The organism is Phyllobacterium sp. A18/5-2 (genome assembly GCF_025452215.1).
Lineage (GTDB): Bacteria > Pseudomonadota > Alphaproteobacteria > Rhizobiales > Rhizobiaceae > Phyllobacterium > Phyllobacterium sophorae.
Map to the genome: position 1 here is coordinate 574,241 of NZ_CP104967.1, position 115,343 is coordinate 689,583.

General features: G+C 58.6%; 93 protein-coding genes and 19 pseudogenes (1 of these 112 cut by a window edge). 46 read left to right on the forward strand and 66 right to left on the reverse strand.

Translation table 11 applies throughout. The features are described 5' to 3' along the window. Positions 1-272: 272 nt before the first annotated feature. Genes N8E89_RS21305 through N8E89_RS21325 form a run of 5 tightly spaced genes read right to left on the reverse strand, consistent with a single transcriptional unit; the run spans position 273 to position 4,085 of the window. Positions 273-1,331: a D-TA family PLP-dependent enzyme gene (locus tag N8E89_RS21305; RefSeq protein WP_262263116.1), complete on the reverse strand. Its 1,059-nt coding sequence runs from the start codon at positions 1,329-1,331 to the stop codon at positions 273-275. A 3-nt stretch (positions 1,332-1,334) separates the two neighbouring features. Then, positions 1,335-1,706 (reverse strand): MurR/RpiR family transcriptional regulator, encoded by a 372-nt coding sequence (locus tag N8E89_RS21310; protein ID WP_315975735.1) that lies wholly within the window; start codon positions 1,704-1,706, stop codon positions 1,335-1,337. Next, positions 1,633-2,217 (reverse strand): MurR/RpiR family transcriptional regulator, encoded by a 585-nt coding sequence (locus N8E89_RS21315; protein ID WP_262263118.1) that lies wholly within the window; start codon positions 2,215-2,217, stop codon positions 1,633-1,635. Before N8E89_RS21315 ends, N8E89_RS21310 begins: the two co-directional genes overlap by 74 nt. Before the next feature lie 7 nt (positions 2,218-2,224). After that, positions 2,225-3,292, reverse strand: coding sequence for an ABC transporter ATP-binding protein (locus N8E89_RS21320; protein WP_262263119.1), 1,068 nt, complete (start codon positions 3,290-3,292; stop codon positions 2,225-2,227). Position 3,293: 1 nt separating this feature from the next. Next, positions 3,294-4,085, reverse strand: coding sequence for an SDR family oxidoreductase (locus N8E89_RS21325; RefSeq protein WP_262263120.1), 792 nt, complete (start codon positions 4,083-4,085; stop codon positions 3,294-3,296). Between the two features lie 240 nt (positions 4,086-4,325). On the opposite strand from N8E89_RS21325, the gene N8E89_RS21330 reads away from it, so the two are divergent. From N8E89_RS21330 to N8E89_RS21355, 6 genes are all read left to right on the forward strand, one after another. Next, positions 4,326-5,555: an ABC transporter substrate-binding protein gene (locus tag N8E89_RS21330; RefSeq protein WP_262263121.1), complete on the forward strand. Its 1,230-nt coding sequence runs from the start codon at positions 4,326-4,328 to the stop codon at positions 5,553-5,555. Positions 5,556-5,635: 80 nt separating this feature from the next. Further along, on the forward strand, positions 5,636-6,505 hold the full coding sequence (locus N8E89_RS21335; RefSeq protein WP_262263122.1) for a carbohydrate ABC transporter permease: 870 nt from the start codon (positions 5,636-5,638) through the stop codon (positions 6,503-6,505). Next, positions 6,502-7,326: a carbohydrate ABC transporter permease gene (locus N8E89_RS21340; protein WP_262263123.1), complete on the forward strand. Its 825-nt coding sequence runs from the start codon at positions 6,502-6,504 to the stop codon at positions 7,324-7,326. The genes N8E89_RS21335 and N8E89_RS21340 overlap by 4 nt, the downstream gene beginning before the upstream one ends. Positions 7,327-7,348: 22 nt before the next feature. Next, entirely contained in the window at positions 7,349-7,714 is a 366-nt protein-coding gene (locus N8E89_RS21345; RefSeq protein ID WP_262263124.1) for a RidA family protein, read from the forward strand. Between the two features lie 20 nt (positions 7,715-7,734). Then, the gene (locus tag N8E89_RS21350) at positions 7,735-9,204 is read left to right on the forward strand and encodes a M81 family metallopeptidase (RefSeq protein WP_262263125.1); all 1,470 of its coding nucleotides are present in this window, start codon (positions 7,735-7,737) and stop codon (positions 9,202-9,204) included. Positions 9,205-9,774: 570 nt separating this feature from the next. After that, entirely contained in the window at positions 9,775-10,377 is a 603-nt protein-coding gene (locus N8E89_RS21355) for a general stress protein (protein ID WP_262263126.1), read from the forward strand. A 298-nt stretch (positions 10,378-10,675) separates the two neighbouring features. Here the strand turns inward: N8E89_RS21355 and N8E89_RS21360 are convergent. After that, positions 10,676-11,510: pseudogene (locus N8E89_RS21360) on the reverse strand (phytanoyl-CoA dioxygenase family protein). 420 nt (positions 11,511-11,930) lie between these two features. Between N8E89_RS21360 and N8E89_RS21365 the strand changes: the two are divergent. The 9 genes and pseudogenes from N8E89_RS21365 (at position 11,931) to N8E89_RS21405 (ending at position 20,670) form a co-directional block, all read left to right on the forward strand. Continuing rightward, a complete protein-coding gene (locus N8E89_RS21365) occupies positions 11,931-12,704 on the forward strand; it encodes a FadR/GntR family transcriptional regulator (protein ID WP_262263127.1) in 774 nt (257 codons plus the stop codon). Continuing rightward, positions 12,701-13,889 (forward strand): annotated as a pseudogene (locus N8E89_RS21370) (PLP-dependent transferase). Before N8E89_RS21365 ends, N8E89_RS21370 begins: the two are co-directional and overlap by 4 nt. A gap of 36 nt (positions 13,890-13,925) precedes the next feature. Continuing rightward, positions 13,926-15,197, forward strand: coding sequence for an ABC transporter substrate-binding protein (locus N8E89_RS21375; protein WP_262263280.1), 1,272 nt, complete (start codon positions 13,926-13,928; stop codon positions 15,195-15,197). Positions 15,198-15,317: 120 nt separating this feature from the next. After that, positions 15,318-16,250, forward strand: coding sequence for a carbohydrate ABC transporter permease (locus tag N8E89_RS21380; protein ID WP_106665349.1), 933 nt, complete (start codon positions 15,318-15,320; stop codon positions 16,248-16,250). After that, complete coding sequence (locus N8E89_RS21385) at positions 16,250-17,098, forward strand: carbohydrate ABC transporter permease (protein WP_106665348.1); 849 nt, start codon at positions 16,250-16,252, stop codon at positions 17,096-17,098. The genes N8E89_RS21380 and N8E89_RS21385 overlap by 1 nt, the downstream gene beginning before the upstream one ends. Positions 17,099-17,112: 14 nt before the next feature. Continuing rightward, positions 17,113-18,183 (forward strand): ABC transporter ATP-binding protein, encoded by a 1,071-nt coding sequence (locus N8E89_RS21390; protein WP_262263128.1) that lies wholly within the window; start codon positions 17,113-17,115, stop codon positions 18,181-18,183. A 180-nt stretch (positions 18,184-18,363) separates the two neighbouring features. Then, a complete protein-coding gene (locus tag N8E89_RS21395; RefSeq protein WP_262263129.1) occupies positions 18,364-19,134 on the forward strand; it encodes an amino acid ABC transporter substrate-binding protein in 771 nt (256 codons plus the stop codon). An 82-nt stretch (positions 19,135-19,216) separates the two neighbouring features. Beyond that, a complete protein-coding gene (locus tag N8E89_RS21400) occupies positions 19,217-19,897 on the forward strand; it encodes an amino acid ABC transporter permease (RefSeq protein WP_262263130.1) in 681 nt (226 codons plus the stop codon). Further along, positions 19,897-20,670 carry an amino acid ABC transporter ATP-binding protein gene (locus N8E89_RS21405; RefSeq protein WP_262263281.1) on the forward strand — a complete coding sequence of 258 codons (774 nt, stop codon included), beginning with the start codon at positions 19,897-19,899 and terminating at the stop codon, positions 20,668-20,670. The genes N8E89_RS21400 and N8E89_RS21405 overlap by 1 nt, the downstream gene beginning before the upstream one ends. Positions 20,671-20,733: 63 nt before the next feature. Here the strand turns inward: N8E89_RS21405 and N8E89_RS21410 are convergent, their stop codons facing one another. From N8E89_RS21410 to N8E89_RS21435, 6 genes and pseudogenes are all read right to left on the reverse strand, one after another. Beyond that, complete coding sequence (locus tag N8E89_RS21410) at positions 20,734-20,958, reverse strand: hypothetical protein (protein WP_262263131.1); 225 nt, start codon at positions 20,956-20,958, stop codon at positions 20,734-20,736. Then, positions 20,955-21,640 (reverse strand): annotated as a pseudogene (locus N8E89_RS21415) (ABC transporter ATP-binding protein). The gene N8E89_RS21410 and the pseudogene N8E89_RS21415 overlap by 4 nt, the downstream one beginning before the upstream one ends. Beyond that, complete coding sequence (locus N8E89_RS21420; protein ID WP_262263132.1) at positions 21,637-22,386, reverse strand: ABC transporter ATP-binding protein; 750 nt, start codon at positions 22,384-22,386, stop codon at positions 21,637-21,639. Before N8E89_RS21420 ends, N8E89_RS21415 begins: the two are co-directional and overlap by 4 nt. Further along, complete coding sequence (locus tag N8E89_RS21425) at positions 22,379-23,353, reverse strand: branched-chain amino acid ABC transporter permease (protein ID WP_262263133.1); 975 nt, start codon at positions 23,351-23,353, stop codon at positions 22,379-22,381. The genes N8E89_RS21420 and N8E89_RS21425 overlap by 8 nt, the downstream gene beginning before the upstream one ends. Positions 23,354-23,367: 14 nt before the next feature. Beyond that, a complete protein-coding gene (locus tag N8E89_RS21430; protein ID WP_113173729.1) occupies positions 23,368-24,282 on the reverse strand; it encodes a branched-chain amino acid ABC transporter permease in 915 nt (304 codons plus the stop codon). A 91-nt stretch (positions 24,283-24,373) separates the two neighbouring features. Further along, complete coding sequence (locus N8E89_RS21435) at positions 24,374-25,510, reverse strand: ABC transporter substrate-binding protein (protein WP_262263134.1); 1,137 nt, start codon at positions 25,508-25,510, stop codon at positions 24,374-24,376. A 286-nt stretch (positions 25,511-25,796) separates the two neighbouring features. On the opposite strand from N8E89_RS21435, the gene N8E89_RS21440 reads away from it, so the two are divergent. After that, positions 25,797-26,627 (forward strand): hormone-sensitive lipase, encoded by an 831-nt coding sequence (locus tag N8E89_RS21440; RefSeq protein ID WP_262263135.1) that lies wholly within the window; start codon positions 25,797-25,799, stop codon positions 26,625-26,627. A 186-nt stretch (positions 26,628-26,813) separates the two neighbouring features. On the opposite strand, the pseudogene N8E89_RS21445 reads toward N8E89_RS21440, so the two are convergent. From N8E89_RS21445 to N8E89_RS21475, 7 genes and pseudogenes are all read right to left on the reverse strand, one after another. Next, positions 26,814-28,516, reverse strand: a pseudogene (locus tag N8E89_RS21445) (GMC family oxidoreductase). Positions 28,517-28,534: 18 nt separating this feature from the next. Then, positions 28,535-29,340, reverse strand: a pseudogene (locus N8E89_RS21450) (ABC transporter permease). A 5-nt stretch (positions 29,341-29,345) separates the two neighbouring features. Beyond that, entirely contained in the window at positions 29,346-30,158 is an 813-nt protein-coding gene (locus N8E89_RS21455; protein ID WP_262263136.1) for an ABC transporter permease, read from the reverse strand. Between the two features lie 83 nt (positions 30,159-30,241). Continuing rightward, positions 30,242-31,235, reverse strand: a pseudogene (locus N8E89_RS21460) (ABC transporter substrate-binding protein). Between the two features lie 122 nt (positions 31,236-31,357). Continuing rightward, complete coding sequence (locus N8E89_RS21465) at positions 31,358-32,662, reverse strand: NAD(P)/FAD-dependent oxidoreductase (protein WP_262263137.1); 1,305 nt, start codon at positions 32,660-32,662, stop codon at positions 31,358-31,360. A 17-nt stretch (positions 32,663-32,679) separates the two neighbouring features. Continuing rightward, positions 32,680-33,411: an HAD-IA family hydrolase gene (locus tag N8E89_RS21470; RefSeq protein WP_262263138.1), complete on the reverse strand. Its 732-nt coding sequence runs from the start codon at positions 33,409-33,411 to the stop codon at positions 32,680-32,682. Between the two features lie 40 nt (positions 33,412-33,451). Continuing rightward, the gene (locus N8E89_RS21475; RefSeq protein WP_262263139.1) at positions 33,452-34,546 is read right to left on the reverse strand and encodes an ABC transporter ATP-binding protein; all 1,095 of its coding nucleotides are present in this window, start codon (positions 34,544-34,546) and stop codon (positions 33,452-33,454) included. 232 nt (positions 34,547-34,778) lie between these two features. Between N8E89_RS21475 and N8E89_RS21480 the strand changes: the two genes are divergently transcribed. From N8E89_RS21480 to N8E89_RS21495, 5 genes and pseudogenes are all read left to right on the forward strand, one after another. Continuing rightward, complete coding sequence (locus N8E89_RS21480; RefSeq protein WP_262263282.1) at positions 34,779-35,759, forward strand: LysR family transcriptional regulator; 981 nt, start codon at positions 34,779-34,781, stop codon at positions 35,757-35,759. A 107-nt stretch (positions 35,760-35,866) separates the two neighbouring features. Beyond that, complete coding sequence (locus tag N8E89_RS21485; protein WP_410010445.1) at positions 35,867-38,407, forward strand: heavy metal translocating P-type ATPase; 2,541 nt, start codon at positions 35,867-35,869, stop codon at positions 38,405-38,407. A gap of 188 nt (positions 38,408-38,595) precedes the next feature. Beyond that, the gene (locus tag N8E89_RS29440) at positions 38,596-38,784 is read left to right on the forward strand and encodes a hypothetical protein (RefSeq protein ID WP_410010446.1); all 189 of its coding nucleotides are present in this window, start codon (positions 38,596-38,598) and stop codon (positions 38,782-38,784) included. 128 nt (positions 38,785-38,912) lie between these two features. Continuing rightward, on the forward strand, positions 38,913-39,377 hold the full coding sequence (gene cueR, locus N8E89_RS21490) for a Cu(I)-responsive transcriptional regulator (RefSeq protein ID WP_262263140.1): 465 nt from the start codon (positions 38,913-38,915) through the stop codon (positions 39,375-39,377). 128 nt (positions 39,378-39,505) lie between these two features. Further along, a pseudogene (locus N8E89_RS21495) lies at positions 39,506-39,628 on the forward strand (metal resistance protein); the annotation flags it as partial. A 63-nt stretch (positions 39,629-39,691) separates the two neighbouring features. On the opposite strand, the gene N8E89_RS21500 reads toward N8E89_RS21495, so the two are convergent. From N8E89_RS21500 to N8E89_RS21520, 6 genes are all read right to left on the reverse strand, one after another. After that, positions 39,692-40,720 carry an ABC transporter permease gene (locus N8E89_RS21500; protein ID WP_262263141.1) on the reverse strand — a complete coding sequence of 343 codons (1,029 nt, stop codon included), beginning with the start codon at positions 40,718-40,720 and terminating at the stop codon, positions 39,692-39,694. Continuing rightward, the gene (locus tag N8E89_RS29445; RefSeq protein ID WP_410010455.1) at positions 40,713-41,357 is read right to left on the reverse strand and encodes an ATP-binding cassette domain-containing protein; all 645 of its coding nucleotides are present in this window, start codon (positions 41,355-41,357) and stop codon (positions 40,713-40,715) included. Before N8E89_RS29445 ends, N8E89_RS21500 begins: the two co-directional genes overlap by 8 nt. Beyond that, positions 41,245-42,243, reverse strand: a complete 999-nt coding sequence (locus N8E89_RS21505) for an ATP-binding cassette domain-containing protein (protein WP_410010447.1) — start codon at positions 42,241-42,243, stop codon at positions 41,245-41,247. The genes N8E89_RS29445 and N8E89_RS21505 overlap by 113 nt, the downstream gene beginning before the upstream one ends. 130 nt (positions 42,244-42,373) lie before the next feature. Then, positions 42,374-43,321: a sugar-binding protein gene (locus tag N8E89_RS21510; protein WP_262263142.1), complete on the reverse strand. Its 948-nt coding sequence runs from the start codon at positions 43,319-43,321 to the stop codon at positions 42,374-42,376. A gap of 798 nt (positions 43,322-44,119) precedes the next feature. Beyond that, the gene (locus N8E89_RS21515; protein ID WP_262263143.1) at positions 44,120-45,235 is read right to left on the reverse strand and encodes a LacI family DNA-binding transcriptional regulator; all 1,116 of its coding nucleotides are present in this window, start codon (positions 45,233-45,235) and stop codon (positions 44,120-44,122) included. Positions 45,236-45,487: 252 nt separating this feature from the next. Further along, the gene (locus tag N8E89_RS21520) at positions 45,488-46,381 is read right to left on the reverse strand and encodes a GntR family transcriptional regulator (protein ID WP_262263144.1); all 894 of its coding nucleotides are present in this window, start codon (positions 46,379-46,381) and stop codon (positions 45,488-45,490) included. 224 nt (positions 46,382-46,605) lie between these two features. Here N8E89_RS21520 and N8E89_RS21525 point away from each other — a divergent pair, with 224 nt between their 5' ends. From N8E89_RS21525 to N8E89_RS21535, 3 genes are all read left to right on the forward strand, one after another. Further along, positions 46,606-47,559 carry an ABC transporter permease gene (locus tag N8E89_RS21525; RefSeq protein WP_315975742.1) on the forward strand — a complete coding sequence of 318 codons (954 nt, stop codon included), beginning with the start codon at positions 46,606-46,608 and terminating at the stop codon, positions 47,557-47,559. Then, positions 47,556-48,329 carry an ATP-binding cassette domain-containing protein gene (locus tag N8E89_RS21530; protein ID WP_262263145.1) on the forward strand — a complete coding sequence of 258 codons (774 nt, stop codon included), beginning with the start codon at positions 47,556-47,558 and terminating at the stop codon, positions 48,327-48,329. The genes N8E89_RS21525 and N8E89_RS21530 overlap by 4 nt, the downstream gene beginning before the upstream one ends. A gap of 302 nt (positions 48,330-48,631) precedes the next feature. Next, positions 48,632-49,315 carry a sugar ABC transporter substrate-binding protein gene (locus N8E89_RS21535; RefSeq protein ID WP_262263146.1) on the forward strand — a complete coding sequence of 228 codons (684 nt, stop codon included), beginning with the start codon at positions 48,632-48,634 and terminating at the stop codon, positions 49,313-49,315. Between the two features lie 230 nt (positions 49,316-49,545). Here N8E89_RS21535 and N8E89_RS21540 read toward each other — a convergent pair whose 3' ends face one another. Continuing rightward, positions 49,546-50,385: a GntR family transcriptional regulator gene (locus N8E89_RS21540; RefSeq protein ID WP_262263147.1), complete on the reverse strand. Its 840-nt coding sequence runs from the start codon at positions 50,383-50,385 to the stop codon at positions 49,546-49,548. A 194-nt stretch (positions 50,386-50,579) separates the two neighbouring features. Between N8E89_RS21540 and N8E89_RS21545 the strand changes: the two genes are divergently transcribed. The 4 genes from N8E89_RS21545 (at position 50,580) to N8E89_RS21560 (ending at position 54,461) form a co-directional block, all read left to right on the forward strand. After that, on the forward strand, positions 50,580-51,602 hold the full coding sequence (locus N8E89_RS21545) for an ABC transporter permease (RefSeq protein WP_262263148.1): 1,023 nt from the start codon (positions 50,580-50,582) through the stop codon (positions 51,600-51,602). 33 nt (positions 51,603-51,635) lie between these two features. Further along, complete coding sequence (locus N8E89_RS21550) at positions 51,636-52,577, forward strand: ABC transporter substrate-binding protein (protein ID WP_262263149.1); 942 nt, start codon at positions 51,636-51,638, stop codon at positions 52,575-52,577. A 61-nt stretch (positions 52,578-52,638) separates the two neighbouring features. After that, complete coding sequence (locus N8E89_RS21555) at positions 52,639-53,451, forward strand: ATP-binding cassette domain-containing protein (RefSeq protein WP_262263150.1); 813 nt, start codon at positions 52,639-52,641, stop codon at positions 53,449-53,451. A 14-nt stretch (positions 53,452-53,465) separates the two neighbouring features. Next, the gene (locus tag N8E89_RS21560) at positions 53,466-54,461 is read left to right on the forward strand and encodes a zinc-binding alcohol dehydrogenase family protein (RefSeq protein WP_262263151.1); all 996 of its coding nucleotides are present in this window, start codon (positions 53,466-53,468) and stop codon (positions 54,459-54,461) included. Between the two features lie 362 nt (positions 54,462-54,823). Here N8E89_RS21560 and N8E89_RS21565 read toward each other — a convergent pair. Both N8E89_RS21565 and N8E89_RS21570 read right to left on the reverse strand, forming a co-directional pair. Next, positions 54,824-55,256, reverse strand: a pseudogene (locus N8E89_RS21565) (bile acid:sodium symporter); the annotation flags it as partial. A gap of 41 nt (positions 55,257-55,297) precedes the next feature. Then, positions 55,298-56,620 carry an NAD(P)/FAD-dependent oxidoreductase gene (locus N8E89_RS21570; protein WP_262263152.1) on the reverse strand — a complete coding sequence of 441 codons (1,323 nt, stop codon included), beginning with the start codon at positions 56,618-56,620 and terminating at the stop codon, positions 55,298-55,300. Between the two features lie 230 nt (positions 56,621-56,850). Between N8E89_RS21570 and N8E89_RS21575 the strand changes: the two genes are divergently transcribed. Next, positions 56,851-57,327 (forward strand): Lrp/AsnC family transcriptional regulator, encoded by a 477-nt coding sequence (locus tag N8E89_RS21575; protein WP_106665308.1) that lies wholly within the window; start codon positions 56,851-56,853, stop codon positions 57,325-57,327. Positions 57,328-57,338: 11 nt separating this feature from the next. Here N8E89_RS21575 and N8E89_RS21580 read toward each other — a convergent pair whose 3' ends face one another. From N8E89_RS21580 to N8E89_RS21605, 6 genes and pseudogenes are all read right to left on the reverse strand, one after another. Beyond that, positions 57,339-58,997: an ABC transporter ATP-binding protein gene (locus N8E89_RS21580; protein WP_262263153.1), complete on the reverse strand. Its 1,659-nt coding sequence runs from the start codon at positions 58,995-58,997 to the stop codon at positions 57,339-57,341. Beyond that, on the reverse strand, positions 58,994-59,848 hold the full coding sequence (locus N8E89_RS21585; RefSeq protein ID WP_262263154.1) for an ABC transporter permease: 855 nt from the start codon (positions 59,846-59,848) through the stop codon (positions 58,994-58,996). The genes N8E89_RS21580 and N8E89_RS21585 overlap by 4 nt, the downstream gene beginning before the upstream one ends. Continuing rightward, positions 59,845-60,795, reverse strand: coding sequence for an ABC transporter permease (locus N8E89_RS21590; protein WP_262263155.1), 951 nt, complete (start codon positions 60,793-60,795; stop codon positions 59,845-59,847). The genes N8E89_RS21585 and N8E89_RS21590 overlap by 4 nt, the downstream gene beginning before the upstream one ends. Before the next feature lie 87 nt (positions 60,796-60,882). Continuing rightward, positions 60,883-62,493: an ABC transporter substrate-binding protein gene (locus tag N8E89_RS21595; RefSeq protein WP_262263156.1), complete on the reverse strand. Its 1,611-nt coding sequence runs from the start codon at positions 62,491-62,493 to the stop codon at positions 60,883-60,885. Positions 62,494-62,757: 264 nt separating this feature from the next. Continuing rightward, entirely contained in the window at positions 62,758-64,131 is a 1,374-nt protein-coding gene (locus N8E89_RS21600) for an aspartate aminotransferase family protein (RefSeq protein ID WP_262263157.1), read from the reverse strand. Positions 64,132-64,145: 14 nt separating this feature from the next. After that, positions 64,146-64,984 (reverse strand): annotated as a pseudogene (locus tag N8E89_RS21605) (GNAT family N-acetyltransferase). Between the two features lie 319 nt (positions 64,985-65,303). On the opposite strand from N8E89_RS21605, the gene N8E89_RS21610 reads away from it, so the two are divergent. Beyond that, positions 65,304-65,972 (forward strand): haloacid dehalogenase type II, encoded by a 669-nt coding sequence (locus tag N8E89_RS21610; RefSeq protein WP_262263159.1) that lies wholly within the window; start codon positions 65,304-65,306, stop codon positions 65,970-65,972. A gap of 12 nt (positions 65,973-65,984) precedes the next feature. Next, positions 65,985-67,263, forward strand: a pseudogene (locus tag N8E89_RS21615) (NAD(P)/FAD-dependent oxidoreductase). A gap of 72 nt (positions 67,264-67,335) precedes the next feature. Here N8E89_RS21615 and N8E89_RS21620 read toward each other — a convergent pair. The 6 genes and pseudogenes from N8E89_RS21620 to argE all read right to left on the reverse strand — a co-directional run bounded on the left by N8E89_RS21620 (position 67,336) and on the right by argE (position 74,050). Further along, positions 67,336-68,794, reverse strand: a pseudogene (locus N8E89_RS21620) (NAD-dependent succinate-semialdehyde dehydrogenase). A 17-nt stretch (positions 68,795-68,811) separates the two neighbouring features. Further along, positions 68,812-69,855 (reverse strand): tartrate dehydrogenase, encoded by a 1,044-nt coding sequence (locus tag N8E89_RS21625; RefSeq protein ID WP_262263160.1) that lies wholly within the window; start codon positions 69,853-69,855, stop codon positions 68,812-68,814. Between the two features lie 9 nt (positions 69,856-69,864). Continuing rightward, positions 69,865-71,328, reverse strand: coding sequence for an aldehyde dehydrogenase family protein (locus tag N8E89_RS21630; RefSeq protein WP_262263161.1), 1,464 nt, complete (start codon positions 71,326-71,328; stop codon positions 69,865-69,867). Positions 71,329-71,563: 235 nt separating this feature from the next. Beyond that, positions 71,564-71,917 (reverse strand): cupin domain-containing protein, encoded by a 354-nt coding sequence (locus tag N8E89_RS21635; RefSeq protein WP_262263162.1) that lies wholly within the window; start codon positions 71,915-71,917, stop codon positions 71,564-71,566. A 24-nt stretch (positions 71,918-71,941) separates the two neighbouring features. Then, positions 71,942-72,865: a 2-hydroxyacid dehydrogenase gene (locus N8E89_RS21640; RefSeq protein ID WP_262263163.1), complete on the reverse strand. Its 924-nt coding sequence runs from the start codon at positions 72,863-72,865 to the stop codon at positions 71,942-71,944. Between the two features lie 58 nt (positions 72,866-72,923). Beyond that, positions 72,924-74,050 (reverse strand): annotated as a pseudogene (argE, locus tag N8E89_RS21645) (acetylornithine deacetylase). 258 nt (positions 74,051-74,308) lie between these two features. On the opposite strand from argE, the gene N8E89_RS21650 reads away from it, so the two are divergent. Further along, positions 74,309-75,208, forward strand: coding sequence for a GNAT family N-acetyltransferase (locus N8E89_RS21650; RefSeq protein ID WP_410010448.1), 900 nt, complete (start codon positions 74,309-74,311; stop codon positions 75,206-75,208). A 123-nt stretch (positions 75,209-75,331) separates the two neighbouring features. On the opposite strand, the pseudogene N8E89_RS21655 reads toward N8E89_RS21650, so the two are convergent. Next, positions 75,332-76,196: pseudogene (locus tag N8E89_RS21655) on the reverse strand (alpha/beta fold hydrolase). Between the two features lie 530 nt (positions 76,197-76,726). Here N8E89_RS21655 and N8E89_RS21670 point away from each other — a divergent pair. Together N8E89_RS21670 and N8E89_RS21675 are read left to right on the forward strand one after the other, a co-directional pair. Next, on the forward strand, positions 76,727-76,981 hold the full coding sequence (locus N8E89_RS21670; RefSeq protein WP_262263165.1) for a FitA-like ribbon-helix-helix domain-containing protein: 255 nt from the start codon (positions 76,727-76,729) through the stop codon (positions 76,979-76,981). Continuing rightward, positions 76,978-77,403 (forward strand): type II toxin-antitoxin system VapC family toxin, encoded by a 426-nt coding sequence (locus N8E89_RS21675; RefSeq protein ID WP_262263166.1) that lies wholly within the window; start codon positions 76,978-76,980, stop codon positions 77,401-77,403. Before N8E89_RS21670 ends, N8E89_RS21675 begins: the two co-directional genes overlap by 4 nt. A 188-nt stretch (positions 77,404-77,591) precedes the next feature. Here the strand turns inward: N8E89_RS21675 and N8E89_RS21680 are convergent, their stop codons facing one another. The 6 genes and pseudogenes from N8E89_RS21680 to N8E89_RS21705 all read right to left on the reverse strand — a co-directional run bounded on the left by N8E89_RS21680 (position 77,592) and on the right by N8E89_RS21705 (position 83,674). Continuing rightward, positions 77,592-78,668 carry an ABC transporter ATP-binding protein gene (locus N8E89_RS21680; RefSeq protein ID WP_262263167.1) on the reverse strand — a complete coding sequence of 359 codons (1,077 nt, stop codon included), beginning with the start codon at positions 78,666-78,668 and terminating at the stop codon, positions 77,592-77,594. Then, positions 78,665-79,597, reverse strand: a complete 933-nt coding sequence (locus N8E89_RS21685) for a PfkB family carbohydrate kinase (RefSeq protein ID WP_262263168.1) — start codon at positions 79,595-79,597, stop codon at positions 78,665-78,667. The genes N8E89_RS21680 and N8E89_RS21685 overlap by 4 nt, the downstream gene beginning before the upstream one ends. Then, the gene (locus tag N8E89_RS21690) at positions 79,597-80,613 is read right to left on the reverse strand and encodes an SIS domain-containing protein (protein ID WP_262263169.1); all 1,017 of its coding nucleotides are present in this window, start codon (positions 80,611-80,613) and stop codon (positions 79,597-79,599) included. The genes N8E89_RS21685 and N8E89_RS21690 overlap by 1 nt, the downstream gene beginning before the upstream one ends. A 7-nt stretch (positions 80,614-80,620) precedes the next feature. Continuing rightward, a pseudogene (locus N8E89_RS21695) lies at positions 80,621-81,465 on the reverse strand (carbohydrate ABC transporter permease). Beyond that, positions 81,465-82,346: a carbohydrate ABC transporter permease gene (locus N8E89_RS21700; RefSeq protein WP_262263170.1), complete on the reverse strand. Its 882-nt coding sequence runs from the start codon at positions 82,344-82,346 to the stop codon at positions 81,465-81,467. Before N8E89_RS21700 ends, N8E89_RS21695 begins: the two are co-directional and overlap by 1 nt. An 89-nt stretch (positions 82,347-82,435) precedes the next feature. Beyond that, positions 82,436-83,674 (reverse strand): extracellular solute-binding protein, encoded by a 1,239-nt coding sequence (locus N8E89_RS21705; protein WP_262263285.1) that lies wholly within the window; start codon positions 83,672-83,674, stop codon positions 82,436-82,438. Positions 83,675-83,881: 207 nt separating this feature from the next. Here N8E89_RS21705 and N8E89_RS21710 point away from each other — a divergent pair, with 207 nt between their 5' ends. Continuing rightward, positions 83,882-85,096 carry an ROK family transcriptional regulator gene (locus N8E89_RS21710; protein WP_262263171.1) on the forward strand — a complete coding sequence of 405 codons (1,215 nt, stop codon included), beginning with the start codon at positions 83,882-83,884 and terminating at the stop codon, positions 85,094-85,096. Here N8E89_RS21710 and N8E89_RS21715 read toward each other — a convergent pair. Next, positions 85,093-86,422: pseudogene (locus tag N8E89_RS21715) on the reverse strand (aspartate aminotransferase family protein). The gene N8E89_RS21710 and the pseudogene N8E89_RS21715 sit on opposite strands and share 4 nt — an antisense overlap. Positions 86,423-86,568: 146 nt before the next feature. Between N8E89_RS21715 and N8E89_RS21720 the strand changes: the two are divergent. After that, on the forward strand, positions 86,569-87,117 hold the full coding sequence (locus tag N8E89_RS21720) for a type II toxin-antitoxin system RelB family anti-toxin (RefSeq protein WP_262263172.1): 549 nt from the start codon (positions 86,569-86,571) through the stop codon (positions 87,115-87,117). A 3-nt stretch (positions 87,118-87,120) separates the two neighbouring features. Here the strand turns inward: N8E89_RS21720 and N8E89_RS21725 are convergent, their stop codons facing one another. Continuing rightward, entirely contained in the window at positions 87,121-87,708 is a 588-nt protein-coding gene (locus N8E89_RS21725; RefSeq protein WP_315975736.1) for a helix-turn-helix transcriptional regulator, read from the reverse strand. 137 nt (positions 87,709-87,845) lie between these two features. On the opposite strand from N8E89_RS21725, the gene N8E89_RS21730 reads away from it, so the two are divergent. From N8E89_RS21730 to N8E89_RS21740, 3 genes and pseudogenes are all read left to right on the forward strand, one after another. Further along, entirely contained in the window at positions 87,846-88,511 is a 666-nt protein-coding gene (locus N8E89_RS21730) for a CoA transferase subunit A (RefSeq protein ID WP_262263287.1), read from the forward strand. Position 88,512: 1 nt separating this feature from the next. Beyond that, positions 88,513-89,155, forward strand: a pseudogene (locus N8E89_RS21735) (3-oxoacid CoA-transferase subunit B). A gap of 485 nt (positions 89,156-89,640) precedes the next feature. After that, a complete protein-coding gene (locus N8E89_RS21740; RefSeq protein WP_262263173.1) occupies positions 89,641-89,901 on the forward strand; it encodes a helix-turn-helix domain-containing protein in 261 nt (86 codons plus the stop codon). A gap of 89 nt (positions 89,902-89,990) precedes the next feature. Here the strand turns inward: N8E89_RS21740 and N8E89_RS21745 are convergent, their stop codons facing one another. From N8E89_RS21745 to N8E89_RS21760, 4 genes are all read right to left on the reverse strand, one after another. Beyond that, complete coding sequence (locus tag N8E89_RS21745) at positions 89,991-90,824, reverse strand: hormone-sensitive lipase (protein WP_262263174.1); 834 nt, start codon at positions 90,822-90,824, stop codon at positions 89,991-89,993. Between the two features lie 27 nt (positions 90,825-90,851). After that, on the reverse strand, positions 90,852-91,763 hold the full coding sequence (locus N8E89_RS21750) for an ABC transporter permease (RefSeq protein WP_112760044.1): 912 nt from the start codon (positions 91,761-91,763) through the stop codon (positions 90,852-90,854). A 4-nt stretch (positions 91,764-91,767) separates the two neighbouring features. Further along, complete coding sequence (locus N8E89_RS21755; protein ID WP_262263288.1) at positions 91,768-92,550, reverse strand: ABC transporter ATP-binding protein; 783 nt, start codon at positions 92,548-92,550, stop codon at positions 91,768-91,770. A gap of 113 nt (positions 92,551-92,663) precedes the next feature. Next, positions 92,664-93,638, reverse strand: coding sequence for an ABC transporter substrate-binding protein (locus N8E89_RS21760; protein WP_262263175.1), 975 nt, complete (start codon positions 93,636-93,638; stop codon positions 92,664-92,666). Between the two features lie 114 nt (positions 93,639-93,752). On the opposite strand from N8E89_RS21760, the gene N8E89_RS21765 reads away from it, so the two are divergent. Genes N8E89_RS21765 through kynA form a run of 3 tightly spaced genes read left to right on the forward strand, consistent with a single transcriptional unit; the run spans position 93,753 to position 96,599 of the window. After that, entirely contained in the window at positions 93,753-94,496 is a 744-nt protein-coding gene (locus N8E89_RS21765) for a GntR family transcriptional regulator (RefSeq protein WP_262263176.1), read from the forward strand. Positions 94,497-94,515: 19 nt separating this feature from the next. After that, entirely contained in the window at positions 94,516-95,763 is a 1,248-nt protein-coding gene (gene kynU / locus N8E89_RS21770) for a kynureninase (RefSeq protein ID WP_262263177.1), read from the forward strand. Next, positions 95,760-96,599 (forward strand): tryptophan 2,3-dioxygenase, encoded by an 840-nt coding sequence (gene kynA, locus N8E89_RS21775; RefSeq protein WP_262263178.1) that lies wholly within the window; start codon positions 95,760-95,762, stop codon positions 96,597-96,599. The genes kynU and kynA overlap by 4 nt, the downstream gene beginning before the upstream one ends. Here the strand turns inward: kynA and N8E89_RS21780 are convergent. From N8E89_RS21780 to N8E89_RS21785, 3 genes and pseudogenes are all read right to left on the reverse strand, one after another. Then, a complete protein-coding gene (locus tag N8E89_RS21780; protein WP_262263179.1) occupies positions 96,596-97,273 on the reverse strand; it encodes a hypothetical protein in 678 nt (225 codons plus the stop codon). The genes kynA and N8E89_RS21780 overlap by 4 nt on opposite strands. A 108-nt stretch (positions 97,274-97,381) precedes the next feature. After that, a pseudogene (locus N8E89_RS29450) lies at positions 97,382-97,489 on the reverse strand (DUF4442 domain-containing protein); the annotation flags it as partial. After that, a complete protein-coding gene (locus N8E89_RS21785; RefSeq protein ID WP_262263180.1) occupies positions 97,486-97,689 on the reverse strand; it encodes a hotdog fold domain-containing protein in 204 nt (67 codons plus the stop codon). The gene N8E89_RS21785 and the pseudogene N8E89_RS29450, both read right to left, overlap by 4 nt. 466 nt (positions 97,690-98,155) lie before the next feature. On the opposite strand from N8E89_RS21785, the gene N8E89_RS21790 reads away from it, so the two are divergent. Together N8E89_RS21790 and N8E89_RS21795 are read left to right on the forward strand one after the other, a co-directional pair. After that, complete coding sequence (locus N8E89_RS21790) at positions 98,156-98,383, forward strand: helix-turn-helix domain-containing protein (protein ID WP_262263181.1); 228 nt, start codon at positions 98,156-98,158, stop codon at positions 98,381-98,383. Then, complete coding sequence (locus N8E89_RS21795; protein WP_262263182.1) at positions 98,380-99,636, forward strand: type II toxin-antitoxin system HipA family toxin; 1,257 nt, start codon at positions 98,380-98,382, stop codon at positions 99,634-99,636. The genes N8E89_RS21790 and N8E89_RS21795 overlap by 4 nt, the downstream gene beginning before the upstream one ends. 533 nt (positions 99,637-100,169) lie before the next feature. On the opposite strand, the pseudogene N8E89_RS21800 reads toward N8E89_RS21795, so the two are convergent. From N8E89_RS21800 to N8E89_RS21830, 7 genes and pseudogenes are all read right to left on the reverse strand, one after another. Then, positions 100,170-100,417, reverse strand: a pseudogene (locus tag N8E89_RS21800) (hypothetical protein). A 229-nt stretch (positions 100,418-100,646) separates the two neighbouring features. Then, positions 100,647-101,966, reverse strand: a complete 1,320-nt coding sequence (locus N8E89_RS21805; RefSeq protein WP_262263183.1) for an NAD(P)H-dependent oxidoreductase — start codon at positions 101,964-101,966, stop codon at positions 100,647-100,649. A 55-nt stretch (positions 101,967-102,021) separates the two neighbouring features. Further along, positions 102,022-103,029, reverse strand: a complete 1,008-nt coding sequence (locus N8E89_RS21810; RefSeq protein WP_262263184.1) for an aldose epimerase family protein — start codon at positions 103,027-103,029, stop codon at positions 102,022-102,024. Further along, the gene (locus tag N8E89_RS21815; protein ID WP_262263185.1) at positions 102,936-104,009 is read right to left on the reverse strand and encodes an ABC transporter permease; all 1,074 of its coding nucleotides are present in this window, start codon (positions 104,007-104,009) and stop codon (positions 102,936-102,938) included. The genes N8E89_RS21810 and N8E89_RS21815 overlap by 94 nt, the downstream gene beginning before the upstream one ends. Next, positions 104,006-104,944 (reverse strand): ABC transporter permease, encoded by a 939-nt coding sequence (locus N8E89_RS21820; RefSeq protein WP_262263289.1) that lies wholly within the window; start codon positions 104,942-104,944, stop codon positions 104,006-104,008. The genes N8E89_RS21815 and N8E89_RS21820 overlap by 4 nt, the downstream gene beginning before the upstream one ends. Positions 104,945-104,997: 53 nt before the next feature. Then, complete coding sequence (locus N8E89_RS21825; RefSeq protein WP_262263186.1) at positions 104,998-106,536, reverse strand: sugar ABC transporter ATP-binding protein; 1,539 nt, start codon at positions 106,534-106,536, stop codon at positions 104,998-105,000. A 101-nt stretch (positions 106,537-106,637) separates the two neighbouring features. Then, a complete protein-coding gene (locus N8E89_RS21830; protein WP_262263187.1) occupies positions 106,638-107,618 on the reverse strand; it encodes an ABC transporter substrate-binding protein in 981 nt (326 codons plus the stop codon). Between the two features lie 174 nt (positions 107,619-107,792). On the opposite strand from N8E89_RS21830, the gene N8E89_RS21835 reads away from it, so the two are divergent. Beyond that, positions 107,793-108,923 carry a LacI family DNA-binding transcriptional regulator gene (locus tag N8E89_RS21835; RefSeq protein WP_262263188.1) on the forward strand — a complete coding sequence of 377 codons (1,131 nt, stop codon included), beginning with the start codon at positions 107,793-107,795 and terminating at the stop codon, positions 108,921-108,923. Between the two features lie 278 nt (positions 108,924-109,201). Here the strand turns inward: N8E89_RS21835 and N8E89_RS21840 are convergent, their stop codons facing one another. Both N8E89_RS21840 and N8E89_RS29455 read right to left on the reverse strand, forming a co-directional pair. Then, positions 109,202-110,560 carry a sigma-54-dependent transcriptional regulator gene (locus N8E89_RS21840; RefSeq protein ID WP_262263189.1) on the reverse strand — a complete coding sequence of 453 codons (1,359 nt, stop codon included), beginning with the start codon at positions 110,558-110,560 and terminating at the stop codon, positions 109,202-109,204. Positions 110,561-110,562: 2 nt separating this feature from the next. Continuing rightward, a pseudogene (locus tag N8E89_RS29455) lies at positions 110,563-112,435 on the reverse strand (ATP-binding protein). 228 nt (positions 112,436-112,663) lie between these two features. Between N8E89_RS29455 and N8E89_RS21850 the strand changes: the two are divergent. Next, positions 112,664-113,989, forward strand: a complete 1,326-nt coding sequence (locus tag N8E89_RS21850; protein ID WP_262263190.1) for a dicarboxylate/amino acid:cation symporter — start codon at positions 112,664-112,666, stop codon at positions 113,987-113,989. A 46-nt stretch (positions 113,990-114,035) separates the two neighbouring features. Here N8E89_RS21850 and N8E89_RS21855 read toward each other — a convergent pair whose 3' ends face one another. Continuing rightward, positions 114,036-115,343 carry the 3' portion of an FGGY-family carbohydrate kinase gene (locus N8E89_RS21855; protein WP_262263191.1) on the reverse strand. Its footprint extends 60 nt past the window's final position, so only the last 1,308 of its 1,368 coding nucleotides appear in the window; its start codon lies beyond the right edge, outside the window; its stop codon occupies positions 114,036-114,038.

The following is a 115,343-nucleotide window of genomic DNA, read 5'->3' on the forward strand; positions in this document are numbered from 1 at the left end:
CTCCAGAACATCAGCGCTCTTCATGCCATTTTCAATGAAGCAGTTCAAAAGGCCCAAGCACGTCAATCCCTTTTTTCCGAATCGCCAGTTTGGTCAACGCGCTGGCAGATCGTCGCGCAGATGGCGATTGCGCAACTTGCAAAGGGGGTCCCGCAACGTTTGGTTGGCAAAGCTGGCCGTCTCCCGCCCTTGGCCGGGACTGCTTTGGCCCTTTCGATGCAAGCGGCGCACTTCGTGCCAAGGTCGAGGCAACATACCTGACTGTTAACTGTCTAATCGACACGGCCGCGCGCGGCAACGCGTGCACGCTCAATGATTTCGTCACCGGAAATGAGGATGACTTCATCAAAGAGGTTTGAGACCACACAGCAATGGTTGGGAATGACGCGAAGGCGATCGCCGACCTTTGGCTTGGAGGCGCACGCACCAAGGTCAATCACCCCATGTTCTTCGCTGAGCGAGGTAATCACCGCATCCGGATAGTCTGTGATGCGCCCGAATCCTTCCAGACCCAAAGTATCGCTGGTGAGGGCTTTTGAGCCGGCATCAATAACTGCGCGGTTTTCCGTCGGCCGGCTGACAACGGTTGCAAGCACCGTCAATGCACAATCATCCCAAGTACCGACCCCTTTAGACACCTGAAATCGATCCAGATAAATATAGGTGCCCGGGCGATGCTCCGTGGCACTTGTCACTTCGTGTGCCCGCCACATATCCGGCGAGCCGCCATTAGAAATGATGCGGGGATCAAGCCCCGCATCACGCGCCATTTTTTTCGCTACACACAGGAACGCTTCAGTTTGCGTAATCGAACCGGTCTTTGGAAAGGTCATGAAGCCGGCAAAGCTCAAACCGTCGGACCCATCCACCAGCTTGGCCAATGCCAGCGCTTCATCGGGCGTCTGGACACCACAGCGGCCCATACCGGTATCGCACTCGATGAGAACAACAAGAGGTTTCGTGCTGTTCTTGAAGGCCTCGGCGAGGCCCTGGATGGCCACGTCGCTATCGGCCGTAACGGCAATTTTTATGCGTGCGTTTAGCGCGACGAGGCGATCGAGCTTGGCATGTCCGACGATGTTATAGGGAAGGAAAATGTCGGTGATGCCCGCATCGGCCATGACCTCGGCCTCTCCCAGCTTCTGGCAGGTGATGCCGACTGCACCAAGTTCTACTTGCCGTTTGGCAAAGCGTGGCAGTTTGTGCGTCTTGATATGCGGGCGCACGGCAAGCTGGTGACCGTTGGCATAGCGCTGGAAGCGCTGCAGATTGGCTTCAACGCGATCGACATCGATCAGAACAGCAGGCGTATCAACGTCAGAAAGTTTCACGGTCTAGTCTCCAAGTGGAAGGTTAGGCGCATCGCTCTTATGCATGCCCTGAAGGTTCTTGATGCGGCGCATCCGCTCGACGGCAGGCGCCCCGACCTTTTCGGCAATCGTCATTGCCAGCATATCGGTCAGGGCGAGCAAAGCATAGCGCGCCGGCGAGGGCCGGTACACATTGGTGCCCTCATCCACATGGAACGGCAGGACGAGTTCGGCGGTGCGTGCCAATGAGGAGTTGGGCGCGGTGAAGACGATTGTCCTTGCCCCGTAACGCCCGGCAATCGTGACCGCTTCGATCAAGGGTTTAACCTCTCCGGAAAGTGAGTAGGCGACGATGACCGTTTCCTTGTTGCTGATTGCAGCGGTCATCTGCTGCATCTCGCCGTCGGTATGTGACGACGCCAGGATTCCTGAGTCGAAACAACCGGTTTTCCAGTTCGGTCGCCGCCATGGAGGAGGAGCCGCCGGAACCATAAGCCCGGACCATTGCGGCCTGCACCACGATCGTTGCGGCGCGGTCAAGATCGTCGTGATTGATCAGTTTGCCGACCCTTTCAATCGCATCCCGAGCGCCTTGAGTGATTATCCCCGGAACCCCGCTCCCCCCGTTCTCCGGAGAGGGAGTGGCAACTATGAACCGTCCGGCAATGGCGAGTGATTGCGCAAGCCTTACCTTGAACTGGCGTGTGCCTTCAAAGCCGAGCATCCGGTAGAAACGGGTGATGGTCGGCTCGCTCACCCCAGCTTTCTCCGCCAGTCTTTCGATCGATGCATGCGTGGCAAATTCAGCGTCCGACAGGATCGCCGCTGCAACCCGTTGGTCTGATCGCAGCCCGCTATCGGCTATTTCTCTCAGTCGGGCGACGATGTCGAAATGGGGGGATTCCATGGTAAAATCAGATCCGGATTCCTGTTGCGCGGTCAAAGACATGCACCTTTGCTGGATCGGTCGTCAGCAGCAGCTGACTTCCGGGCTCCGGTGCAACGCGGTCGCGAAAGACACAGCGCACACCCACGCCCGCGATGGTGCCAAAAATATGTGTTTCCGAGCCCGTCGGTTCGACCACAGCGACCCGATACGGGAAACTTTCAGCGTTGTCAGCCAGCCGGTAGTGTTCGGGACGAATGCCAATCTCAATTTCCTGGCCCGACGCTGCGCTCGTCTCACTGACGGGTATGGTAAATCCATCATGGGTCCGCATCCGGGGCGCGCCATCGCCGCGCTCCAGCGTGCCGGGAATGAAATTCATGGCCGGTGATCCAAGGAACCCGGCGACGAACTTGTTGACCGGTTTGTCGTAAAGCTCCAGTGGCGAGCCGGACTGTTCGATGCAGCCGCCATTCATGACGACGATGCGGTCCGCCATTGTCATGGCCTCGATCTGGTCATGCGTGACATAAACCATCGTGGTCTTCAATTGCTGATGCAGTGCCTTCAATTCCGTCCGCATCTGCACGCGCAACTTGGCGTCAAGGTTGGAAAGCGGTTCATCGAACAGGAACAGGTCGGGCTCGCGTACGATCGTGCGGCCCATGGCGACGCGCTGGCGCTGGCCGCCGGAGAGCTGGCGGGGCAGGCGATCGAGATAATCATGGAGATTGAGCGTTTGCGCCGCCTTGTTGACCTTGGCGTCAATCATGCCCCTCGCTTCGCCCCGTATTTTCGGACCAAAGCCGATATTCTTGCGGGTGGTCATATGCGGAAACAGCGCATAGCTCTGGAACACCATGGAAATATTGCGCTGCTGTGGCGCCAGTCCGTTCGACAGACGATCACCGATCCACAATTCGCCCGAGGAAATCTCGTCAAGACCGGCGATCATGCGCAAGAGTGTGGACTTGCCGCAACCCGAGGGGCCAATGAGAACCAGAAACTCGCCGTCGCGAACGTCAAGGTCGATGCCGTGGAGTACATTCATGGCGCCATAGGATTTCACCAGCTGTTTGATCTGCAGTCCGGCCATGTCAGTTTCCCCCTGCAAGAATTTCATTGATGAAACGCAGATTGCCGGCCGTCAGTCCCGCATCCACCGCGAGTGCTGTCCCGGTGATCCCCGAAGCGGCAGATGACGCCAGGAAAAGCGTGGCCTGCGCCACTTCCTGCGGCGTTACCATGCGCCCCAGCGGATAGTGCGGCAATAGTTTTTCCACAAGCTCCGGCTTCCCTTGCAATCGGTGATCCCAGGCCGGCGTCCGGACAGAGCCCGGACAAATCGCATTGGCCCTGATTCCGTAGCGTCCGCGTTCCACTGCGAGCGCTTTCACATAGGAAATCAACCCGGCCTTGGCGGCAGAGTAGGCGGGATTGCCGAAATAGCTGAGACCATTGACCGAGGATATGAAAACCACATTGCCGCTGCCGCGCTCGCTCATGGCGTTGACAACCGGTGCAGTCACGTGGAACGCGCCGTTCAGATTGATTGCGATCTCCCGCTCCCAGACCTCATCATCGACCTCATCAAGCGTTTCGCCGCGCGTAAAGCCTGCGTTGTTGATCAGCACATCGGGTGTGCCATGGGTTTTGATGAAATCGCTGACAACGTCATGGACTTCAGTTCGGTCAGCCAGATCGAAAACAAGCCGATTTGCGAGTGGCAATGGCTCCATGGGAACGAGATGCTGATCGGCCCCGGAGATAATCGCTCCCGCAGCATGAAAAGCTGTGATGAGCGCCTGTCCGATCCCGCCACCGGCACCGGTAATGAGCACATGTTTGTCTTTGAGACCAAAGAAATCGTTGAAACCTGAAGTGGTCATGGAACTGGCCTGCATGATGTTGATGTACGAGCTGCGCCCGCTTGCCGTCAGCTAAAGGCGTGTCATGAAAAAAAGCAACACAAAAAACTTGGCCGCGGGCGAAATACTGACTTGCATGAAACTAAATTACATTTGATGATAATGCGTCGGTTGAAGGCGCTTGCCGGGAAAAGTTGGAGAATTCCCTGATGGCGTCAGAAAAAGTGCTGCCTGCGTGCAGCTGGAACAAGGGGATTGAACATGACAATCAAACAGAAATTATGTTTTCTCGCTGGAGCAAGTCTAATCGCGTTCAGCACGAGCGCCTTTGCTGAAAGTACAGTGCGGGTCACCATCGCCGAATACAGCAAGGGCACAGGCCCTTATTTCGAAGAAGCCGCCAAGGCTTTCGAAGCGGCGAACCCCGACACCAAGATCCAGATCGAGGTCGTGCCATGGGACAGTTTGCAGCAAAAGCTCACCACAGATATTTCCGCTGGCGCCAACGCGGATCTTTCCATCATCGGCACACGCTGGCTGCTCGACTATGTCAAGGAAGGCATCGTCGCCCCGCTGGATGAGAACATCACGCCCGAGTTCAAGGCCCGCTTTATCGATACATTCCTCACGCCCTCGGTCATGGATGGCAAGGTCTACGGTCTGCCGATTGCAGCCTCGGCCCGCGCCATGTATTACAACAAGGATATTTTCGCCAAGGCAGGCATTGATACGCCGCCGGCGACCTGGGCCGATTTCAAGGTTGACGCGGAAAAGATCAAGAAGCTTGGCGCAGAGACCTATGCTTTCGGCCTTCAGGGCAAGGAAATCGAGACAGACGTCTATTTCTACTATGGCATGTGGTCGAATGGCGGCGAGATCGTCAAGGACGGCAAATCAGGCCTCGATTCACAGGCGGCCATCGATACCGCGAAGCTTTACAAGAGCTTCATCGACGCGGGCATGACCCAGCCCGGCGTTACCTCCTACTCCCGAGAGGATGTGCAAAACCTGTTCAAGCAGGGAAAGGTCGCGACCGTGATCACCGCGCCGTTCCTGTCCAACCAGATCAAGAGCGAAGCACCTGACCTGAAATATGGTGTTGCGCCCATCCCGGCAGGCCCGAACGGTGACAAGGGTACCTATGGCGTCACAGACTCCATCGTGCTCTTCGAGAATTCGAAGAACAAGGAAGCGGCGTGGAAGTTCCTGGATTTCCTTTTCACCACCGAACAGCGCACGAAATTCGACAAGATCGAAGGGTTCCTGCCGGTCAATGCGGAAGAATCCAAGGACCCCTATTTTGCCGACAACGCTGACTTGAAGGTCTTCACCTCCTTGCTGCCAAACGCCCGCTTCGCGCCGGTTATTCCCGGCTGGGAGGACATCGCGCAGACGACCTCGAACGCTATCCAGAAGATCTATCTGGGCCAGGGCGAGGCTGAGGCGACTTTGAAAGAAGCCGCTGCAAAGATCAACGAAACGCTGAAATAGGGCCGACAAAGGAGGGCGGCTTTGCCGCTCTCCGCCAGGTCTTTCAGTGTCCATCATCTCCAGGCAAGGAACGCACGCCGATGCAACGGGCTGCAGCTCCCTATATTCTCATCCTGCCAAGCTTTCTGCTGGCGGCGGCCATCATTCTCTGGCCGCTCAAGGAGATCGTCTCGCTGTCACTGCACGATGTGAACAGGTTCGGGATGTTGCGCGATTTTATTGGGATGGAGCATTTTCGCGTGCTGTTTGCCGATCCTGATTTCATTGCCGCCACATGGCGCACGCTCGTCTGGACTGCGGCAGTTGTGCTGGGAACATTGATCGTTTCAGTGCCGATCGCGCTCATTCTCAACGAGGATTTCTACGGTCGCGGCGTCGCCCGCATCCTGATCATGCTGCCCTGGGCGATCTCGCTGACCATGACTGCTGTGGTGTGGCGCTGGGCACTTAACGGTGAAAGCGGCATGCTCAATTCAGCCTTGCGCGGTCTTGGCGCGATCAACACCAATATCCAATGGTTGGCGCAGGCCTCCACAGCATTTCCAATTCAGGTTCTCATTGGCATCCTCGTTTCGGTGCCGTTTACCGTCACCATCTTCCTTGGCGGCCTCTCCTCTGTGCCAGACGACCTTTACGAGGCGGCGGCGACGGAAGGGGCTGGGACATGGGACCAGTTCCGTCTGATCACGCTGCCGCTGCTCAGGCCCTTCATCAATATCGCCTTCGTCCTGAACACCATCTATGTGTTCAATTCTTTCCCGATTATCTGGGCGACAACAGGCGGTGGACCTGCCAATTCCACCGACATTCTGGTTACCTATCTCTACAAGGTCGGTTTTCGGCTCGGCAAACTCGGCGAGGCCGCCGCAGTATCGCTGATCATGTTCGCAATTCTTCTGATCTTCACGATTATCTATGTGCGGCTTGCCATGCGCGAGGCGAAGGCATGAGCAGGAAATTGAAACTCTCGATCCTGTTCTGGCTTTTTCTGTCGCCGATCGTCGTCGTGATCCTGTTTCCCTATGCGGTGATGACCATTACGTCACTGAAATCCGCAACCGAGGTGCTCAACCCCAATTGGTGGCTCTCCGAATTGCATTGGCAGAACTTTCCCGAGATGTGGCGGACCTCGGGCATTGCCGAGGCTTTGGCCAATTCACTCTACGTTTCGACCCTGACGACCACTTTGACGACCCTTGTCTCGATCCCCGCCGCCTACGCGCTCAGCCGCTATCAGTTTACCGGGCGCGACGCGTTCCGCCAATTCCTGTTGGTCTCGCAGATGCTTTCGCCGATTGTCCTTGTCATCGGCCTGTTTCGGCTGGTAGCCGGCGTCGGCATGATCGACAGTCTCAACGTGCTGGTCGTGATCTACACGGCGTTCAACATCGCCTTCTGCGTGTGGATGCTGCAAAGTTATTTTTCCACTATACCGCGGGATCTTGAGGAAGCTGCATGGATGGAGGGGGCAAATCGATGGCGCACCCTCATTACCGTGTTCCTGCCCCTTGCGGTCCCCGCCATGGTCGTCACCGCCATCTTCACATTCATCAATGCCTGGAACGAATTCGTCATCGCATTGACCATGCTGCGCACCGAAGGCACCTATACATTGCCAATCCGTGTCTTTTCGCTGGTGGCAGGGCGTTATACCGTGGACTGGCATTATGTGATGGCTGCGGCTTTCGTGGCTTCGGTGCCCGTTGCCATACTCTTTGCCTGGTTGCAGCGCTATCTGGTGCGCGGACTTGCCATCGGCGCCGTCAAATAATCAGAAAACAAGGACCTTTGTCATGACCAAGCAACATTTTGGATTGTCGCATGTACCGTTGTCGCCGGCCGTGCGGGCTGGAGATTTCATCTACATCTCAGGCCAGGTACCCGTTGGCAGCGAGGGAACGGTGATCATCGGAGGGATAGAAGCCCAGACGAAACAGGTGATGGAGAATATAAAGTCCGCGCTGGCACTGGCGGGTGCGGAACTTTCCGATGTGGTGAAGACCTTCGTCATTCTTGAGGACGCGCGTGAATTTGCCGCCTTCAACAAGACCTATGCCACCTATTTTCCAGAAAATCCGCCCGCTCGCACCACCATTGAATCCCGGCTGATGATCGACATCAAGATCGAGATCGAAGCCATCGCCCATAAGCCCCTGTGAACCCAGTGTGAAAGCCTACCATGCGCATTTTTACCGCCTCTCTCGCGACCGAAACCAATACCTTCTCCCCAGTGCCCACGGATCGCGCCAGCTTCGAAATGGCGTTCTATGCGGCGCCGGGCGAGCATCCGGAAACGCCGACCTTGTGCTCGGCGCCCATGGTGGTGCTTCGGAGCCGGGCGAAAGCGGAAGGCTTCGAACTGGTCGAGGGTACGGCAACCTGGGCGGAGCCGGGCGGACTTTTGCAACGGCGGGCCTATGAAGGTTTGCGTGACGAGATCCTTGGCCAGTTGCAGGCGGCATTGCCGGTTGATGCCGTGATCCTTGGTCTGCATGGTGCCATGGTGGCGCAGGGGTATGATGATTGCGAGGGTGATTTGCTTGAGCGGGCCCGCGGCATTGTCGGCCCCCATGTCCTCATTGCCTCGGAGCTTGATCCGCACAGTCATCTCACCCGCAAGCGCGTCGACAACGCCAATATTCTGGCCGCCTTTCTTGAGTTTCCGCATACGGATTTCTACGAGCGCGGCGAGCACGTCGTCGACCTTGCCCTTAGAACCCTTAAAGGTGAAATAAAGCCGGTAATTTCTACTTTCGATTGTCGCATGATCGGCGTGTATCCGACGAGCCGCGAGCCGATGCGCTCCTATATTGATCGGCTGAAAGCGCTGCAGGGTCATGATGGAATCCTCTCTGTCTCGCTCATCCATGGCTTCATGGCGGGCGATGTTCCGGAGCTGGGCACACAACTCATGGTCATCACCGACAATGACGCCAAAAAGGGGGTCCGACTCGCCGAAAAACTCGGCATGGAGCTGTTTGCATTGCGCGGCACGACCGCGATGCCGATGCTCGACACGGAAGCCGGACTGGACAAGACGGTTGCGCTCGTTGCGACGAACCCGGGCAAGCCGGTCGTGGTTGCAGATGTCTGGGACAATCCGGGCGGCGGCGTCGCAGGCGACGGTACGCTAATCCTGCGGCGGATCATAGAGCGGGGTATCGGCAACGTTGCCGTAGCGACGATCTGGGACCCGATCGCAGTGACGTTCTGCCTCGCAGCGGGCGAGGGTGCACTTATCCAGCTGCGTTTTGGCGGTAAAGCGGGGCCCGATGGCGGCGCGCCTATTGATGCTCGCGTCGAGGTCCTTCGGACCGTGGAGGAAGGTTGGCAGAGCTTTGGCAAGAGCCGCGTCACACTCGGACCTGCGGCGGTCGTTCGTCTGGAAGGCACGGATATCGAGGTGATCCTCAACACCAATAGGACGCAGACATTCGAACCCGATATTTTCTCCAATGTCGGTATTGATCTGCGGTCGAAGGAGATCCTGCTGGTCAAGTCCACCAATCATTTCCACGCGGGTTTCGAGCCGGTTGCAGCCGAGATCATCTATATCGATGCGGGTGCGCCCTATCCATCTGATCCCAAGAAAACCGACTACCGCAAACTGTCGCGCGAAATCTGGCCAAGGGTGGAAATGCCTTTCTGAATGTCAAAGTACGGCGGTCAAAGCGTCGTCGTCGGCAGGTATGCAATCGCGTCGACAGGGCCTTGCGGCCTTTGCTTTGCGGCGGCAGCAAGAGCTCACAGGATAGCCCTGCTTTGCTGCCGCTTAGCGTGCAGACGTACTGCCCGGCTGGTGCGGCCGGCAGCGAGATAATGATCCGCCTCGATATCGAGAGTGAACATTGTGCGGGCCTTGCATCGCTTCGGCGATGTTCTCCCTCGGAGGGAGGAAGCACCGTCCACGCGCCGCAATGACCTCATCAACCGGATGGCGTCTGGTTGCTCCGCCAGAGCCAAAGATCAGCCGCGCGGGGTTGCAGCAGCGCCTGGGTGACCGTCGATGCACAAGGCATTGCCAAATTGAATTGATCATCCACTGCACGAGGGCGGCGACAAACGCGCTCTCGGCGTGCGGAACGTAGCGCCAGGCAGTTGGTTACTATGATAGCGGAATGTTGCCAAAGGCAAAGGCATCCGTCCCGATAGGAGGGTGAAAAGCTCTCTTAGGGGACACTCGATTGGCGCGTTCACAGGAAACACCAGGAGGTTCAAAATGCAAACGCTAAGTGGTCTATACGACAACTACGGCGATGCCCGAGCTGTGGTCAGAGAGCTTGAGGATGTCGGAATATTGTCTTCCAACATCAGCATTGTCGGTCGCGGTGCTGTGGCCAATGAGACCAATGCTGCGCAGGGCGCAGCCGCGGGTGCTGGCGTTGGAGCTGTCGCCGGAGGCACGGGCGGGCTCCTTGCCGGGCTGGGTATGATCGCCATTCCAGGCGTGGGCCCCGTGGTGGCAGCAGGATGGCTCCTCGCCACCATTGCGGGAGCGGCCGCTGGTGCTGTAGCGGGAGGTGCTGCCGGCGGCGTCATCGGCTCTCTAACTGATGCAGGCGTCGATGAGGACGAAGCGCATGTTTATGTGGAAGGAATCCGTCGGGGCAGCACCTTGGTATCCGTTCGCGTTGACGAGGATCAGGCGGCAATCGCAAGGTCGATCCTCAAGGACGATACGTTTGCTGATTTTGAAGCGCGCCGGGCCATGTATCATGAAGAGGGTTGGCAGGGATTTGATGAGACGAACCCGGTGTTCACGGAGGAAGAGGTCGCAAGGGAGCGGCAACGCTTGCGCGAATATCGCCAGCAAATGCCGTGAGCGGGGCGGACCGCAGGTCGGCAGGTGGGTCGGCTCGATAATGACCTGATTTTCTGGGTCTATAACGGCTGGCTCGACGAGACCGGAAGGTCCCGATCTCGCCGGCAAAGGGCAGACGATGCGGGTTCCCGATCGCAGGCTCGAGTGTTGGCGAAAGAGGCTCGCCCATACCACAGTTCGCTTAATGTCAGCGCCGCTGCCACAGGCAATTTCATACTGACCGAAACGCGGTGCATTTTACCAGACTTATAGGGATTGTCGTTTGTCTGCGTTTGGGTGCAGGATACGTCCAAGCCTGTTAGACAGGATCGGCTCCCATCACCAATCCTTCAATATCATGCTTTTGGGTCACCGGTACTAACTCATCCACCACCCGGCAGACCAAATGCTTTTTCACCGAATCCGGCAAACTGTCAAAATAGCCCTGGGTGACCATGAGGTCGTGCAGTTGCGCGTGTCCTGCCCCGGGAGCATCGACGCCAAGCACCATGACCGGTCGCGCTATTGGAGATGCATGTTCAGTACCCCTGTGCACAGTCAGCGCCGAACGACAGGAGATATCGCCAAGTTTTGGGAACTTGCGAACAGCTTTGCTCTGAAACACCGGCCAGATATCCTTGCCAGGAAACATCTCGTGCTTCCATTCGCGACCATCGACGTACTGCGTTCCTAGCGCCACTTCGAATGGCCCCATATCCTCGGTCACATCGACGCCGGTCAAGTTAAAGGCCAAAGAGGTAATGCGGCGATCGACATAGGTTTCCGGAGGCGAAGGAAAATCGCGGTGCCATGGTTGAAACTTCGCGCCTTGGAAGGGAACATCAAAACCGATCTCGACGATCTGGTAATCCTTGCCAAGCGCATTTTCGCAAATCGCTGCAACCCAAGGATGCGTTACCAGATCAACGAGATCCTCCAAATTGCTCTGGATGGATTTCGACATACCAGCGCCGCGGGCCCCGTCCTACAGCGCCGCCGGGCCGCTGAATTGCAGACCAAAAGGCCGTCATCATATCTTCACGCATGTTTTCGGCCCACTCGCGGGAAAAAGCCGATTTTTTGCCGACAATTCCATCGGTCTTTAGTATGGCTAAGTCGTGTTGGAGCTCGTCAACGATGAACGGAGTGCCCATAAAACCTCCCAGAATTATTAGTATGGTCGCTTATAATTATGAGTCAATGTGGAGAATGAAACATGCATGCCGCTCTGTGTTGCGATTGGACCAGGCGACCGCCGTGCGCATTTGGGTGCAGCAGTTTCGAATGAGAAAAAAGCCATGGCCAGCGGCAGGGCGGATCCCCGCAAAAGCATGCCCAGCTTGATATGACAGCGATGACAGAAGGTGAGGTCTTTACCCTTCCCCTCGTGGGGGGCCGAAGGCGGGCGAGGCCCGATGTCTCGTGCGCTCGAGGCCGCGCAGCAGCAGGCGGGAGAGCGTACAAAGCGCGAGGACATCCGGTTAAAAGATCGCCTACGCACCACATGCCTGCAATTCTTTTACGAACCAAGCCGAGCATTTGACTCTTTGCCTCTTTCATGCTGAATTGGCACAATGGTCCAACCAATTCTGGTGAAGCGTTTCGTGATAAGCCCGATCCTTTCCCCCGTGCATACACCCTCACGCGACGACGCCGTGTTGCATGCGCTGGTGGATTTCGTGACGAGTGAAGGGTTGAGGCCAGGCGACCGGCTGCCGACCGAACGCGTGCTGGCCGAGCACCTGAAAGTCAGCCGGACGACAGTGCGCGAGGCGTTGACGCGTTGGCAGGAGCTTGGCCTTGTCGAACGGCGCCAGGGCAGCGGTACCTATCTGAAAGCGGCGGTCACGCGCAACATGCTGCATCTGCCACTGACGCTGCCATCGGGCAACGACTTCAACAGCCTGATGCACACGCTGGAAATCCGCCGCGGCCTTGAGGCCGAGGCGGCCGTGCTCAGCGCCGAACGCGCCAGCGATGCGGATATTGCCTTCATTGAGCAGAAACTGATCAAAATGGAGGATGCCTTCCACGCTCGCCATGGCATGTCCGCCGATGAAGACTGGGACTTTCACCTTGCTGTGTTCCGCACCTCCGGCAACCCGCTGTTCGAACAGATTATCGCGGCCATGTATGAGATGTTCCACCGCTTTTGGGAGCATCCGCTTGGCGTACGGGATTTTGGCCATGCCAGCTTTCCCTATCACCGCACCCTTTTCAACGCCATTGCCGCACGTGATCCCATCGGTGCCCGCGCCGAGGCATTGAAATTGATTGCCACCGTCGAGGACGACCTCAAGCGCGGTGCTGCAAACCTGAAAAAGCAGAACAAGAAGAGCCAAGAATGAGCGACAACCCGTATTTCCACGATCAGGACATGATGGCGCAAGCCGCAACGCTGCTTGCCCATGACGAGCCGTTTCCTGGCGGTTCGGTGGTCCCGCCGATCTACCAGACATCGCTCTTCACTTTCGACAATTATGCAGCAATGGCCGATGCTTTTGCGGGACGCAAACGCCAGCCGATGTATTCGCGCGGCGACAATCCGACCGTTATGGAGTTTGAAGCCAAGATCGCAGCGTTGGAAGGTGCCGAAGCCGCCCGCGCCTTCTCCAGTGGCATGGGCGCCATTAGCGCAATGGTTCTCGCCTTTGTCGGGGCCGGGGATCGGATTGTGGCAGTGCGCAATTGCTACGGCGATGCCTACCGGCTGTTCGAGCGGCTGCTGCCGCATCTTGGCATCAAGGTCGATTACGTTGACGGCTCCGATCCGGACGCGGTGGCGGCGGCCTTGCCGGGTGCGAAGATGCTCTATCTCGAAAGCCCAAGCTCGATGATGTTCGAGTTGCAGGACATTGCCCATTATGCACGCCTCGCCAAGCAGCACGGCGTGGTGACCACCATCGACAATTCCTGGGCGACGCCGCTGTTCCAGAAGCCGATCATGCACGGCATCGACCTCGTCATGCATTCGGCCTCCAAATATCTCGGCGGTCACAGCGACACGGTGGCCGGCGTCGTTGCCGGTTCGAAGGAAATGATCGATCAGATCAATGGACGCACCTATTCCTATCTCGGAGCGAAGCTATCGCCCTTTGAAGCCTGGCTGCTCTTGCGCGGGTTGCGCACGCTGACTTTGCGGCTGCCGCATCATATGAAGAGCGGTCTTATCATTGCCGAGCGGCTGAAAGCACACGGCAGCGTCGAGCGGATCATGCATCCGGCCTATTCCAATCATCCGGGAAAGGCGACGGCTCAGCGGCTATTCGGGCCTGTTTTCCTTCGAGGTGAGTAAGGACATCGATGTGCCAACATTCGTCGATGCGCTCCAGATTTTTCGCATCGGCGTCAGCTGGGGCGGTCATGAAAGCCTCGTCGTGCCGGCGCTTGCCTCGTTGCAGCAGACGCCGGATGCAAATTCGATCGGGCGCTTTGGTGTCAGCCCGCGAACCATCCGCCTGCATGTGGGACTCGAAAGTGTAGAGGAGCTTTGGGCGGACCTCACAAATGCACTGACAAAAGCAAAACGCTGAACTTCATAAAATGGGAGCTTTATAATGCAAAAACGAATGGGAACATTTTTGGCAGGCGCAGTTGCCGCGCTGTCCATGACCGTATCGGCGGCTTGCGCCGACGCGACGATCAAGATGGTGGAGGTAATCTCCAGCCCGCCGCGCACCGAGCTTTTGAAGAAGCAGATCGCCAGTTTCGAACAGGCCAATCCGGGCACGAAGGTCGAGCTTGTCTCGCTGCCCTGGGGTCAGGCATTCGAGAAATTCCTGACCATGGTGCAGGCCGGCGACACCCCCGACATCGTCGAGATGCCTGAGCGCTGGATGGGGCTTTACGCCAACAACGGTCAGCTTGAGGATCTCGGGCCCTACATGGCCAAGTGGAAGGATGCAGGAACGCTCGGGGACCGCGCCAAGCAGTTCGGCTCTGTCGTCGACAACAAGCAATACATGATCCCTTACGGCTATTATGTCCGGGCCATGTTCTGGAACAAGAAGCTCTTCGCGCAAGCCGGCCTGAAGGAGGCGCCGAAGACGCTCGATGAATTCATGCAAGCCAACAAGAAGATTTCGGCAATCCAGGGCAAGTATGGCTACTGCCTGCGCGGCGGTCCCGGCGGTTTTAACGGCGTGCAGATGTTCATGAACATTGCCAACGGCAAGGGTGGCTATTTCAACCAGGATGGCACCGCGACGCTCAATGAACCAGGCGCCGTCAAGGGTTTGGAAATGCTCGCCGATATCTACAAGAACGGCTATGCGCCAAAGGACAGCGTCAGCTGGGGTTTCAATGAAGTCGTCACCGGTTTCTACTCCGGGACCTGCGCCATGCTCGACCAGGATCCCGATGCTTTGATCGGCATCGCCGAGAAGATGAAGCCGGAAGATTTCGGTGTCGCACCGCTGCCAACAGGACCGAACGGCAAGTCGTATCCGACACTCGGCTATGCCGGCTGGGCAATGTTCGCCAATTCCAAGGTCAAGGACGAGGCCTGGAAGTTGATGGGCACACTGCTTTCTCCAGCTGACAATTTGGAGTTTGCCAAGAATGTCGGCGTGCTGCCGATCCACAACGGCGCGGACAAGGATCCGTATTTCGGTTCCGAAAGCTTCAAGGGCTGGTTCCAGGAGTTGAGTGATCCGAAGACATTCGAGTTCGTCACGCCGCCGACCCATCTGGAAAATCTCGGTAATTTCTATGACTCGGTTTCGGTCAAGAATTTCCAGGAGGTGCTGCTTGGCCAGAAGGCGCCCAAGGCGGTTGCCGACGAATGGGCCGCGTTCCTCACCGAACAGCAGCAGGCATGGATGGCCAAGAACAAGAAGTAACGTGACTTGCGAGGATGCTCCGGTGCCTTTGCGCCGGAGCATTTTCCTTTGCTTTCACCAGCCAATCAACCGGGTGGCGAAAGACAAGGAAGGCTTTGCCAAAATGAGGGGCCGAAACATATGGTGATGCAATCGACGGCGGCAGGTTTGCCGCAGAACAGCGGAGGCAAGGGTGCCAAGCGGTCCTTTTCGGTCGCATTCGAGCCCTGGCTTTATCTCAGTCCCGGGCTTGTCCTCCTGCTGCTGGTGCTCGTCGTGCCGCTGATCTTCGGCGTGAGCTATTCCTTCCGCAAATTCTCGGCATTCAAATCCGAATATGTCGGTCTGGCGCAATATCAGGCGCTGTTGCACGATCAGGTGCTTGGCCAGGCCTTGATGAACACGCTGTGGTGGACTGTGGCCAGTCTGGTTCTGCAGTTTTTTCTCGGCCTCGGGCTGGCATTGCTCCTTGACCGGGATTTTGCCGGCAAAAAATTCGTCCAGGCAATTGTCTTTCTGCCATGGGCGGTGCCGTCGTTCCTGTCGGGCCTGACCTGGGCCTGGCTGTTCAACCCGATCGTCGGTCCGCTGCCGCATTGGCTCTTTGCGCTTGGCCTGAAAGCTGAGCCAACGAACATTCTGTCAGATCCTGCCACCGCCATGTGGGGCCCGATCATCGCCAATGTCTGGTTCGGCGTTCCCTTCTTTGCCATTACGCTGCTGGCGGCACTGAAATCCATTCCAGGTGAACTGCACGAGGCAGCGGCAATCGACGGCGCCAATCCGTGGCAGCGCTTCACCAAGGTGACACTGCCCTTCCTTGCACCGACCATTGCCATCACGGTGATGTTGCGCACGATCTGGATCGCCACCTTTGCCGACCTCATCTATGTGATGACTGAAGGTGGGCCTGCCGGTTCCACCAATACGGTCGCCACCTATATCTATGTCAGTGCCTTCAAGACGCTCGATAAGGGTTATGCTTCGGCTGTCGCTGTGCTGCTGCTGGCACTACTCATCCTGTACGCGATCGTGCTGATCCGAATTCGCCGCTCGCTTGTGAGGTATTCCTGATGATTGCCGGACGCTCCCGCAACGCGCGCATCCTTGGCGGCATTGGCCTTTACGCCGCCATTGGAGCCTATGTCGTCTTCGCGCTGTTCCCCTTGTTCTGGACGCTGAAGATTTCGGTAACGCCGCAGTCGCTGCTCTATTCGGAGGGCATTACATTTTGGCCTTCGACCGCAACATGGGAAAATTACAAGACCGTGCTGCGCGCAACCGACTTTCCGCGTTACTTCCTCAACAGCGTGATCGTGTCGGTAATCACGGCTCTTTTGGTCACCGTCATCGCCTCGGCCGCTGGCTATGCAATGTCGCGTTTTTCGTTCCACGGCAAGACCACTGTCGCGGTGACGCTACTGCTGACACAGACCTTTCCGCTGGTCATGGTGATACCACCCATATACCGCATCATGGGTCAGCTTGGGCTTACCAACAGCTTGACCGGCCTGATCATCATTTACACAGCCTTCAACATCGCCTTTGCGACCTTCCTCATGCAGTCGTTCTTCGACGGCATTCCCAAGGATCTGGAGGAAGCCGCGATGATCGATGGCTGTAGCCGTAGCCAGGCGCTGCGCAAGGTCATTATTCCGCTGACGCTGCCCGGCATGGGCGCAACGCTAGGCTTCGTCTTTACCGCCGCATGGAGTGAACTGTTGTTCGCGCTGATGCTGATTAGCAGCGACAGTCAGAAAACCTTCGCGGTCGGACTTCTGACGTTCATCGGCAAGTTTGCCGTCGACTGGGGTCAGATGATGGCAGCCTCCGTGCTCGCTCTCATTCCGGCCTGTCTGTTCTTCGCCTTCCTGCAACGCTACCTCGTCACGGGGCTGACCGCCGGTGCAGTGAAGGGCTAACAAAGGATCAACCAATGGCTTCTGTCACCATTTCGAATGTTCAGAAAAACTACGGCGCCATGAATGTGCTTTCGGCGGTGGATCTTTCTATTGCCGATGGCGAATTCGTCGTCCTTGTCGGCCCTTCCGGCTGCGGCAAGTCCACGCTGCTCAGGATGATTGCCGGGCTGGAGGAAATCTCCGCAGGCGAGATCAAAATAGGTGATCGGGTGGTCAATGATGTGGCGCCGAAAGACCGCGACATTGCCATGGTGTTCCAATCCTATGCGCTCTATCCGCATATGGATGTCGCGTCGAACATGGGCTTTAGCCTGATGCTGCGTAAGACGGCCAAGGAACTTGTCCTCAACCGCGTTGGCAGCGCGGCAAAGCGGCTTGGCCTTGATGTCTACCTGCAACGCTTGCCGCGTCAGCTTTCCGGTGGTCAGCGCCAGCGCGTTGCCATGGGCCGCGCCATCGTGCGTGATCCGAAGGTGTTCCTCTTCGACGAGCCATTGTCCAATCTCGATGCCAAGCTGCGCGTGCACATGCGCACGGAGATCAAGGCGCTGCACCAGCAGCTGAAAACCACCTCCGTCTATGTCACGCATGACCAGGTGGAGGCCATGACGATGGCTGATCGCATCGTCGTCATGCACGACGGCGTGATCCAGCAGGTCGGAACCCCGCTCGAACTCTACGATCATCCCGCCAATCTGTTCGTCGCCGGATTCATTGGCTCGCCGGGCATGAACTTTCTGCCGGCGGTGGTCGCGCGGCAAGGCAACAAGGTTTCAGCCGAACTGACCGACGGCCAGATGATACCTTTGCGGCCGGAATTGAAGGTCGAGGATGGCGACAGGGTCACCGTTGGAATTCGCCCCGAGAACATCGAGGTCGGTACTTCAGCGGCGCTGAAGGCAAAGATAGAAGTCATCGAACCGCTTGGTTTGTCGACCCAGTTCTATACGCGGCTTGCGGGGCAACAGGTCTGCATCTTCGCCATGGGGCGGACCGATCGCGGGCCTGGCGATACGATTACTCTCGGCATCAAACCGGCAGATGTCCATGTCTTCCACGGCAAGACGGGCTTAAGATTGCCCTAGAAAAATCGGGGATTGGTGGGCGAGCGAGCTTGGAATAATATTCCCACCTTCTGGGGATTTCTGGTATTAATTTCACCATTATAGCCATTGCATCAGTGGTGAATGCCTATGCAGGGCCGTAGCAAAGTGACATTTTTCAGTCATTCGCCGAAAGGCATATAACAAACGGATGGAAACACAATGAACTGGTTGAAATCACTCCTCGTCGTTGGCGCCCTCGCAATTGTGCCCGCACAGGCACAGGCTGCCTCCAATCTCGAGCAGATCAAGGCCGCGGGCGTTTTCAAGATTGGTACGGAAGGCACCTATGCCCCGTTCACCTATCATGATGCTGCAGGCAAGCTCGTCGGCTTCGACGTGGAAATTGGTGAGGCCATCGCCAAGAATCTCGGCGTCAGGGCCGAGTTTCTTGAAGGCAAGTGGGATGGACTGATCGCCGGTCTCGACGCCAATCGTTACGACACGGTCATCAACCAGGTCGGCATCACCGAAGCGCGCAAGCAGAAGTACGATTTCTCCGAACCCTATATCGCTTCCAAGGCCGTGCTCATCATCAAGGGCGACAATACCGAGATCAAGAGCTTTGCCGATCTGAAGGGCAAGAAGTCGGCCCAGTCACTCTCCAGCAATTTCGGCAAGATCGCTCAGGAAGCCGGAGCCGAGCTCGTCGGCACCGATGGTTTTGACCAGTCGATCCAGCTCGTTCTCAACGGCCGCGCCGACGCCACGATCAATGACAGCCTGTCCTTCCTCGATTTCAAGAAGCACAAGCCCGATGCCAATGTGAAGATTGCCGCCCAGCAGGAGAATGCAGATTTCTCCGGGATCATTATCCGCAAGGGTGAACCTGATCTACTCGCGGCCATCAACAAGGCACTTGAGACGATCAAGGCCGACGGCACTTACCAGAAGATCGCCGACAAGTATTTCGGTCAGGATGTTTCGAAGTAACAACCGTTTACCATTGATGGTTTTTACGCTCTAAGGGGGCAGGGAGCAAAACTCCCTGCCCTTGTCTTTGAGGAGAACCGGCTTGTCCCATTGGCTGACATTGATGCTCGAATCGCTGCCCTCACTGTTGTGGGCGGGGCTGATTTTCACCATTCCGCTGACGCTTTTATCTTTCGTGCTCGGCCTCACGGTGGGCCTCATCGCTGCGCTCATCCGACTGTTCGCGCCTGGCCCGTTTGCAGCAATCATCAAGTTCTACGTCTGGATCATTCGCGGGACGCCCCTCCTGGTGCAGCTCTTCCTCATTTTCTATGGCCTGCCAAGCGTCGGCATCGTGCTCGACGCCTTCACCGCGGCCCTCATCGGCTTCACGCTGAACATTGGTGCCTACACGTCGGAAATTCTACGCGCCGTCATTTCCTCGGTTCCAAAGGGCCAATGGGAAGCTGCCTATTCGATCGGTATGAGCTGGTCGCAGGCCATGCGCCGCACCATCTTGCCGCAGGCCTCCAGGGTCGCTGTGCCGCCACTGTCAAACACCTTTATTTCGCTGGTCAAAGATACGTCGCTTGCCGCAGCAATCACCGTGCCGGAATTGTTTCAGGCGGCACAGCGTATCGTGGCAACCACCTATGAGCCCCTTATTCTCTATGTCGAGGCGGCGCTGATTTATCTGGTCCTGAGTTCGGTTCTTTCATCGTTGCAGGCGAGGCTGGAGCATCGCCTGAACCGCTATGGCGGATTCCTGGAGGCGCGCTCATGATGATAGAACTGAAAAACATCGAAAAGCGCTTCGGCGATCTGACGGTCCTCAACGATGTTTCGCTCAGTGTTGCCGAGGGCGCCGTCATGGCTTTGGTCGGACCGTCCGGCGGCGGCAAGAGCACGCTGCTGCGCTGCATCAATCTGCTTGAGGTTCCCACGGCAGGGTCAGTGGAAATCGCGGGGGACAGGCTGGAATTCCACCCCGGCAGCAGAATGAGCTCGAAGCAAATCCAGCTGCTGCGCCGACATACCGGCATGGTCTTTCAGAACTTCCAGCTCTTCCCGCACCGGACCGTGATCGAAAATGTCACCGAGGGCCTGACCACGGTCCTGAAATGGCCAAAGGATCGGGCGCGGCAGCGGGCAATGGCCTTGCTCGAGAAGGTAGGGCTGGCGCATAAGGCCGAAGTCTGGCCATCGACGCTTTCCGGAGGGCAGCAGCAGCGCGTTGCGATCGCCCGTGCCTTGGCACCGTCACCTAAAGTCCTTTTGTGTGACGAGCCGACCTCGGCGCTCGACCCAGAGCTTTCCGGAGAAGTGGTTGACGTGCTGGCACAGTTGGCGCGGGAAGGCACGACGATGGTCATGGCGACGCACGACCTTCGGTTGGCGTCCAAGATTGCTAACGAAGTGATTGTGCTCGATGCGGGCGTTATCGTTGAGACAGGGACATCGCGCGATATCTTCACGCAGCCCAAGCGGGAGCGCACCAAGCGCTTTATTGCGACCTTGACCCATGAGGAAGGTCACACCTACGGCGAGGGTATCTAGGGCGGGTGGAGAACAAAGGTGTTCAGACAAGTCCACCCCCGCGAAAAAGCGCGTTTTGCCCGATCAAACACCGGCCTGATGCAACAGAAGGCCACCCAGCGGTCGGCAGTCTTGATGAAGTTCGACCGGCATGGCCAAGACAGGCTTGATGGCCAAGCCGTGCAATTGCGTCGGGCTTGCTGGCGATGCGTGGCGGGTCGTGGGCACGAAATTTGCCGCAGCGTTGCCGATCAGGCGCAGTGTTTCCTGCGCCTTAATGAGTTCGTTTGCAGCGCTCGTTTGGCTCAAACGCCGAGATATCGATCCTGCAGCGCCGGCGTAAGTTCATCCGGCCTGCCGGTGAAAACCGTTGTGCCCTTTTCGAGAACAAAACAGCGGTCCACCACGGGCAGAAGTTCGGCCAGTGTCTTGTCGACGACAAGAATTGACTGGCCACCAGCCTTGAGCTTGCGAATAGCCGCCCAGATGTCCTGCCGGATCACGGGCGCGAGACCTTCTGTCGCTTCGTCCAGGACAAGCAGGCTCGGATTGGTCATCAGCGCGCGGCCGATCGCCAGCATCTGTTGCTCACCCCCGAAAGCGTGTTGGCATATTGATCGCGCCTCTCATCAAGACGCGGAAAGAGCTCGCTCACTTTTTGCAGTGTCCACTCGCTCCCACGCGCTGCGGCAAGCAGGTTTTCACGCACGGTAAGATTGGGGAAGCAGCGCCGGCCTTCAGGTACAAGACCAAGGCCCAGCCTTGCGATACGGTGTGGTCGCATGCCCCCAAGGTATCTGCCGGCAAAGCTGATGGTGCCGGCGCGCGGACGGGCAAGCCCGAAAATGGAATTGATCGTGGTCGTCTTGCCCATGCCATTACGCCCCATCAGCGCGACGACCTCTCCCGCTTCCACGTCAAGATCAACGCCGAACAACGCCTGGGATGCGCCATAGAACGTTTCCAGGGCGTTTATTGCCAGAAGCGTCATGCTGCTTCCCCCAGATAGGCTCGACGCACTTCGGGATCGTTTCGGATGTCGTCGACTTTGCCGGACGCGATAATGCGGCCATAAACGAGCACGGATATCCGGTCAGCAAGCGCGAATACGGCATCCATGTCATGTTCGACGAGCAGGATCGGTGCCTCCTGGCGCAGGCCGCCGAGAAATTTGGTCAAGCTCCTGGAGCCTTCCGGTCCCATGCCGGCCATCGGTTCGTCAAAGAGAAAGGCCTTGGACCCAAGCGCAAGCGCAATGGCGATTTCGAGCTGCCTGCGCTCGCCATGCGAAAGCTCGGCTGCAGGGAGATTTGAGCGTGCTGCCAATCCCACGCGTTCCAGCATGGCCATTGCCGGATCTGTCAGGCTCTTGTCCGTCATGACTGGGCGAAAGAAGCGAAAGCTCGATCCTTGCCGGGCCTGGACGGCCAGCATGACATTGCGCAGCGCTGAAAACTCCGGGGCCAAGGATGATATCTGGAAGCTGCGTCCAAGGCCAAGGCTTGCCCGCGCCGCCATACCCAGCCCCGCCATGTCCTGGCCGAGGAAGCGGATCGTGCCGCTGTCCTGCCTGATTGACCCTGAGATCTGATGGATCAGCGTGCTTTTGCCCGCTCCATTCGGCCCGATCAGAGCATGAATTTCACCCGGTCTGAGATCAAGGTTCACGCCATCGGTTGCCTTTAACGCGCCAAAGTTCTTGCGCAAATCACGGATTTCGAGGACAGGCTCAACCATGTTGCACCTTTCCGGCCAGCAGGCCCAACAAACCGCCGCGTGCAAAAAGCACAACGCCGAGCAAAATAAGACCAAGGAAGAACTGCCACCGCTCGGTAATGCCGCCAAGCGCATACTCAAAAAACACATACAGCATCGCCCCGGCGACCGGACCAAACAAACGGCCTTTGCCGCCAAGAATGATCAGCACGATCAATTCCCCCGACATATGCCAGGACAGCATGGAGGGGCTGGCAAACCTGTTCAGATCGGCAAAGAGCGCACCTGCCAGACCCGTTATCATGGCTGACATGACAAATGCGGCGAGATTGATATTGAAGGGCGCGACACCGACAGCCGAAAGGCGCGCCGCGTTCTGTCTTGCTGCTTGCAGCGCCGCGCCGAAACGGGAACCTCGTATGAGCCAGAACAGGGCCAGTGCCAGCGTCAATAGGCCGTAGCAGACCAGGAAGAACGGCAATGGCTTGGCCGTGTTGACGAGAGGGAAGGAATTGCGCACGTACAGTGACAACCCGTCCTCGCCGCCATAAGCCGGCCAGGAGATGGCGAAATAATAGATCATTTGCGCGAAGGCGAGCGTGATCATGATGAAATAGACGCCGGCCGTTCGCAGGCTGATTGCACCGATGGGCAACGCAATCAGGGCGCAGATCGCGATCGCCACAAACCAGATCACCGGCATCGATGTGGTGCCCGGGATGCCAAAGAAAAGCGGCTCGCCATTGAATGCATGGGTGGCAAGAATAGCTGCGACATAGCCGCCAAGGCCAAAGAAAGCCGCATGACCGAACGACACCAGCCCGCCGAGCCCGAGTGCAATGTTGAGTCCGACGGCGGCAAGCGCGAGAATGGCGATACGCGTGGCGAGGGTGACATAAAACGGCTCGCCTATCGCCAGCGCTACAAGCGGTAGCGCCATAAGCAACAGAGCCAGCAGGGTGTTTACGATGGGTTCACGGGTCGCCATTGCGGTTCTCACGACTATGCGGCAAACAGGCCGCGCGGCCTGAAGGCGAGGATCAGGGCCATGACGATATAGATCAGCATGGAGGCGAGGGCGGCTCCGATCATCCCGGCCTGTGATGCTGGCAAGATCAGCGCCAGCGTCTTCGGTAAAAGGAAGCGGCCCATCGTGTCGATGGTGCCAACCAGGATCGCGCCGACAAGGGCTCCCTTGATTGAGCCGATGCCGCCGATGACAATGACGACGAAGGCGAGAATGAGCACCGGCTCGCCCATCCCGACCTGCACCGATTGCAGGGCTCCGACCAGGGCCCCGGCAAGACCGGCCAGAGCCGCACCGAGCGCGAATACGACGGTGTAAAGCGTCTGGATATCGATGCCAAGGGCGGCAATCATTTCGCGGTCCGACTCACCCGCCCGGATGCGCATGCCAAGCCTGGTGCGGGAAATCAGGAGATGGAGCCCAACCGCGACGCTGATGCCCACACCGATGACCGCCAACCGGTAGAGCTGGTATTGGCCGCCGCCGGGGAGCGGTACCGCGCCCTGGAGCAGCGGTGGGATATCGAGGTAGAGCGCAAACGAGCCGAACAGCCAGCGCGAACCTTCAGAAAAGATCAGGATGAGTGCGAAGGTGGCCAGCACCTGATCCAGATGGTCACGTTCGTAAAGTCTTCGGATGACCAGAACTTCCATGATCGCGCCAGCAGCCGCTGCCGCCACCAGGCTGGCGATCAGCCCGATCCAGAATGAGCCGGTCGCGGACGCCACGATGGCGCATGCGAAGGCACCGATCATGTAAAGCGAACCGTGGGCAAGGTTGATAAGTCCCATGACCCCGAAGATCAGTGTCAGCCCGGCCGCCATAAGGAACAACATCACCCCAAGCTGAAGCCCGTTCAGAAGTTGCTCGATCAATAATGCAGTGGACAAGGTGGTGATCCAGGCTTCGTTCAAGGTTGAATAGAGAGGGGCTGCCCGTCGTGGCACGCCGGGCAGGCCGGGCAGAACGCAAATGCGCGAATTACATCTTGCACTGGTCCGCGTATGCATCCTTGTGATGTTCGAAAGCGGTCGCAACAATCTTGTTGGTCAACACGTCGCCCTCCTTCACCACTTCACGGACGTACACGTTCTGAATCGGATGGTTGTTGTTGTTGAACACGAACTCGCCGCGTACGGACTTGAAATCCGCCGCCTTTAGCGCCGCGCGGAACGCGTCCTTATCCTTTACACTTGTTTTGGAAAGGGCCGCGATGATGAGGTTGGCCGTGTCCCAGCTCTGCGCTGCGTAGATCGAGGGCAGACGCTTGTATTCGGCCTGGAACGCGTCGACGAACTTCTTGTTGGCTGCATTGTCGAGGTCCTTGGACCATGTCGCCGAGTTCTTTACGCCGAGCGCCGCATCACCAATTGCGCCGAGGACATCCTGGTCGAACGAGAAGCCCGGTCCCATGACCGGAATGTTCACGCCCGACTGCGCATACTGCTTCATGAAGGCGATTCCCATGCCGCCCGGCAGGAAGAAAAACACCGAATCCGCGCCGGAATCGCGTATCTGGGCGATTTCGGCTGCGTAGTCGGTCTGCCCGACCTGGGTGTAGATTTCACCCGCCAGTTCACCCTTGTAGAAACGCTTGAAGCCCGTCAGCGAATCCTTGCCGGCCGGATAGTTTGGGGCGAGGACAAAGGTCTTTTTGTAGTCCTTGTTGGCGTATTGTCCCATCGCTTCGTGAAAATTGTCGTTCTGGTAGGCGACATTGAAATAGTTCGCATTGCAGTTCGCGCCGGCAAGAGCCGAGGGACCAGCATTGGGCGACAGATAGATGATGTCCTGCGCCACCGTATTCGGCACGACCGCCATGGCAAGATTTGACCAGATGATGCCGGTCAGGAGATCGACTTTGTCGCTCTGGATCATTTTTTCTGCCAGCTGCACCGCGATTTCAGGTTTCTGGGCGTCATCCTCGACAATAAGCTCGATCTCCTTGTTGCCAGACTGTTTGATCGCCAGGGTGAACGCGTCACGCATATCAATGCCAAGACCCGCGCCACCGCCAGACAATGTTGTAATCACACCAATTTTCACGGGTTCGGCATTTGCGGCGCTTGCGGTGGCCAGCGAAAGGCCAAGAATGCTGGCTGCTGTGATACTCTTCATGTTGTTCCCCTTTTGGGTGTTCCCGTTTTTGGTTGTATTTAATGTCAGAGCCGAGCCCGAACTTTGCAGAATTACCGACACAGCAGCTCAAACGCTCATAGTAACTGGAAGCGCCTTGCCCGATACCGTCACGTCCAGCAAACAGAGCAGGCCTGCAACTTCGTGCAGCATGACATCTGTTGAAATTTACTTCAAGCACGAAGTTTCAAGATTAAAATGATTGCTTTGCGATCCGTCCGGCCTCTGCTAGCCTTCAGACCATTCACGTCGAGGGAGGGCAAAGCTGATGATCCATCGCCAGATTTCAGACTGGGATGACGCCTATGCCAATGGCCCGAATATTGCCGGGGGTGACCGCTGGCCGCATGCCTGGGTCGAGCCAGCCAAAATCTACCGCGAGACCCTTTTAGCCGCTGGCCGGGCGAAACTTGATCAGGCCTACGGTAACGGTGCACGCAATCGTTACGACCTCTTCCTGCCTGGAGCGACACCGAAGGGATTGGTGGTTTTCGTCCACGGTGGATTCTGGCTCAGGCTCGACAAGAGTTTTTGGTCGCACCTTTCGGCCGGTCCGCTGGCTCATGGCTATGCCGTTGCCATGTTGTCGTATTCGCTCTGCCCACAGATACGCATCGCCGGCATCGTGAAAGAGATCGCTGCTGCGATCAGCATAGTGGCAGACATGATCGACGGTCCGCTCCTGTTGGTTGGGCATTCAGCCGGTGGCCACCTCATAAGCAGAATGGTGTCTGCCACATCGCCGCTTCCAGTACGCCTTGCCGTTCGCATCCGTCATGCAGTGTCTATTTCAGGCATCCACGATCTGCGGCCAATCCTCTGCACCGCAATGAATGACCATCTTCACATCGATGAAGCCGAGGCACTGGCGGAAAGTCCGGCTCTGCTGCGTCCGATGGAAAATGCGCGCATCACGTGCTGGGTTGGTGGCGGTGAGCGGGCTGAGTTTGTGCGCCAGAGCGAACTGCTGGCCAATATATGGACCGGTCTGGGCGCCGCCACGGCGACAGTGGTGGAACCGGATCGTCACCACTTCAACATCATCGATGGTCTCGCCGATCCTGCGCACGAACTGACGACAACCTTGCTGTCTGGTTGAGTGACAAGAATGGTCGCATTGAACCTGTGATCCCCACAATGATTCCAGCGACAACCAATGTGCCGCGCTTTGCGTTTTCAAGTTCCCTGCCCGGTGCGGATTGGTGTCCGAGCTTTAGACCAGTCAGAATCCCGGCATGCAACGGCGATATTTGCACGGGTCGTTAGAGATCCAAAAGAGTGATGGTCATTGCCTGGTTTTGATAAGGTCGGCCATCCGCTCAGCAATCATGATGGTGGGAATGTTGGTATTTGCGCAAGGTATGCTCGGCATCAGTGAGGCGTCGCAAACACGCAGGTTCTGTGTCCCGTAAACTCTGCCGGATGGCGATGTGACGGCCATGGGGTCGTCTTGCGCCCCCATCCTGCATGTGCCGGAGGGGTGCCATGTGCCGCCAACATTTTTCTGAACAAAGGACGTGAGTGCCTCATCGTCATCAAGAAGGCCATCGATCGTGACGCCGAGCGTAACGACGCCATGGATGAGGCCTTTGCGCAGGGGCCCGGCATAGTCGAGCATTGCCGCAAGCGCGCCGCGCTGGACGGCGTTCAATCTGCCAGGCGCTGCGACTTTCGCGACGCGCGGCGAATAGCTTGAAGGAAAAACAATATCTCTGAAGCCATTCATCATCGGATGGGTCAGCGTATCCGCGCCGAGCCGCAAAGCGAGTTTCAGCCGTTGCAGATCGCGCTCGTCTGACAGCATCCTGAAATCGACGGAGGGTTCTGTCCGCGCGTCAGCAGAGGCAAGTGTAAGCAAGCCGCGCGAATAGGATTTGTTGACCCAGAAAAACAGGCTGCCCATGCGCATGCCGACCGAATGCCATCCGGAGCGGGCAAGGATCGCGCCATGCATGTCGCCCTGCGGTGTGCCTTGCAAGCCTGACGAGAAGCGCAGGATGCACTGTTCGTGATGCTCGGCCTGATCGGTTACCCGCGCAGCAGGAGGCAGGAAGGCGGCGATGGCAATGGATGGATGTTCCATCAGGTTGCGCCCGACCCCAGGCCGATGAGCGATCACCGGAATACCCAGGCTTGAGAGGTCAGCGCCCGGTCCGACACCGCTGCGCAGCAACAGCGCCGGCGTGTGGATAGCGCCGGATGAAACGATAATTTCGGAAGCCCGGATCGTGGTGGCCGGTCCACTGCCATGTGCAAGGAGAGTTGCTCCGGTGGCCCGTGTCCCCTCAAACAGCAGCCGTTCGACTGTCCGTCCGGTAATGACACGCAGATTTGGCCGCTGTCGCACCTCTGGTGTCAGATACACCACCGACGTTGGCACTCTTTCGCCGTTTTCACTGACGGCCACTGCACCGACGAAGACACCGTCTTGCCAGTCACCGTTCTGATCGGGCCGCATCGGATATCCGGTCGCGGTCAATGTGCGCGCAACGGCGCCGACGAAGGGGGACATCCGATCCACCGCGAGCCGTCTGATCGGCAGGGGACCATTGTTTCCATGCAGCGGACCGCCGAAATCGCAATCATTCTCGAGCTTGCGGAAATAGGGCAGACAGTTGTCCCAGTTCCAACCGGCGGCACCAAGGGATTGCCATTCATCGTAATCGCCCGGCGCACCGCGATTGGCCATCAGCGCATTGATCGCCGAGCCGCCGCCGAGGATCTGCGCCTGTTCATAGCGGCGGGGGTGGGGGGCGTCCGGTTGCTTGTCGCAAAGCCCATGCGTGCAGTCAGCGCGTTCCATATGTTGCCGGTATCGAGATAGGCGCGGCCGGGGTAACGGCTACGAATTTCGCCTGGCATTGTCTCCAGCGTCAGATCGCGGCCGGCCTCGACGAGGGTGACGGTGTTGCGCGGATCTTCCGACAGCCGGGCGGCCAGGACGCATCCGGCTGATCCGCCGCCGACAATAAGGAAGTCGCTTGTCACGCCGGCATGCTCCAGATCTCAATGCCCATTGACGCGCTCTTCCGGCACTGGCTTGGCCTCTTTGGCATTGAGTGCAATCAAAATGACGAGCAGGAATGATACGGCAGTGAGGAGCGAACTGATCGCTGCGATGGTCGGATCAATCTCGTCTCGCAGCGCGGTAAACATTCGCTTGGTCAATGTCTGGTTCTCGCCGCCTGCGATGAACAGGGCAACGACGGTCTCATCCAGGGCCGAGATGAAGGCGAACAACATTCCCGAAATCACACTCGGCCTGATCTGTGGCAGCGTAACCACGAAGAAGCTGCGCAGCCGGTTCATGCCAAGACTGCGCGCGACCATTTCTTGCGTGGGGTCGAACTTGCGCAGCCCGACGAGCACCGCCGTGATGACATAAGGAATGCCCAGCATGACATTGGCGAGCACGAGCCCCGGTATCGTCGCAAGCAGGCCGACCTTTGCATAAACGAAGAACACGCCGATTGCGATGATGACGATCGGCGTCACGAGTGGCAGGAGCAGGATGATCTGGAGGCTCTGCACAAGCCGCGATTTCGAATTGTTGAGCGCATAGGCGGCGGCCGTGCCGAGAACGGTGGAGATAACCGAGCTCGACACTGCAAGGATCAGGCTCACTTTCGTCGCCTGCATCCAGGCTACGCTGCCAAGATAGGCTTCATACCAGCGCAGTGAGAAGGCGGGGGAGGAAAGCTTAGGAACCGAGCGCTGGAAAACGACATGGGCACGATGATGACGACCGGGACCATCAGGTAAAGCAGAACGAGGCCGACGAAACTGTAAAGTGCAATGCGAACGGGTGTCATCTCACTCACCTCATTCCCATCAGCCGCTCGACCGGGATCAAGCGACTGGCGGCCCAGAAGATGGCGAAGACGCAGGCAAGCAGGACGACACTGATCGAACTTGCTGCGCCCCATTCGTTATAGAGCTCGACGTTGCGGCTGACGAGCATGGAGACCATGAAGGTCCGCCCGCCGCCCAAAAGCTCAGGGGTGATGTAGAAACCGAGTGTCAGGACAAAGACAAGCACAGCGCCGGCGATGATGCCTGGCAGCGACAAGGGCAGGAATACGCGCAAGAAGACGTGCGCCGGCGTTCCGCCAAGACTGGCGCCAGCCATGGTCAGCTCCGCGGGTATTTTCTGCATGGTGGCATAAAGCGGCAGCACCATGAAGGGCAGCAGGATATGCACCGTAGCAATGACGGTACCAAATTCATTGTTCACCAGGATCAAAGGCGTATCAATCAGACCCAGCGATTTCAGGGTGCTGTTGATGATGCCTGTGCGCTGCAGGAGGATCAGCCAGGCGTAGGCGCGTACCAGAACACTTGTCCAGAATGGAAGCACGACCATCGCCAGAACCACGATGCTCCAGCGGCGCGGCAGCGATGCCGCCACATAGGCGACGGGATAACCGAGTAGGGCTGTCGCCGCGGTCACGACAAAGGCGATGCGGAATGTCTGGAGAAAGCTGTGCCAATAGACATCTTCGCTCAAGATGCGCCGATAATTTTCCAACGTGAACCCGTCATGATAGACCGATTGCCAGGCGAGCCACAGCAGGGGAACAAGCAGCAGGGTAACGATGACGGCCAAAGCCGGCACCAGGAGCAGAAACATCAGTATCTGCTCCTGGCGGTCGTGTCGCCGGAAGGCTTCGGGTCGCGATCGAGGCAAGGAAAATCCTCCCGTCAGACTATATGTCATGGCTTTTGGATAAACTCCGCCCAGCGCTTTTGAACGGCTTCCCCTTCCGCTGAACTCCACCATTCGGTCGAGATCAGAACCTGCTTTGCCGCATTGTCCGGTGAACTGGGCAGTTCGGCTGCGCGTTCAGCCGGGATCTTGCCAGTCTTGAAGGCTTCGGGGTTGCCGGGTCCATAGTCGATCTCAAGTGGCAGATTGGCCTGAATTTCCGGTGCCAGCGCCTCGTTCACGAATTTGATGGCCGTTTCCAGATCTCGGCGCGTTCTTGAGAATGCACAGCGAGGTGTTTTGCAAAAAACCCTGGTTGAAGGTAAAGCCGACATCGCCGCCTTCTTTCTGAACCGCACTGACGCGCCCGTTCCAAGCCATTTCCATGTCGACTTCGCCGTCACTCAAAAGCTGGGCCGATTGACCACCGGAGGTCCACCAGACCGTGATATGCGGTTTGATCTCTTCCAGCTTCTTGAACGCCCGGTCGACATTGATCGGGTAGATCTTGTCAGGTGCAACGCCGTCGGCAAGAAGTGCGGCTTCGAGCGTGGCCAGGGGATGATTGCGAAGCGCGCGGGTTCCAGGGAACTTCTTCACGTCCCAGAAATCCGCCCATGACTGCGGTGGATTATCGCCGAACTTGCTCTTGTTGTAGGCCAGCACGCTCGAATAGAATTCATATGCGGCCGAATAAGGCGTCTTGTATTTTTCCGGCATCTTTTCGGCGTTGGGAATCTTGCTGAAATCGAGCTTTTCGATCAGCCCCTGTTCACCGCCGCGGATGCAGTCTTTGGTTGGCGTATCAACGACATCCCAGACCGGCTTTCCGGTCGCGCCCTGCGTCTTGATCACTGGCCAGGCATCGGGCGAGCTGTCCTGATTGATGGTGATGCCGAGTTTTTCGGCAACCGGATCAAGGATGGCCCTGGTCTGGGCCTCCTGATAGGCACCCCCTTGCGAAATGAAGGTGATCTGCTCGGCAAATGCGCTTGTGGCCATCAGGGCCGTGCCCGCGCAAGCCACCGCGAGGGTAACTTTAAAATGTTGGTACCGCATGCTCGTTCTCCTCTGTTTTTCGTGAGGCGCCAGGCCTCTTTAGCGGTCGCTCAAATCGACGGGTCTTATCGCCCGATTGCATCAAGGAACTGGTACCAGCCGGCAACAAGCCGGACGGCGGGTTCTCGAATGGGGTAGAAGGGGACTTTCTTCAGGCGTTCTGACGCAAGAAGTCCGATATTCGGCCTGTTGCCAGTGACAATCTCCGCCAGATATTTGCCCATCAGCGTCGACATCGCGACTCCGGTGCCATTATATCCGACGGCATAGCTGATCCTGTCGTCGAGCCGGCCGACATGTGGAATGCTGTCGAGTGTCATGCCAACCAGCCCCGACCAGCGATGCGTTACCTGGACGTCGGCGAGTTCCGGAAACTGCGCGACCATGGCTTTTTGCAAGGCGGCGAAGGCCGATGGTGAATCGGTCTTGCCGAACGCACCGCGACCGCCGAACAGCAGCCGGTCGCCAGATTTGCGGAACCAGCGCATCATGCGCCGTGTCTCCGTGTAGCTGCGGCCCTTGCAAAGCAGCGTTGCCGCCGGCTTGCCGGTTAGCGGTTCGGTCGCGATAATGGCGCTGCGGAAGGGGATAAGGGTTCGCTGCACGCTTTGTGTGGCTGCAGTCAGATCCGAGTAGGCATTCGTCGCCATGACTGCGTGGCGGGAATTGATGGTTCCGCTGGGCGTTTCGAGCACCAGCCCTGCGCTGTCACGCCGTATCGAGGTGACCGGGCTCTGTTCGAAAATCGCAATGCCCTCGGCGGCTATTCCGGCAGCAATGCCGCGAACGAAATTGAGGGGGTGGATGACGCCGCCATGGGTATTGAGAAGTCCCCCGGTAAAACCTTCCGACCCGGTTTCCTCCAGCATTTGTGATGACGCAAGAATGGACGTGGAATGATCGCCCAGCACATCGTTAAGCCATGCGACCTCCTGCTTGAGGGCAGCGAGCGAACTTTCATTGTGGGCACAGCGCAGGCTGCCGCTTTCCTGAAAGTTTGCCTCTTTGATATCATAGGCTTCGACCAGTTCGCCGACATGATCAATGGCCTCGATACCGAGGTCGTGCATGTGCCGCGCCATGTCGATGCCCCAGCCTTCGGCAATGCCGGAGAAGGTCAGGCGGAACTTGCCCGAAACCACGCCGCCATTGCGTCCGCTCGCACCCCAGCCAACGCGGCTCGCCTCAAGCACGACGGGGCTAAGGCCCTTGCGTGCCAGATAGCGGGCGGCTGCCAGCCCCGTATAGCCACCGCCTATGATGGCGACATCATATTGCCTGTTGCCGGACAGTTTGCCAAAGCGCGGCTCACTGGCGACCGTATCACTCCACAGTGATGTGATTTCAGACAGGGGCGGGGCGGAGACCATGGATCTGCTTCTCCGGATCAGGCTGCCGTTGCCGAATTGTGGAAGCTGAGAATTTCCGCGTCCACCGCGTCGGCAAGCTGCTTCAGCGACGAGAAATGATAGTCGGGTTTTGTCAGCGTTGTCGGGGCGGGGGTTCCGCCAAAACCTTCCAGGCCCTGTCGGCGCTCGATCCAGCACACGGTGTAGCCAAGATCCTTGGCGACACCGATATCGTGGTGCTGGCTCTGTGCCACGTGGAGGATCTCGTTGAACTGGTAGCCATGCGCGGACTGGCGGCCGCGATTGAACGCGAAGAACTGCGGGTTCGGCTTGGCAACACCCGTCTCATCGCATGTGACGCTGTCATGGAAGGGATTGCCGAGCGTGGCGGAATAAGCGGAAAAGGCAGTGCGATCCGCATTGGTCATGGCAACCAGGCGGAAATTCTTGCGCAGCCGCTTCAACGCGGCAACGGAATCGGCGAAAGCGGGCCAGCGGAATATCGAAAGCTGGAAGGCGTCAGCCGTTGCATCGTCGTTCCGCAAACCGAGTTCAGTGGCGAGCGATAGATAGACGTCCTTCATGGCAAAGCTGGAGCGGCCGTAGAATTTGTCCCTGCCGCGCTTGTAGGCTTCGAAAATTTCGTCTTCGGGAGCCCTGGCTGCCTTGTCGCCGCCAAGTTCGCGGATGGCGCTGATGACGCCCGTTTCGAAGTCGATCAGTGTGCCGACAACGTCGAATGTGAGGACTTTGAAGGTTGTAAGTGACATTTGCATTCTCTCGTCAGTTTGTTCGGATTGCGGTTATTGATTAATAGGCGGCCTTGGGAACCACGATCGTATCCTGGGGATGGAGCCCGATGGTCATTCTGGATCCCACGGGTTTGATCTTTGTCAGGCCCGTGTGATTGCTCGGCTGGCGCAGGCTCAACTTGGTCCCATCGTCGAGTTGTACGAAGACGCGAGCACTTTCACCTTGATAGAGGACCTCAGTCACGGTGCCGGCCATGCGATTGAGGATGCCGTCATCGGCTTCGTCCGCAATCAGCAATTTCTCGGCGTGGACAGCGAGAAAAATTTCTTTGCCTTGAGGGACCGGGTGGGCGGAGTGCAGATGGTATGGTCCAAGCCTGGCACTCCCTGTCGCCGCATAGTCCACAGGAACGAGGGTGGCTTCGCCGATAAAGCTTGCAACAAAGGAATCCGACGGATGATCGTGCAGCCGGACCGGTGTATCGATCTGCACGATCTTGCCGCGATTCATGATGGCGACACGGTCGCTCATCGTCAGCGCTTCCCGCTGATCATGGGTCACGTAAATGATGGTTGCGCGCAGTTTCTGGTGCAGATGGCGCAGTTCAATCTGCATGTTCTCGCGCAACTGTTTGTCCAGCGCAGACAGCGGTTCATCCATCAAAATAAGCCGCGGTTCGAAGATGATGGCGCGTGCAAGGGCAACGCGCTGCCGCTGGCCGCCGGAAAGTTCGGTAATGCGCCGGTGCTCGAAGCCTGTGAGTTCGACCATCGAAAGCGCGTCCCGCACCTTGGCCGCCCATGTTGACTTCGGCTGGCGGCGTGCGCGCAGCGGGAAAGCAACATTCTCGCCCACGCTCATATGCGGAAACAGCGCGTAGTTCTGAAAAACGATACCGATATCGCGCTTGTGGGGCGGAGCATATGTAATATCCCTCTCGCCGAGAAACACCGAACCGGAGGTGGGTTGCACAAAGCCGCCGAGAATGCCGAGAAAGGTGGTCTTGCCCGACCCCGAGGGGCCAAGGAGGGAAACGAACTCACCCGCACCGACCTCGAGGCTTACGTCGTCCAGGGCATGAAAGGCTCCGTAACTCTTGCGAGCATTGCGGATCGATACGCCGACACTTTCAATATTATTTGCGATATTCATTGAGATCCACTGCAACTTTCCTTGCAAACCAGCACCGAAGCCAGATGCAATCCTGTTCATTGAGCAGAGATATACAGCTCCTTTCGCTGGCCAAGGACTACCCGCCAGACGACAAAACCGTATCGAATTCCCCTTGTTCTTGGCCTTTCCAAAAAGCCTGTTGACGATAACAGATCAAAAGATGGATGAGCTGGCAATTGAAAAAAAGTTGGCTGAGGTGTTACATGGTGTAATGACCTTGCTGCGCCGTTCCCTGCCGTCGATGAATGCCCTCTTTACTTTCGAGGCGGCAGCCCGTTGCGGGAATTTTTCCAAAGCGGCGAACGAACTGAATGTCACACCCGCTGCGGTCAGCCGGATGATCGCGCGGCTGGAAGACCATCTCGGCACGCGGCTTTTCGTTCGCATTGCGACAGGATCGTCCTTAAGTGAAGCGGGCACGATCCTGTTCGAGAGCATAACCAAAGGCTTTTCGGGAATTGAAAATGCGTTGCGCGAAATCGAGGACCGCCAGACCGGTCTCGAAACGGTTTCGCTTTCGGTTTCAACCGGGTTCACCACGCATTGGCTGATGCCACGAATGAGCAAGTTCAAGTCAGACTTCCCGAATGTCGACCTGCGCTTCCAACTTGTCATAGGTGCACTTGGTGGTTCAGTTGCCGATGTCGACCTTGGAATGCGCTTTGTCGACGGCTCGGATGAACGGCACGAAGCCGTTTTGATCATGCCGGAAATCCTGATGCCGATTTGCAGCCCATCCTATTATGAGCAGTACGCGACCGGACAGGAAGGGGTGGAGGCGCCCGTCTATACAATCGTTAATCTGGATAGTGCCCAGCCCGACTGGTCCGGTCTGTTCCTGCCCCGCCAGGCCGGAGAAACGGTCAATTCGCTCATCTTTTCGGACTATGCGATTGTTGTGCAAGCGGCATTGCTCGGTCAGGGTGTGGCCCTGGGCTGGCTGAATGTCGTTGCGCACTGGCTGCGCACGCGGGCACTGGTCCCTGCGCGGCAGGATCTGATGGTAACGGGGCGGCTTTGTCATCTGGTGCGCATGCGCGACAAGCCGCGCCGCCCAGTGGTGTCGCACATCCGCGACTGGATTATCGCCGAACTGCTTGAAGACGTTCTCGATCTTGATAGGCAATATCCTGCTCTCGGACTCCAGGCATTGCTCGATAGGAAATCGCCTGTGGCGTCAACTGAGAATTGACCGGCGTTGCTGCACGTGTCTGCCTTGAATGGGTGCTTTCAAAGGCCTTGACCTTACCACGATGGGAAGCCCTATCTTGCTGGTACCAGGACAAAAGAGGTCTTCCAATGAGCATGCCAGACGTGCAGATTCGCCCAAATCATCAACTGGTCATTGAAGGCATGACATGCGCCTCATGCGTTGGCCGGGTGGAGAAAGCCATTGCAAATGTGCCTGGCGTTGCCAAGGCTTCGGTTAATCTTGCAACAGAACGCGCCGATATTGCCTTTTCCGGCACGCCCGACGTTCCAGCCGTGATCAATGCGATCCGCAATGCCGGTTACGAGGTGGGCGAAAGAACTATCGAGCTCGATATCGAAGGCATGAACTGTGCGTCCTGTGTCGGCCGGGTCGAGAAGGCGCTCAAAGCCGTCTCCGGTGTCACCAATGCCAGCGTCAACCTGGCGACGGAACGGGCAACCGTGCGGGTTGCGAGCGCAAGTACGACCGCTTCCCGTCTGGCACAGGCCATCAAGGCTGCAGGCTACGCAGCCAATGAGGTCGCAACAGGCAAGGCCGAAGATGGCGAGCCTGACCGGCGCGAAGCCGAGCTGCGCAGCCTGAAGATCAGTCTCGCAGCCGCTGCCGTCCTGACGATACCGGTGTTTATCCTTGAAATGGGATCGCATCTCGTGCCCGCTATCCACGAATTCGTCATGGAAACCGTGGGCATGCGGGAGAGCTGGTATCTCCAGTTTCTGTTGACCACGCTGGTGCTGTTTGGTCCTGGCTTGCGCTTCTTCAGGAAGGGCGTGCCGGCACTGTTGCGCTTGGCACCCGACATGGATTCGCTTGTCGTACTCGGTACCACCGCGGCCTGGGGCTTCTCGGTCGTCGCCACCTTTGCGCCGCAACTCCTGCCCGAAGGCACAACCAATGTCTATTATGAGGCTGCCGCGGTTATCGTGTCGCTTATCCTGCTCGGCCGCTATCTTGAAGCCCGCGCCAAGGGCTGCACGAGCGAAGCGATCAAGCGGCTGCTCGGACTGCAGGCCAGGTCGGCGCGTGTTCTGCGCAATGGGGAAGCGGTCGATGTACCACTTCAGGAGGTACACACGGGCGATGTGATCATTGTCCGTCCCGGCGAGAAAGTCCCGGTTGACGGTGTGGTGATCGACGGGTCGTCCTACGTGGATGAATCGATGATCACTGGCGAGCCCGTGCCCGTGAACAAGGCCGGCGGTTCGGACGTTGTTGGCGGGACGGTCAACAAGAACGGCTCCTTCACCTTTGAGGCAACGAAGGTTGGAAGTGACACGCTGATTGCCCAGATCATTCGCATGGTCGAGGAGGCTCAGGCGGACAAGCTGCCGATCCAGGCGATGGTGGACAAGGTGACAAACTGGTTCGTGCCCGCTGTCATGCTTGCGGCTGCCGCGACGTTCATTGTCTGGCTCATTTTCGGTCCCGATCCCGCCCTGACCTTTGCCCTTGTGAATTCGGTCGCCGTTTTGATCATAGCCTGCCCCTGCGCGATGGGGCTGGCAACGCCGACGTCGATCATGGTGGGGACTGGCCGTGCAGCGGAAATGAGTGTGCTGTTTCGCCGAGGAGATGCCCTGCAGACGCTGCGCGACGCTGAAGTCATCGCGCTCGACAAGACCGGTACGCTGACACTCGGCGAACCGACACTTGCCTATTTCAAGACGAGCGAAGGTTTCGGTCGCAACGAAATCTTGAGCCTCGTTGCCTCACTCGAAGCGCGATCCGAACATCCCATTGCCGAGGCCATTGTCGACGCCGCCAGGCGTGACGGCTTGCCGCTCGCTGCCGCAGATAATTTCGCAGCAACACCCGGTTTTGGCGTTGCCGCAATGGTTGCCGGCCGGAAAGTCGAAGTAGGCGCCGACCGGTTCATGGTAAGGCTCGGCCACAGCGTCGCCCCTTTTGCCAATGATGCCGAGCGCCTTGCCCGGGAAGGGCAGTCACCGCTTTATGCTGCCGTTGATGGCAGGCTTGCTGCGATCATCACGGTTGCCGACCCGATCAAGCCGACGACGTCCGAAGCAATTGCCGCATTGCATGCACTCGGCCTCAAGGTTGCGATGATTACGGGCGACAACCGCCGCACCGCCGAGGCGATCGCCCGCCGTCTGGGGATCGACGAAGTTGTGGCAGAATTGCTGCCTGATGGTAAGGTCGAGGCGGTAAAGTGGCTGGCGTCAAAGGGGCAGCGCGTCGCCTTTGTCGGCGACGGTATCAACGACGCTCCAGCGCTGGCCGCCGCGGATGTCGGCCTTGCCATCGGCACCGGCACAGATGTGGCGATTGAAAGTGCCGACGTGGTGCTGATGTCCGGGGATCTGCGCGGCGTGGTTAATGCCATTGCTCTGTCGAGAGCGACAATCCGGAACATCGGCCAGAACCTGTTCTGGGCCTTTGCCTACAATGCGGCGCTCATTCCGGTGGCTGCAGGCGCGCTCTATCCGGTTAATGGCACATTGTTGTCACCCGTGCTTGCAGCGGGTGCCATGGCCCTTTCGAGTGTGTTCGTGCTGACCAACGCCCTGCGGCTCAAAAAGGTTCAGCCCTCCACTGCACGGGGCATGATCGCGCAGACGCTGGTATGGGTCAAGATCGGAAAACGCAATCAATTCAACTTCGGATGAGGAACTGGTCGAATTCCACGTCAGACATGTGGCGGGTGGCACCACAAGTGCACGCATCCTTACCCAGGCGGGCCCGGAGACGTCCTTTCAGCTCATCCTTCCTGCGGGAAAAACACCGCGGACCTATTCTCGCCATAGCGGGTGGCTCGGACCTGGCACCAGTCAAGGCTGTTGCCGAGACGGCAAACATGGGACAACCGATTGATGTCTATTTTGGCGTCAGGGCATCACGTGACCTATATATGGTTGAGCACTTTCGTGAATTGAGCATGCTGTACGGCAACTCAGCTTTGTTCCCGTCTTGTCGCAGGAAGCGCAAGCTGGAAGACGCAATGATCAAGTGGGAGCGGGCGCCGCCGAGGATCTCAGCGACTTGATGGCTGGAAAGCCCATCTTGCCGGACCGGCCGCCGTGATCGATGCTACGGCACCTCTCTTCATCGAGCGGGGTATTCGGGCGGCCGACATTCATGCAGAGCGTTAGACGAAATGACAGGAGCAAGACGATGAACATTGGCGAAGCAGCTACCGCCTCGGGCGTTTCGGCAAAGATGATCCGGCACTACGAGTCGATCGGCCTGATCAAATCGGCGGATCGCACAGGGTCTGGCTATCGTGTCTATTCAGGCAACGATCTGGAGACGCTTCGCTTCATCCGCCGCGGGCGTGACCTTGGGTTCTCAATCGAACAAATTCGCCACCTTCTGGCGTTGTGGCGCGATCGCAGCAGGGCATCGTCCGATGTAAAGCGTATTGCGCTGGAACATGTCGAAGAGTTGGAAGCGAAGATGCGCCAGCTTCAGGAAATGGCCAATACGTTGCGCCATCTCGCCACGCACTGCCACGGCGACAGCCGACCAGATTGTCCGATCATTCAAGACCTGGCGCATGCTGACACGAGTGATTTCGTCCCAGCTGTTGCTGTATCCAAGCGGTCGGGGGCACTGAAAGGCACGTTGGCCGGTCAATGAGGGGGCAGGCCGACACCATTCCGTTTGCTCGCGCAAAGCAGAATATCGGGCTGACAAATCCACGAAAATTGCGTTGGAATATCCCCTCGAGGGGGACGGGGCGTTAAGGAACAAACCCCAGAGCCCGTCAGGCAAAGCGTACATTGATACAGGATCATCTCGATCATTGCCTTGAAGAGACTGTCGGCGCCTTGCCAAAGCAACAACGCAAACCCATCGACGAATTCAGGGAAATCACCGAGTATCTTTGAGTTCGTCCCGGTCGCCATTGACCCGGTGCGCGTGCCTGCAGTCGAAAATGGCGAAACAATCCGCTATCCGATCTCGTCGGTAGTGGCCGGCGCCTGACGCGGCGTCGAGCCTTTTCTATTCAGCACGCGGATCGCGTTCGCAGCCCTTCTCTTTGCCCGGTAGCGGTTGAATTGCTGATCTGCCAAGACCCCGGACAGGATCACCGCTCCCATCACCGCGAAGTTGAGCGAGGAAGGTATGCCGAGAAGATTGACCAAGTTCTGCAACTCCTGGAGCAATACCGCGCCCAACACGACGCCGATGATCGAACCTTCTCCGCCACGCAACGAGAAGCCGCCCAAGACGGCAGCCGCGATAGCGTAGAGTTCGTAGAAATTGCCATGTGACGAGGGCTGCACCGATCTGGTGAACATAGCAAAATAAACCGCGGCAACGGCGGTCAGCACAGCACAGATAACATAGGCAGCGGTGATGACGAAACCGGTGCGGATGCCCGAGTAGCGTGCCGCATCCTCATTCTTGCCCACCGCCTGCAAATGCCGGCCAAAGACAGAGCGGTGAAGCACGAACCAACAGACCATCCCGATGATAATCATGGCGTAGAAGGAGTGCGGAACTCCAAACGAGCGCCCAATGGTCAGCCATTCCAATGCTGGATAGTGCGCGCCGAAGGGAAAGCCGGCAGTCGCTTCGCCCGTATAGCCGCGCGCGACGCCGCGATAGATCAGCAGGCCACACAGCGTCACCACGAAGGGTTGCATCCTGAGTTTGGTGATCAAAATGCCATGAGCAAGACCGAGGAGCGTTCCGATGGCGATAACGACAAGGATCGCCACCGGCCACGGCACTCCGAACTTACCCACCATGTCGACGAATATGACGCCGAGCAGCGCAATCATCGACCCAACCGACAGATCGATACCACCCGTCATGATCACAAAGCCCTGCCCGATAGCGAAGAGGCCGAACAGGCCAATCAGGTTGGCTGTATTGCCCAGATTGATTGGCGAAAGGAACAGCGGATTTCGTAGATAGACTACCGCTCCCACAATTATGATCAGAACTGCCAACCCGAGGTCTTTCTTATGCATTGGTTTTCCTAATTGCGCCGACAGCGAGCTTGAGCACATTGTGTTCGGAGAACTGCGATCGCGACAGCGATCCGGCGATTTCCCCTTCCCGCAACACGACGATACGGTCGGACACGCCAATCACTTCTTCCATGTCGCTTGAGATCATCATGACCCCAACGCCTGCGTCCGCCAAAGCGCGCATGAGCCTGTAGATTTCAACCTTGGAGGCGACATCAATGCCCCGTGTAGGCTCGTCAAAAATGATCAATACTGGCCGCATGGAAAGCCATTTTCCCAACACAACCTTTTGTTGATTGCCGCCGGAGAGTTCTGCAGTATTGCGCATGACATCGGTGGTTCTGATGGCAAGTTTTGTACGCTGATCCTCGGCGCGCGCTTTAACCAAGTTTTGCGAAACGAAGCCGTTGCGGGACACTGCGCCAAGATCGGCGAGGCAAATATTATCGCAGATCGCGCTTTCCAACACGAGGCCAGTGCGTTTGCGATCCTCTGGCACGAGATAGACGCCCGCTTCGATAGCGTCACGCGGCGAAGCCGCGCTGAACGGCTTGCCCGCGAGCATGATCTCGCCCTCGAGAATGGTGCCGATACCGAAAATGGCCTCGGCCAGTTCCGTTCGTCCCGCGCCGACCAGTCCGGCCACCCCCAGAATTTCCCCGTAATGGATATCGAAATCGACCAAAGCCCATGGTTTTGCGCCGGTTCGGACAGCCCTCAGAGACAAGATGGCCTCTCCGGCAGGGCGAGGCCGGCGGCGCATACAACGAATTGAGGTCGCGTCCGATCATCATGCGGATCATGGCGTCATGGTTTATTTCAAACTTGCCGAGTTCACCGGCCGCCTTGCCGTCGCGCAGCGCGAAGACACGGTCGGCGCATTCCTCAATCTCGCTCAGCCGATGCGATATGTAGATGACGGCGATGCCCTCGGCCTTGAGATCGGCTATGACGTTCATCAGTGTTTTCGTTTCTGACAGCGTCAGTGATGACGTTGGTTCATCCATGATGATGACCCGCGCCTTGATGGAGAGCGCCTTGGCGATTTCGAGCAATTGCCGTTCGGCCAATGACAGATCAGCGACGGGTGTGTCGGGCTTGAACATGGCGCCTACGCGTCGCAGAAGCGGTTCGGCTGCGGCGCGCATGGCTTTTTCGTCCAGGAGCCCGAGGAAACCCGAGCGTATTTCGCGGCCCAGGAACATGTTGGCAGCGACATCGAGATTGTCGAAGACGTTGAGTTCCTGATGCACGAATGCGATCCCCGCGGATTGTGACTCGGTCACCAGAAATCGGTCGCATCGCACATCATCGACAATGATATGGCCCGAACTGGGCTGGACAACACCCCCCAGAATTTTCATCAGCGTGGATTTGCCGGCGCCATTTTCTCCGATCAGGGCCAGCACTTCGCCGGCCATGACCGACATGGACACATTGGAGAGGGCCACCACGCCAGGATAGGCTTTTGAAATGCTTTCAAGCACCAACAGGGGGCGCTTCCGATCCGCTTTCGTCGTCATGTGTCGTGGCCATCTGATTTACGGGAAGCAGAGATAGTCGACGCCATTGGCCAAATATTCAAAGTAACAAGCTCGCACCGGGCCGGATGAACCGCCCGAGCCCGATGCGGCTGCACTGGCCGGCAGGAGTTTACCCGCCAATGCGCTCTTTGAGTTCCGCCTCGAAGGCATCAACGTTGGAAGCGTTGATGACTTTGGTCGGAACAATGATGAGGCCATCCGCCGGAACTCCCGACTTGTCACCCTCGAGATACTTCGCCATCAAATGCATGCCTTGATAGCCCCACTGGTAGGGATCCTGAACGACCGTTCCGGCGAACTTGCCCTCGCGCACCGCACCCAGGGTGATCGGGTCCTCATCGAATGCGATGACCGTGATGGCGCCAAGCTTGCCCGCTGCCTGGAGGGCCTCGTAAATCTTTGGTGGGTTGTAGGAATAAAACCCTACCATGCAGGTGATGTCCGGATTGGCGGCAAGCACGTCATCGACATTGGACCGGGCACGGGCGAAATCGACGTCGTCGCCGCGCACATCGGCAAGCTCGATCCCGGATCTTTCCACGGCCTTACGGAACCCGGCGATACGCTCGATAGCGTTGTCGGCCCCCAGGAACCCGACAAAACCCATGCATTTTCCACCTTTGGGCATCGCGGCGACGGCGATTTCGCCAGCCTGCACGCCTGCTAAGGTGTTGGAGGAGCCAAGATAGGCGATGCGCTTGCTGGCGGGCGCGTCACTGTCGGTGGTGAACAGCGGCACCTGGGCCGCAACACGATTGAATGCGTCGATGGAGTTCTTCGGGTCGGCCGACGATATCATGATTGCATCGGTGCCGGCAGCGACAAGGTCATCCATCAGGGCATTCTGCAGGGCAGCGGTACCCTGAGCCGGATAGCGGAACTGCAGTTCGTAGCCCGGCAACTCCCCTTGAGCCTTCTTGACGCCGGCTTCGGCGAGCTTCCAGAAGTCAGAAGCGGCATTCACGACGAAAGCCAACTGGGGCTTATCCTGAGCGACAGCGGGGCCGGCCAGACCGGAAACCACCATGGCGATCGAGACGGCAAGGTTCAGGTTCATTGTTTATCCTCCCATTTTCAGAGCATGGTCGCGGCCATACTCCTCGGTGTTACTGGATGCCCCGAAGCAATCCATTTGCCGCAGGGCGGTACATATCCATTGCTTTGGGCGTCCGCCCGGACGATCGCATTCGGATAGCCCCCGGAGCCGGCGTCGGATATTGCTTACCGCGCATGTCCGCGCACGGTCTCGAACGTTACATGGCGGGATTGCGTCGGATCACTCGATGATGATACCGGGCGCAGAAGCCCGGCTCTTCACTCGTGCACACATCCAGACCGGTGTTGATCGTGTCCGCGACGGTCTCCCCTTTATCAGTTGGATCACTACCTCAGGGGTGTGCTGACCCACTTGGGAGTGGCTCCGTCCTTGGTTAAAGGACTGCACCTGCGGCCAAGCGCTCGCCAGAACTGTTGCCGCCGTGATCCACCCTGCGGCACATAATGAGGCATGAACTCAAGTCATCGAACCAACATCGATGTTCAATGCGGTCGCAGATCTAGTCATATTAAATGCTAATAACAGCACTTAATTAGCGCAGCCGTCAAGCACGAAATTCAACAAGCATACGGGCCGTACGTACAGGAAATGCAACAAGGGTGCCTGTTGCCGCCACGGCACGAAGTTGCACGACCGATTCAAATCCGGAGACGAGCCGAAAGCGCGCGCTGAACGGAGGGTGCGGGCAATCCACTCATTGAGCGATGTATCGTGTTCGATCGAGCCGGGAGAAGTCATCGACCTGACGGGCACAACGGGTTGGCAAGTCCACGTTGGTAAAGGTCATAGCCGGACATTTCACGCCAACCTCAGCGATTTGGCAGCGTCCGCCAAATCCGGCCGATGAAGGCACCCGCCGCGCAGGCGGGATGCCTTCAAACGATCACCGCGCCGCCACGGTGGCTTCGGCATTGTCGAAGCGCCGGCAGGCGGTGGACTCCGCGCAATCAGTTCACATTCAACCTTTATGCGACTGGGAGTGGTGTGCAGGCCGCCGGCCGCGTCGATAAGCAGCTCCGCAGCCGTCCGCCCCATTTCATAGAGCGGGAGAACGAGCGTTGATAGCGGAGGGTGCATGTACTGCGCGATATTGCGATCATCGAAGCCAATAACGGCCACATCGTCCGGTACTATGGCGCCCAATTGCTTGAGTGCGTCGAAACAGCCGACTGCCATCATGTCGTTGGCGCAGAAGATGGCATCGGGCGGATTGTCCAATGCCATCAGTTCCAGCGTCATTTCGTAACCCGCCGATGGCTCCCAATTGCCCGGACGCACCAGCGCAGGATCGAAGGCAATATCGTTGCTGGCCAACGCCTGCTTGTAGCCTTTGAGACGATCACGCGCCGCATCCACCCCCTGTTGGCCATTGATAAAGCCGATGCGCCGGCGACCGTACAGCAGCAGGTGTTCGGTCGCGGTGCGGCCGCCCAACAGATCACCAGGCAGAACGGAGTGATGCTCGCGACGTTCGTCATAGCAGTTCACCAGGACGATACGACGGTCGGCAAGGGCCACAGGAATCTGCACGAGCCTGGTCAAGATTGTACCGTAGATCAAACCAAGAATGGGCAACTTACTCAGACCCGCGACGATATTGGTCTCAACATCAGCGTCGCCATGACTAACTGCCATCATCACGTTGATACCATATTCGAGCGCTTTATCCCGGGCGCCTTCGAACGCCAGCGACATCCAGGGATCCGTTGAGGTTTCATCGGCAACGAAAACTATTGTGGACTGTCCACCCGGGACTGCCTTGGTTCCGCGGCGCACAAAACGGTAGCCAAGCGCCTGCGCTGCTTCCAGCACGCGGCCCCTTGTGGCGTCGGCAAGCCGCGCACCTTTCGTTCCGCTTAGAACCAGTGAGACGGTGGCCTGGGAGACGCCCGCCGCTGCGGCAACATCCATCATGGTGGGGCGCCCCACGCTCAATTGCCTCTTGGATTTGGACATAAGTGGAATAATTTCTCCGTAGAAATAAACATCTGCCATGCGGCCGTGATAAATTCAGCGCCGTAGGTTTCGCTGGTTCGGCCGCCGGACCCGTTCATGCGTCCTCTTAGGTAATATCAAACCAATAATGAATTGATTATGCAAATACATATTGATGATATTAGCAATTGTATTTGCGCAGAAGTCATATGGTGGCGTGCAAGCGGAAGTTCAGGCGGCCACCTGAATCGAGCGAACCAATGTCGTCCGCGCCGAGGTCATGTGGCGCAAACACGTGCGCTCGATTTCATGCGTGTCGCCGCTCAACAGCGCGTCGATGTAGGCGAGGTGCTCGCGTATCGCGGCCTCGTTGCGCTGCAGTTCATCTTTCTTGTTCCACTGGTAGTGGTAATGGAAGATCAAGGTAATGACGTCGTAGAAATCGTCGATGAAGCGGTTCGGCGCAGCGCGATTTATGAGGCGGTGCAGACGGTTGTCCAACCGCGAAAAATCGTGGAAGCGCCCGCCGATTTCCCGCAGCAACCGTTGGTGCTCCGTCTTCAAGTCGGCAAGTTCCCTCCACAATGGCGAGTCGTCCGGAAGCTCGGCGAAAAGGTGAGCCGAGCGCAATTCGAACATGACGCGGATCTCGAAGAGTTCGAGCGCGAAAGCCTCGGTGAATCCCTTGAACAGCCAGCCAGAATTCTGCTTTTTTTCGATCAGCCCGAACCGGCTGAAGCGGATCAGGAATTCGCGCACGCCGTTGGTGGCTACCCCGAACTGTCTGGCGAGCTGAAGCTCATTTATAAGCGTGCCGGGCTGAGTGTCTCCGCGCAGCATCCACTCCATGAACTGTTCTTCGACATGCTGGCGTTTCGATGTCGTTTCGAGATCGGGAAAATAGTCGGATTTCAGTATGTTTCGGCCGACCGTGGCTCCATCTTCAGAGATCCGAATTATGCCGCGTGCTTGGAGTTCGCCCAGAACCTTCCGTACTGTCGTGCGGCTGACGCCGATCCTTGCCCGCAGAGCGTTCTCGGAGGTCGCGCTGATGTCGACGGCGCCCTCGTCGAGCAGTTGCAGTGTGCGGTTGAAAGCTTTCTTGAAAACTGAATCGGGCTTCACGATATGCACCTGTCCTTTTTCTTTTGCATATTACTTATAAAAAACAACTTGACCTTCGTCCAGTCCTGCGGCTTTTTATCGATAAGAATACAAACCCCGGGTTGCATCGTCATCAGGAGGTTGTGTTGACGGGGATGGACGAACCGCTTGAACGAGAAGTCGCTGAACCGCGAGCGGCCGCCGTTGCGAACAGCGAGCGCATCGCGGTGGCGGTCGGCCTCAAGATGCTCGGTGCCGGCGCGGTCCTCATTTTGTTCGGGCTCGTTCTGGCCTTGAGCTTTTTGTCGCCGTACTTCCTGTCGTCGCGCAACCTCGGCAACATCCTGGCGCAGACCGCGGTGATCTGCGTCGTCGCCATGGGGCAGCATCTGGTCATCCTGACCAAGGGGATCGACCTTTCGGTTGGATCAAACCTCGCACTGGCTTCCGTACTCGGGGCGCTGAGCTTTCACGCCGGAGCTTCGACGCTGACGGTGGTTGCCGTGATGGTGGCGGCCGGCGCGGCCGTCGGTGCCATCAACGGCCTGTTTTATGTCTACGGACGCCTGCCGCACCCGTTTATCATCACGTTGGCGGCGCTCAGCATTGCCAAAGGCATCGCCCTCCAGCTTGCCGACGGCCGCGCCATTCCGGGGATGCCGCCAGCCATCCGGAGCTTGGGCCAGGAGGCGTTTGCCGGGCTTCCCGGATCGGTGTTCGTGGTCGCGGGGGTTGCGGGACTGATGTTTGTCGTGACGCAGTCGACAGTCTGGGGCCGCTGGATGTATGCCGTGGGCGGCAGGGCCGACGCCGCGGTGCGCATGGGCATTCCAGTTTCCGCGGTCTTGGTGTCGACCTATGTCATTTCAGGGACCTGCGCGGGCGTCGGGGCCGTGCTTCTCGCTGGCCGCACCGATGCGGGGTCGCCGCTGTTCGGCAATCTCCTCGAACTTGACACCATCGCCGCGGTGATCATCGGCGGAGCCAGCTTTCTCGGCGGCCGCGGGCACATCGGCCATGCCTTGATCGGGGCGATCATGATCGGCGTGATCCGCAACGCCCTCAATCTCTTGAACGTCGGGGTGTTTTACCAGCTGATCGTCATCGGCGTTGTCATCGTCGTTGCCGTCGAGGCCGACGTCCTGCGCAATCATCTCGAGTCCCGCATGCGGGTCCTGCGCGCGGAAACCGGACCATGACGCAGCACCCGCCAGAAGCACACCCCCAACGTCCGGTGCTGTGCGTCCGCGGCGCTTGCAAGCGTTTCGGCTCGGTGGTTGCGCTCGACGACGTCAGCATCGACGTCAATCGCGGCGAGATCCTCGCCCTGCTGGGAGACAACGGCGCGGGCAAATCCACGCTTATCAAGTGCATCAGCGGCGTCCACCGGCTGGACGCAGGCGACGTCGTAATAGACGGCGCGGCTAACGTTCTGCGCTCGCCCGCCGACGCGCGGTCGGCCGGCATCGAGACGGTTTATCAAGACTTGGCGCTGTTCGATAACCTTACACCGGCACAGAACTTCTTCGCCGGACGCGAGATCGCCGGTCCGAGATGGCTACCGCGCGCCATGCGCTTCCTCAACAAACGGGAGATGGACGAACAGACGCGCTCGTTGATCCAGTCGCTCAACGTGTCGCTGCCACACCTCGACGGGGTCGTGGCGTTGATGTCCGGCGGCCAGCGGCAAGCCATCGCCGTCGCCCGCTCGGCGGTCTTCGCTCGCAAGGTGGTCATCCTGGACGAACCGACCGCGGCCCTCGGTCTGCGCGAGTCACGCAAGGTGCTAGACCTCGTCGGCGTGCTGCGCGACCGCGGCAACGCGATCATTCTGATTACCCACAACATGGAGCACGTGACGGAACTTGCAGATCGAGCAGCGGTGCTCAGACAGGGACGGAAAGTCGGCGAGCTCGTGCCGACGCGCGATAACAAACAGCAGCTGGTCTCGATGATCGTCGGGGCCTGATCAAAATTTGCGGGTTCGAAAGTCGGCCGCGAGTTGGCCGCGCAGGGCCCGCCAAAACAGGGAGGAAGCGATGAGACTGCAGTTCTTGATGGGACCGGCGCTGGTCGCCGCAATGGCAAGCCCAACGGCAGCCGCCGAAAGCGTGAAGATCGGCTTGATCACCAAATTTCCGGTGCCGTTCTATTCGACGATGGAAGAGGCCGCCAAAAAGTACGCGGCGGACCATCCGGGGATCGAACTCGTCACGGGGCAAGGTCAGTCGGCAACCGACATCGAAGGTCAGATCGCCCTGATCGAGATCGATGGTTACCCAAGGGGTCAAGGGACTAGCGATCACGCCCGTCGACCCCACCGTCGCACCGGCGCTCGACAAGGCGGTCGCCGCGGGCATCAAGGTGGTGCTGGTCGACAACAGCATCCCGGGCTGGAAGGGCCAGACGGCGCTGGTGTCCACTAACAACCTCAACGGCGGCAAGATCGCCGGCGAATTCCTCAAGACGAAGCTCAAGGACGGCGACAAGATCGCCATTTTGGAAGGGGTGCCGGGCGTGCCGGCGCTGGACGAACGCGTCACCGGGATGATGGAGGGTTTGGGCGGCGTCAAGGTCGACGTCGTCGCCAAGGGCGCGACCAACTGCACGCTCGAACTCGGCACCTCCGTCACCGAAGACATCCTGACGGCCAATCCGGATCTGAAGGCAATTTACGCCGCCTGCGGTCCGCCCATTCCTGGGGCCGTCAAGTCGCTCGCCAATGCGAACATTGCCAACGACAAAATCATTCTTGTGGGTTTTGACGCCTGTTGCGGCGAACTCGAAGCGATCAGGGCCGGAACGGAAGATGCGAGCGTCGCGCAATTTCCCGCGAAGATGGGCGAGCTTGGCATAGCGACCGTTGTCAAGGCCATCCATGGTGATCCTGTCGACGCCAACGTAGACACCGGGGCCGGGCTTGTCACCCCGGAAAACGTCAAGGATTTCGAATGAGTCAGAAGAGCCCGACGGGTTTTCCGCCGGGCTCCTGCCTGCGCCGCCGCAGATGCACGAAAAGGCGTGGTTGGTCCAAAAGCCGCGCCGAGTCGTTTGAGGTACTCCTCGCCGCCGCGGCACTTCGCTCCACGATGACCCACCCGGCGGTCACATCGGTGCTCCTGAGCCGCGGAATGTCGATGCAATCCATGCATCGTGGCCAAGGGCGCCGATGCATCCTCGACCCGCTAGGATAGGGCGTGAATGCGCAGCGAGGAGAGCAGTGTTTGCTTCGAAGTGCGCAGGTGATCGCGAGCTGCCGCGAGTGCCGAGGTTTCGTCGCGCGATTTCAGGGCCGCGATCAGTCTTAGATGTTCGTCGATCGCGGCTGCGTTGCGCTCGCGTTCGTCCTTCTTATCCCACTGATAATGGTAGTGGAAAATCAGGGAGATCACCTTCTGGAATTCGGCGACGAAGCGATTGCGCGTGACGCTGCCTATCGCTAGGTGAAAGCGCTCGTCCAGCAGGGAAAAATCGTGAAAGCGCTCATCGATTGCCGCTGCCAGTGCGCGATGCGCCCCTTCTAGCTCCTCGATCTTGTGCCAAATCTGGTGGTTGTCGGGCAGCGCAATGAGCTGCGACACCGCGTTGAGCTCAATCATCATTCGGAAATCGGAAAGCTCGATCGCAAAATCAGAAGTGAATCCAACTAGTTCCCAACCGTTTTTGGGCCGCCGTTTGACAAGGCCGAACCGGCTCAGCGGCGCTAAAAATTCCTGCAGGCCGTGGACGCTGACGCGAAACTGCCGGGCAAGTTCGGCGACATTGAGCGGTGTCCCCGGCGGCACGTCGAAGCGCAGGATCCAGTAGAGAAACTGGCGTTCGAGCTCTTCGGGGGAAACCTGGCTCGCACTTACCGTCAGCCATTCGTCTGGGCGCGGCGTCCGCATGAGCGCCTTCTGGCGCCCCCTCCATTGCACCACCCCGATCATGTCCAGACGTTCGAGGATTGAACGGATCACCGTACGGCTCACGTCGAATTGCGCAGCAAGCGCCAGTTCAGAAGCCAGCAAATCGCCGGGTTTCAACGCGGAACACTCACGGAGAAGCGCATTGAAAGTTGCCCTGAAACGTTCATCTGTTCTTGCCATCGCGAGCCCTTCTGTCGCTGTTTGCAATATACCAAAAGACAAATGTCGACAATAATTAAAAACAATTGACAGCGGATACTCTGACCTGCAGTCTGCATTTAATTATTTTATACCGCTCAGGGAGGGGCGTTATGTCAGTTGATGTGGACCGGATTGTTGTGCCGTTAGCTCGGGTCAAAATTACATCCGATGCCCTCCATAAGCTTTCCGCGCTCTTCACGCTTTTCATGCTGATCGCACTCTTCGCCTTCGGCAATGCAGCCTTCCTGAGCGTCGGCAACGGGCTGACGGTGTTGTTGCAGACGTCGGTAATCGGCCTGCTAGGGATCGGCATGACGCTGGTAATCCTGACCGGCGGGATCGATCTCAGCGTGGGTTCGGTGCTGGCGCTTTCCGGAACCGTGGCTGGTCTCGCGGTCAAGGCCGGCATGCCCGTACCGCTCGGCATGTCCATGGGAATCGCGGTCGGGGCACTGTGTGGAGCTGTCAATGGGATCGTGGTCACGAAAATGCGTATCACGCCCTTTGTCGCCACGCTCGGCATGATGCTGATCGCGCGGGGCATTGCCTTGCAGATCACCGGCGCCGCTCCGATTTCACAATTGGGCGAGGCGTTCGGCAAACTGGGCAACGGTTCGCTTTTCCGTGTGATTGGCATGGGTTCGAATGGCTTGCCCAAGGTCATTTTTCCGGGAATTCCCTATCCGGCGATCCTGCTCGTTGTCGTCGCCGTGACCGTCGCCTTCATGCTGCGCCGCCGCTCTATCGGCCGCCACATCTATGCCACTGGTTCCAATGAGGAAGCTGCGCGGCTTTCCGGTGTCGCCGTCGATCGAACCAAGCTTGCCGCCTATGTCATGTCCGGCGCGCTCGCCGGTCTGGCAGGGATCGTCTTGATGTCCCGTCTGGTCACCGCACAGCCCAATGAGGGCGTCATGTACGAGCTCGACGCAATCGCTGCGGCCGTCATCGGCGGGTCGTCACTCATGGGCGGGGTGGGAACCGTTTCCGGAACGATGATCGGCGCCTTCATCATCGGAGTTTTGCGCAATGGCCTGAACATGGCCGGCGTCTCAGCCTTTATTCAGCAGATCATCATCGGCTTCGTCGTGATCATGGCGGTCTATGTCGATCAGCTGCGAAGCCGCCGTTAACCGGCAAAACTGTCTTCATCAGAGGAGGAGAAAATGAAGAAGACCTTGAAAGCACTGCTTCTGGCAAGCACGATGATCGCCGCGCCCGCCACCGTCATGGCGGGAGAAATCGCCGTGATCGTCAAGACAACCAACTCGAACTTCTGGCAAAATGTCAACAAAGGCGCTTCTGCCGCGATCGCCGGCCAGAGCGAACACACGATGACCTTCAACGGCCCGGCCGCGGAATCCGCGATTGCCGACGAGCTCAGCATGGTCGAAAACGCTATCAATCGCGGCGTGATTGGCATCGTGCTCGCACCGTCGGATCCGGATGCGCTTGCTCCGGCCGTCAAGAAGGCCCACGAAGCTGGTATCCCGGTCGCAATCATCGACTCCGCTCTCTCAGAGACCGCCAAGGATACCTATCAGACCTTCCTTTCGACCGATAACTGCGCGGCCGGCAAGCTTGCCGCGACGATGATGATCGAGAAGGTCGGCACCGAAGGCAAGGTGGCCGTGATGTCTTATGTGGCGGGCGTCGGTTCAGAAGTGGGTCGCGTCGGCTGCTTCGTCGATCATCTGAAGGCGAATTCCAAACTGGAAATCGTTGGTCCCTTTTATTCGCAATCCCAGATGGCCACGGCACTCAACCAGACGACGGACATGCTTTCCGCTAATCCGGATCTTAAAGGCATCTTCGGTGCCAACGAGCCAACTGCGGTCGGCATGGGGCGTGCGATCGTCCAGGCCGGCAAGACAGGTCAGGTCGTTGCCATCGGTTTTGACGGCAACGAAGACCTGCAGGCTTTCGTCAAGGATGGCACGCTCGCAGCGACCATGGTCCAGGGCTCCTACCAGATGGGCGAACTCGGCGTGAAGGCCATTCTCGACATCGTCGGCGGCAAGAAGGTCGAGCCGCAGATCGATACGGGCGTGGTCGCCGTCACCAAGGACAACATCGCTGCTCCCGAGGCCAAGAACGTTCTTTACTGAACGGCGGGCCGTGAGAAGGCAGGGCTTTGGCCCCTGCCTTCTCCTCTCATCAGGAAAATCCATGAACGCGCAAGTCAAAGAATCGCGGCCGCTGGTCGAGATGATCGATATCCAGAAGAGTTTCGGCGGCGTACACGCCGTTGAAAACGTGTCAGTCGACCTCTTTCCTGGAGAGGTCGTCGGCGTACTTGGCCACAATGGGGCAGGAAAATCCTGCCTGATGCGGATCCTCTCTGGCGCCATGGCGCCGAACGCCGGCAGGATCAGGATGCGGGGCGAGGATGTCCGCTTCGCGTCACCCCAGGATGCGCGGCGCCAGGGCGTCGAGACCATCTATCAGACACTCGCCCTTGCCGATCATCTCGATGCGCCCTCCAACCTGTTTCTCGGCCGCGAGCTAAAGACGCGCTGGGGCAATCTCGATGACAAGCGAATGATGGACGAAGCGCGGCGGGTTCTGCATCGGCTCAATCCCAACTTCAAGAATCTGAGCGATCCGGTGTCGCGGCTCTCCGGCGGCCAGCGGCAGGTCATCGCCATCGCGCGCGCCATTTATTTCAACGTGAAGGTCCTTATCATGGACGAGCCGACGGCTGCCCTCGGGCCAGCTGAGACGGCCATGGTCGCCGATCTCATCAGGCAGTTGCGCAGCGAAGGTATCGGCATCTTTCTCATCAGCCACGACATGCACGACGTCTTTGACCTTTGTGACCGCATCGTGGTGATGAACCGGGGACGCAATGTCGGCGGTTACCACATCGAACAGGTAACCAAGGATGATGTGCTGAGCTTGATCATCAAGGGCGAGATGCCCGACGGCTGGCGGCCGCGCAACGCTGCTAGCGCATTGCAACCCGGCCTGAATTCGCATTGAGGAAGGACAACGGAATGTTATGCGGCACCTGTGTCGAACCGGGACGGTTCGAGCTCATCGAACGGCCTCTTCCCGTGGACTTGGCGGAAGGCTGGGCCTTTGTCGATATCGCGGCGGTCGGCATTTGCGGAACGGATTATCACATCTATGCCGGCAAGCATCCCTATCTCAATTATCCACGCGTTATCGGCCATGAACTCAGTGGCCGACTGGTCACCTCTGCAGGGGGCATCGAGGCCGGTACCCTTGTTGTGATCAATCCCTATATCGCCTGCGGCAAATGCCGAGCCTGCTTGCGCGGCAAGCCCAATTGCTGCTCGAACATCGCGGTGCTGGGCGTTCATCGCGACGGCGGCCTCTGCCAGCGCATTGCTGTTCCGGCGGGTAACCTGACAGCCGCCGAAGGACTCGACGAAATCCAGGCGGCCATGGTCGAATTCCTGGCGATCGGGGCCCATGCTGTGGCCCGTTCGGGACTGGCCGCCGGCGACCGGGTGCTGGTCACGGGAGCCGGACCCATCGGCATCGGGACAGCACTTTTCGCGCGGCTCGCAGGCGCGGAGGTCCATCTTTTGGATTTGAGCTCGCAGCGGCTGGCTTTGGCACGCGAGAAGTTCGGTTTTCAAAACACGCATGAAGATGCGTCGCGGGTCCTCGAAGGCGACCGCGCCGATGGCTTCGATACCGTCTTCGATGCGACGGGGGCTGCGGTCGCCATCGAGGCAGGCTTTCCATTCCTCGCGCATGGCAGCAGCTATGTGCTCGTCAGCGTCGTGAAGGATCATATTCGTTTTGACGACACGGAATTCCACAAGCGGGAAACGCGCATCATCGGCAGCCGCAATGCAGTCCAGTCAGATTTCGAAACCGTCATGGCGGCCATCCGTGAGGGCAAGATCTCCACGGATGCCCTCTGCTCGGTGATCTTGCCGCTGACCGATCTGCCGCAGCGCCTGCCCGAACTCGCGCAGGACAGGGCCGGACTGATCAAGGCGGTGGTAAGGCTCTGAGGGCTCTGCCGGGTTTCGGGAAATTGGGCTGTCCCTCGGTGGTCGCGCTCGACGACCTGCTTCGACAGACATTGCTCACCGTCGCCAGCACCAAGCAGCCGTTCGTCCTCTACGGAGTTGCGTGTCTGATCTACCTGGTGATGACGATGTTATCCAACCTACTTCTTATGGCGCCTTGGAGGCCAATCCGCGGCTGGAGGCCGAGCACAGATTGGGATCTGTTCGCACGATTTGGCGTCTGGCTCTTTAGGCACAGGCGGCTCGCGCGTCGATCGAGGCATTCTTCTGCGGCGCGGAGGCAATGCATCAATCCCACTGTTGCTTGAAATCTGCATCGTGGTGCTTCAGCCGAGCTGCGGATTTCAGGTACGGGCAGAATTGGGATTTAGGTTCTTATCCGATGCGGCGTTGACAGTGGCATCAGCATATCTGAGCGATTACAGCGCAGGCTATTAGCTGAATCCGGTGGAAAATCATTAGCGGCAGCACGATGGCACCGATAGACTGCCCGGCGAAGATAACGCCTGCCATCGGTACGCCGCTGGCAAGACTCTTCTTCGATCCACAAAACGTGATGGTGATTTCGTCAGCCCTGTTGAAGCCGAGGAGGCGGCTGCCATACATGGTGAGCACTAGCACAAAGGCGAGAAGCAGTGCGTCGAGCACAATTACAACTGCAATATCTCTGAGCGAGAAGGTCTGCCACAATCCCTCGACCACCGCTTTGCTGAAGGCGAGATAAACGACCATCAGGATAGAACCTCTATCGACAGGCGTTAGGATTCTCTTCGCTGCGAATTTTCTCCAAAATGCCTGCCGTGCCCGGTCTCTTAGGCTTAGAAATCCGCAACCTTTCCCCAGACCGCTGTTTGGAAGCGGCTCGGATGGTAAGGACTTGGGTCGACCAGATGCTCTGCGCCTGCGACAAGAGAGGCAACCATATGTCCGGCACCTGGGGCAATGCCAAACCCGTGACCGCTGAATCCCGCAGCGAGTATGAACCCCGGGACAGATTCGATCTCACCAATGCCGGGCACGCCGTCCGGGGTGCTGTCGATATAGCCCGCCCACGCTGCGGTAACGTGAGATTTGGCCAGCGATGGTAAAAGTTCGCAGGCCCTGCGATAGGTCAATGCGATAGTGCTCTGATCTGGCGCCGGATCGAGAATCCGCATTCTCTCCATGGGGGTGGGCGCGTCGAGCCGCCAGCGTGCTAGGGTTTCATGGCCGGAACGCCAACCTTCGGCGCTTCCGGGCGCAAGGCTGCGCCAGCGCCGGAGGAACATTGGCAGGAATTGCGGAGTAAAGCGGATTTGCTGGGGGGTCGGGTCCACCCGCCCACGCCCGCTGATCGCAAGGGTGTAGCCACCATCCCCACGCCGTGTGACTGATACATGCGCTGTGTGCAGAGCGTCAGGGAGATCCCCTGCGCCCGAAACCGACAGAATGGACGACCGGATAGACGCTTGTGGAAACCGGACATGGAGCTGCCGGCAGAAAGACGAAGCCCAGGCGCCACCGGCCATGACGGCCACGGGCGTTCGAATTGTCCCTTTCTCTGTCACCACGGCGCTCAGGCGCCCGGCCGCCGTCTCTATGCCGCGGGCGGCACAGTGCTGATGGACGCTTCCGCCGAGAGCCATGATCGCCCTGGCGATGGCGGGGGCGGCGCGCGATGGGTCAGCGGTGCCGTCGGAGGGCGAGAAGACGCCGCCTTTCCAGATGCGACCGCTGGCGCTGCCGCGCTCGCTCGCCTGCGCGCTATCAAGCATATGCGTTGTCACGCCTGCTGATCGCGCAAAGGTTCCCCAACGGGCCCAGGCTTCGAGTTCCGCTTCATCGTTGCTGAGATAGAGCAGACCACAGCGCCGGAAACCAGTGTCTTCGCCGGTGTCTGCCGCAAACCGCTCCCATAAATCGAGACTCTTCGTGGCGATCGGAAGTTCTCGCGCGTCCCGATTCTGCTGCCGGCACCAGCCCCAATTTCGACTCGACTGCTCGGCGCCAACCCGGCCTTTCTCCAGCAGCGCGACTTTGAGACCCCGGCGCGCAAGGTAGTACGCGGCAAAGGCGCCGACGATGCCGCCTCCAATCACGACCGCGTCGGCGCTGTCAGGCAGAGCCTGGTTTGTTTCTATCTTCTGAAGCGGGGCGGGCATGAACGATCTCCAGTTCTCGTCATCAATTTACTCTTCGGTCCAAGAAGACGTAGCTGGAGTTTGGCTATGGATAGCATTTTATATCGTTCAATCGTAAACGGGCCACAGTTTATGCCGGCCGCGGAGACCGCATCGACAATGACAGGCTACACATATGTGTTTATATTCCCGAAAGGATATGCAGCATTTTCTGCTTTACATATGGAAGTGAGTGTCAAGGGGCGCGTTGCATGAAGATGGACCGGATCGACATCAAGATTCTCTACGAGTTGCAAAAGAACGGCCGCATCACCAATGTCGAGCTGGCCGAACGCGTCAACCTGTCGCCGAGTCCCTGCCTGATGCGGGTGAAGAAGCTGGAGGCAGAAGGCTATATCGTCGGCTATTCGGCGCAGGTGAACGTCGCCAAGCTCGGCCAGACCCTGACGGTCTTTACCGAGATCACCTTGAAGAACCACCGGCAGATCGACTTCTCCCGCTTTCTCGCCGCAGTCGAGAAAGTCGAACAGGTTATCGAGTGCCATCTGGTTTCCGGTGGGTACGATTATCTTGTGAAGTTCGTTACCGCCGGGATCGGCGAGTACCAGACCATAATGGAACGGCTGACCGACTTGGATATCGGCATCGACAAATATTTCAGCTTCGTCGTGCTGAAGTCACCGATCGTCAAGGCGCATATGCCACTGACAAGTTTGTTTCGGCTCTGATTACCTAACCCTCAGCGCTGGCAATAGGCGCGAACCAGTTCCGGATCCCGCTCCAGGCCATCGAGCCAATGCGGATCGAGTTTGGGAACCGAAGAAAACAGCAATTGCGAATAGGGATGATGAGGACGCTTGCCTGCTGCGGTCGACGGGATGAGTTGCTCGACCTTTTCACCCGCATACATGACGACGATTTCGTCACAGATCGCCTCCACCACCGAAATGTCATGGCTTATGAAAATGTACGAGAGACCGAGTTCCCTCTGCAGTTCCTTCAATAGTTCGATGACGGCCGCGGCTACCACGGTGTCAAGCGCCGAGGTAATCTCGTCGCACAGGATCAGCTTCGGATCAGCCGCAAGGGCGCGAGCGAAATTCACCCGCTGCTTTTGCCCCCCGGACAGTTCCGCAGGCCGCCGATTGCGGACCGAACTGGGCAACTGGACCATGTCCAAAAGTGCAGTAATCCGCTTGTCGCGCGTTGCACCATACATGCCGTGATAGAAGCTGAGGGGACGTGCAATTATGTCCTCGATCGATTTGGCGGGATTGAGCGCTGTATCGGCATACTGGAAGACGATCTGCATCTCGCGCAATTGCTCGTGTGTGCGCATGGAAGCACTTGGTGCAAGCTGCTGGCCATCAAAAATGACCCTGCCGCCGGAGGTAGGTAGAATGCCGGCAATTGTCCGGGCAAGGGTCGATTTTCCGCAGCCGGATTCACCGATAATGCCAAGATTGCGGCCTTTTTCCACCGTCAGACTCACGGAACGCACAGCACAGATGAGCGGCAGCCCGTTGCTCTGGATGGAGCCGTAGCCGGCAACGATGTTCTCAATCTCAAGAATGGGACGTACTTGCGAAACGACCGGGGCTGCGCCTCGTGGCTTGGGTTCGAAAGCAGCGAGCAGTTCGCGCGTATAGGGGTGCTTCGCATCCGACAGGATTTGCTCAGTGCTGCCTGCCTCCTGCACCTCGCCGCCTTTCAGCACGACGATCCGGTCTGCGATTTGGGCCACGACCGCAAGATCATGGGAGACGTAAACCCCCGCGATACCACCCCTGCGCATCACGGCCTTGAAGGCACGTAGGACCTCGATCTGGGTCGTAACGTCGAGCGCTGTCGTCGGCTCGTCGAAGATCACGATCTTCGGATCGCCGATTAGCGCCATTGCCGCGGAAAGGCGCTGCAACTGGCCACCCGAAACCTGATGCGGATAACGGTTGCCGATCGTGTCGGGCTCCGGCAGGGACAGCGCCCGGAAGAGTTCGATCGCGCGGGCTTTTGCCTCGGCGGCGGGCATGAGGTCATGAATGCGGGTAATCTCGATAACTTGCTCCATGATCGTTGCGGCAGGATTGAAAGCTGCTGCCGCACTCTGTGGAACATAGGAGACTTCGGTGCCGCGGACACGGGCCCGCGCCTTTTCCGAAAGCTGGACCATATCCTTGCCTGCAACTCTAACGCTGCCGCCGGAAATGCGGCAGCCAGGGCGGGCATGTCCCATCAAGGTCAAGGCGACCGTGGTCTTTCCCGATCCGCTTTCGCCGATGAGCGCAACGATCTCGCCTTCCGCCACATCGAAGCTAACCCCCTTGATGATCTCGACAATACGTCCCGAGTCTGTCTTTGCCTCGACCTTCAGATCGCGGATTTCAACGAGATTGGTCATTGTGCACTCCGGTCCCGGATCTTGTTGGGCAAGTTGTCGATCAGCAGGTTGACGCTGATGGTGAGGCTCGCGATCGCGATCGACGGGAACATGACCGCGGGGGCGCCAAAGGGCAGGCCGCCAATATTTTCGCGCACGAGCGCCCCCCAATCGGCATAGGGCGGCTGAACGCCGAGACCGAGGAAGGAGAGCCCGGAAAGCAGCAGCACGATGAAAACGAAACGAAGGCCGAGGTCGGCCAGTACCGGCCCGAGGATGTTCGGCAGGATTTCGGAACGAATGATGTAAAAGACGTTCTCGCCACGCGTACGTGCGACTGTGATGAAATCCATGGCATTGATGTTCACGGCCAGAGCGCGGGCGAAGCGATAGGCGCCCGGGATATAGATGACGGACAGCGTGATAATCAGAACCGGGATCGACGATCCGACCGCAGCGACGACGACCAAGCCAAACAGCTTGCTTGGGATCGAGCTCATGGCATCGAGAAATCGGCTGAGCAAAGTATCGGTCCAGCCACCGCTGACGGCTGCGATCATGCCGAGTACGACTCCCGTCGTACAGGCGATCGCCACGGCGGCCACTGAGATCCCGACAGTGTAGCGCGCACCCATCACGATGCGCGAGAAGATGTCCCGACCAAGGTAGTCCGACCCCAACCAGAACTGCTTCGACATTGGCCCGAAATAGTCGACATCAACGATGTCTCCGACCGGATAGGGAGTGAGAAGATGCGCGAAGACGGCAACAAGTCCCCACAGGAGAATGACGGCAAGGGCCAGCATCCCGACAAGATTAAAGCGGTAGCCCATGCGGCCTGCGGCCGGCGTTTTTGCGGTATCTGTTGTCATCGCAGCCTCGGATTGGAAAGGATGGCAAGAATGTCGGCAAGCGTGATCAGGATCAGATAGCCAACGCAAAAGATCATGGCGCAACTCTGGATCAGGGGCAGGTCGCGCGTGGCGACGGCATCGACCATCAGTTTTGCTATGCCGGGATAGTTGAAGATCGTCTCAACAATGATCACACCACCCAAAAGATAGGACAGCGACAGTGCCACGGCATTGACGATGGGGCCAAGCGCGTTGGGAAGCGCGTGCTTCAGCACGATCCGCTTTCGCGATGCGCCCTTCAGGAGGGCCATCTCGACATAGGGTGTGTTGAGCGTTTCAACCACCGCAGCACGGGTCATGCGGATCATCTGAGCGGAAACGACGAAAGTGAGTGTGACGACCGGCATCGCATAGACGCGTAGCAGATCGGTGATTGAGTGAACCTCGTTGGCAAAGGACAAGGCTGGCAGCCATTTGAGATAGACGGCGAACAGAAGGACGGCAGACGTCGCGACCATGAATTCCGGAACCGATATAACGCCGATCGTCACTACGGTAACGATCCGGTCATAAACCGAGCCGCGCATCATGGCGGCGGTTATGCCGAGTGTAAGAGCGATCGGAACCGAGAACAGGGCAGTCACGCCAGCTAACTTCAACGTGTTGATAAAGCGCCCGGCGATCAGATCGGCGATCGGCATGTCGTTGGCGTAGGACGTGCCGAGATCGCCCGTGAGGAGCCCTCCGAACCACCGGATGAATCGGATAATCGCCGGCTCATCCAGATGCATGGCCGTGCGAAGCCCCGCGACAGCCTCGGGCGTTGCCGCCTGGCCAAGGAGGATCGTTGCCGTGTCACCGGGGAGCATCATCGTGGCGAAGAACACCGCGAAGGATACGATCACCAGGGTAATTACGGTGATGAGCAGTCTGCTCATCACCAGAGAGAGAATCCGATGGTTCATCACGCACCTCCTTTGACGTTCGGCCGACCGACTATACGCGATCAAAAGGCGAACCGAGAGCATTTCTGCCCTCGGCCGCTTGCCTCGTCAGGCTTCGAGCCAGACATATTCCGCAAAGGCGTAGCCCATTTGGCCACCGAGCGGGCTCGGTGCCAACCCCTTCAATTTGGCTGTGGTGGCGTCGACATTTGAAAGGTAGGCGGGGATAACGGTGCCCGCTTCCTCCGCGATCATGACCTGCATCGCGTTGTAGATTTCCTTGCGCTTGGCCTGGTCGAGCGAGCCGCGCGCCTCGACGAGCATCTTGTCGAACGTTGCGGATTTGTACTGGCTCTCGTTCCACGGCGCGTCCGATGCATAGAGTAACGAGAACAGAATGTCGGGTGTCGGCCGCGGATTGATGTTGCCAAAATGGACTGGTGCCTTCAGCCAGTAATTGTCCCAATAGCCGTCCGAAGGCACGCGCTGGACGTCGAATGTCATTCCGATCTGCGCGCCGGCAGCCTGGACGATCATCGCCATATCGATCGAGGCGTTCGCTGCTTCAGAGGCGATCATCGGGATCGACCGACCCAACACGCCCGCCTTTTCGAAGTGGAACTTCGCCTTCTCCGGATCGAAGGCCTTCGGCTTGAGATCGGCGTTGTAATAGAAGTTGGCGGGAGAAATCGGCTGATCGTTGCCGATTTCCGCAAGACCTCGCAAGGCTGATTTCTGGATCTGCTCGCGGTTGACCAGGTACTTCATGCCGTGAATGAAGTCCTTCTTGTCCCCCGGTGCCATGTCCATCCGAATGTTGAGGTTGGTATAGTTGCCGGAGGTGGTCTTCGAGAGTGTGAAACCGTCCTGACTTTCAATCAGCCGCATCGAACGCGGATTAATGGATGCGGCAAGATGAATATCGCCGGACAGAAGAGCATTCACGCGCGCGTTGTCGTCGCTGATGGCGAAATATTCGAAAGAATCGACATTCGGGCCGCTGGATTTCCAGTAATTCTTGTTCTTGAGGCCCACCGAGCGGACGCCAGGTTCGAAAACTTCGCGTACGAAGGCGCCGGTGCCGTTGGCTTTGGAGAAGTCCGTGGTGCCGTCGGCCACGATCATGAAATGATGCATGCCGAGGATCGTGGGCAAGTCGGCATTCGCGTTGGCCAGTGTGATTTCCACAGTCTGCTTGTCAATTGCCTTGAACCCGGTCATTTGCGCCGCGATCTTGGCAACTTTCGATCCGACGCCAGGGTCCAGGTGACGCTTCAGCGAAAAAACGACGTCGTCTGCCGTCAGCGGCTTGCCATCATGGAACGTCACGCCGTTGCGCAGCTTGACAGTCCAGACCGTGGCATCCTTGCTCTCGACAGATTCGGCCAATTCCATCTGCGTCGCGCCGGTCTGGTCGATATAGGTCAGGCGATTATAGAAGGCGCAGCAACGCACGTAATCGGTTGAGAGCGAGGCCTTGGCCGGGTCGAGCGTATCTGCGGTGGAGGAAGACCAGCCGGCCGCCTTCAAAGCACCGCCGGAAACCGGAGTGGCAGCAACGGCGCGCGTGGCATTGCCGAGTACCAGACCGCCCGCCGCCGTGGCGATGCCGCCAGCCAGCATCAATTGAAGAAGTTCGCGACGGGTTGCGCCACGCCGGATAGCGTTCTCAACCATTGCGTCGTCGGTTTTTGTCCAATTCGTGATCTTGTCGTTCATGGCATTCCCCTTTTTGTTGAATTTCTGCTTGCCCGCCTTTTCGACGGATCTATGCGGATTAAAGGCCGGTTTCGTAGAGCGGATTCGACCGCCAAGCGTCGCACCGATTGAAAGTGACGTGGGCAGTTGCGCAGGTGCCTTTTTCCTGTCACCAGTTTCGCAGCAAAGGCCTGCCGGATCCTCTGTTTTGAACCTGCCAGACGGCACAAAATTGCGAATATGCGCATTTTACGATATTCCCGGATTGCCGCCGGCGGCGCGCTATCACACCATGGCGGCGCGCACCGTGGGATCGGCAAGTGTCTCGTCCAGCGTCTGCCGCGTCCGCTCGATGATGGCGTCGATATCACTGTCGCTACAGCAGAGCGGCGGCGCGTAACCCAGAACGCCGCTGGCAAAGGCGCGAACAATAAGACCGTTGTGCCAGGCACGGTCGAAAATGCGGCGCGCCGGGTCGGCCGCTGCCGGAAGAGGCGTCTTACGCTCCTTGTCCACCACAAGTTCGACCGCAGCGAGCATTCCGCGGCCGCGGACGTCGCCGACCAGCGGGTGATCCCCCAGACTTTCGAGGCCCGCCATTAGGCGCGCGCCGGCCTTGCGGCCATTTTCAAGAAGCCCGCCTTCATAGAGGCGCAGAACTTCCAAGCCAACCGCAGCACTGACGGGATGAGCCGAGTAAGTATAGCCGTGCCCGACGGCAGAGGCGCCGGCTGCCTCCGCAATGGTCTGATAGACGTGTTCACACATGAAGAGCGCCCCCATCGGTACATAGCCGGACGTCAGGCCCTTGGCGACCGTCAGGAGGTCGGGGACAATCCCCTCCTCGGAGCATGCAAACAACGGGCCGGTGCGGCCAAAGCCGGTGATGACCTCATCGGCAACGAAAAGGATGTCGAACCTGCGGCAGACCTCCCGCATGGCCTTCATCCAGCCTTTGGGTGGTACGAGTACTCCGCCGGAGCCTTGGATCGGTTCGGCATAAAATGCCGCGATCCGCTCAGCACCAAGCTCTTCGATCTTCTGCTTCAATGCGGCAACGGACGCGGCGATGATCGCTTCTGGATCGGTGCCAACCGGGTTGCGATAGGCATAATGGGACGGAATTTTGTGCTGCCAATCGAAGGGAAGGCCGAAACCGGCATGGAAGGCCGGCAACGCAGTCAGACCGGCGCCCACGGTGGACGAGCCATGATAGCCCTGTTCGATGGAGATGAACTGGTTCTTGTCCGGTTTGCCGCGGGCATTCCAGTAATAGTGGATGAAGCGAACCGTGCTGTCGACGGCATCGGAGCCACCAAGCGTGAAATAGACGTGGTTGAGGTCGCCCGGTGCACGGTCGGCAAGTTCTGCGGCGAGCCGGATGGCGGGCTCCGAACCAAGGCCGAAATAGCCGGTCGCATAAGGAAGTTCACGCATCTGCTTTGCAGCGGCCTCCACAATGCTGTCATGACCATAACCGGCATTGACGCACCAAAGCCCGGCAAAACCGTCGATAAGCTGCTTGCCAGTGGCATCCGTGACCGTAGCGCCGGAGGCGGATGCCAGCACGCGCACACCGAGCGTTTCGTGCGTTTGATAGGAAGCGACCGGATGAACCAAGTGCGCACGATCAAGTTCGATGAGGGAATTGCTAAACATGCGGGGTCTCCAGATCAGCCGAAGGCTTGGTTGGCGAGAGCGTAGGTCTTGTAGGGGAGCGAGCCGGCGCGTCGGTGCCACCGGTGCGCATGGCTATGCCGCCGCCGGCATGGGTAAGTCCCAAGCTTTCCAGCCAAGGTGCAAGTCCCGTGTCGGCTATGGTATCAATGCGCAGAAAAGCACCCGGTCGGCTCCCGATAAACGCGGAAATGAGCGTGCGGGCATCGTGTAAATTCTTGGCCACGACCGGACCGATCACGTCGCCCCGTCCGAAAGCACGCAGAGCAGCAAAACCCTGAACCCGGCCTGCGCGCCGTACCACGACAAATTCTGCGACCTTTGCCAGGTGTTCCAAGAGGCACCTCCGGTCGGCCTTGAAGGCGGCGTGATCGAGCGCTGTGACAGCGTCAAAATCGGCTTCGCAGGCGTTCTCAATCCCATCGGGTGCTGCTATAGCGGGGATCTTCCCCTGATATTGCAGGATGGTGCCGACCGGCCGGAACCCAAGTTTTTCGTAGAGCGGAAGCCCGTCGGTGGTTGCAACCAGACGCAACTGGCGCTCGCCGCCGATGTCGAGTGCGGCCTGCATCAGCCTGCGCCCGAGACCGCGGCCGCGAGCAACTTCATCAACGATCACCATGTTGATCGTTGCGCAGTCTTCACCATAGGGAGTGACCAGTGCCGTCCCGACCACATGGTGATCGTCCGCAACAGCCGCGATCCCGCGGCTTACGGCAAGCGCCATTTGCCAGTCTTCCGGGCGATGCGGCCAGCCGGCCTGACGCGACAATGCGACAGCACCTTCAAGATGTTTGGGCCCGAAGGCGACAAGATCGATTTGACTTGTGTGCATCTGTTGGATCCTTGGAATGCTCTCTTATTCTTAGACCCACGGTGTCAGAATATCGTCCCGAGGACGGGGTGCTGCCGGTATCTTTCACCGTAGCCTTGAGGGCTTACCGCATCTTATGCTGACAAGCGGACGCGTGGGGGACCCGTGCCGAGCAAGCCCAGCCGAGTCGATGATCGCTGCGGCGGAACACTGTGCCAAAGAGTGTGTGTGATACGGAACAATCTGCTATGCCGCCGCTGATTTCAGTCAAGCGGGGCGGGACGCGCGGTCTATGATTGCGACAGGCAACATCGCTCCGGCTATTTAAGGATCTACAGCAATGGCTCACTTCCGCCCGAAATTCATCACCTTCGACTGCTACGGGACACTGACCAACTTCCAGATGGCCGAGGCTGCCCGGGATCTCTATGGCAGCCGGCTTGACGATGCGCGCATGGTGGAATTCGTCAAGAATTTCGCGGCCTACCGCCTGGATGAAATCCTGGGTGACTGGAAACCCTACAACGAAGTGGTCCACAATGCCGTCGAACGCACTTGCAAGAGGAACGGCGTCACCTTCCACGACGAAGATGCCAGGACGATCTATGAGCGCGTTCCGACCTGGGGGCCGCATCCCGATGTTCCCGCGGGCCTTGCCAAGGTCGCCAAGGAAATCCCGCTCGTCGTGCTTTCCAATGCCATGAACTCGCAGATCATGTCCAATGTCGAAAAACTTGGTGCACCTTTCCACGCCGTCTACACTGCGCAGCAGGCCAATGCCTACAAGCCGCGTTTCAGGGCCTTCGAATACATGTTCGACATGCTGGGTTGCGGCCCGGAAGACGTGCTGCACTGCTCGTCGTCGTTTCGCTACGATCTGATGTCCGCGCATGACCTGGGGATCAAGAACAAGGTATGGGTCAATCGCGGTCATGAGCCGGCAAACCAATACTATGGCTATGTCGAGATTGCGGACATTTCGGGTCTGCCCGGCGTCGTCGGGCTCTGACGGCACATGGCGATGAAGTTCCAATCCTACTGGCACGACACAACCACTCCGGCTTTCGACGGTGCCCGACCGGGTCCCGTCGAAGGACATTACGATGTTGCCGTCGTCGGTGGGGGCTTTACCGGGCTTGCTGCGGCACGACAACTCGCAATGGCCGGGTCGCGCGTCGTCGTGCTGGAGGCGGAGCAGGTCGGCTGGGGCGCATCCGGGCGAAATGGCGGACACCTCAACAATGGCCTCGCTCACAGCTTCCTCGCCGCCAAGTCCGAACTTGGCATCGAGCGTGCCGTGGCCCTCTACCGTGCGCATGACGATTCCATCGATGCAATCGAGGCGATCATTGCGCAGGAGAGGATCGACTGCAGTTTCCGACGTGCGGGAAAACTCAAGCTGGCCTCCAAACCGCAGCATTTCGATGCTATCGCCCGCAACTTCGAGGCGATCCACAGAGAGGTTGATCGCGATACCGCCCTCCTGACGGCAGTGGACCTGAAGCGCGAGGTCGGATCGCCCTTCCATGGGGCCATGCTCTCCAAAAAAAGTGCGATGATGCATATGGGGCGCTATGTCGTGGGGCTTGCGGGTGCCGCCGCGCGCCATGGTGCCACCATTTTCGAGAAGGCAGCAGTCACCGCCCATAAAAATAGCGGCGGCAGGCACACTCTCACGACAGAACGCGGCATTGTCACCGCGGACCACGTGCTCGTCGCCACCGGCGCCTATACGCCGCCGATGTTCAGCTATTTCCGCCGCCGGATCATCACCGTCGGCAGCTTCCTCATCGCCACCCGGCCATTGACGCCTGCGGAAATTGCGGCGACCATGCCGGGCAATAGGACCTGCGTCACCTCGATGAATATAGGCAATTATTTCCGCCTGGCCCCCGACAACCGGTTGATCTTTGGCGGGCGGGCCCGCTTTTCCGCGACATCCGATCAGCGGTCGGACGCAAAGAGCGGAGACGTTCTTCGGGCGAGCCTCCTTCAAATCTTCCCACAGCTGGCGGGCGTCGAAATTGACTATTGCTGGGGCGGGCTCGTGGACATGACCCAGGATCGTTACCCCCCGGGCCGGCTATGTCGACGGAGTTTGGTATGCCATGGGCTATTCCGGCCACGGAGCGCAGCTGTCGACCCATCTGGGCGTGATCATTGCCGATGCCATCCTGGGCAGGGCAGACCGCAACCCACTGAAGGGGCTTGCTTGGCCGGCCGTTCCCGGCCATTTCGGCAAGCCGTGGTTCCTGCCGCTTGTCGGGCTGTACTACAAGACCCTCGACCGGTTGCAATAACAAAACTTCAAGAAACGAAAAAGGCGCCGGGATAATTTCCCGGCGCCTTTATTCGTTGTTCCGGTCGGCCGATCAGGCGAGCCCGCCGATGTGGAAGCTCTTCAGTTCCAGATACTCTTCGATACCACATTGAGCACCCTCGCGGCCAAGGCCGGACTGTTTCACGCCGCCAAAAGGGGCCACCTCGGTGGAAATCGCTCCGGTGTTGAGGCCGATCATGCCGAACTCCAGCGCCTCGGCAACGCGCCAGGAACGCTTCAAGCTTTCGGTATAGAAATAGGCCGCTAAACCGAAGGGGGTCGCATTGGCGATCCTGATTGCCTCCTCCTCCTTCTCGAAGCGGAAGAGGGGGGCAACGGGACCGAAGGTTTCCTCGCTGGCGAGCTGCATGTCGATGGTCGCGCCACCAAGGACAATCGGCGCCGCGTACTGATCACCCTTCGGCATGGCAGGCGGCGTGGTGAGGATGCGGGCGCCCTTGGCGACAGCATCGTCCACATGGCGATTGATCTTGTCGATCGCCGCGCTGTTGATCATCGGGCCGATATCGACGCCGGCCTGCGTGCCGGGTCCGACCTTCATGGCCGAGACGCGGGCGGCCAGTTTTTCGGCGAAGGCGTCATACACACCCGACTGGACGAGAAGGCGATTGGCGCAGACACAGGTCTGGCCGCCATTGCGGAATTTCGAAGCGATCGCCCCCTCGATGGCACGATCGAGGTCGGCATCATCGAAGACGATGAATGGCGCATTGCCGCCAAGTTCCAGGCTGAGCCGCTTGATGCTGTCGGATGCGCCGCGCATCAGGAGCGAGCCGACGCGGGTGGAACCGGTGAACGAAACCTTGCGAACAGTTTCATTGGCCATCAGTTCATTTCCGATCTCGGTCGGCATGCCGGTGACGATATTGATGACGCCCTTCGGAATGCCGGCGCGTTCTGCCAGAACGCCGAGCGCAAGTGCTGAATAAGGCGTCAGGTCCGATGGCTTGATGACGACGGTGCAGCCGGCGGCAAGTGCCGGCCCAACCTTGCGGGTAATCATCGCATTGGGGAAATTCCAGGGCGTGATGATCGCGGATACACCGACCGGCTCCTTCAGGACAACGATCCGCCGGTCCGCTGTCGGGGAGGGTATGGTCGTGCCGCCGATGCGGCGGGCTTCCTCGGAAAACCATTTGACGAACGAAGCGCCGTAGCGAGATCTCGCCGCGCGCTTCGGTGAGCGGCTTGCCCTGTTCTCTGGTGAGGATCAGCGCGAGATCCTCGATGTTTTCGATCATCAGGTCATGCCAGGCCTCCAGCAAGGCCGCGCGCTCGGCATGGGTTTGCTTGCGCCACGACCCGAAGGCACTTTCTGCCGCCTCGATCGCCGCTCGGGTATCGCTGCCATCCATGTCAGGAACCGTGCCCAGAACGCTCTGCGTTGATGGGTCGATGACCTCGATCTTGCGTCCCGCCGCCGCGCCGCGCCATTCGCCGCCGATGAGCCCGTCCTCGCGAAACAGGCGAGTGTCCTTCAATTCCTTCATTGCGTCCTCTTCTCTTGTCAGCCCAGCGCCGAAAGCACTGCTGTGGTGATTGCTTCTGTTTTGTCCTTGCCGGGGATGGCGCCGATGCCGCGCGCAGTCGTTGCCTCGATCGCGGCCATGACATTGTTAGCGGCGGTTTTCTCACCAAGGTGATCCAGCATCATCGCGCCCGACCATATGGCGGCGATCGGGTTGGCGATGCCGAGATGGGCGATGTCTGGCGCCGAGCCATGGACGGGTTCGAACATGGATGGAGCCGAGCGCTCCGGATTGATATTGGCGGAGGCGGCGAACCCAAGCCCGCCTTGTATGGCGGCGCCAAGATCTGTGATTATGTCGCCGAAAAGATTGGAGGCGACCAACACGTCGAGGCTTTCTGGCGCCATGACCATCCGGGCGGCCATGGCGTCGATATGATAGCTCGTCACCTCGACATCGGGATATTCGCTGGCAAGTGTCCGGGTGATCTCGTCCCAGAACACCATCGAATATTTCTGCGCATTGGACTTTGTAACCGAGGCGAGCTTGCCACGGCGGGCGCGCGCCTGCTCGAAACCGAAGCGCAGGATGCGTTCCACGCCCTTGCGGGTGAATATCGAGGTCTCGACCGCCACTTCATTGTCAGCACCCTGATGAACGCGGCCGCCGGCACCGGAATACTCGCCCTCGGTGTTTTCGCGAATGCAGAGAATGTCGAAACCGTTGGCCTTCAGCGGGCCCGGAACGCCCGGCAGCAGCCTGTGCGGGCGGATGTTGGCGTATTGCACGAAGGCTTTGCGGATGGGCAGGAGAAGGCCGTGCAGCGAGACAGAGTCCGGAACTTGCGCCGGCCAGCCGACCGCGCCAAGCAAGACGGCATCAAAGGATTTCAGGGTGTCAATGCCATCGGCAGGCATCATCGTGCCATGCTGGAGATAGTAGTTGCAGGACCAGGGATAACTGGTGCCTGCGAGGGCAAAATCGGCACTCCGGGAGGCTTTTCCCAGCACCGCCCAGGCAGCATCGATGACATCATGGCCGATACCGTCTCCGGGCAGCAGGGCGATCTTGTAGGTCTTCATGGTCGGTCCTTAGAGGCTGATGAGCACGCTCTTGCTCTTGCGGTTGGCGAGAAAGGCATCGCGCCCGAGATCCTTGCCGATGCCGGATTGTTTGTAGCCGCCGGTCGGCAAGATATGATCGCGCGAACGGCCGTAGCGGTTGACCCAAACCGTGCCGGCCTGCAGGCGGCGCGTCAGGCGGATGGCGCGGGAAAGGTCGCGGGTGAAGAGGCCCGCAGCGAGCCCATAGGTCGGGTGGTCGGCGAGTGTTAACGCCTCTTCCTCATCCTCGAACGTCTGGATGGTCAGCACCGGGCCGAAGATTTCTTCAAGCACGGCGGGCGACGTTGCCGTCACGCCGGAGATCAGCGTCGGCGCGTAGAAGTAGCCTTGACGGTCGAGGCGCTTGCCACCCGCCAGGCATTCGGCGCCGCCTTCGATCGTGGCGCGCACGATGCTGTCCATGCGGCCGATCTGACGCTCGGAGATGATTGGCGGATAATCAGTGGTTTCGTCCCAGGTGGGGCCGGGGCGGACGGTGGCCAGTCTGGCAATGATGGCCTCCGCCAAGGCATCCGCCACCCTCGCCTCGACGATGAGGCGCGATCCGGCTACGCAGGCCTGTCCAGCGTTGGAAAGAAGGCTGGTGGCGATGGCTCCGGCTGCCAGATCAAGGTCGGCGTCGGCAAACACGAGTTGTGGGCTCTTGCCGCCGAGCTCAAGCGTCATCGGCTTGACACCAGTGCGAGCGATATTGGCCATGATGGCCGAGCCCGCGCCGGTCGAGCCGGTGAAACTCACCTTGGCAATGCCCGGATGACCTGTGATCGCGCTGCCTGTGGTCGCACCGTCGCCCACAACGATGTTGATGAGGCCTCCCGGCAAGCCGGCGCGCATCGCAAGCTCGGCTAGGTAGAGCGTCGAGAAAGGCGTCATCTCGGAGGGTTTCAGCACGACCGCATTGCCGGCAGCGAGCGCGGGAGCGAGTTTCCACGCGGCCATCGACAACGGGAAGTTCCAGGGCGTGATCGCGCCGACGACGCCGTAAGGCTCGGTCATGATCATGCCGAGACTGTTGCCGTCGGTGGGGACGACATCGCTGCCTTCCTTGTCTGCGAATTCGGCGAAGAAGCGGATCTGTTCAGCGGTCACGCCAATGTCGCCGGCAATCAGATGTCCTACGGGGCGCGTCGAACCGACGGCTTCCATTCTAGCAAGCGGGATGGCCTCTTCTTCGATCAGATCGGCCCACCTTTGCATGAGCCGGGTGCGCTCACGGGGGCGCAAGGTTGCCCACCCGCTTTCCTTCAAGGTCCGATGCGCCGTGTCCACCGCCCGATCAACGATGCCTGCATCGGCAATCGGGCAATCCCAATAGGCCCTTGCGTCAGACGGGCGCTTGATTGGAAGCTGGCCCGGTGCCTCGATCAGCCGGCCACCAATGAAATGCCCTTTCGGCAGCACAAGCGAGTCTGGGTCGAAGCTCAGGGTCATTGCATATCCTTGCGATAGGTTTGCACAAGATTACTGGCAGATTCCCCGCATCATGCGTCGACTAGCGCCCGCAGACGAACAAAAACGCCGTTTTGCCAAGCCTCGCCAGCTGAATCTTCGGCGGCGGCGGCGCGACAAGTTGCCGTGCGGGGAGTTACGAAGCGGCGGCACGACGCATGAACATGCGCGGCCGCCGGAGGTTACAAAGCAGCGAGGGGGTAGCCCCAGGATGGTGTCACATGATGGTGACGTAGATCTTCCGGACTGTCTCAATAGTTTTCCAGATGCCGGTAAAACCGGGCTTCATGATGAAGCTGTCACCCGCTTTGTAGAGCGTCGGCTCCCCGTCGTCGGGCGTGATCTCGACCATGCCAGACAGGATGTGGCAGAACTCAAACGTCTCCCCCTTGATCGAACGCGTCTCGCCTGGCGTCGCTTCCCAGATGCCCGTGTGGATCATCTCGCCGCGGGTTACGTCCTGTGGCCAGGTCTTGAAGGACGGGTCGCCGCTGATGAGGCGTTCCGGCAAGGGCTTCGAATCCCGCGGCGAGACGGAAGGATTGGTGTCGATGGTTTTCAGCAGAGTCATGGATAACCTTTCTTGGTTGACAGATCAGTAGCCGCGCGCCCGATCGACCAGGCCGATCGGATCGAGACCTGCGCGGTGGCGCTTGATGTTGTCGATGACGGCGCTTGCTGCCGTTTCCGCCTGGGTGACGCTCGCCACATGCGGCGTGAGGATGATCTTCGGATGCGACCAGAAGACATGACCGGGCGGCAGCGGCTCCGGATCTGTCACGTCGATCACCGCACTTGCCAGATGGCCACTGTCAAGTGCTGCGACCAGAGCGGCATGATCGAGATGCGGGCCGCGTCCGGTATGGATGAGACTGGCACCGGCCGGCAGCATGTTGAACAGGTCAGAATTCAGGAAACCGCGCGTTTCTTCGGTCAGTGGCAGCAGACAGATCAGAATGTCGACTTTCCTCAAAAAATCTTGCAGCCCTTCCTGTCCGCTGTGGGTGGTCACACCTTCGATGTCGTGGCGGCTGCGACTCCAGCCGGACAAAACAAAACCAAAAGGCTTCAGGCGATCGAGTACGGCACTGCCCAGCGCGCCGAGACCGAGAACGCCGACCGCCCGGCCGGCCGATTGCGTCTGCGGAATGCTTCGCCATTCCTGCTTTCTCTGTTGGAAGAGATAGGCCGGAAAATTGCGGTGCAGCGCCAGCACTGCAAAGGTTACATATTCCTGCATCATGCGGATGATGCCATCCTCGACCATGCGCACGAGCTTCACGCTCTGCGGCAAACGGTCGATCTGGAATTGATCGACGCCGGCGCCGATCGAAAAGACGATCTCCAGATTGCCATATCGGCCGAGGTCCTCCGGCGCCGTCCAGGTTACCAGGTAACGCACGTCACGCGCATCAATGGCTGCCGGATCCATGGAAAAGGGGAGTTCCGGAAGCTCACGGGCGAAAGCCTTTTGGAAGATTCGGCCGCGTTCAGCATCGGAGTTGAACAACAAAGTCATCTGCATTCTCTCGTTTGGTCGCTTGTTGCATCCGCGTCCATCACTGTGTCCAGCATTCTCATCTTGAAAGCCTCGTGCCGAGTGTTTCAATCATGGATTGGCAGGCGATCAGCTCGTCCCTGTGAATGAACTCGTCGGGACGGTGTGCACGCGAAATATCGCCGGGACCGCAGATAATCGCATCGATCCCGGCCCCCTGATAGAGACCGGCTTCCGTTCCGTAGCTAACCGCCGCAAGCGGCTCCTGCCTCGTCAATTCCCTGAGAAGCTGTGTGAGTGGCGCATCGCTCGCGAGCGACAAGGCTGGATACTCGCTCATGAGTTTCCAATTCACCTGGAAACCCCGGCTTCGCAGGCTTTCGGCCTTTTCTTTGATCGGGGCCAGCAGTGCAGAGGGGGAAACGCCGGGGATGGCGCGTGCTTCAAATTCGGCGGCACATAGATCAGGGATGATGTTGACGGCCTGCCCGCCCTTGATCGTGCCGGCCTGGAGGGGAGGAGTAAGGGGGTTCGAAAGCAGGATCGAACGGACCAAGCGCAAGACGTTTGGCGTCGGCTACTGCGTCCGTGAGGATCTCCGTCATGGCATGAATGGCATTCAAGCCTTGATCGGGTCGCGAGGAGTGGCCCGACTGGCCTCGGATTTCAACGCGCGCTGCCGCCTTGCCCTTATGGGCGCAGATCGCGCGCATGTTGCTCGGTTCGCCGATAATCGCGCCTTCAGGCTTGGCGCAGAGTTCGGGAAGACGCCTGATCAAATGCGGCACGCCCCGGCAGCCCGCCTCCTCATCGTACGAAAAAGCAAAATGGATAGGTTGCGAAAGCTGTCTTGATGCGAGTTGCGGCAAGGCGCCGAGTGCTGCTGCCAGAAAGCTCTTCATGTCAGAGGTGCCGCGACCGTAGAGCCGATCGCCCTGTGTCCGCAATACAAAGGGATTCTGAAGACCACTCCGGTTCGTTGGCAGGCACCACGTCCATGTGACCCGAAAGGACATAGCCGGGAACGTTCTTTGGACCAATGGTTGCGAAGAAGTTCGAGCGGTCGCCTTCTGGCCCTGGAAGGATAGTTACCTCTTGTGTGAAACGCGCGACATAAGCGCGAATCCATTCGACGATGGCACCGTTCGCCTGGCCAACGACCGATGGAAAAGCCACCAGCTTTTCAAGAATTTCAATGGCCTGCATTGTGTTTACCTGAACTTGAGGCTTCTCTGAGCACTGGTATTTCTCCTGCCAAGGTGGTGGATGGAGTTGGATCCAAAGCTTAATGGCCTGTTGCCGGATTGCGTGCCGAAAGCGCCCCATTTTTAGTGTATTGTTCCGAAGGGCACGCCATCTGAAGCTGTTTGTATTGGCCGTTTCGCTTTACATTCCATTCGCGATGATACTCACATCGCAGGATGCGGTCATTTCCCGCGTTGCCGCGCAACAAAAAGTTTGAGGGTGCCAATAATGACATCCAGATCTCTGGTGATCGATTCCATACAGATGACGATCGCCGATATTACTGAAGCAGAGGTCGATCAACTGCATGCCTTGTCCATAGGGGTGGGTTGGCCTCACCGGGCAGAGGATTGGCAATTCTTGCGCCAAGTCGGAAAGGGCGTCGTAGCCACGGACAACATCGGCCGCGTGCTTGGTTCTGCCATGTGGTTCCCCCACGGGGACAAGTTTGCCACCATAGGGATGGTTATTACCTCCCCACGCCTGCAGGCGAACGGAACCGCCCACTGGCTGATGCGTCACGCCTTTACACATCTGGACGGGTGCATGTTGCGTCTCAACGCAACCCGGGCAGCGCGGCGATTGTATCGTTCCCTTGGGTTCGTCACGGAAAAAACCGTGTATCAGTGCCAGGGGGAGGCTATCGAGCCTGGCACGCCACCCTTCGCAGTGGACGATATAATTCTAAGGGAAATTCGCCAAGGCGATCTTCCATCTCTGGGTAAGCTCGATCAGGCGGCCTACGGCGCCGATCGAACACCGCTTCTCTCAGAGTTGCTGTCGCATTCCAAGGGTTTAGGCATCTTTCGCAACGAGCGGATGGATGCTTTTTCCCTGTGCAGGCCCTTCGGGCGCGGGCATTTGATCGGCCCCGTGGTTGCCAATAGCGACGACGATGCGATTGCGGTCATCCGGCCTCACGTCGCACAGCATGCTGGCCGGTTTCTTCGTCTTGATACCAGCCAGAACAACGGTCCCTTCTCCGAATTCGTTGACCGGTCCGGCCTTTCTGTCTTCGATACCGTCACGACGATGAGGCTGGGTGAACTGCCGGTTCCCGCCGAGGGTCGCGACGGCTTTCCGAAGATCTACGCGCTGGCGGGCCACGCACTGGGATAAGCCGGCGGAAGTTTTCTAGGTGGCCATCCCCGCGCCTTTCGAGGATGCATTGTCTCGATCTACCGCGGGCTCAGCAGCGGCGATTGTTGGCAGGTCTGGCCTGTCGCTTGCGCATCATATGGATCATTTCGATGCCGGACAGGATGAAGTGTGATCGGCGATGGCATTTACTGTATCCTCGATGTCACGATCGTGGATTTCGTGGCCACCACCTTCGACCTTTATGAACTTCGCATCCGCTACAGATCGCGCGAGTGCCTCGCCGTGCGCCAGCGGGAAAACCGGATCGGCCGTGCCATGAACGACGAGAAGCGGCACTTTCATCTCATTCAGCCGGCCCTGCCATGTCTCGCCGATCTCAAAGAGGATGCTGTGGTTGGTGGCGCTGAGATAGCCTTCGGAGCGGTCGAAATCCCGTTCGATGAAGGCTTGGGTCCCGGCTTCGTCGAACGGATGTGCCGTCCCTGCAGTCAGGCGCGCGTCCTCGACCAGGTACGCGACCGCGTCTGCCCGGTCCGACCAGTCCGCCTCCACGGCCATGTGTTCCATCCAGGCTTCGCCGCTCGCAGGGAAGTGCGATTTGTCCACCCCGACCGGCGAGCTGCTGATCGCCGTCAGGGAAAGCACGCGCTCAGGATTCTTTAGTGCGGCCACCTGGCCGACCATACCCCCGAGGGAAAAGCCGACGAGATGGGCGGTCGAAATCCCGTAGCCGTCGAGCACGCGGAAGACGTCCTCGACGGCGTCCTCGAAGGTGTAGCCCGGTCGTCCGGGGGGGATATTTCGTCGAAAGACCGGTGTCGCGCTGGTCATAGCGGATGACGAAGCGACCATGCTCGGCCAAGCGCAGACAGAAGCTCTCACGCCACCACAACATCGACGCCATCCCGCCCATAATCAGAACGACGGGCGGGCGCGCCGGGTCGCCGAACGCTTCCGTGGCGATTTCTAGTCCGCTGCAGCGGATCCTGCGCTGACCTGTTTGCATCCTGTCCTCCCATTGGTTTGAGCTTTGTAGTGATGACTCGGGTTCCTCTCGCAAGCGAGGGCAGAACAAGCGCCGGTGAGACCTTCACGTCGTTTTGCCTGCCGTACGGCCCATGCGTTGAGGAAGCCACCGGCCAGTGCCCCATGCGGAACGTCCTGCCGAAATAGACCTCGGCTATCCCCCATCGCTCGCAGTGCCTCGTCGTCCCGGCCGTCAAAAACGCGCTCGATATCCGCATCATAGGACACAATCGTCGTCGGTTGCAGGCTGCCGATCTGATGGCCTCCCGCGACGCCGTCACGACCGACAGGGACGTGTAGAGTGCTGGCGTCCGCATAGATCTTCTGGCATCCGGCAGCAGTGAGGCTCGCCCGCCGGTGTGTGAGATCCTGGTCGTCCGTGGAGACGCGGGCATAACCCAGCAGCAGTCATGTCTCGCAATGTCAGGATTTGCGCGATGACGCTTGCACGGTGCTAGCACGCGGACTAGAATGCAGTCATTGAAAGCGCGATTCGTAGGAGGGCCGTCGATGGCGACACTTACCGTAAGAAATCTGCCCGAAGAGGTGCACCGCGCGCTCCGGATGCGAGCGGCCACGCACGGCCGCAGCACTGAGGCCGAAGTTAGAGACATTCTGGAAACGACTGTCCGGCCGCCCGAGCGCGTCAAGCTCGGCTCGTTGCTGGCGTCCATCGCCCGCGACGCGGGTTTCAACGACGCCGAAGCGGAGCAGTTCGACCAGCTCCGCGATAAGACCCCGGCCGAGCCGGTGAGGTTTGAATGATCCTCATCGACACCAACGTGATTTCGGAGCCGTGGAGGCTCACGCCCGATGCGCGTGTGCTGGCATGGATCGACGCCCAGGCCATCGAAACCCTATACCTGTCGGCGGTCACTATCGCCGAGGTGGGTTTCGGTATTGCCTCGATGCCCGCCGGCAAGCGCCGCACGACCTTGCATGATCGCTTGGAAAACGAGGTGCTGCCGCTGTTTGAAGGCCGCCTGCTGCCCTTCGATTTAGACGCTTCGCAAGCCTATGCCGACCTGATGGCGCAGGCGAAGGCGGCAGGAAGAGCGATCGGCAAGGCAGACGGCTACATCGCCGCTACGGCCGCCGCGCACGGCCTCATGGTGGCTACTCGCGACACCAGCCCGTTTGAAGCCGCTGGCGTTCCCATCATCAATCCTTGGGAGACCAGCGACTAAGGTGGTGACGGCGCGAGCTCCTTGTCGCCAATACCAATCCGGTGCGCAAAGGAGCGGCGCGACCGATAGCCAGGCGCATCCCATCAGCAGCTTACGGCCCGATTGCGAAATCACACGCAGCGCTGGAGCCTGGCGACGATGGTCCCGGCATAGTCTGCCGGGGTCTGGTATCCGAGCCACCGCGACTGCTACATCCGTTTCTCAGTCGCCTGGTCGAAGACATGCAGCGCACTGGCATCGATGCTGAAGCGTTGCGGCGTGCCGACTGTCACCGTTGATCTGGGCGGCAGGCTTGCCGTCAGCCGTTGACTTCCTATCGTTGACGTAACCACCAGCTCCGGACCGGTCAATTCCACCACCTCGACCTTCGCATCAATAGTAAGACCCTTGCCGTCGCCTGACACGAGCGACAAGCTCTCCGGGCGAATGCCGATGATGACATTGCGCGCTTTCCCAGCGCGCTCCTGCACATCGTGGGGCAGCAGGATACCACTGAGCGACCCGTCAATGTGAGCAACGCCATTGCCGACCGTCGCATCGAGCATGTTCATCGGTGGCGAGCCAACGAAACTTGCCACATATCGCGTGGCCGGTCGGTTATAGATTTCATCGGGTGTCGCCAGTTGTTCAATCTGGCCATCGCGCATAACGGCAATACGCGCCGCCAAGGTCATCGCTTCGATCTGGTCATGGGTCACATAGACGATTGTCGTGCCGAGCATCTGGTGCAGACGCTTCAGTTCGGTGCGCATCTCCATGCGCAATTTCGCATCGAGGTTGGACAAAGGTTCGTCAAACAGAAATATCTGCGGGTCTCGTACCAGCGCCCGACCGATGGCAACGCGCTGACGCTGGCCACCGGAAAGCTCCGATGGCTTGCGACCAAGAAGATTTTCGATCTGCAGGATCCTTGCCGTCTTCTCCACGGCCTCGGTACGCTCGGCCGCAGGAACATTGCGCATCTCGAGACCAAATCCAATGTTCCTCGCCACCGACATGTTCGGGTAAAGCGCATAGGACTGGAACACCATGGCGATGTCGCGATTCTTGGGGTGCACGCCTGTGACAGAGCGATCGCCAATTCGGACATCGCCTTCGCTCGCCTCGGCAAGACCGGCGATGATGTTGAGCAAAGTCGACTTGCCGCAGCCGGATGAGCCGAGCAGGACCAGGAACTCGCCACTGGCGAGAGAAAGTTCAATGCCCTTCAGCGTTTCGACAGTTCCGTAGCGTTTGCGGATATTGACAAGCTCAAGGGCGCTCATGGAGCCTCCGGTATCGTTTGCAGGGCTTGGCCGTCATAGCGGCGCGGAACAGTGGATATGGCCATCGAGGCAACGCGCACGCCGGCCTCCAAGCTGTGTTCGAGCGTCTGGCCCCCCGCCAAGGCAGCGAGAAAAGCAGCATTGAATACATCGCCGGCGCCAATTGTGTCGGCAACCTGCACAACGGGGGCGGGCACCGAGACTATTTGATTGTCCGGACCCACAGCAAGAGCACCGTCAGGGCCCTGTTTGACGACGACAATAGCGTTCATGGGCATTAATGTCTTGAGCTTATGTGCGGCTTGCCCTGGGTCGACACTGTTTGCGAGGCGGGTCGTTTCGACCTCATTGAACAGGGCAAGATGACAGCGTGACAGCCATTTTCTTGCTTTTTCCCGATTGGAATCCGTCCAGCCATCGATTGGCCAGCCGGTATCGAGTGCAATCTGGATATCGTTCGAAGCGGCCCAGTCAAACAGGTCGTCATATTGCGCAACCAGCGCATCGGTCAGAAACGACCCGCACAGGATCACGGTGCCGCCCCTCAAGCGCTCAGTATCGAGCATGCCAACAACCTCGGGCCAGGACAGCGCCCCAATATGCCCGCGCGTGGTGAAAAATGTGCGCTCATCATTGGGATGGGTGATACCGACGGAAAGCGTGGTTCCAATGGGGGCAACCGGCCAGCGCGCTGCGTGTGCTCCGAAACCCTGCCTTAGCCATTTGCCGAACTGGTCATTACCGACATTGGCGGCGATCTGAAAATCGAGGCCGAGCCCTTCCCAAGTCAAGGCAGCGTTGCCCGCCGAACCGCCGACACGCAGTTCATCATAGTCCACCATGATTTCGGTACCGGGCGTCGGCCAGGGATCGGCAGGGCCGATAATAAGATCGACATTGACGTTTCCGATGACGGCGAGGGGACGCATTATTCGCTCCGCGTGATCTTGGTCGTGCGGATGGGCATTCCGAGATCGGCGACGCGTGCCCCGGCAAAGCCCAGCATAAAGCGCTGTGCTGCCGGCAGGAGTGCAAAAATTGCGGCGATTCCGCTCGCCGTACCGGTATCGATCGTTGCAACACCCTCGATGGGGTTCTCATCCGATGCATCAAAGACCACGACAGGTGAACCTGCCTTCAATGCCGAAACCGCCATGCGGGCGACGAGGTCCGACGTCGCGTCCTTGGCGCGGAAGAGGACAACCCCAACGTTTGGCCCGAGCATTTCCATCGGACCGTGGCGTAACTGCCCGCCTTCCAGCGAGAAACAGGGAATGCGGGAAAGTTCGGTAAGGCCAAGCGCGATGGCTTCGGCGACACCCTGCATCAGGCGACCGGAGGTCACGACAGCCGATGCATCAGCCAAGGCGGCCACGGCGGCATCGACGTCTGGCTTGCGTTCCAAATGCAAGATGGCAAGAGCCTCGGCCGGGTCCTCGCCAAGAGCGCTGAGAATGGCCAGATGCAGGGCAAAACTCACCGTCAGACTACGCGCCGCCGCGAAAGCATTTTCCGTGCCGCCGGCGCCGATCAGGGAGGGCACGGTGCGGGCAAGGGTAGAGCCATCTTCGAGCGTCAGGCCGAATGTATCGCCAGCCACGGCGGCTTCAGCCAGCCAGCGCAACACCTCGGCGCTTTCGCCTGACTGTGAGGTAACAAGGACTGTCTTGCCAATGAGCGACAGCGGTTGGCCAAGCTGCTCGGAGAGCGGCAGGGCGATGGCATCGATACCGAGGCTGCGATAGAGCGGCTCGAGCGCGCGGCCAACGGCATGCGAGCCGCCCATTCCGAGCAGCAGGAGCCGCCCGGTCTTGCGCAGGGACTGAGCGATGGTCATGGCAACGGCCGCGGCAGCCTCGAAGGAGGCAATCGCATCGGCATTTTGCCGCGCCATTTCCTTTTCGATCGCCACAAGGCCGGCCGGTTTGCTGGTTTGCGAAGTCATGTCGTGCTCATCCTTTAACGCCGCCGCTGGTCAGGCCCGAGATCAGGGCACGCTGCATGAAAAGTCCGATCAGCAGCGGGGGAGGGCGGCCAGGACACCCGCTGTGGCAATCAATCCGTAGTCCGAAACGCGTCCGCCGGCGAGATCGGCAATCGCCACGGTGAGGGTTTTCGCCCGCTGGTCGGAGGTGAAAAGCAGGGCATAGAAGAATTCGTCCCAGGCAAGCAGGAAGGCAAAGAGCGCTGCCGTGGCCATGACCGGTGCGGTCAGCGGCAATGTGATCAGCCGCAATGTCTGGTCGAGCCGCGCGCCATCCATGGTTGCGGCGCTTTCGATTTCGCGCGGGATAGAGTCGAAGCCGGATTTCAGCAGCCATGTGGTGAAGGGCGCCAGGATGGTGAGATAAACCAGCGCCAGACCGAAAACATTGTTGAGGAGGCCGATCCACGAAAGCGCCATGTAGAGCGGAACCGCGAGGGCCACCGGCGGCAGCATATAGGTCGCAATGACCGCATAGAGCGACCAGCCGACTGAAGGCGTGCGGGAAACGGCCCAGGCGGAGGGGATGGCGACGATAAGGGCGGCCACGGTTGCCATGCCGGCAACTTTGAGACTATTGAACAGCGAGGCGACGAAAGCCTGGCCCGCGCTGTTGACTGCCGATGACAGCAGCACACCATAGCGTGACAGGTCAATTGTGTCCGGCCACCAGTGCAGGGGTTTGGCAATCAGATCGGGCGTCGAGGAAATGCTCATGATAAACAGCCAAACGACCGGCGCCAGAATGACAACAAGCAGAAGCAGGGCTGCCACATGCACGAGTATCGCTGCGGTGAGACTGCGCCGTTCCATCATGAGACCCCCGCGCTCTTGCCGATCAGCGCGGCGTAGGCCACGGCTAGTACCGTCACCAGCAGTGTGACGATCAGCGCGAGCGACGCGCCGGAACCGGCCCGCTGGAAGGAAAAGGCCTCCTGGTAAACAAGAATGGACAAGGTCCGCGTGCTGTTGGCGGGACCGCCGCGGGTCATGACCCAGATGATGTCGAAAACCTTGAACGCCTCAATCGTGCGCAGGACCAGCGCCACCATCAGAGGGCCGGCAAGATAGGGCATGATGACGAAGCGGAAACGCGACCAGGCGCCGGCACCGTCCACCATCGAGGCAGCGGTGATATCGCGCGGCACGGCCTGCAGAGCCGCCAGCGCGATAAGGGCCACCAGCGGGAAATTCTTCCAGCAATCGGCAAGGATTAGCGAAGCGAGCGCCGTGTTGGGTTCACCCAGCCAGGAACGGTAGGCATCAATGAGCCCTATCTGCATCAGCGCCGCGTTGAGCGCGCCATATTCCGGATTGTAGATCAGACGCCAAAGCGTGGCATTGACCACTGTCGGCAGCGCCCAGGGCAGGATCATCAGGGCACGCAAAACCGAACGGCCATAGAATTGCTGGTTGAGAAGCAGTGCCGCGAGAACGCCGATCACCATCTCCAGAGCAACAGACAGCACCGCAAACCAGAAGGTCGTGACAAGCGTACGTTGAAAATTTGTGCCGGACAGGATCTTCACGTAATTATCGAGACCGACAAAACTGCCTTGGGTGCCTACAAGCTTGGCATCGGTGAAGGAGAGGCGCACCGTATCGATGAGCGGCCATCCGATAACCGCGATCATGACGATCAGCAGCGGCAACATCAAAAACCATGCGCGGGTCGTAATCCAGTTGCTCGTCATGAAAAGGTGTCCGCCACAATATCAATCCCGCAATATCAATCTTTGACAAAGCGCAGGCGGAGGGACAAGCCCACCGCCTGCTTGTCCCATCAAAGGCCGCTGTTTTCAGCGGCCGTCTTTAGGGCGTCTTCAGGCTTGGCCTGTCCAAGCAGGGATTCCTGCACCGCCTGCTGCAATGCGGTCGACAGCTCCTGATATTTCGGCGTGGTCGGGCGCGGATACATGGCGGCAAGACCAATCTTGGCCGCGGCGATCAGCTCTTCCTGGCCCTTTGATACGGCCGGATCGTCATAGGAGGAAGCCCAGATTGGCAGGCTAAGCTTGGCATACTGGTTCTGCGTTGGCTGCGACGTCATGAAGGTAATGTATTTCCACGCTTCGTCCGGATGCTTGCTGGTCGAGGTGATGCCGAGGCCCATGGAACCGTTAACGGCAGAAACAGTGCTCTTGCCTTCGACACCCGGAGCGGGAATAACGCCGACCTTGCCGGCAACCTTACTGTCCTTCGGGTCATTGGCCATATTGTACATGTAGGTCCAGTTGAGGGCGAAGGCAGCCTCGCCATTTTGGAACACACGGCGGACGTCCTCTTCGAGGAATTCCTTGGAATTAGGGTTGGTCAGACCGGATTTGTAGCTGTCGACCATGTAGTTGAGCGCATCGAGACCGCCACCGGTCTGAAAGACCGGCTTGCCATCCTTGATGAAGCTGCCGCCGTAAGCGCTGACCAGCGTCGTGTAATCGCAAATTGCGGCTTCCGCCTGCGACCAGCTCCAGGCGATCGGCGTTGCAAGCAGGCCCTTGTCTTTTATCGTCTTGGCCTGTTCGGAAAGTTCGGCCCAGGTCTTAGGCGGGTTTTTGATGCCAGCCTTTTCCAGGATTTCCTTGTTGTAGAAGAGATACTTCGTGTCGAGAATCCACGGCATGCCGTAGTGTTTGCCCTCGTATTCGACCGTGGTCCAGGCACCGGGCAGAACACCCGATTTCATCTCGGGAGTGACCTTGTCGCTTACATCCACAAGGACCTTGTTGGTTGCATATTCAGCCGGCCAGATCACGTCGAAGAGAACAACATCATAGCCGCCGCCCGACCCTTGCGCGAGGACCGTCTTGTCATGCAGGCCCTCGTAGGGAACAAATTCCAGGTTAACCGTCACGTCCGGGTTGGCCTTGGTAAAGGCGTCCGTCATTGCGCGGACATCGGCCTCGCTATAGGCGGCCTGGGCCATGAACAGCGCATTGATCTTGGTTTCAGCATGGGCGGGTGCAGCGAGCGCCGCTCCCACAAGTGTCGCGCCGAGAAGCGCCGTCTGCATGGATTTCAACATCATTACCTCCTGTTTGCGGGCACCGACCGTTGTCGCCAGAGCCGGGTTCGTCGTTTCAGTCCGAGAGCTTCAACCAGGACCAGCCTGCGACGTATTTGTGTCCAGCCAGTGCTCACGTTCCCCTAAAGACTCTTGTGGTCTTTTATTAAATCAATTCACTTGACTTATTTGTTGATGAATATTCTTCTGGAGTCAAGAGGGTTGTGGATGGACAGAAAAAGATCGATACGGGCCAAGAGCGGAACCAATCTCGGGGGTGCGAGCGCGCATAACCGCCGCATCATGATCGATGCGCTGCGCGTCAATGGCGCACTGTCGCGGGCCGACCTCGCTCGAGCGACTGGCCTCACCCCACAAGCCGTTTCCAACATCATAGAGGAACTTGCCCTGGACGGACTGGTGCGCTCGCAGGCAAGCGTGCGCAAAGGCAGGGGCCAGCCGGCGACACCCTATCAGCTGGTGCCGGAAGGGGCCTTCGCCGTTGGCCTGCAGATCGACCGCCACGTGACGCGTACGGTCATTGTCAACCTCGTCGGAGAGGTGCTGGTCCAGATGGAAGCCAAGCTGCCACCAGGCGGACCGGCAGAGGGTGTGGTGGTTATTTTCGATCTGATCAGGAAGGCACGCAAAGCATTGCAGGCGCAGTCACCAGAGGCAGAAAAACGGCTTGTCGGCCTCGGTGTCGCCATGCCCGGGCCCTTTGGCATCAACACCCTCTATGATGACCCGTGGATGATGACCGCATGGCAGAATTTCCCGCTCATCGACACGATTGCCCAAGGAACCGGTCTCGCAGTCGCCCTGCAAAACGACGCGGCTGCAGCAGCAACAGCTGAACGCCTGCTTGGCGCGGCACATGGACTTGACCACGCGATCTGCATCTACTTCGGCTACGGTCTTGGAACCGGATTGATCCTCAACGGCGAACTCTATGGCGGCGCCCATTCCAACGCCGGCGAAATCGGCATGATCCTCGCCCTTGTGCCGGGTGACGGCCCGGATGTGGAACCGCTGGAGCACTACGCCTCCATGGCGGCACTGTGCAAACTGCTTGAACTCGATCCATCGGAACCCGAGCTCTTCGCCATGGTCACGGATGCGGTCATGCGCGGCGGTCCCAAGGTAGAGCAATGGATCGACGACGTCGCCCAGCGACTGCGCCGGACGGTACAGGCGCTGGAATCGATCTTCGATCCGCAAACGATCATTTTGTGTGGTGGCGCCCCACGCGCACTGATCGACCGCCTTGTCGCAGAGATAGGGCCGTTGCTCCCATCAATCGCCGACCGGGCAAGTCGCTATCCCGAAGCGAGGCTTCAGGCCGGACTCGCCGATCCCTGGTCGGTTGCTCTTGGCGCTGCAGCCGAGCCGATCGCGCGGACTTTCGATCCGCGCTTTTCAGCCATTCTCAAGACCGCCTAGGCAGCGCGTTTGATCGCTTCTCCCAGCATGGAGACCATGGTGTCGATCTGTTGCTTTTCCACGATCAAGGGCGGGGAGAGGGCGATGGTATCGCCAGTAACGCGCACCAGCAGGCCCTTGTTGAAGCAATCGACGAAAATGTCATAGCCCCGCGCGCCAGCAGCTTCGGGCCGCGATGACAATTCGATACCGGCGACGAGGCCGATTGTGCGGATATCGACGATATTGGGAAGACCCTTCAGGCCGTGCATCGCATCCTGCCAATGATCAGCAAGGTCTGCCGCGCGGGTCAAAAGGCCCTCCTCTTCGTAGACTTCCAGTGTCGCCAGACCCGCAGCACACGCTGCAGGATGCCCCGAATAGGTATAGCCGTGGAACAGCTCGATCTGGCTTTCCGGACCATTCATCATTGCTTCGTAAACGGCTTCGCTGGCGAAAACCGCCCCCATGGGCAAAGCGCCATTGGTCAGGCCCTTGGCCGTGGTGACAAGGTCCGGCACGACGCCGAAATAATCGACGGCAAACGGCGTGCCGAGACGGCCGAAACCGGTGATGACCTCATCGAAAATCAGCAAAATGCCGTGCTTTTTGCTGATGGCGCGCAGACGCTCCAGATAGCCCTTTGGCGGCAGGAGTACGCCGGTTGAACCGGCGACGGGCTCGACAATCACCGCAGCGATGGTTTCCGCGCCGTGCAGGGCGACAAGACGCTCCAGATCTTCGGCAAGGTCCCCACCGTGTTCCGGCAACCCCTTGACGAACGAATTGCGCACCGGGTCATGGGTGTGACGCAAATGATCCACGCCGGGAAGCAGCGGAAAAACGCGGCGGTTATTGACAAGACCACCAACCGAAATGCCGCCAAAGCCGACGCCATGATAACCACGCTCACGGCCAATGACGCGGGTGCGGGTTCCCTGGCCGATAGAGCGCTGGTAGGCGATAGCGATTTTCAGGGCTGTGTCGACCGATTCCTGATCCGGAACCGGTGAAGAACACCTTGGTGAGGCCGGCTTCCTGGCCGCCAGGCGCACGCGCTGCCAGCTTTTCGGCAAAATCGAACACGATCGGATGGCCCATCTGAAAAGATGGCGCATAGTCCATGGTCATCAGCTGGCGTGCAACCGCATCGGCGATCTTCTCGCGGCCGTGGCCGGCGTTGACACACCACAGACCCGCGGTGCCATCCAGCACCTGAGCGCCATCGACATCAGTGTAGTACATGCCTTTGGCGGCGGCGAGCAAGCGCGGGGCCGCTTTGAACTGTCGGTTGGCCGTAAACGGCATCCAGTAGTTTTCGAGTGACGGCGTGTTGGACATCAGCATGGTTGAACTCCTCTTCTGGCACCAAAGAGCCATGCTTTGCATTGCCCAACAAGTCCTTTTCCATGCTCACCCAAACTGTTGATATTATTGCATCAGTGCGAGAAAGTTGTTCTATATAAAACATCTGAAACAGAAGGATGCAAACCATGAGCATCGATCTTGGCGGACGATTGCGCTTTTTGCGCGAACGGCACGGATTGTCCCAGCGCGAACTCGCCAAGCGGGCCGGTGTAACCAACTCCACCATCTCGCTTATTGAATCCAACCAGACGAACCCGTCTGTCGGTGCGCTGAAACGCATTCTCGATGGCATACCCATCGGGCTTGCCGCGTTTTTTGCCCTGGAGCCCGACCGCAGGCAGAAGGTGTTCTACGAGAAAGGCGAACTGGTCGAGATTGGCAAGGGCAAAATTTCCTACCGCCAGATCGGGGAAAACCTGTTCGGCCGCGCGCTGCAGATATTGAAGGAGCGCTATGAGCCCGGTGGCGATACCGGCAAGGTGCCGCTTGTGCATGAGGGCGAGGAGGGCGGGGTCGTTATCAGCGGGCGGATCGAGGTGACGGTCGATGATGAGCGGCGCATCCTTGGCCCGGGCGATGCCTATTACTTTGAAAGCCGCCGTCAGCATCGCTTTCGCTGCATCGGTCCGAACCCATGCGAAGTGGTCAGCGCCTGTACGCCGCCGACGTTCTGACGACTATCGCAGCGACGAGAACCAGGCGATGAGCTCGGCACTGTTGCGCGGGCCATAGGCGCGCATGAGACGGGCACGGTGCGCCTCAACGGTACGTTTGGACAAGCCCATCTCCTGGGCAATCTGCGCGTTGGTCTTGCCCTGCGAGACCAGGGTCAGAACCTGTTTTTGCCGGTCGGAGAGGAGGCTCGCATTGCCGGCAACGGCGCGGTTCATCGGCTCAAAACAGTAAAGTGCTTCGGCAAAGGGATCCGCCTGGTTGCGGCTGCGGCCGCGCACCCGGCACCAGAAGCTCGAACCATCACGGCGGCGCATGATGCGCTCGTCATAATAGACGTGGCCCCCGGCAAAGTTTGTCCGCCACATCTCGCCGGTGCGCACGAAGTCCCGGATCTTTGGATAGAGGCGGCTGAAACTCTGGTCGATCAGTTCATCACGCTCGTAGCCGAATTCTTCCGCGAATTCGAAATTGCAGTCGCGTATGATACGGTGCGTGGCATAGACCATCGGCACCGGCAGATCCGTCAGCCAGAAGCGCCTAGCGCTTCCAGAACTTGTAATGTCGGACCTGGGAAACTCCGGTGCTGTCATGCAGTATTAATACGACTACCTGTGCTGCCAAGACAAGCCATACCGTTGATGGCAGAGGATGGAGAAATGGGAGACTGTTCTTGAGAAAAGTTCATTCAAAAGTAAGCGCCGCGCTTGATGGTCTGCTGTTCGACGGCATGACCATCATGGCGGGCGGTTTTGGCCTGTGCGGCATTCCCGAGGCGCTGATCTACGCGATCCGCGACTCAGCCGTCAAGGATTTGACCGTCATCTCAAACAATGCGGGTGTCGATGGCATTGGCCTCGGCGTCCTGTTGGAAACACGGCAGATCCGCAAGATGGTCTCGTCCTATGTCGGCGAAAACAAGCTGTTCGCCCAGCAATATCTGTCGGGCGAGCTGGAGCTGGAATTCAATCCGCAGGGCACGCTCGCCGAGCGCATCCGCGCCGGTGGTGCAGGCATTCCGGCGTTCTACACCAAGACCGGTGTCGGAACGATCATTGCCGACGGCAAGGACGTGCGCGCGTTCGACGGCGAATCGTATGTGATGGAGCGCGGCCTGTTTGCCGATCTTTCCATCGTCCACGCGTTCAAGGGCGATACGGAAGGTAATCTCGTGTACCGGAAAACAGCCCGCAACTTCAATCCGATCATGGCGACAGCTGCCAAAATCACGGTGGCGGAGGTCGAGCATCTGGTCGATGCGGGCAAGATCGACCCGGACCACGTTCATACTCCCGGCATTTTCGTCAAGCGGATCGTGCACGTGCCTAATCCTGTCAAGCATATCGAACAACGCACAACCCGCCCGCGTAACATCGCTGCAAGTGAGGTGAAGTAAGATGGCCTGGACCCGCGATCAGATGGCCGAACGGGCCGCAAAGGAGCTACAGGATGGTTTCTACGTCAATCTGGGCATTGGCATTCCGACCCTGGTGGCAAACTACATCCCCAGCGGAATGAGCGTTCAACTGCAGAGCGAGAACGGCATGCTCGGCATGGGACCTTTCCCCTATGAGGGCGAGGAAGATGCCGATCTCATCAATGCCGGCAAGCAGACGATCACCGAACTGCCAACGACCAGCTATTTCTCTGGTGCCGACAGTTTCGGCATGATCTCGTGGCGGTCACATCGATCTTTCCATTCTGGGTGCAATGCAGGTTGCCCGCAACGGCGATCTCGCCAACTGGATGGTGCCGGGCAAGATGGTCAAGGGGATGGGTGGCGCCATGGACCTCGTCGCCGGCGTGAAGAAGGTGGTCGTCGTCATGGAGCATGAGGCCAAGGGCGAAGCCAAGCTGTTGGAGCAATGTACGCTGCCGTTGACCGGACAGCGCGTCACCGACCTCGTGATCACCGATCTTGGTGTCTTCACCATCGAGCGTCGCGGTGAGCCAAAGATGACGCTGATCGAGATCGCGCCGGGCGTGACGGTGGATGAGATCAAGGCAAAGACGCAGGCTTCGTTCGACGTTGCGCTCTAGATCAATGAAGGATGGAGGACGGGCGAAAACCGGTCCTCTATCTCGTCCTCTCGACGACACAGACGGGGCTCCTGCCGGGATAGCGCGAGTCGTGGTCGACACAGGCTGCGTCGTAGCGGAAGCTACCATAGTAAACGCGGGCGCACCCCGACAAAAGCGGAGCAAATGTTACAATCACCAGAAACATGACTTTGAAATATTTTCTGGGGGCAGGGTTCATTTTCTTGCCTTGGCTCCTATATATAGCCAGTTGTGAGTGACACAGTGGCATAATAATCCACTGATATTCTTCAGCAATTGGTCGAGTTAATAGTCGGCACCTTTAACATTGTATCCAAATCTGGTGCCACAATAAGGCAGGTTCCATTCGGGCTTTCCGTTCACGTTTTTTGTGAAGCGTCATAAAAGGCTTGATCGAGCGCGATGGACGTATAAGTTCGGCCTTCCGATTTGTTAACCAAACCTTTCACGTTAGGAGCAAAGCGATGAACAACAGCGACTATTCATTGCCAGAAACAATTTCCGCGGCGCTAGCCAATGGTACAAATATTGTCAGGGCATTTCGCGAACAATTCGGATATTCCGTCGAGGATCTGGCCGTTGCGTGCGGTCTGACTTCACTCGAAATTGAAACAATCGAAAGCGGTCAGAATTCTGACCCCAGCAAACTGGAACGTATTGCCCATACGCTCGGCCTTCCGAGCAATGCAATGATACTTGAAGAGTCGAAGCGCCTAAGCGCCTGAAATTCTTAAATTAATGAATCGGTTTCAAAAGGCTGCCAGGGTGAAATCCCAACTCTGGCAGCCTTTTGTTTGCCCCTTAAACTGCGCCACTAAAGGCACAGCAGCCTGCGCGTCAGCGGATGATCGGGCTCGACCAAGCCCTCGATAATATTGGCGTGATTCCTGCCTGGTTCCTCGACCGCATCCACACGGCAATCAAAACCTGACCAGATATTGGCAAGGAGCGCATTTTGCCGCACAAACTCGGGCCGCTCCGCAGCGCCGGCCCACGCGGTCACGTCAATGCCTTCCTGCGGCTCCAGAAGGGCAGGACTCTCCAACCGGGCTTCGACGGCATCAAGGTGCAGCGTTTTGTTCATTTCAGTCCGCATTAACGGACGCAGATCGCAAAGCGGCGATATCGGTACCGTCTTGCGTATGCGTTGCCGGATAGCCTGTGCCAGAGGCGATGTCGACGTCACCATGCGGGCTACGAGATGGCCACCGGCCGAATGACCCGTCAGATGGATCGGTCCGGCAATTTCGCTGGCCGCACGCGTGATGGCGAGGCCGACCTGCACCGTGACATCGCTAACGCGAACTTCGGGACAAAGCACGTATGAAGGCAGGGCGACAGCAAATCCATGGGCAAGCGCACCCTTTGCCAGATGCGACCAGGCCGACTTGTCAAAATCCTCCATCCAGTAGCCGCCGTGGACGAAGACGGCCAGACCGTTCAAATCCCCATGCGGCATAAATAGATCAAGCCGGTTGCGCGCATGCGCACCATAGGCGAGATCGGCTTTCAAAAGACCTTTGCTGTTCATTTCCTCCCGAAATTGCCCAGCAAGGCTCAGCCATTTGGCGGGATATGCATAACCGTCGGCAATATGGGCAAAATTTGAATAAGCGTCGTCCCAGTCGATGGCATCATCCGCGTTCATTGATTGCTCCTCCCTGGCAAGGGAACTCTACTCCCTGACCTTCTCGCGTATCTCTACGCCGCCGCCCGACTTGCGCAAGTTCGGCAAGGCCAGCATCAGCAGAACGAAGGCGCCGGTTGCAAATTTCAGGTCAGCAGGAGCAAGACCGAGTGTCAAACAGAACGAAATCAATTGATAGTAGACCAGTGAGCCGACGACCGGGGCTAGCACCTGGCGCAAAATCGTCTGGCGTCCGGTGATGGCCTCACCGATAATCAAGGCCGCAAGACCATTGATCAGGATACCAAAGCCCATATTGACGTCGGCAAAACCCTGCGTCTGCACCATGATACTGCCACCGGTGGCCGAAAGGGCGCTCGCAGCGCCGACACCAATGATCGTTGCAGTACCGACATTGATCCCCTGTGCCTCCGCCATATCGGGGCTCGCACCCACGGCCCGCATGGACGTGCCCTTTTCCGACATGAAGAAATACAGCATCGCTGCAACCACGATGGCGATCAGCAGCCCGACGATGAGAATCTTGACCCAGGGAAAATTCGCGGACGCACCCGCCACAATGGTGAAGACCGTGTCATAGGTGAAGAGTGGAATATTGGTGCGGCCCATGATGCGCAAATTGATGCTGTAAAGCATCGTCATCACCAGGATACCTGCCAGCAGCGTGTTTATCTTGAAGCGCAAATGGATAAAAGCTGTTGTGCACCCTGCTGCAAAACCACACACAAGCGCAACGAAACAGGCCAGAAACGGATTAACCCCGGCAGCGATCAATGTGCCGCAGACGCAGCCGCCGAGCGGAAAGGCGCCTTCGGAGGTCAGATCGGGGAAATTGAGGATGCGGAACGGCAGCATGACGCCAAGAACCACAAAGGAGACGATCAGGCTCTGGGCGATGGTGACGGGAATCAAGCCGTAGAAACTATTGAAAACGTCCATGGTCTCAGCTCCCCTGCAGTGCGATGGCGTCGGATTTGGTGTGGAAGCGGTCAATAAGATCCGAAACGGTGATACCGCGTTTCTCCTCCTGACCGATCTCAACCAGTACCTTGCCCGCATCCATCATAACGATCTTGTTGCCGTATTTGATCGCATGTTCCATGTTGTGGGTGACCATCAGCGTCGTCAGCTGCAATTCTTCCACCGCGCGCACCGTCGTATCCATGACAAGCCTGGCCGTGCGGGGATCGAGCGCTGCCGTGTGCTCGTCAAGCAGCAGAAGCTTGGGCCGCGTTGATACGGCCATGACCAGCGACAGCGACTGGCGCTGCCCGCCCGAAAGAAGTCCAACGGGCATATCCAACCGCTTTTCAAGCCCAAGATTGAGTTCGGCGAGCTGCTTGCTGTATTTGGCCCGCCGCGCCGCGGTAAGACCATAGGAAAACCCTCGCGGTTTTCCCCGCAGTTCAGCCAGGAGCATGTTTTCGCCGATGGTCATGGTTGGCGCCGTGCCGATCATCGGGTCCTGGAAAACGCGGGCAATGAACTGGGCACGGCGATGCGCATTGAGTTTGGTGACATCCTGGCCATCGATGCAGATACGGCCCGAGTCGAGCGGCATCTTGCCGGAAACTGCATTGAGAAAACTCGACTTGCCCGCGCCATTGCTGCCGATCACGACACAGAAATCCGCTGGTTTCAGCGTGATATTGAGGCCGTCGAGTGCCCGGCGCTCGTCCTGCGTGCCCCGGTAAAATATCTTGGTGCCGCCCTTAACGGAAAGCATGTCGGTTGTCATGTGTAAGCCCTCAAAACCAAGGCAAAGCGCCGCCCTATGGCAATAGATCCTGCGCCACGGATGGCGCAGGAACTATATGTTTGTGTCCTAAAGGAGAAGGCTTATTTGACGAAGCACTCACAATCTTTGAAGCTATCGGGCACTTTCTGGCCGGTTTTCGCCAGAACGGCCTCATTGATCAGCGCCGTATGGTCTTCATATGTCGGCTTGATCGGGGCGAGGCTGGCTGGCGACTTGCCGGCGATGATCTCTGATGCCAGCTTGGCGGCATTCTGGCCGACCTTTGTGTAAGAGACTTCGAATGCAGCGGCAACGAGACCATCGCGTACGGCCTGGGCCGAGGCATTGACGATCGGAATATTGACGCTGAGCGCCGCAGCCGCGACAGCCGGAACCGCCGGTTGGACCAGGTTCGAACCCGGCACATAGATCACATCGGCCTTGCCGGCGAGCGAGCTGACACGGATGGGAATGTCGTTGGTGTTGTCGAGGCCGACTTCAACCAGCTCCATGCCCTCGGCCGCCGCCGCATCCTTGATCAGCTTCAACACGGCAACGTCATTGTCCTCGCCGGGATTATAGAGATAGGCAAGGCGCTTTGCGTCCGGCAGCAACTTGCGGACGAACTTGACCACCGAGCTGACATCCTGAAGATCGGACGCACCGGTCATGCCGGCATCGCCCGCTTCCCATGACGGCGTCAGCTTGGCCGCGACCGGATCGGTGACGGCCGCAAAGACCACCGGCGTGCCGGAATTGCCGACGATTTGCCGCGCGCCCTGCGCAACCGGGGTTGTCACGGCAAGAATGAGCTTCGGGCTGGTGGAAACAAGCTTGGTGACCATTTGCGGGATAAGCGTTGCGTCAAAATTGACCTGCAATTCGTCATATACTGCGTCCGCTACGCCAAGCTTGGCAAGTTCAGCCTTGAATGCGGTAACGGTTTCGTCCAGCTGCGGATGCTTGCCAAACTGGGCAATGCCGATCTTGGTTTCGGCAAAGGCAGCTCCAAGGCCAAGGCCCAAGCCGAGCGCTGCCGCGAGCGCTGTACGCGCCACAAGATTTGCGCCGATCATCGATTGTTCTCCCTTATTTGTGTCTTGCTTCTCCCAGAGCGAGATGAGGCTTGAAAATAATATAACAAACGTGAAATGATATACAATACAAAACGGCGAAGCCGAAGGGAAACAATGGCCGAAAGCGTCAAATCGGACAGCCTCTATGCGGCGCTGCGATCGCGCATCCTCAATGGGGGATTGCGGCCGGGCCAATCCTTGCGCCTGCGAGCGCTCGCGCAAGAGCTTGGCAGCAGCGCAACCCCGGTGCGGGAAGCATTGAACCGACTTCACGCCGAAAACTTTGTCACGACCGAAGCAAACAAAGGGTTTCGCGTTGCGACCATGACGCTGGAAGAGCTGGAGGATCTGGAATCGGCGCGATCAGCGATCGAAACGCAGTTGCTGCTGCGTTCCATCGAGAAGGGCGGGCGTGACTGGGAGGCCAGCCTGGTAAGTGCCCATTATCGCTTGTCGAAATGCCAGGTCCCCAATTCGTTTTCACAATCAGCGGCCATTGATATGTGGGATGCGGCCCACAGCGAATTTCACTTTGCGCTGATTGCCGGCGCGTCTTCGATATGGATGATGAATTTTGCCCAACAGGTCAATGCGCAGCTGCAGCGCTATCGGCGATACATCATCTTGCGCATCGACCATCTCAACCGTGCTGCCGAAGAAAAAGGCGATGATGCACTCGGCGTTCTGTCGCGCGAAGCGCTCGGCATCGATGCGCATACGGCGCTGATGCAGGCGGCACTCGATCGCGACAAGGTCAGGGCGGAAGCCTTGATGCTCGATCACGTGGGTCTTGCCAAGGAAGCCTTTCTTAAACTTGCCAAGGCCAGTGGCATTGCCGGTATCGATGCGGCCGCCTGATTTATGAAAAAGGGACGACATGGACAGAACCATTGCAAAGATCGATGTCAGACAAGCCGACCAGACCGATCCGCTGCGCGCCTTCCGCGACAGGTTTGAGCTGCCGGAGGGTGTGATCTATCTCGACGGCAACTCGCTGGGCGCTTTGCCAAAAACCGTCAAGCAGCGGGTGGCAAGGACGATCAGCCAAGAATGGGGCGAACAGTTGATCCGCAGCTGGAATACGGCTGACTGGGTGCATCTGCCGCAGCGGGTCGGCAACAAGATTGCGCGTCTCATCGGGGCGCAAGAGGCAACAGTGGTTGCAGCCGACAGTACCTCGATCAATCTGTTCAAGGTCTTGTCCGCCGCACTTCAACTCAATCCCGGCCGCAGCAAGATCATCTCTGAACGCGACAACTTTCCCACTGACCTCTACATTGCTGAAGGCGTGGCAAAGCAAATTGGCAAGGACCACCAACTGGTTCTGGCGGACACGGCCGCTGATATTTGTGCCATGCTTGATGAAGATGTGGCGGTGTTAATGCTCACGCACGTCAACTACCGCACCGGCTACCGTCATGACATGACGGCACTGACAAAGGCTGCGCATGACAGGGGCATCCTGGTCATTTGGGATCTATGTCATACGGCCGGCGCCATGCAGGTCGATCTTGCCGGCGCCAACGCCGATTTCGCCATTGGCTGCGGTTATAAATATCTCAATGGCGGGCCAGGCGCGCCGGCCTTCCTTTATGTCAATCCGCGCCATCAGGGCGGGTTCCGCCAACCACTCTCCGGCTGGTTCGGCCATCGCGCACCGTTTGATTTTGATCCGTCCTACGCCCCATCAGGCAGCGTCGAACAATACCTGTGCGGTACGCCGCCAGTCCTTGGGATGGTTGCGATGGATGAGGCAATGTCAGTGTGGGATGATGTCGATATGACCGCAGTGCGCGCGAAATCCGTCGCGCTTTGCGATTGCTTCATTCAAAACGTCGGTGAGTTCGCTGATCAATTCAACCTGACGTTGGTGACACCGCGCGATGCGGACCGGCGCGGCAGCCAGGTTTCCTATTCATGTGATAATGGCTATGCCATCATGCAGGCACTTATTGCCCGCGGTGTCATTGGTGATTTCCGTGCGCCCGATATTATTCGCTTCGGCATGACGCCGCTCTATTTGAGCTTTGCCGAGGTGGAGGGGGCCGCTGCGATCCTGAAGGATATCCTGGCCACGCGCGCCTGGGATGCAGCCGAATATCAGGTGAGGGGAGCCGTCACATGACCCGTACACCCTATGATCCGCAAGGCGAAGGTGCGCAGATGTCGTTCGAAGGACGCATGTCCTATGGTGACTATCTGCGCCTCGACAAGATCCTCACGGCGCAATTGCCACTTTCCAATGCCCATGATGAAATGCTGTTCATCGTGCAGCATCAAGCTTCGGAAATCTGGATGCGACTGGTCATTCATGAGCTCACATCGGTTTGCCAGCATATTGCCCGAGATGATCTGGCACCGTCCTTCAAGATGCTGGCGCGCGTTTCACGTATTCTCGACCAGTTGAACTCGGCATGGGATGTGTTGCGCACCATGACGCCAAGCGAGTACACAACTTTTCGCCAAGCGCTCGGCATGTCGTCGGGGTTTCAGTCATTCCAGTACCGGGCGATAGAATTCCTCGCCGGCAACAAGAATGCGGCGATGATGCGACCCCACGAACACAAGCCGGATATCCATGCCTGGCTCAAGGCGTTCCTCCAGGCACCAAGCATTTACGATCAGTCGATCCGGCTTTTGGCGCGCAAGGGCTTTGTAATCGACAAATCAGTGCTGGAGCGCGACTGCTCACTCCCCTACCAGCCCAATGACAGCGTCCGCGATGCGTGGCTGGAGATCTATCGCGATCCGCAAGCGCATTGGCCACTGTATGAACTTGCTGAAAAGCTGGTGGATTTTGAGGATTATTTCCGGCGCTGGCGTTTCAACCATGTCACGACGGTCGAGCGGATTATCGGATTCAAGACCGGCACGGGCGGAACATCCGGCGTCAATTATTTGCGAAAAATGCTCGAAGTGGTGCTGTTTCCGGAATTGTGGAGCATGCGGACGGAGCTTTAGGCCGCGCGTTTGTCGATTGCAACGCAGTCCATGGCGGATTTGGCATGAATTTGATTGCTGTGGGCGAAACCATGTTTGGCGATTGCCGCCAGATCATCATCCGGCTTGATCGGACGTGACCACCAGTTATCGTTGAGCGTCCAGCCCTGGGCCGTCGCGCTTTCGACCTCGGAACTGTCGGGCCTAAGCACGCAGGATTCGTGCACGATGCGGGCATTGGGTGATCGCTTGCTCATCATCTGACGCCCGCGCGCAAGTGCACTTGCCTCATCTTCGGCAATGACCAGCTGATGGAACAGATGACGTGTCTGTTTATACTTAGTCAGATAAGCGAACTTGACCTGATAGGCTGGCATAGATGCTCCTGGGATCCAAGAATCAGTCGTTAACCATTTATTAACATTGTTGGCGAACCGGCCTTTTTCAAGGCGGTCATAAAACGCTTCTGGCCCAGAGATTTCCCAGGTATCCACAAATGCGGATTGTCTGCGCTTCAGTCTTGAACATACAACGATGGCAAGTTCCCGGTCTTGATAGGAACCAGAGAAACAGGCAAGTGTTTCATAAAGCCTTGCCCGGTCCGATCGTGCCACGTCGGTCAATCGCAATTCATTGCACTTCAAGTTCGATGCTCCTTCAATAGCGCTTTTTGCCGAAGCGCGCGCATCAATCACCTCGTCACGCAGATCAGCGTTTGCTGGTCGACGGCCACCTGAACGCGCGATCGCGAACACCGTGAGCATCCGTCCCGATTTGATGACGCGGCCGATGGCATAGACGTATTCGCATCGGGCCGGATTGATCAGGTTCAGCATGTATTCGACGGTGAGGACCGAGCTGTCGTCCGGAAACAGCGTGAGGCCTGCGCAACCGCCCGCAGTGTCCGCTATATGGCTGACAAGCCCCCTGCATGGAAGGACCTATCCTGCTGCGACACCTCGGGACGATACGGCATGCGAACAGCGACGAGGTACTGACGGATTTCGACAAGGGACGCTCCGAGATCGGTCATCAGCCCCTGACGTGCGAAACTCTCTCGTACGCGCTGTTCGACACGCTCGTTCAGAACGCTGTGTTTTTCCTCAATCATGAACATTCTCCTCGTTGCCTTCTGTTACCGCCACTTGGCTAATCTGCCATCAGCCGCAAAACGACAACAGCATAATCCAGGCGATCTCGAGTTTCGGGATTTCCCATGCCACCGCCACGGAGGCGTCATCCGTTATGCCTCCGCAGCCTGTCGAAGGATCGGGCGATCATTGAGCGCCATTGAACCAGCGTCGCCATCAAGCCCAAGGCAATTCGCTATTACCCAACAGCCCTCGTACGAACCCGTCGCCTAGAAGACATAGCCACCCACACGCCCAGGAACGCTGAGGAAGAGGAATCCGAACAGGGTGCCTATATAGCGAACCCGAAAATCTGGGCGAGACAGTCATCCCGAAAGGGATTATTGAGGGGCTTCATTTACGATTAACCAAAAAATCATCCCGAGCGGTTCTTTTTGTAGATTTTTGCTTTCGGCATTGCTATGATCGTCCCGATAGGGATGATTTATGCAAACGATCATAGATAGTAAGAGCTTTGGACTTCTGATCCGTGCGGAGCGCAAGGCACAGAACCTGACACAGGAGCAGCTCGCAGGGTTGACCGGGGTTGGGGTGCGTTTCCTGCGCGAGCTTGAAGCCGGGAAGGACAGTTGCCAGATCGGCCGCGCCCTACAGGTGGCGGCGACCTTAGGGCTGCGTGTTTCCGTCGGCAGTCGTCGGGAGAGCGCGTCATGACGCATATGCTGGATGTCTATTACAGGCAAGAGAAGGCAGGCGCGCTCAGCCAGGAAGATGATGGCGCGCTCAGCTTCGCTTACGATGCTGGTTATCTGGGAGGAAGCGAGCCCAGCGCCATCTCCTCTTCCATGCCGTTGCAGGAGGCGGCTTATGGAGACAGGATCGTTCGCCCATTCTTTTCCGGCCTTCTGCCAGATGAAGGGGCGCGGCAGCGCCTTGCGGGCGCGCTCGGGATTTCATCAGGCAATGCCTTTGGCCTTCTAGAGGTCATAGGCGGGGAATGCGCGGGAGCATTATCGCTCTATCCCGCAGGTGAGGCGCCGCCATCATCGGATGACGATGGCGTTGAAGTTCTGAGCCGGGAGCGGCTAGAGGAAATCCTTGGCAAACTGCGTGAGCGCCCTCTGTTGGGAGGTGAGGAAGGGGTACGCCTGTCCCTTGCCGGTGCGCAGGACAAGCTTGCTGTCTGTGCTGAGGGAGAGAATATCGGGCTTGCCAAGGGCGGCCGTCCGACGACCCATATCTTAAAGCCCTTCATTCAGGCCCTCGATGGTACGGTCGAGAACGAACTGTTCTGCCTGCGCCTCGCGGCGCGGCTGGGGCTTCCCGTGCCCAACGTGGAAATGAGGCACGGCGCGACTCCGTTCCTGTTGGTCGAGCGCTATGACCGCGCGCGGCATGAAGATGGGACGATCACGCGCCTCCACCAGGAGGATTTCTGTCAGGCCTTGAGCGTGCCGCCGGAGCTGAAATATGAGGCAGAAGGCGGGCCGGGAACAGAAGCGTCGCTGGCGCTGATTGGGCGTGCCACCGCGCATCCCGCAGCCGACCGTCTCGGGTTCATCCGCATGCTCATTCTGCATTACCTTGTCGGAAATGCGGATGCCCACGGTAAGAACTACGCGTTGCTTTACAGCGGCGGGATTCCTGATCTGGCGCCGCTCTACGATGTCCTTTGCACGGCCGCTTACCCAAGGCTGGACAAAAAGCTCGCCATGGCCATTGGCGGGCGCGCCGTCCCCGACACGATACAGCTACAGCAATGGCTCACCCTTGTGCCAGATACGCGCGGGGCGCAGCGTCTCCTGGTCAAGGCCATCGCCGAACTCGCAGGGCGCATCGGCGGTCAAGCCGACGAGCTTCTCGCGGAGTTTGCCGAGGGCGGCATCACCCATGAAATCCTCAAAGTCATTCGCGGCGTCATAGGGACGCGCGCCGAACATTTGCTGCGCATTATCGAAAAGGCGTGAAAATTATTCTTGGTCTCGCCGGGCGGCTTGAGCCGTTGACACCGGGGCGGGCAATATTCCTGTGTGCATGTGAGCATCATGCAGTGCCTGGCACCTTAGAATCTGCTGCTGAAAAGAATCCAGCGCCAGTTTACTGGAATGCTGATGAAATCCCGGAAACCAATCATCTGAGGTGTGCCATGCAAGACACGGATCTCGTTTGCGCGGATGCCAGCACTGGATTTAACGGCTGATCAGACGCGCCTTGAGGAACTGAAGATATTTGAGGAGGAACGCGAAGTTGCGTTCAAGGCAGAAATCTCTTATCCGTGACAATGGCGCTGTATGCAGGTGCGCCCGTCCGCACGGTCGTCCGCGCAAGCTGGACGGAGTCGGGACGTTCATTACGCTGAACCGGCATTCGGGCTACTTTGAAATCGCCGGACACGTTGTGCACCGGATTGCCACGGCTTTTCACGGGCCCGGGCAGGGAACCGAGCAGCCACGTGGGCGGCTGTTTGACTCTAATCAATGCGGCCAAGTCTCTTGGTATTTCAAATAGTTGATTTAGTTGGAAACATGTCTTCTCCGTAGTGATGGAGGCGAGTGTGATGTCGTCGGCATCGCCAACGGACTTGCAGTGGCTCCTCGTATCGATCGTGATGTGCGTCGACGCCCTCGATGCCGCAGGCGTGTCTTTCCAACTGTCCAGCTTTCAGCGCTCTTTGCACCGCCAAATGGGCATCATATTTTGTTGGTTCGCGCGACGCCAATCTGCCTGCCTTGTGTCGCTCTCAATCATTGTATTGGGATCCCTGTCACGTGCTTCGAGTTTGGTAACCGTGGTGGCCTGGAGTTCGATTCCCTTCAAGGAGAAGGAGCTGCACAGATAAATTTGCGCCCTGGTGAAATTGTGGTTTTGGGTAAATGTTGTTTTTGAATCGAAATATGATCTCGTTACGAGACCGAAACATATTGCCGTCCTGTTCTTGCGATCAGGACGGCCATAATGACTTTTGTTGACCCGCCGGTCACGCGCCGTAGACGAGCTTGTCCTGGCGGGCCCTGAGTTCGACGATCTTGGAGCCCGCGGCCGGGACGGCATTGGCGCTGGTGATGAGCGCACCCTTGGCGATCGGGGCGGTGACGCTGCCGCCCTGCAACAGGCCGCAGGGGATGGCGCCGGCGCTGCGGGCTTCCCCCGCCGTCATGATAAAGGCGCGGTAGCAATATTCGCCGATCGCATCGAGGGTATCGCCGGGTTTCAGATCCTTCTTGGCCACCGCGCAGACCTCGGCAACCGGCCTCGCCAGCGGCACCATGTCGGCCTTGCCGTAGAGCACGACGCGGGCGCAGGTCAGCGGTACTTCCAGCGAGGTCAGATGATAGGGGCGGTGGAAGGTGAAATACGGGCCCTTGCCCATCTTCAGATCTTCCATGCGCTCCGAAATGCGCGGATGCGACATGTCGGCAATGACGAAGACGCCAGGCGCCACGCCCTTGCCGATCGAATAGTCGACAACGCCGGCCTTCGACAGCACGCCGCCATCCTTTTCCGGCACCAGCACCTTCGACAGTTGCTCCAGCGTTGCCGCCGGGCCATGCATGCCCGGCCGGTCCGGCACCAGCCCGGTGGCATTGGCGATCGCCGCCATCTCCACCATGGTCTTCGAGCCGTCGACGAACTCGACCAGCATGCGCACATTCATGTGACGGCGGGCGGCCTCCTCCTCGTAATCGTCGGGAATGGCATCGATGTTGAGCGGGTTGTTCTTGCCCTTGCCGGCGGCGACGATTGGATGGCCCATGGCCGAGACGAACTCGATCAGCTCCATGCAGGACGAGGGTTCATCGCCCGCTCCCAGCGAATAGGTGACGCCGAGCCGGTCGGCCTCGCTCTTCAAATAGGCGCCGATGGTCACGTCCGCCTCGACATTCATCATCACCAGATGCTTGCCGTTCTCCATGGCCTTCAAGCCGATCTCCGCCCCGACCGCCGGCACGCCGGTCGCATCGATGACCACGTCGATCAGTCCGTTCTCGAGGATGAGATTGGCATCATTGGTGACCGCGATCTTGCCCGCCTCCATCGCCGCGGACAGCGCCGCGGCAGTGGCGACTTCGCGCGAATGGCCTTCTTGCCTGTAAGCGATGTCGACCGCCTTCAGCGCACCCTGCAGGTTCAGTTCGGAAATCGCCCCGATCTCGATGCCGGGCATGTGCGCCACCCGGGTGACAATGTCGGTGCCCATCTCGCCCGAACCGATCAGGCCGATGCGGATCGGACGGCCCGTCTCCGCCCGCGCCTGCATGTCCCGCGCCAATCCCGTCAATGCAACATTCGTAGCCATAATGCCCTCCAGTCCGTTTCAGAGCGGCATAGGACGGGAAAGTGTCATTGGCAAGTTAGACGTTGTGGAAACGGAATTCCGTGCGCTGGTGATAGGTCCGGCCGGGGCGCAAGACCGTGGTTGGAAAGTGTGGCTGATTGGGACTATCGGGGAAATGCTGGGCTTCGAGACACAGACCGGCATGCGGACCATAGCGCCGCCCGCCAAGGCCGGTGAGGGGAGGGATCATCGCTCCGTCATAGAATTGCAGGCCAGGCTCGTTGGTATGAACGTGCAGGGCAAGACCATTGCCAGCCACAAGCGAGGCAGCGAAACGCATACCGTCGCTGATCGGTTCACTGAGGACGAAATTGTGATCATAAGGCGTTGAACCATGGGTCCCGATCCGTCGCGGCAGGCGGAAATCATAGTCAGTGGTATCAACGGCCGCGACTTCGCCCGTTGGAATGAGATTGTCGCCGACCGGTGTATAGGCATCGGCGAGAATCCGCAGCCGATGGTTGCGAATATCGCTCGCACCATCGAGATTGAAATAGCTGTGCTGGGCGAAATTGACGACCGTGGCTGCATCGCTCACCGCGTGGATGTCAACGGCGAGCGTGGTGTCACCGACAAACCCATAGGTGCAGCGAATATCCATGTTGCCTGGAAAACCCTGATCGCCATCGGGCAAATGCAGGGCAAGGGTAACCGAAGACCGGCTCCATGTCGTCATGGTCCAGCGACGTTGCGAAACGCCGCTGCTGCCGCCGTGCAAGGTTTGGACGTTCTCGTTTTGATCGAGTTGAATATCGTTCCCGTCGAGGACAAAACGTCCATTGGCGATCCTGTTGGCATAGCGGCCAACAAGAGCGCCGAAATAGGGCGACCGGCTCGGGTAGGGATCAAACGTCTCGAAACCCAGCACAACGCCCTGAAGGCTTCCATCCCTTAACGGAACCTGCAAATCCCTGACGACGGCGCCCCAGTTTAAAATCTTGGCAACCGCGCCGGCAGGCGATTGGATCGTCGCCTCATAGACCGGCTGTGCATCAAAAGTACCGAAGATTGGCAGCGGGCCCAAATCAGTAATCCCTGGCCGCGACAGCTGCCGCGCGAGGAGAATTTCGCCTGCAGGATCACAACGACGAGCAGAAACAGCCCGCGAATGACCGATTGCCAATAGGCAGAGAGCGAAATCCAGCCCTTGCCGTTTTCGAAATTCAGCACATTGAAGAGGATGCCGAGAAGCAGCACGCCCGCAAGTGTCGCGCCGACCGAACCAACACCCCCCGTCAGCAGTGTCCCACCAACGACGACCGCCGCGATTGCGAAGAGTTCCCAGCCAACGCCCTCGATCGGTTGCCCGGCGCCGAACTGTGACGCGAGGATGACACCGGCCAGTCCGGCCAATCCACCGCTGGCAAGATAGACCAGAAACTTTATGCGATCGGCGGGCAGGCCCATGAGGCGCGTCGCATCTTCATTGCCGCCGACGGCAAGCACACCGCGGCCGGTGCTGGTGAAGTTGAGGATCAGCCAGCCGATGACATAAGCGACAATTGCGATCCACGCGGGAATGGGAAAGCCGAGAAAATTATCCTGCCCGATCGAAGTAAAGCCGCTTTCATAGGAGACTGAAACCGACTGATTGTCGGCCAGCAAAAGCGCCGTGCCGCTTGCTGCCAGCATCATCGCCAAGGTGGCGACGAAGGGCATGATCTTCAGGCGCGTCACCAGAATCGCGTTGATAAAGCCGACGCACAGACCGGCGCCCATGCCTGCGCCAAGGCCGATCCATGCCCCTTGCGGGCTGGCCAGCGCCGCAACGACGCTGCCAAGGGCTGCAGTGGAGCCAACCGACAGGTCGATGCCGCCAGTCATGATGACAAAGCACATGCCAAGTGCCACCAGGGCGAACATGGCGTTGTAACGCAGCACGCTGGAAATGTTGAAAAAGCCGAGGAAATAATCGTAGCGCGCCCAGCCAAACAGGATCAGCAACAGCAAGGCCAGAACAACGCCATAACTGCCGAGCAGGGAAATCAATCTTGCCCTTGTCATGCGCGTCGACCCTGTTGCTGGATCCAGACGGCGAGCACGATGATCCCCGCCTTGACCACCAGTGCCGCCGCATCGGGAACGCCGTTGGCAAGCAAGGTATAACGCACAAGCTGGATCGTCATTGCACCCAAAAGGGTGCCAATGATGGTTGCCTTACCGCCACTGAGAAGTGTCCCGCCAACGGCAACAGCAGCGATGGCGTCGAGCTCCATGCCCATGCCAACCAGGTTGGCATCGCTGGAGGAATTGATAGCGATGACGATCAGACCCGCGATACCCGCGCACAGACCACTGATTGCATAGACCACAAGTTTCACCTTGGAAACGGCGATGCCGGAGAGCGCCGCTGCGCGCTCATTGCCACCGATTGCTATTATCTGGCGACCGAAAACGGTGCGTTTCAGTACCCAGGCAGCGGCAATGACCAGCAGGGCCATGAGGACAACCTGCACGGGAATGCCGAGGATGCGGCCAAGGCCGATCCACTGGAATTGCGGAAGGCGGAATGTCTGAAGATTGCCATTGGTCATGACCTGGGCAATGCCGCGCCCGGCGATGAACAACACCAGCGTAGCGACGATCGGCTGGATGCGGAATCTGGCGATCAGCCAGCCATTGAACAGGCCAAAAAGGCCGGCAACGCCAATTGATATGATCATGGCCGCCGTGACGGCCAGGTAGATATTCTCGATCGGAACGATCTTGCCGAGGAAAATCATGGGCGCGAGGGCACCTGAAATCGCCATCAACGAGCCGACGGAAAGATCAATGCCACCTGTGGCGATCACCAGCGTCATACCGACGGCAACGATAACGATGGTACAGACCTGTGTGAGATTGACATTCAAAGTCTGCGTCGTGGCGAAGTTGCGCGTGAAGACGAGATTAAACAGGATCAGCAGGACGAGTGCGATCAATGTGCCGTAGCGCGCCATGAAGTCAAACGGATCGAAAGGTCGCGACAGGCGTTGTTGCCGGGCAGTGGCTGTCACAGTGCAGCCCCCTCTGTGACAGGTGCATTGCCGTGGGCCATAGCCGACATCAGCGCATCTTCGGTCGCCTGATGGCGATTGAATTCAGCAACGCTGATGCCTTCGCGCAAGACAAAGACACGGTCTGCACCCTCGATCACCTCTTCCAGTTCCGAGGAAATCATCAAAACAGCAAGCCCTTGATCGGCAAGCAATTTGATCAGTGACTGGATCTCGCCCTTGGCGCCAACATCGATGCCGCGGGTTGGCTCATCGAGAATGAGCAGGCGCGGATTCATTGCCAGCCAGCGGCCAAGCAGAACTTTCTGCTGGTTGCCGCCGGAAAGCTCGCGCACTTTCTGGTCCGGTCCGGAACATTTGATCCCGAGTTGCCTGATGAACCGCTCGACGATGTCGCGTTGAGCCTTCTCGTCGATGATACCGGATTTGCTGAGCTTGGGCATGAGCGCCAGCATCATGTTTTCCGCAACACTCATCTCGGGAACAATGCCTTCGCTTTTGCGGTCTTCGGTACAAAAACCCATGCCTGCGGCAATTGCATCGGAGGGCCTGTGCGGATCAAACTTTCTCCCGTCAAATTGCATGGTGCCTGCGCGCGGCCGATCAATGCCAAACACCAGCCTGGCTGTTTCGGTGCGGCCGGCGCCGAGCAGGCCGGCAAATCCGACGATCTCACCACTGCGCACGGCAAAAGACACATCCTGCACCGTCTGGTTGATGGCGAGGTTTTCAGCCGACAGGAGCACCTTACCGATCTTCTTTTCGTCGCGATCGCTAAAGGCGGTCGCATGACCTTGGGCGCGCTCGATCGCGCGCCCGAGCATCGAGGAGACGAGACCGATCTTGTCAATGTCTTTCATTGCCGCTGTTTTTACCGTCCGCCCATCGCGCATAATGGTGACACGGTCGCAAACCTCATAGAGCTCGTCGAGCTTGTGGCTGACGAAGACGACCGAAACGCCCTCCCGCTTCAGCTGGCGAATGACATCAAAGAGAATGGAAACCTCGCGCTCGTCGAGCGAGGAGGTAGGCTCATCCATGATCACCAGCTGTGCCGAAAAACCGATGGCGCGGGCAATGGCGACCATCTGTTGCGTGGCAGTATTGAACTCCAGCAATGGCCGTCGCACATCGGCACGCACATTGAAACGCTGCAGCAACGCTTCGGCCTCCTTGTGCATGCGCTTCCAGTCAAGCAGGCCGTAGCGGCGAGCCTCGCGGCCAAGGCAGATGTTTTCGGTGATGGAGCGATAGGGGACGAGATTGATTTCCTGATAGATTGTGCTGATGCCGCTGGCCTGCGCCTGCTGCGGTGAGAACACCTCGAAGGGCTTGCCATCGAACATGATTTCACCGGCATCGCGCTTGTAATAGCCGGTCAGCACCTTGATAAGCGTCGATTTACCCGCGCCGTTCTGTCCGATCAGCGCGTGGACTTCGCCGCGTCCGACCGCGAAAGACGCACCGGCCAGGGCAGGAATTCCGGCAAAACGTTTGTCGATACCCGTCATCGACAGGAGAACGTCAGTGTTCATTACAAAGCCATTTCTGAACGCATCGCAAAGGAGCCGACGCCGCAAGGCAACCGCCAAAAGAAAAGCCAGCGCCCTATAAGAGCGCTGGCGCCATGACAAAATCAATAGGCGGTGCTCAGCAGTTCTTTGGCATTGCTGGCATCGTAGAACTGATCGGGGTTGATGAGCTTGTCTGGGATCTTCTCGCCATTGGCATAGGCAACAGCCGTGTCAAATGCCTTGGGGCCGAACCGTGGATTGCATTCCACAACCGCGGCAATCTTGCCATCGACCACCGCTTGTACGGCTTCCTTGCCGCCGTCGATCGACAGAACGAGGATGTCCTTGCCCGGCACCTTCCCGGCGGCTTCAATGGCAGAGATTGCGCCAATTGCCATCTCGTCATTATGGGCATAGATGACATTGGCGTCCGGATGGGCCTGAAGCAGCGTCTCGGCAACCTGACGTCCCTTGTCGCGGGCGAAGTCACCGGTTTGCGAAGCGACGACCTTGAAGTCGGGGTTTTTGGCGATCACGTCATCAAAGCCCTTCTTGCGGTCATTGGCCGGAGATGAGCCAGTCGTGCCCTCAAGCTCGATAATCGTGGTCTTGCCATTGGCGTTCTTGACGAGCCAATCAGCGACACGCTGGCCTTCCTCGATGAAGTTCGAGCCAATGAATGTCACATAGTCTTCGCCGGCTTTAGCCAGCGACGCATCGACATTGCGATCGAGCAGAATCACCGGGATGCCGGCATTCTTGGCAGCCTTGATTGCCGGAATCAGCGGTTTTTCTTCGCGTGGCGCTAAAAAGATCAGGTCGACCCCCTGCGCAATCATCGAATTGACATCGGCCACCTGCTTGGCAGCGGAACTGGCGGCATCCGTATAGACGAGTTGCCACCCGCGTTTCTTGGCTTCTTCCTGCATGCTGGCAGTCTGGGCAAGTCGCCATGGATTGTTGCTTTCGGTCTGGGCAAAGCCGACCTTGTAGGTGTCTTTCTTCTTGAGCGGCGGCGCGTCAGCCAATGCACTGCCAGGGGCCATAATGGCAGCCAGTCCAACGGCTGACGTGAACAGCAGACTGCGACGGGTGATTATCATTGAAAATTTCCTCCCAGAAATTCAAGCCGTGGCGATCCCACCCGGTGATCATCTCTACTTATAAAAATTAGTCAATAATGATTTATATTGATTAGTCGCGCAAACTGCTCGTAATATTGCCGGCATCTTCATTGATTCCGGCCCGCTGGCGGGCGGCGAGAGGCATAGTTGCAGATGAGCGATACAGTGGAAGCCAAGCCCACTGAGAATTCAAGGACCGCTCGTGTTGCATCCCGGCGCAAACGTGTTGGCAAGCGTGTTACCATGACTGATATTGCCCGTGTTGCCGGCTGTTCACAGGCAACCGTATCGTTCGTGCTGAACAAGACACCCGGGATCAAACTTGCGGCCGAGACACGTGAGCGGGTTATCGAAGCGGCGCGTTCGCTAGGCTATGCCGCTCCAAGCTTCGCTCATCTCGATACGGGTGATGCTTTGACACCGGCGGTTGACGGCAAGATCGGCTTTGTCGTGGATCAGCTTGCCACCAGTCCCGAAGCGGTGGTCGCTATCGAGGGCGCGCGTCAGGCATCATGGAGGGCCGGCAACATCATCCTCGTCGCCCAAACGCTCAACGACCCGGATATGGAGCCGCGCACGATCAGAGCTCTGCACGAACAGGGGATTTCGGCGCTCATCTATATGGCAATTTTTACGCGTGAAGTGACCTTGCCTGCAGTGGTCTACGAATTGGACATACCGGTGATCCTGCTCAACTGCTACACGGCCGATCATGCTTTTCCCGCTGTTGTTCCTAGCGAGATTGCAGGTGGCCAGCATTCGACCCGCCATCTCATCCAGCATGGTCACCGCCGGATTGGAACGATCACGGGAGAACCATGGATGGAGGCGGCGAAAGACCGTCTGAAGGGCTATCGCCGGGCGTTGGCGACGGGGGATATTCCCTTTGATGCTGAACTTGTGATCGAGGGCGACTGGTCGGCAAGCGCCGGCTACGCCGCAACCAAGGAGTTGCTGGCGCTGAAGGACCGTCCAACGGCAATCTTCTGCCAGAACGACCGCACCGCAATCGGCTGTTACGAGGCATTAAAGGAAGCCGGGATGCGCATTCCTGAAGATATTTCCGTTATAGGCTATGATGATGAAGAGATCTCGCGCCATCTCCACCCGCAGCTGACGACCTCGGTCCTGCCGCATCGGGCCATGGGCCGCTGGGCGATTGAACAACTGGACACAGTTACACTCTCACCAGGCATGCGCCATCCGATCACCAAGCTTGAATGTCCGCTGGTAGAGCGCTTGTCAGTCGCAGCGTGCGCGCAGGAAATATCCCTCCTCACCTAGGGCGTGTTGAAATTCAGGTGATGCCGGCCTGCAAATGGCCGCTTCTCCTCTTGGCCTGCCCCACGAAAAGGATGCTCCGTTCCGCTTCTCGAAACCACGGCCACTGTCTCAGCAGCGCGTTATCAAACAGCCGCCGGGTTGTGTGGGCACTTGGATGATCGACAAGACGGCGTGGGCTCCGTCTACAAGGCCATGGGCGTCGCCGTGGAGGATGTGGTGGCGGCCAACCTCGCTTACCGCGAGGCCAAACGCCTGGGTGTGGGCCAAATTATTTCGCTCTAGAGCAGGACCGTCGGCTTTGATCGCGCATAGTCGGCGCGATCAATGCCGTGACGTTGCAGCTTGTCGTAGAAAGTCTTGCGCGCAATGCCGAGCGCTTCAATGGTCGAGCGCACATCGCCATGGTTTGCACTTAGGGCATCGCGAATGAGTCTGGCCTCGTGCTGCTCCATTGCCTCGGGCAGGCTTTTGTTGGTCGGTTGACTGACTTGCGCTGTGTCCATATCGCCAAGACCGAGCGCAACCCGTTCAGCGAAATGCGACAGTTCTCGCACATTGCCGGGCCAATCATGCTCCATAAGCCGCAAGCGCAGCGATGGGGTCATATGCAGCGGCTCTGTCTTAAACCGCACCGCCGCACGCTGCAGGAAGTGCGTGAACAGCAATGGAATATCGTCCTTGCGCTCGCGCAAAGGTGGAATGGAAACGGTGACAACATTGAGCCGATAGAACAAGTCCTCGCGGAAATTCGCCCGTTGTTGCGCACTGCCCAGATCGACCTTGGCGGCAGCAATCACCCGCAAATCCACCGGGCGGTGTTCATTGGTGCCCAGGGGGGTGATTTCGCGTGTTTCGAGGACCCGCAGCAACTTGACCTGCGTCGACAGTGGCATGCTTTCGATCTCATCCAGAAACAGCGTGCCGCCGCTTGCGTGTTCGATTCGGCCGACGCGCCGTTTTTGCGCGCCGGTAAACGCTCCGGCCTCATGGCCGAAAAGCTCGCTCTCGATGACCGTCTCCGGCAACGCGCCGCAGTTGAGTGCAACGAAATTGCCCTGTTTGCGCCGGCTCCATTCATGCAGAAGCCCGGCCGCCACATCTTTACCAGTGCCGGTTTCACCAGCAATCAGCACATCGACGTCGGCATTGGCGACATGTCGTAACATCTGGCGCAAATGCTGCATGGCTGGTGTCTGTCCGATCAGTGGCAATGTCTCGTCGGACGATTCCAGCGCCAGCCGCAAGCGCCGGTTCTCCATGATCAGCCGCCGCTTTTCTGCTGCCCGCACGATGCTTTGCACAAGCCGGTCTGCAGGGTAGGGTTTGGCGATGAAATCATAGGCGCCTTCCTGCATCGCTGCGACGGCCATATCAATATCGCCGTGCCCGGTGATCAGGATGACCGGCAAGTCCGGATCCAGCGCACGCAACCGGCGAAACAATTCCAGGCCATCCATATGCGGCATGCGCACATCGGTAACGACCACGCCAGCAAAATCTGGTGTCAGAAACCTTAACGCACCCAAAGCGTCAGCAAAGGGCGTAACGGTGAAGCCGGCAAGCTCCAGTGTCTGCCGGTTGGCATTGCGCAAATCGTCATCGTCATCGACAAAAGCGACACTAGGCTGGAATTCCATCGTCAAACGACCCTCCGCAGATGCACGGTGAACTGCGTGCCCGCGCTGCTGCTTTCCACTTCAATGCGGCCTTGATATTCAGCGACGATGTCGTGGCAGATGACGAGGCCCAGCCCAAGGCCACGTTCCTTGGAGGTATTGAACGGCGTGAACAGCGCCTGCATGATCGCTTCGGGGATGCCCGGCCCGTTGTCGGAAACAATCAGCTGGACCTCGTCCTTCGTCAGCGCATAACGCACACTGATCTTGCTTGCCGGACCGCCCTCGGTCGCCTCCAGCGCATTTTGCATCAGATTGATCAGCACCTGTTCAAGGCGGATGCGGTTGCCGTGCACCTTGATGTCAGGTGGGGGTATTTGCGTGATAATTTGTCCCGCCCTTTGCCGGAAACGGCTGCCAAGCAACAGCATGGCGCCCTCGATAACGTCACTGACGCTGATTGGAGCTGCATCGCTTGTGCCCTTGCGCGAGAAGGTGCGCAGCTCATCGGTGATGCTGCCGATGCGTTCGGTCAGACCGGCGATGGCTTTCAGATTGTCCTTTGCCGATTCCACCTGGTTGCGGCCAAGAAAGGTCCCGGCATTGTCGGCATAGGAACGAATGGCAGCGACGGGCTGGTTTATTTCGTGGGCAACGCCCGCCGTCACCTGACCCAAAATGGCGAGACGGTTCGCCTGTACCAGCTCCTGCTGCACCGTTTGCAGCTTGGCTTCGGTCTTCTGGCGCTCCTCGGCCTGCATCACCAATTCCGCATGGGCAGTGCTGAGGTCCGCAGTACGCTCGGCGACGCGGCGTTCGAGCTCCAGCCGCGCCTCCTCCTGTTCACGGGCACGGCGCAGGGCCCGTCCGCGACGCAGAAGCAAAAAGGCTGTCAGACCAAGCAACGGCGCAAGAACAGCCAGCGCAAGCAACTGAGCGGTTCGCGTTGCCTCTGCAACGACTGCTGCTGCAGGCGTCAGCGATTGCAAGGTCCAGCTTGTCGTGGGCACCAGGGTCCGCACACGCACGAATTCCTGATCTTTCGCCACTCCGGGCAAACGCGCCTTGACAATATCGGGTTGCGATAGCGGCAGAGCCGGCAGGATGCTCAGTGGTTCGAGCGGCGCATCGCCAAATTGCAGGCTTTTCGCGGATGGGCCCCATCTGATCGGCCGATACGGGCCCCTGCGTCATGAACCGCCATTGGGGAAAACTTGCAACCAGGACAATGCCGCGCTGATCGACGACATAGGTCGGATCGCTATTGCGGCGCCAGTCTGCTTCGAGCGCATCAAATTCAAGCTTGACGACGATGACTCCAAGCAAGCCCAGCGGGCCATCGATGCGCCTCGAAATATAGAGGCCAGGACGTTTGCTGACGGTGCCGAGCGCAAAGTGTTCGGCGTCACCGGTAATGACAGCACGGGTGTAATAGGGGCGGAAACTGTAATTGGTGCCGACGAAACTGGTGGCTTCACGCCAGTTACTTGAGGCAATCGCCACACCTTCGGCATCGAGGAGATAAATGACCGCCGAGCGCGTTCCCGGTATCAGGCTTTCGAACTTGCGGTTGACGAGTTGCAGGATGCTACCGCTGCGCGAGGAAAGCGCACTGATGACATCGCGATCCTGCGACAGGACAAATGGCAAGGATCGCTGCTTTTCGAGCACCGTGCGCAGAAGAACGGCATTGAGATCTGCGGTGTTCTGGGCTCGCGTTTGCAGCGCTTCATAGGCGCGCTGGCGACCATAATCGTTCGCAACGATGAGAGAACCTATTATGAGGATTGCTGCAAGGAGGCCGTAAACGAGTTTCGCAACACGTCCGGCCATGCCACCGACAGGCTCATATTTCGATCGAAGCGCCGCTACCTCTGCCATTCCTGTATTGTGCAGATATCCGCACAAACCGCAAGATGAGCGTGCGGAGATCCGCACATCATCTGCGCGGCAACACATACAGCGAAAAAATTAAATTCAACACTTTCAATGACTTAGCAAGTTTCAGCAAACTGGCACACTCCTTGCAAAAGCAATGGCAGGGCCGGTCTATCCGGTCTTTAACCGAGCCCGGGAGGCTGACAGGCAATTCTGCCAGACGCGGCTCATATCATGGAGGAAGTCATGAGTCCTGTGACGATTAACGCAGCCCCGCAGCCGCGCGGCAAAACACCCATTTACGCCCACCTGTATTTTCAGGTGATCGTTGCCATTACCATCGGTATTGTGCTTGGCCACTTCTATCCTGAAATCGGCACCAGCATGAAGCCGCTCGGCGACGCCTTCATCAAACTGGTGAAGATGATCATTGCCCCTGTCATTTTCCTGACCGTTTCCACCGGTATTGCCGGAATGAGCGACCTGAAAAAGGTCGGACGGGTGGCCGGGAAGGCGATGGTCTACTTCCTGACCTTCTCGACCCTGGCCCTGATTGTCGGGTTGATCGTTGCCAATGTGATCCAGCCGGGTGCTGGCATGAATATCGACGCATCCTCGCTCGATTCCAAAGCGGTCGCAACCTACACGCAGCAGGCGCATGAACAGAGCATCGTCGGCTTCCTGACGAACATCATTCCCACGACAATCGTCGGTGCCTTCGCTTCGGGCGATATCCTGCAGGTCCTGTTCTTTTCGGTGCTGTTCGGTCTTTCGCTCGCCATGGTCGGCGAGAAAGCCGAACCGGTCACCAATTTCTTGCAGACCCTCGCAGCTCCGGTCTTCAAGCTGGTCGCGATCCTGATGAAAGCTGCACCAATCGGCGCCTTTGGCGCAATGGCCTTCACGATCGGCAAGTACGGCATTGGCTCGGTGGCCAATCTGATCTTCCTGATCGGCACGTTCTATCTGACGTCCCTGCTTTTCGTGCTGGTCATTCTTGGCGCAGTCGCTTGGTACAACGGCTTTTCCATCCTGGCGCTGATCCGCTACATCAAGGAAGAGCTGCTGCTGGTGCTTGGCACGAGCTCGTCGGAAGCCGCTTTGCCAACGCTGATGGCAAAGATGGAGAAGGCAGGTTGTAAGAAGTCCGTGGTTGGTCTGGTTATTCCAACCGGCTACTCGTTCAATCTTGACGGCACCAATATCTACATGACCCTTGCTGCCCTGTTTATTGCGCAGGCAACCAACACGCCGCTGACATTGATGGATCAGGTGTTGCTCCTGCTCGTGGCAATGCTCAGTTCCAAGGGTGCTGCAGGCATCACCGGCGCAGGCTTTATCACTCTGGCCGCCACGCTGTCGGTTGTTCCCGCCGTTCCGGTCGCCGGCATGGCACTGATCCTTGGCATCGACCGTTTCATGTCGGAATGCCGCGCCCTGACCAATCTCGTCGGCAATGCGGTCGCAACCATTGTTGTCGCGCGCTGGGAAGGCGAGCTGGACACCAACAAGCTGGCACAAGCGCTTAACGGTGAGTTCGCCGACGAGGATGCACTGGCTCTCGCCAGCTAGGATGATACCCACTTGCAGCAAAGGCGGACCTTGCGGTCCGCCTTTTTTATTTCTGACAAAGGCTTTCGCGCCAGCTTTGCGCATAAGCGTCGAAACTCTTGGTCAGCGGCACGACCGCTTCCGGTACGGGCTTGAGGGAGCATTGCGCACCGGCAAGCAGTGCTGCGCCAAGGCTGGTTCCGGTGGAGCCGGGCAAAGCGATGATTTCGCGCCCCGTCAGGGAGCGCAATGCCGACAGAAAAGTGTGATTGCGGGAAAAGGGACCTTCAACGATTGTCGGGCCAAGTGCGCCAATCAGTTCGAGGCAGGTCGCCGTCATTAATGCCGTATAGAGTGATGCCACCGCATTCAGCTCGCCGGAGAAGCGCGGCTTGCCATTCAACCAGTTTGCCGTGTGCGCCGGATAGGGGCCGGAACCCTGCACGAGGCTTGGCAATATCATGCGTTGATCGCGAATGACACGGGCCAATACTTCTGCATCCGGTTCGGCGGTCCGGCCTTCGGTGAGTATATCGAATTCACGTCCGCCCATGAACCGCGCCGACGGCACGGCCTTGCCGAAGGCATCGACATTGGCAAGCGTGTCGCGTGCAGGATCGAGCCGGTCCAGCCTGCCGCCGACAGCAAAGGAGACCACCCAGGTACCCGTCGATACCACGGCGAAGGGTGACGTGCGGGTGATGAGGTGCGGCAAGAGCGAAGCATTGGAATCGTGGATACCGCAATGAACCGCAATTGCCTTGTCGACGCCGATCTGCTTGGCCAAAGGTTCGCGCAAATCACCGATCGTATCGAAAGCCGGGCGGATCGGAGCCATCAGTGAGCGAATTTCAAGCGTATCGACGAGACTGGAGTAGCTGCCTTTTTGCGGGTTCCACAAATCGGTATGACAGCCAAGTGAAGTGACTTCATTCACGGCGATACCGGTCAGACGCCAGACCCAGTATTGTGCATAGGTTAGGATGCATTTGACCGACGCGAACTCGGCAGGGAATTGCGTCTTCTGGTAGTGGATCTGTGCTCCGACATTCAGTCCGCCCGAAAGAAGCGGTGAACATGTCTCGGCGAAATTCGGCCGCAGGTCCGCATAGGCCGCACGCACCTCATCCGAATAGACATGTTCATAATCGATCACCGGCATGGCAAGACCATCATGCCCAAGCAATGCCGCCGACGCACCATGGGCTGTGACCGAAATCGCATCGAAGCCTGGCGATCTGGCGAACGCGATGAGTGTTTCGACAAAAAATGCCCACAGCGCGTCTACATCGAAATGCGGATAGATCCCGCCTTTGACCACGCGGTTTTGGATGCTGCGTGTGGCAACTTCCGCGCCGGTCGCAGCATCGACCAC

Excerpts from the sequence above, each read along its gene's own strand:
- N8E89_RS21310 (WP_315975735.1), bottom strand. The coding sequence starts at position 1,706 with ATGCAGCAGATGACCGCTGCAATCAGCAACAAGGAAACGGTCATCGTC.
- N8E89_RS21315 (WP_262263118.1), bottom strand. The coding sequence starts at position 2,217 with ATGGAATCCCCCCATTTCGACATCGTCGCCCGACTGAGAGAAATAGCC.
- N8E89_RS21320 (WP_262263119.1), bottom strand. The coding sequence starts at position 3,292 with ATGGCCGGACTGCAGATCAAACAGCTGGTGAAATCCTATGGCGCCATG.
- N8E89_RS21325 (WP_262263120.1), bottom strand. The coding sequence starts at position 4,085 with ATGACCACTTCAGGTTTCAACGATTTCTTTGGTCTCAAAGACAAACAT.
- N8E89_RS21330 (WP_262263121.1), top strand. The coding sequence starts at position 4,326 with ATGACAATCAAACAGAAATTATGTTTTCTCGCTGGAGCAAGTCTAATC.
- N8E89_RS21335 (WP_262263122.1), top strand. The coding sequence starts at position 5,636 with ATGCAACGGGCTGCAGCTCCCTATATTCTCATCCTGCCAAGCTTTCTG.
- N8E89_RS21340 (WP_262263123.1), top strand. The coding sequence starts at position 6,502 with ATGAGCAGGAAATTGAAACTCTCGATCCTGTTCTGGCTTTTTCTGTCG.
- N8E89_RS21345 (WP_262263124.1), top strand. The coding sequence starts at position 7,349 with ATGACCAAGCAACATTTTGGATTGTCGCATGTACCGTTGTCGCCGGCC.
- N8E89_RS21350 (WP_262263125.1), top strand. The coding sequence starts at position 7,735 with ATGCGCATTTTTACCGCCTCTCTCGCGACCGAAACCAATACCTTCTCC.
- N8E89_RS21355 (WP_262263126.1), top strand. The coding sequence starts at position 9,775 with ATGCAAACGCTAAGTGGTCTATACGACAACTACGGCGATGCCCGAGCT.
- N8E89_RS21365 (WP_262263127.1), top strand. The coding sequence starts at position 11,931 with ATGGTCCAACCAATTCTGGTGAAGCGTTTCGTGATAAGCCCGATCCTT.
- N8E89_RS21375 (WP_262263280.1), top strand. The coding sequence starts at position 13,926 with ATGGGAACATTTTTGGCAGGCGCAGTTGCCGCGCTGTCCATGACCGTA.
- N8E89_RS21380 (WP_106665349.1), top strand. The coding sequence starts at position 15,318 with ATGGTGATGCAATCGACGGCGGCAGGTTTGCCGCAGAACAGCGGAGGC.
- N8E89_RS21385 (WP_106665348.1), top strand. The coding sequence starts at position 16,250 with ATGATTGCCGGACGCTCCCGCAACGCGCGCATCCTTGGCGGCATTGGC.
- N8E89_RS21390 (WP_262263128.1), top strand. The coding sequence starts at position 17,113 with ATGGCTTCTGTCACCATTTCGAATGTTCAGAAAAACTACGGCGCCATG.
- N8E89_RS21395 (WP_262263129.1), top strand. The coding sequence starts at position 18,364 with ATGAACTGGTTGAAATCACTCCTCGTCGTTGGCGCCCTCGCAATTGTG.
- N8E89_RS21405 (WP_262263281.1), top strand. The coding sequence starts at position 19,897 with ATGATAGAACTGAAAAACATCGAAAAGCGCTTCGGCGATCTGACGGTC.
- N8E89_RS21420 (WP_262263132.1), bottom strand. The coding sequence starts at position 22,386 with ATGGTTGAGCCTGTCCTCGAAATCCGTGATTTGCGCAAGAACTTTGGC.
- N8E89_RS21425 (WP_262263133.1), bottom strand. The coding sequence starts at position 23,353 with ATGGCGACCCGTGAACCCATCGTAAACACCCTGCTGGCTCTGTTGCTT.
- N8E89_RS21435 (WP_262263134.1), bottom strand. The coding sequence starts at position 25,510 with ATGAAGAGTATCACAGCAGCCAGCATTCTTGGCCTTTCGCTGGCCACC.
- N8E89_RS21440 (WP_262263135.1), top strand. The coding sequence starts at position 25,797 with ATGATCCATCGCCAGATTTCAGACTGGGATGACGCCTATGCCAATGGC.
- N8E89_RS21455 (WP_262263136.1), bottom strand. The coding sequence starts at position 30,158 with ATGTTTCTGCTCCTGGTGCCGGCTTTGGCCGTCATCGTTACCCTGCTG.
- N8E89_RS21465 (WP_262263137.1), bottom strand. The coding sequence starts at position 32,662 with ATGGTCTCCGCCCCGCCCCTGTCTGAAATCACATCACTGTGGAGTGAT.
- N8E89_RS21470 (WP_262263138.1), bottom strand. The coding sequence starts at position 33,411 with ATGTCACTTACAACCTTCAAAGTCCTCACATTCGACGTTGTCGGCACA.
- N8E89_RS21475 (WP_262263139.1), bottom strand. The coding sequence starts at position 34,546 with ATGAATATCGCAAATAATATTGAAAGTGTCGGCGTATCGATCCGCAAT.
- N8E89_RS21480 (WP_262263282.1), top strand. The coding sequence starts at position 34,779 with ATGACCTTGCTGCGCCGTTCCCTGCCGTCGATGAATGCCCTCTTTACT.
- N8E89_RS21485 (WP_410010445.1), top strand. The coding sequence starts at position 35,867 with ATGAGCATGCCAGACGTGCAGATTCGCCCAAATCATCAACTGGTCATT.
- N8E89_RS29440 (WP_410010446.1), top strand. The coding sequence starts at position 38,596 with ATGGGACAACCGATTGATGTCTATTTTGGCGTCAGGGCATCACGTGAC.
- cueR (WP_262263140.1), top strand. The coding sequence starts at position 38,913 with ATGAACATTGGCGAAGCAGCTACCGCCTCGGGCGTTTCGGCAAAGATG.
- N8E89_RS21500 (WP_262263141.1), bottom strand. The coding sequence starts at position 40,720 with ATGCATAAGAAAGACCTCGGGTTGGCAGTTCTGATCATAATTGTGGGA.
- N8E89_RS21505 (WP_410010447.1), bottom strand. The coding sequence starts at position 42,243 with ATGACGACGAAAGCGGATCGGAAGCGCCCCCTGTTGGTGCTTGAAAGC.
- N8E89_RS21510 (WP_262263142.1), bottom strand. The coding sequence starts at position 43,321 with ATGAACCTGAACCTTGCCGTCTCGATCGCCATGGTGGTTTCCGGTCTG.
- N8E89_RS21515 (WP_262263143.1), bottom strand. The coding sequence starts at position 45,235 with ATGATGGATGTTGCCGCAGCGGCGGGCGTCTCCCAGGCCACCGTCTCA.
- N8E89_RS21525 (WP_315975742.1), top strand. The coding sequence starts at position 46,606 with ATGCTCGGTGCCGGCGCGGTCCTCATTTTGTTCGGGCTCGTTCTGGCC.
- N8E89_RS21530 (WP_262263145.1), top strand. The coding sequence starts at position 47,556 with ATGACGCAGCACCCGCCAGAAGCACACCCCCAACGTCCGGTGCTGTGC.
- N8E89_RS21535 (WP_262263146.1), top strand. The coding sequence starts at position 48,632 with ATGGTTACCCAAGGGGTCAAGGGACTAGCGATCACGCCCGTCGACCCC.
- N8E89_RS21545 (WP_262263148.1), top strand. The coding sequence starts at position 50,580 with ATGTCAGTTGATGTGGACCGGATTGTTGTGCCGTTAGCTCGGGTCAAA.
- N8E89_RS21550 (WP_262263149.1), top strand. The coding sequence starts at position 51,636 with ATGAAGAAGACCTTGAAAGCACTGCTTCTGGCAAGCACGATGATCGCC.
- N8E89_RS21555 (WP_262263150.1), top strand. The coding sequence starts at position 52,639 with ATGAACGCGCAAGTCAAAGAATCGCGGCCGCTGGTCGAGATGATCGAT.
- N8E89_RS21560 (WP_262263151.1), top strand. The coding sequence starts at position 53,466 with ATGTTATGCGGCACCTGTGTCGAACCGGGACGGTTCGAGCTCATCGAA.
- N8E89_RS21570 (WP_262263152.1), bottom strand. The coding sequence starts at position 56,620 with ATGCCCGCCCCGCTTCAGAAGATAGAAACAAACCAGGCTCTGCCTGAC.
- N8E89_RS21575 (WP_106665308.1), top strand. The coding sequence starts at position 56,851 with ATGAAGATGGACCGGATCGACATCAAGATTCTCTACGAGTTGCAAAAG.
- N8E89_RS21580 (WP_262263153.1), bottom strand. The coding sequence starts at position 58,997 with ATGACCAATCTCGTTGAAATCCGCGATCTGAAGGTCGAGGCAAAGACA.
- N8E89_RS21585 (WP_262263154.1), bottom strand. The coding sequence starts at position 59,848 with ATGACAACAGATACCGCAAAAACGCCGGCCGCAGGCCGCATGGGCTAC.
- N8E89_RS21590 (WP_262263155.1), bottom strand. The coding sequence starts at position 60,795 with ATGAACCATCGGATTCTCTCTCTGGTGATGAGCAGACTGCTCATCACC.
- N8E89_RS21595 (WP_262263156.1), bottom strand. The coding sequence starts at position 62,493 with ATGAACGACAAGATCACGAATTGGACAAAAACCGACGACGCAATGGTT.
- N8E89_RS21600 (WP_262263157.1), bottom strand. The coding sequence starts at position 64,131 with ATGTTTAGCAATTCCCTCATCGAACTTGATCGTGCGCACTTGGTTCAT.
- N8E89_RS21610 (WP_262263159.1), top strand. The coding sequence starts at position 65,304 with ATGGCTCACTTCCGCCCGAAATTCATCACCTTCGACTGCTACGGGACA.
- N8E89_RS21625 (WP_262263160.1), bottom strand. The coding sequence starts at position 69,855 with ATGAAGACCTACAAGATCGCCCTGCTGCCCGGAGACGGTATCGGCCAT.
- N8E89_RS21630 (WP_262263161.1), bottom strand. The coding sequence starts at position 71,328 with ATGACCCTGAGCTTCGACCCAGACTCGCTTGTGCTGCCGAAAGGGCAT.
- N8E89_RS21635 (WP_262263162.1), bottom strand. The coding sequence starts at position 71,917 with ATGACTCTGCTGAAAACCATCGACACCAATCCTTCCGTCTCGCCGCGG.
- N8E89_RS21640 (WP_262263163.1), bottom strand. The coding sequence starts at position 72,865 with ATGACTTTGTTGTTCAACTCCGATGCTGAACGCGGCCGAATCTTCCAA.
- N8E89_RS21670 (WP_262263165.1), top strand. The coding sequence starts at position 76,727 with ATGGCGACACTTACCGTAAGAAATCTGCCCGAAGAGGTGCACCGCGCG.
- N8E89_RS21675 (WP_262263166.1), top strand. The coding sequence starts at position 76,978 with ATGATCCTCATCGACACCAACGTGATTTCGGAGCCGTGGAGGCTCACG.
- N8E89_RS21680 (WP_262263167.1), bottom strand. The coding sequence starts at position 78,668 with ATGAGCGCCCTTGAGCTTGTCAATATCCGCAAACGCTACGGAACTGTC.
- N8E89_RS21685 (WP_262263168.1), bottom strand. The coding sequence starts at position 79,597 with ATGCGTCCCCTCGCCGTCATCGGAAACGTCAATGTCGATCTTATTATC.
- N8E89_RS21690 (WP_262263169.1), bottom strand. The coding sequence starts at position 80,613 with ATGACTTCGCAAACCAGCAAACCGGCCGGCCTTGTGGCGATCGAAAAG.
- N8E89_RS21700 (WP_262263170.1), bottom strand. The coding sequence starts at position 82,346 with ATGACGAGCAACTGGATTACGACCCGCGCATGGTTTTTGATGTTGCCG.
- N8E89_RS21705 (WP_262263285.1), bottom strand. The coding sequence starts at position 83,674 with ATGTTGAAATCCATGCAGACGGCGCTTCTCGGCGCGACACTTGTGGGA.
- N8E89_RS21710 (WP_262263171.1), top strand. The coding sequence starts at position 83,882 with ATGGACAGAAAAAGATCGATACGGGCCAAGAGCGGAACCAATCTCGGG.
- N8E89_RS21720 (WP_262263172.1), top strand. The coding sequence starts at position 86,569 with ATGAGCATCGATCTTGGCGGACGATTGCGCTTTTTGCGCGAACGGCAC.
- N8E89_RS21725 (WP_315975736.1), bottom strand. The coding sequence starts at position 87,708 with ATGACAGCACCGGAGTTTCCCAGGTCCGACATTACAAGTTCTGGAAGC.
- N8E89_RS21730 (WP_262263287.1), top strand. The coding sequence starts at position 87,846 with ATGACCATCATGGCGGGCGGTTTTGGCCTGTGCGGCATTCCCGAGGCG.
- N8E89_RS21740 (WP_262263173.1), top strand. The coding sequence starts at position 89,641 with ATGAACAACAGCGACTATTCATTGCCAGAAACAATTTCCGCGGCGCTA.
- N8E89_RS21745 (WP_262263174.1), bottom strand. The coding sequence starts at position 90,824 with ATGAACGCGGATGATGCCATCGACTGGGACGACGCTTATTCAAATTTT.
- N8E89_RS21750 (WP_112760044.1), bottom strand. The coding sequence starts at position 91,763 with ATGGACGTTTTCAATAGTTTCTACGGCTTGATTCCCGTCACCATCGCC.
- N8E89_RS21755 (WP_262263288.1), bottom strand. The coding sequence starts at position 92,550 with ATGCTTTCCGTTAAGGGCGGCACCAAGATATTTTACCGGGGCACGCAG.
- N8E89_RS21760 (WP_262263175.1), bottom strand. The coding sequence starts at position 93,638 with ATGATCGGCGCAAATCTTGTGGCGCGTACAGCGCTCGCGGCAGCGCTC.
- N8E89_RS21765 (WP_262263176.1), top strand. The coding sequence starts at position 93,753 with ATGGCCGAAAGCGTCAAATCGGACAGCCTCTATGCGGCGCTGCGATCG.
- kynU (WP_262263177.1), top strand. The coding sequence starts at position 94,516 with ATGGACAGAACCATTGCAAAGATCGATGTCAGACAAGCCGACCAGACC.
- kynA (WP_262263178.1), top strand. The coding sequence starts at position 95,760 with ATGACCCGTACACCCTATGATCCGCAAGGCGAAGGTGCGCAGATGTCG.
- N8E89_RS21785 (WP_262263180.1), bottom strand. The coding sequence starts at position 97,689 with ATGATTGAGGAAAAACACAGCGTTCTGAACGAGCGTGTCGAACAGCGC.
- N8E89_RS21790 (WP_262263181.1), top strand. The coding sequence starts at position 98,156 with ATGCAAACGATCATAGATAGTAAGAGCTTTGGACTTCTGATCCGTGCG.
- N8E89_RS21795 (WP_262263182.1), top strand. The coding sequence starts at position 98,380 with ATGACGCATATGCTGGATGTCTATTACAGGCAAGAGAAGGCAGGCGCG.
- N8E89_RS21805 (WP_262263183.1), bottom strand. The coding sequence starts at position 101,966 with ATGGCTACGAATGTTGCATTGACGGGATTGGCGCGGGACATGCAGGCG.
- N8E89_RS21815 (WP_262263185.1), bottom strand. The coding sequence starts at position 104,009 with ATGACAAGGGCAAGATTGATTTCCCTGCTCGGCAGTTATGGCGTTGTT.
- N8E89_RS21820 (WP_262263289.1), bottom strand. The coding sequence starts at position 104,944 with ATGGCGCGCTACGGCACATTGATCGCACTCGTCCTGCTGATCCTGTTT.
- N8E89_RS21825 (WP_262263186.1), bottom strand. The coding sequence starts at position 106,536 with ATGAACACTGACGTTCTCCTGTCGATGACGGGTATCGACAAACGTTTT.
- N8E89_RS21830 (WP_262263187.1), bottom strand. The coding sequence starts at position 107,618 with ATGATAATCACCCGTCGCAGTCTGCTGTTCACGTCAGCCGTTGGACTG.
- N8E89_RS21835 (WP_262263188.1), top strand. The coding sequence starts at position 107,793 with ATGAGCGATACAGTGGAAGCCAAGCCCACTGAGAATTCAAGGACCGCT.
- N8E89_RS21840 (WP_262263189.1), bottom strand. The coding sequence starts at position 110,560 with ATGGAATTCCAGCCTAGTGTCGCTTTTGTCGATGACGATGACGATTTG.
- N8E89_RS21850 (WP_262263190.1), top strand. The coding sequence starts at position 112,664 with ATGAGTCCTGTGACGATTAACGCAGCCCCGCAGCCGCGCGGCAAAACA.